Origin of the sequence: Gracilibacillus caseinilyticus (genome assembly GCF_022919115.1) — a bacterium.
In the GTDB taxonomy this organism is placed as follows: domain Bacteria; phylum Bacillota; class Bacilli; order Bacillales; family Amphibacillaceae; genus Gracilibacillus; species Gracilibacillus caseinilyticus.
On the sequence record NZ_CP095072.1, the window covers coordinates 1,786,399 to 1,901,741 of the forward strand.

Genomic DNA, 115,343 nt, shown 5'->3' on the forward strand with positions numbered 1-115,343 from the left:
TTAATGAAACCGAAAGTAAGCATAAATGGATGCAAATCTTTGATGAGATTAAAACAAGAGGGGTAGAAGATATTTTCTTTCTATCTATCGATGGCGTGAGTGGCTTAGAAGAAGGTGCTCGTGCCATATTCCCGGCATTAACAGTCCAACGTTGTATCGTTCACCTTATTCGAAATTCACTTAAATATGTACCAAGTAAAGACTATAAACCTTTCACAGCTGCTTTACGAAAAGTATATGGAGCATCTAGTCTAAAAGCTTGTCGCAGCGCCTTTGAAACCTTTCAACAACAATGGTCTTCTTATCCTGGAGCCATTGATGTGTGGAAACGTCATTTTTCTCATGTGGAACAGCTTTTTGATTACGGTAGTGCGATTCGCAAAATCATGTATACAACAAATGCCGTAGAAAGTGTTCACTCCAGCTATCGTAAAGTTACCCAAAAAGGAGCATTCCCACACGAGAATGCCCTATTAAAAGTCTTATATTTACGAACAAAAGAACTTGAAAATAAATGGGAAGGTGGCCATATTCAGCAATGGGCCATGGTGATGAACCAGTTATTAATTCATGACCACCTCAAGGATCGTGTATTAAAGTATTTGGAATGACTTACACACTTTTCTTGACAAGCCCATTCTTCTAACCACATTTTCGCCATCTCTTTTTGGTCCAAGTTAAAATACTCAATCTTCGTACTTGGAAAGAGACTTTCTAACTTAGAATCTTCTTTCAGATATTTACTATCCGCAACAAAGGCAGTTTTATGGAAGCTTTTCCAGTGCTTAATCATTTTGAAATCTTCTATTAGTGCTTTAAAGGTTAACCCTTCCCAATTTTCTAACAGGAGCAGCACATTCACTTTTTCTAAGTCACTTACTTTGTTGTCAAAGAAATCGTCGACTTGCTGAATGTCTTCCTTTTTTAATTTTCCACTTGCGCTAATTTCTACAATTGAGCTGTTTTCAATATTTGCAATTTCAATCATCAGATTTCATCCTTTCCGTTCTTATCTATTTAACCATTCCTTGTTTGAGTGTGTATTAAACATAGACATATGGAGCAAACATGCTTGTCATGCTTTTGAAAAATAGAAGTAATGAAAAATCGATTATATAAAGGAGAAATAAAATGTATCTATATAATAGCTATCATATCGAGCGCGATACTGGGCTATCTTCTTTTAATGCTGGGTCCAGTTTTTGGTGGGTTGATTGCGTTTGGGATTATAGTCGGTTGTCTGTTTAGAGGATTGTATATATTAAATGCGATACATGAACAAATAAGCCGGGTAGCACCGAACGAAGCTGAAGCGGACCGAGTGTATCGCGAATATTTGGAAGAGAGAGCAAAGCAGTACGTGAGATGCTTTGCTCTTCAACGAGATGTTAGTCTAACTGAACATAAGCTTTTAGTTTGAAATCACCGTATTCTTTAGCAAAAGTAAAGCGGTACGTATGCTGTTCCCTGGTACCATCTGTTTCCTTCTCCACCTCAGATGTGAGGTCAAACAGGTAGAGAGAACGACTGACCTCATCCACATTGATATCTATCAGTTTTCCTTCAGGATAAAGCTCTTGCTCTATCGACGAGAACACGATCTCTTCATTCAGTACGGCGTCAGCAAGTGCCTTGAAATCTTCTTCCTCAGTAAGAGCATAATAGGATTCCAGCACATCCTTTCCAATATGTACTAATTTCTGATCAGAATAAAAGTAAGGAGTAAATAACTGATACATAAAAAAGAAAAGAATAAGTACGCTCGCAATTACGCGAATCGGGATGTGAAAGCGAATGTCGTCTAACCATTGATCTATTTTCATAGAAAACCAGATAATTGTTGTTAGTGCTATCGCTAAAATAATGAAATACAGAAAGTGATCAATATGAAACCAATCATCTCTGATCAAAAAATAAAAGAAATAAATAGACAAACATAATATAAATGTTCTTCTGACAATCTTTTGAACCTCATAGTGCTTTTCTGAAAAAGGTTGATCACTCATCGTAATACCTCCACTTCTTGTGCAATTCAACCATCGTTCTTCGCATTATATTCTATCAGATTTATAGACATAATATGGTTATTTCGGTTTGTCACGGCGCTAACCGTCCGTAATATCCCCACTTCAAGATTCGAGAGATAAATAAGAAGTTAAGTGGGGGATAAACGGCCGATAACTTCCTGATAAGTTTCGCTAGCAATCAGTGGGGGTTAAAAACCCCCACTGATTGAAGTCTCACTTTATCCATTTTAACAAAACTGCAAACGATTACGAAAATCAATTGACGTTAACCAGATTTCTCGCTACAATAAAATTATTCCATAATATAAAATAACGTTCCGAATTGTGGAACATGGGAGGTTGAGTGATGGCACAAGTTCAATCAGTCGAGCGTACTTTTTCGATATTGGAAATTGTCGCACAGCATCCGGACGGGGTTAGTATCACTGCCTTATCGAAAGAAATGGATTTGGCAAAAAGCACTGTCCATCGTCTGTTGGGTACATTAGTAGCAAGAGGGTATGTCCAAAAGGATACCAATACAGGTTACTATCAGCTAGGCGTTCAATGCCTGGTATTAGCAAGTTCACTGTTAAATAATTTAGATATTCGGACCATCGCTAAAGATGCGTTACAACGACTTGCAAAGTACGCCGGTGAGGTTGTTCACTTATGCATTCATGATAAGAATGAAGTCGTTTACATCGATAAAGTTGAAGGTGAACAAACACTCAGAATGTATTCGCAAATTGGCAAAAGGGCGATGATGCACTGTACCGGGGTGGGGAAGGCATTGTTATCAGGATTTAGCGAGCAAGCCATTGATCAATTAATGAAGGAAAAGGGGTTACCCTCGTTTACAGATACAACGATTACAACGAAGGAAGAGCTGGAGCAAGCGTTATTGACTATCGAAAAACAAGGTTATGCGATTGACGAACAGGAGCATGAGGATGGAATCCGTTGTATTGCAGCGCCTATTTTTGATCATGATGGTCATGTAATTGCGGCAATCAGCATTGCTGGTCCAATCGAAAGAATGACAAAGGAGCGGGTAGAAGGCGATTTAACGAGAGCGATTATGAAAGAAAGTCACGATATATCTGCTAAGTTAGGCTATCTTAACAAATAAAGGAGAAGGTGACCAAATGAAGATTACCAATATTGAAACATTTATCGTACCGCCAAGATGGTGCTTTGTAAAAGTAGAAACCGACGAAGGAATTACTGGCTGGGGAGAGCCAGTCGTAGAAGGGAAAGCAGCTACTGTCGAAACGGCGGTACAAGAGCTGTCAGAATTTTTAATTGGAAAAGATCCACTGAACATTGAAGACCACTGGAATGTGATGTATCGTGCCGGGTTCTACCGTGGTGGTCCAATATTGATGAGTGCGATTGCCGGATTGGATCAGGCTTTATGGGATATAAAGGGTAAATATTTCAATGCTCCTGTTTATCAGCTTTTAGGTGGTGCTTGTCGGGAATCCATTCGTGTGTATTCCTGGATTGGCGGTGACAGGCCAAGTGATGTTGGAGAGGCTGCTAAAAAAGTAGTCGATGCCGGCTTTACAGCAGTAAAAATGAACGGTACAGAAGAACTGCAATACGTAGACAGTTATGAAAAAATTGATCATGTGGTCGAAAGAATTGCTTCTGTCCGGGAAGCGGTTGGACCATACATCGGTATTGGCATTGATTTTCATGGAAGGGTTCACAAACCGATGGCCAAAATACTTGCCAAAGAATTAGAAGTATTTCGTCCCATGTTTATAGAGGAGCCTGTTTTGCCGGAAAATAATGAAGCGTTAGCCGAAATATCCAAGCATACTTGCATTCCGATTGCGACTGGCGAACGGATGTATTCACGCTGGGATTTTAAACCGTTATTTGAAGCAGGTTATGCCGATATTATTCAACCTGATCTATCACATGCTGGTGGTATTACGGAAGTGAAGAAGATTGCCTCGATGGCGGAAGCTTATGATGTCGCGGTTGCACCACACTGTCCATTAGGTCCAATTGCACTTGCTGCCTGCTTACAGATGGATGCAACGGCTCATAACGCTTTTATTCAGGAGCAAAGCCTAGGCATTCACTATAATAAAGGAAATGATCTGCTAGATTATATAACTGATCACTCTGTTTTCCATTATCAAGATGGACACGTGAAGATTCCGCAAGGACCAGGGTTAGGAATTGAAATAAACGAAGAAAAGGTAAAAGAATTAGCGAAAACGGGACATAAATGGCGTAATCCAGTATGGCGTCATCAGGATGGAACCGTAGCAGAATGGTAAGGAGGTCGTATGATGGATGTCGTAACAATAGGTGAAACGATGGCCCTGTTCACTCCAGAAACGCAAGGGAAGATGCGCTATTCGTCCTACTTTTCCCGGAAGTTCGCCGGAGCAGAAACGAATGTAGCGATTGGATTAGAACGGTTGGGGTTCAATGCTGGATGGATCAGCAAGGTTGGCGATGATGAGTTGGGCAAAGCACTTCTCTCCTTCGTTCGCGGAGAAGGGGTCGATGTCTCTTCTGTAACAACGGATGACCGGGCACAAACTGGTCTATATTTTAAAGAGCTGCGAACAGAGAATGATGTCAGGGTCTACTATTATCGTGCGGGATCGGCAGCGAGCAGAATAGCACCCGACAATATTAAGGAAGACTATATTGCGAATGCGAAATACCTTCACCTTACAGGGATCACGTCAGCCTTAAGCGAGAGCTGTCATCAGGCGGTATTACAAGCGATACAATATGCTAAAAAACATCAGGTGACGATTGTGTTTGACCCGAACATTCGAGAGAAATTATGGCCATCCAAAGAAAAAGCGAAAGAAGTACTCTTACAGCTGTCGGCTCTAGCGGATGTTGTTTTGCCGGGTATAAGTGAAGCGAAATACCTTTTTGGCGAACAGGAATTGGCCGAATACGGCAGACTGTTTATCGAGAATGGTGCCTCTACCGTTATTTTGAAAGAAGGAAGCAAGGGGGCTCATTATTTTTCTGAAAAAGAGAGTGGATTTGTCCCGAGTTATCCGGTGGATCGAGTGGTTGACCCAATTGGGGCAGGAGACGGCTTTGCGGCAGGAGTACTTTCTGGTTTATTGGAAAGCATGCCTCTAAAGCGAGCAATCGCCAGAGGCAACGCGACCGGAGCGATGGTGACGATGGTCAATGGAGATGTCGAAGGGTTGCCAGATGTAGAGGAAATCGCCCATTTTATGAAAAAAGACAAAGAGGATGTTAATCGGTAAGGAGGGAAACAAAAATGGAAACCTTGCAAAACATTTATCAGCATAAATTAGTGGCGATCATCCGCGGTGTTGCACCTAAGGATGTTATGGATGTTACGAAGGCTTTGTATGAAGGCGGTATCAGAACGTTGGAAATTACCGCAGATACGCCGAAAGTATTGGAGATAATTGAAAAGGTAAGAACAGAATTCCATGATGAAATGATTGTCGGTGCTGGAACGGTATTGGACGCGGAGACAGCACGTGCTGCTATCATGGCAGGTTCACAGTTTATCTTTTCGCCAACGGTAGACATCGATACGATTAAGCTAACCAAAAGGTATGGTGTGGTCAGCATTCCAGGGGCGATGACCCCCACTGAAATACTAACAGCTTATGAAAATGGCGGGGATTTGATTAAAGTATTTCCTGCTACCATTTTAGGTCCAACCTATTTGAAAGACATTAAAGGACCGATGCCTCATATTCCGTTAATGCCAACAGGTGGTGTTAATCTCGATAATATCTCGGATTACTTTAAAGTAGGTGCCAAAGCAGCAGGGCTTGGCAGTGCGTTAGTACGTGGACAGGACAGCTATTCAGCAGCGGATCTTCAGGCATTAACAGCAAGAGCACAACAATTTACAGCAAAACTGTAAGTGCGTATTCAAAAAGTTGCCGAATGAGAAGCAAGAAGGTCGAGGCGGCGAAGGATCGAGTAACGGAGCGTTTGTATTTCCATACGTGAGTAACGGAGAAACAAGCCAACGAAGAGATTCGCTGCTTATCATTTGGTGATTTTTTGAACATCATCTATAAGTGAGGGAATGACAAACATGACAAAGGATTGGCAAACATTATCTGTATTGGAACGGAACAGAACAAAGGCAAGAGCACATTATATTCCATATGCAGATCAGCAGACGGCAAAAAACGATGTGCGTTCTGATTCAGATCGTTTTCAACTGTTGAATGGCAAGTGGAAATTTGCGTATTTTCCGACAGATCAGCATGTGCCGGACGACGTAGCTCAGTGCGATGTCAGTGATTGGGATGACTTGTACGTGCCATCGAATTGGCAAATGCATGGCTATGGTATTCCACACTATACGAATAAACAATATCCATTTCCGATTGATCCGCCACATATACCGACAGAAAATCCTACAGGTGTTTATCGGCGAACTTTTTACATTGATTCTGAGTGGGAAGAAAAACAAGTGTACCTTCGTTTTGAAGGAGTCGACAGTGCTTTTCATCTTCTGATCAACGGTGCGGAAGTAGGATATAGTCAAGGCAGTCGTATCCCGAGTGAATTTGCAATATCCGATTATGTACAACCAGGAGAAAATGAGCTTACCGTGAAAGTGTATCAATGGTCAGACGCCAGTTATATTGAAGACCAGGATATGTGGTGGCTGAGTGGTATTTTCCGTGATGTGTATTTACTAACACGTCCAACTTGTCACGTGGAAGACTTTTTTGTCCGAACTTTACTGGACGAAGATTATCAGGATGCTACGTTACAAGTAGAAACAGTGCTCAATATCGATCCGGGTAGTGATTACCAGCTTCAATTCCAATTATTCGATTCACAAGATGTGTTGTTGAAGGAATGGGAGACAGCGTTGGCTGGCAGAACAACGGTTACATCAGTAGAAGTGAAAAATCCGACGAAATGGAGCGCGGAAAGTCCAGCATTATATCAATTGCTCATTTCCTTAAAGCACGATAACCAGGTGGTGGAAGTGATTCCAGCACAAGTCGGTTTCCGCTTCATTGAATTGAATAATGGTCTGATGCTCGTAAATGGAAAAGCGATCAAATTAAAAGGTGTCAACCGCCATGATCATCATCCAGACCTCGGTAAAGCAGTGCCGTTAGAATGGATGATCGAGGACGTGAAGCTGATGAAGCGCCACAATATTAATGCTGTTAGAACGGCGCATTATCCGAATGATCCTCGTTTTTATAAGCTGTGTAATGAATATGGGCTGTATGTCATCGATGAAGCGGACTTAGAATGTCACGGTTTTGAGTACATCGGTAAGCCGCATATGATCAGTGATGATAAGGAATGGCAGGAGGCCTATCTCGATCGAATGATACGGATGGTGGAACGAGATAAAAATGAACCATCGATTATTATGTGGTCATTAGGAAATGAATCTGGTTACGGGCAAAACCATGACGCCATGTATCAGTGGACGAAAGAACGTGATCCTTCTCGTCTCGTGCATTATGAAGGAGAATGCCGCACGATCATGAATGCGAGCGCCAAAGATCCGTCTGCTGATCCCATTTCTTCTGATATGTTTACAACAATGTATACAGATATCGATGTATTAGAAAATCTGGGCACGAAGGATTTCTTAAAAACCCCTCATATTCTCTGTGAATATGCGCATGCGATGGGGAACAGTCCTGGTGCGCTAAAGGAATATTGGGAAACGTTCTATCGCTATCCGAGATTGCAGGGTGGTTTTGTCTGGGAATGGATGGATCATGGAATTAGGAGAACAACTGGAGAAGGTACGGAATATTTTGCCTATGGTGGCGATTTTTGTGATCAGCCGAATGATTCCAACTTTGTCATGGATGGATTAGTCATGTCTGATCATACACCATCACCAGCACTTGCTGAGTACAAAAAGGTGCTTGAGCCTGTAAAAATAGAAAGTTTTAATTGGGGAGAGAAAACGGTAAACGTAACGAATCGCTATGATTTTATTAGCCTTGGTCATTTACAACTGATTTGGACGCTTGAGCTGGATGGCAAGATGATCGAAAGTGGAGCTGTGTTGTTAGAGGACGTAAAGCCCTTTGAAACGAAACGAATTGAATTACCACTTGAAACGCAGTCACTTGCTGAGGATGTCTGGCTGCATGTTAAATGTGTGCTGACGAAGGATTTTGATTGGGCAAAAGCAGGTTATGAGATCGCATGGTCACAATTTGCAGTGTCTGCCACAGCGAAGCAAACACCATTGATTCGAATGCAGCATGGTCATTTATCGGTAATGGAGCATCGAGAGCAATTGCAGATTAATTCTGCAGCCTTTTCGATTGCCTTCAATAAAATAAAAGGAGAGCTTGCGCAGTGGGACGTGCAAGGAGAGAGCTTGCTGTCACGCGCACCGAATTTAAATGTATGGCGAGCTTTAATTGATAACGACGTATATGAAACCAATCAGTGGAAACCGGTGAGCAACATGAGCTACTGGAAACAATTCGGCTTACATTGGTTGCAGCATCGCCTTGATCAGTTTGACTATCAAATGAGCGAAGACGGTAAGAAAGTGGAAGTAAAGGCGACTGTCCGGAGTGCTCCTCCAAAATTGGCGTGGTCCATTGATACGACGTACACCTATCACATTTTCGCAAGCGGTGATATTAGGGTGAACGTCCAAGGTTCCTTTAACGGAGAGGTGCCGGAAACAATTCCGAGAATCGGTTTGCAAATGAAAGTACCAACAGACTTTCAGCAGGTAAGTTGGAATGGTGGGGGGCCAGGCGAAGCTTATGTCGATAGTAAAGAGGCTTCTCGTCAAGGCGTGTGGTCAAGCACAGTGAATGACTTGTTTACCAATTACGCCGTGCCACAAGAGAATGGTAATCGCCATCAGGTGAAATGGATGAGCTTATCTGCTGAACAAGCAACAGGATTGCTCGTCATTGGTGAACCTGTCTTTGATTTCAGCGTGCAATGCTATGATATGGAAAATATCGATCAGGCGCGTCATACGTATGATTTAACAGAAGCGGAGGCACTGACCGTCAACCTTGACTATAAACAACATGGATTAGGGTCAGCGAGCTGTGGTCCTGATGTGTTACAGCAGTATCAGTTACGACCAGAAGACTTCTCATTTACGCTGCGGCTGGTGCCATATGCTAGTGAGGAAGATGCAGCTTCTTTAGCAAAAACATTGCTGGAATAAATTTTAAGGCCACTTATCGCGGTTTTATGGTCACTTTTGGTCGTTTAATGGCCACTTTTCCGTTTATTATGGCCACTTTCAGCAACTTAATGGCCACTTTTCATGGCCACTTAGCTAAAAAAATTCCCGCTTCCTAATGAGGAGCGGGAATTTCTATATTTAGTCTATTGTATCAAAAGTGAAGGTTGTTTTCGTGAAATATTTTTCCCCTTTGTTTAGCCAAACAGATGGGAAGCCTTCATGATGAATCGAAGCTGGTGATGCTTGTGTTTCCAGGCAAAGACCAAGGTATCTTACTGATTCGCGCTCACGTAGTGCTAATCCTTCAGGAAGGTTATTAGATGTGTACATGACCACACCCGGTTGATCTGTTACAACTGATAACCGGCGTCCGCTGTTGTGATCAATGACTGCTGCATTTTCGCTGCTGTCTTGATCGAACAGGAAGTAATGATCATAGCCGTGATTGGCTACGAGATTTTGTTTGAAATCAGAAGTGACACCGTCTTTCATCGGACGGCCCTCACGGAAATCATAAACAGATCCATCCACATCAAGGATGTTTCCAGTTGGAATTAGTTCCTCATCTAATTCTACAAATCTACTACTATCCAAACTTATCTCGTGATCTTGAATATCGGATTTTAGATTACCACTTAAATTAAAGTAACTGTGATTTGTTGTTGTTAATACTGTATCGTGATCAGAGATTCCTTCATACGTAATCGTAAAGGCATTTTCATTTGTTAAGGAATAGGTAACGTTCATATCCAAGTTTCCAGGGTAGCCATTTTCGCCGTCCTTACTATGAAGTGTTAGGGTTAAGCCAACTTCTTCATTATTCTCGAAAGGTGTAGTCGTCCAGATTGATTTATGAAAACCTGGTTCACCGCCATGAAGGTGATGTGCTCCTTCATTTTGAGGTAACGTATAGGTCTTGCCATTCATTTCGAATTGCGCTTTTTCAATTCGGCCAGCGACACGACCAATTAATGCACCGAAATAGCCTGGATTTTCAAGGTAATCGGTATAATTGTCAAAGCCGATTACGACATTTTCCAGGTTGCCTTCACGGTCAGGGGCAAGAATTTTTGTAATAATTCCGCCAAAATTAAGAATGGAAACAGCCATTCCGTTATCATTGACAAGCGTAAATTCCTTCCATTGCTGATCTTGTACGTCGATTACTTCTGTTTTTACTTCCATTATCCGGTCCTCCTACTGCTTATGCTTCGTTTAGATGTGACAGAAATCGTTTGAATGCGGTGCGTCCTGCAGTATCTGTTTTGTATACACCTGCATCTTCTAATACTCGGGCAAATTTCTTTCCTAATTCATCCTCGACGATTTTGTCCACGTTTGCTTCGGTAATGCTTTCAAAACTATCCTTTATTGATTGTACCCAATTCGCATGATAGTCTGCAACCGTTATCGTTTCATCCAGCAGATGTTGTTTAATAATCTCTAACTCATCTTTGAGACGAGGAGGTAATACAGCAAGTCCCATAACCTCAATTAATCCGATGTTTTCTTTTTTGATATGGTGAACGTCTTCATGTGGGTGGAAAATACCCATTGGATGTTCGTCAGTGGTGCGATTGTTACGAAGCACAAGGTCCATTTCAAATTGTCCATTTCGCTTACGAGCGATTGGCGTAATCGTATTATGTGGTGTTGTGTCGGTATATGCGAGTATATCTGCATCCGGATCACTATAGTCACGCCATTTTTGTAAAATATAATCGGATGCCTCGACTAACTTGTGGCGGTCTTGGTGACGCAGGCGAATGACCGATAATGGCCATTTCACTACAACTGCTTTGACATCGGAAAAAGCACCCAAATCAAAGGCGAATTCTTCTTCTGCATCCGTCATTGCAAAGGTATAATGTCCGCCCTGATAATGGTCATGCGACAGGATGCTGCCGCCAACAATCGGTAAGTCAGCATTGGAACCAACGAAATAATGTGGGAACTTCTCCACAAAAGCGGTCAGCCTTGCGAAAGAATTCCAATCGATTTTCATTGGTCGGTGTTCCCGTGCAAAAATGATACTGTGTTCATTGTAATAAACGTACGGTGAATATTGTAAGAACCAGGACTCATCTTCTAACGGAACTTCAATGATTCGGTGGTTCGAGCGGGCTGGGTGACCAATCCGTCCGACATAACCTTCGTTCTCTGCACAAAGCAAACATTTTGGATAGGCGCTATCCTGTTTCATTTCTTTTTCGCGTCTTATTTGTTCTGGGTCTTTTTCCGGCTTTGATAAGTTTATTGTGATATCTAACTCTCCATAGGCGGAAGGCGTTTTGAACTGAATATTATGGGCAATTCGCTTTGTTTGGATATAATTACTGTCTTTGCTTAGTTGGTAAAAATAATCGGTAGCAGCTTCTGCTGAATCTTGATATTTCTGATAGAAAGCAGCATTAATTTCGGATGGTTTCGACAGGAAGGCATCCATTATTTTGGCTGTAAGCTGCTCCCGTTCATCCAGTAATCCTTCGATTAATTGCTTTTCTACTGCGAGATCCGCTAACTTCTCCAAGACGTCAGGAATGTCCAGCTCTAGTGCTGGAGCATCCTCCTGATAAGCTACTTCTTCTAAAATTCCTAGTACCTGATTACGGGAGTAGATTCGATCACTTGCTTCAATTAGTTCTTTTTCGACGGCTTTGTCTACTAAGGTGTTTACTAAATTTGTAATCTCTGCCATCCTTAATCCTCCTTGTAACCATGTGGGTTTGCCTGATGCCAGTTCCAAGCATCTGTTAAAATGCGGTCAATATCCGTTCGCCTAGGATTCCAGCCGAGAATTCGTTTTGCTTTGTCCGAAGCAGCGATCAACGTACTAGGATCACCAGCTCTTCTTGGTGCTACGACGGCAGGAATTTCATGATTCGTTACTTTACGAGCGGCATCGATAATTTCTTTTACTGAAAAGCCTTGGCTGCTTCCCAGGTTGAAGACGTTACTGTCTCCACCTTCTTTCAAGTATTTTAATGCAAGAATATGGGCATCAATTAAATCCTCTACATGAATATAATCGCGGATACATGTGCCATCTTCTGTGTTATAGTCATCGCCAAATATCGAGATATGCTCACGTTGATTTAACGCTACTTGCAAGACGATCGGAATCAGATGAGTTTCCGGACGGTGATCTTCACCAATTTCACCTGTGCTGCGAGCTCCCGCCACATTAAAATAGCGTAGCGAAACAAATCGAGTACCGTGTGCCGCTTCGGTCCATTTCATCATTTTTTCCATTGTCAGCTTTGTCTCACCGTACGTGTTAGTCGGTTGTGTTGGCATCGTTTCGGTAATTGGTACTTGTTCAGGCTCTCCGTAAGTTGCTGCTGTCGAAGAGAAGACGATATGTTTAATGTCAAACTCGGTCATAGCTTGCAAAAGGACTTGTGTACCGTACACATTGTTATCAAAATATTTAAGCGGATTTTCCATGGATTCCCCGACTAATGAGTTTGCCGCAAAGTGAAGAACGCCATCGATCTGCTCGTGGCTGAACACTTCGCGAAGAAAATCGATATCACGAATATCTCCGTTATAGAAGGTTGCTTCTGGATGAATGGCACCTTCGTGTCCTGTTAACAAGTTATCAATCACCACTACCTCATATCCTTGATCCATTAATTGATAGACAGCATGGGAACCAATATATCCCGCTCCACCTAAAACTAAAATACGCATCACAAACTCCCCCTTATTATTTATAATGAAATTTCTTTCGCACCGTCGCCAATAGCGGCTACATAAAATATTGGCGCATAGCCTACTTTTTCCTGATAAGCTTTGTCGATCGCTGCTTTGACTTGTTCTACTTCTGTTTTTTCTACAATGGCAATGGCACAACCGCCAAAGCCAGCGCCTGTCATACGAGCACCGAGCACACCTTCTTGCTGCCAGGCGGTGTCAGCGATGGTGTCCAGTTCCACACCTGTTACTTCATAATCATCACGTAATGAAATGTGTGATTGGTTGACGAGTTGGCCGAATGTTTCCAAATCGCCTTCTTTTAGCTTTTGTAATGCTTTAATGGTTCTTGCATTCTCGTATACGGCATGCTTAGCACGTTTTTGGTTGATGTCACTCTTAATAAGGCCACGATTTTCTTCAAACTGTTCAGGTGTTAACTCACCCAGGCTTTTAATATCCAGTTTTGCTTGCAGATCTGCTAAAGCCTGCTCGCATTGACTGCGGCGTTCATTGTATTTCGAGTCTGCTAATTCACGACGTTTGTTCGTATTGATAATAATAATGTCGTGTTGTTCTAACTGAATCGGTGCATATTCATAATGTAGCGTATCACAATCTAATAACATAGCGTTATCTTTTTTGCCCATCCCAATTGCGAATTGATCCATGATACCACTGTTAACACCGATGTATTGATTCTCGACTTTTTGCCCGATTTGCACCATGTGAATGCGGTCAATGTCCAGTTGGTAAAGGTTTTCTAATAATACGCCTGTTACCAGTTCAATCGAAGCAGAGGAGGAGAGACCAGCCCCATTTGGAATATTTCCATAGATAAGGACGTCAAATCCTTTGTCAATCTGATAGCCTTCCTCTTGGAAATAGAGAATCATTCCCTTAGGAAAGTTCGTCCAGTCATCTTCTTTTTTATACGCTAGATCGTCTAATGATACCTCGAAGATACCTTTGTCAGCAAAATTTTCTGAGAACAAGCGTATAGTACGATCCTGACGAGGAACAGCTACAGCATAAGTTCCAAAAGAAATTGCTGCAGGAAATACGTGTCCGCCATTGTAATCGGTATGCTCGCCAATTAGGTTAATTCTTCCAGGGGCAAAGAAAGTTCTAGGTTGCTCTGTAGTTTGAAAAACGTCTTGAAATTTAGCTACTAGGTTAGAAAGTTCCATCTATCCAGTAACCTCCTTTGGTGTATTTTGTTGACTTAATTAAATTAATTTACTAACTTTATTGTAAGCGATTTTGACAAGATATACAACATTAATACGAAAAATATTTTATGATTGAGTTTACAAAAGTTAACAATATCTTTACTGCTAGTTTAATTTTCCCCAATTTTCGACTGCTACACTACATATGTAGTAAAAAATTAAAGGAGGGCAAGAAATGAAATTACGGTCAAAATGGAAGGTCACAAGTTTATTTTTAGTATGTTTACTTTTCTTTACACAATTGACTAGCGCATTTGTCCCAGTCGTACAACTGAATGCAGCAGAAAATAATACAGAGGATTTATTCATCTCGGAATATATAGAAGGCAGCAGTAATAATAAGGCACTGGAGCTCTACAATACCACAGGTGAAGCAATAGATTTATCTTCATATACCCTGGAACTGTATTCAAATGGGAAAACATCTGTTCAATCTATATTACAATTATCCGGAACGTTAAGTGATGGTGATGTCTATGTGATTGCTAATAGTAGTGCTTCAGCTGAGATCAAAGCGGTAGCAGACCTCCTGCACAATGTTAGTAATTTTAATGGAAATGATGCCATTACCCTGAAGAAGAATAGTGAAATAATTGACGTTATTGGTGAGGTTGGTAACGATACAGAATATGCAAAAGATGTCACCTTAGTCCGTAATGTTTCCGTGTTATCCGGGAACCCAAGATTTGATGCATCAGAATGGTCGGAATATCCGCAAGATACGTTGACTTATCTAGGCAGCTATGGGGAAGAAGGTGATTCTTCAGGAGGAGATCCAACTGAACCTGGCGAAGTAGTTTCTATCGCAGATGCACGTCAACAAGCGAATGGTAATGAGGTAACCATCGAAGGTGTCGTTACTTCTGGCAATTTAGCTAATCCTAATGGTACGCAATTATCCTATTACATACAAGATCAGACAGCAGGTATTAATTTATTTAGCTTAGATGGAACAGGCTATACAGAATTAACAGAAGGAGATCACATTAAGGTTACAGGTGAACTGGCTGAGTATAACGGCTTAAAAGAAATCGTACCTGCTTCCAATGAAGCGATCGAGGTTAGTGCTAAAGGAGTAGCTCTGCCATCTCCTGCAGCTGTCACCATTGCAGAATTAAATAATGCAGAAGTGGCAGAACCGCTAGAGGGTCAGCTCGTTCAGGTTACAGGATATGTAGAATCGATTCCGGACAGCCCTGCTGGTGGCGGATATAATATATCTTTAATTAATAGTGCATTAAATAGCACGACATTACGTGTCATGGAAGGCACAATCGATCCAAGTACATTAGAAGAAGGAAAATGGTATGACATTACGGCGGTATTAAGCCAGTATAACAGTTATCAATTATTCACGCGAAAAGCAGCAGATGTCCAATTGGCAGAAGGACAGCCAGAAGGACCTGATGCAAGTGGTGAATATACCGCAACAGTTGATTATGTAACAGATGGTGACACGATTCGATTGCAAGAAGGCGTATTAGGCTCTGATCGCGTCCGTTTTATTAATATCGATACACCTGAACTTAGTGTAGATGGAGCAAATGGAGTCGATGAAGCGAATCAAAAAGAGCATGCACAAGCTGCGAAGGATCGTTTGTCAGAATTATTGCAGCCAGGCGATCAAATCACGTTAAAAATTGGAGAAGAAGCGACAGATCAATATGGCAGATTATTGGCAGAAGTCATTAATAATGATGGGATCAATACCAATCTGGAAATGGTAGAAGAAGGATTGGCGACCACTTATTTTATATGGCCAGTCGGTGATGAAGAGGTATACCAGACCTATCAGGATACTGTAGAAGCAGCAATCGATAATGAGTTAGGTATTTGGAATCCGGAAAATCCATTGAAAGAACTTCCGTTTGAATACCGTGCAATCACAGAAGGTGGCGATTTCCATCGTTATGTAGGTAATTCGGAAACGATGGTATATGTAGAACCTACCGAATATGAAGAAGTACCAGTCGAAAAGAGAATATTCTTTGCAAGTGCTCAGGAAGCGGAGGCACAAGGATATACAGCGGCCGGGGGTACAGACCCTGATAGTGAAATGTTAGAAGTTCAGCTTTTAAGTATGAATGATCTACATGGAAAAATCGATCAGGAATACACACTGAATCTTGATGGCGGTGATGCCATATATGGTCGTATGGATTACACGGCGAGCGCTATTAAGGAACGTGAACAGGAAAATGAAAACACGTTGCTTGTCCATGCTGGTGATATGATCGGTGGAAGCTCGCCAGTATCAGCGTTATTACAGGATGAGCCGACAGTAGAGATCATGAACGAAATGGGCTTTGACGTTGGTACGTTAGGGAATCATGAATATGATGAAGGCTTGGGTGAGCTAAATCGTATGATCGACGGTGGAGACCATCCAGAAGGTCTAGGTACAGAAGGATACGGTGGTATGAATTTTGATATGATTTGTGCCAACTGTATGGAGGAAGATACAGGTGAGACATTCCTTCCGCCATATGTCATTAAAGAAGTAGATGGTGTAGAAATTGGTTTTGTTGGGGTGAACACACAGGAAACGATGAATATGGTAATGCCATCATCGTTAGAGAATGTAGCATTTACCGACGAAACAGAAGCTGTCAATGATGCAGTTGAGGAACTGCAGGAGCAAGGCGTAGAATCCATTGTTGTATTAGCACACATGTCGGCTACACAGTCAGGTGCAGCTGCTTCAGGTGCAGCAGCTGATTTAGCAAAAGGTGTGAATGATGCGGTTGATATTATCTTTGCTGCTCATAATCATCAAGTCGTGGATGGAGTGGTTGATAATAAATGGATCATTCAGGCATCAGAATATGGAAAAGCTTTTGCAGATGTCGATCTTCAAATTGATCGTGAAACGAAAGATATTGAAGAGGTGGAGGCAGAAGTCGTTTTTGTAAAACAAGAGGACTACCAGCCTGATCCGGCAGTAAAAGATATATTGGATCGTTATCAATCAGAAGTGGAAACAATTATTAATGAAGAAATTGGCTATAATGGCCAGGAACTGACGGGTCAATATACAAATGACGGGGACCATGGTTTAGGAAATCTAATTGCAGATGGCATGAAGTGGGCAATGGATGCTGATTTTGCCATGCATAATGGTGGTGGTATTCGTGACAGTTTAGATGTTGGACCTATCACATGGGGTGAAGTGTTTAATATTCTGCCTTTTGCCAATACACTGATGTCAGTTGATATTAAAGGGAAAGACCTTATCCCGATTTTAAATAACAACTTGTCAAGCTATGGTTCGGACTACAGTGTATCTGGATTGCACTATACGTACAATTACGACTATCAGCATGTAGTCGATATTACACTCCCAGATGGTACACCAATTGATCCGGAAGCAACCTATACACTGGCAACAAACAATTATATTGGCACACAAGATGGACCGATCAAAAACTTAGGTACCAATGTACAAATGGGACCTGTCGATGTCGATGCAGCGGTAGATTATTTGAAGCATTTGGATACAACACAGGCGAATCCGTTAGTGATTGGTCCAGAAGGTCGAATTGCTCAAACGGATGAGATCCCGGATATTGACACAGAAGGCGAAGTGATTGGCTATAATGCACAGGATTTAATGGGGGCTTATACAAATGGGAAGGATCATGGCTTAGGAAATTTGATTACCGATAGTATGAAAGCAGAAATGGACACTGATTTTGCTGTCACCAATGGTGGAGGAATCAGCTCTACCTTACTTAAAGGTGACATCACTGCTGAATCGTTAGACAAAATTTTGAAGCATGGTAATACATTAGTGAAGATGGAGGTAACAGGGGCAGAGCTAGAATCGATTTTAAATGACCAGCTCTCTGAAGATGGATCTGACTACAGCGTATCAGGCTTCCATTATCAATATGACCATGCCGAGCAAAAAGTAGTTTCGATTACGTTACCAGATGGCGAGGCAGTTGATCCTGATGAAGTCTATACATTGACCACTAATAATTATCTTGCTGAAAGTGGTGTTTTCGCATCGATTGATTCTGAACAAGAAGAGGGCCCAGTTGATGTCGAAGCACTTGAGAATTATATTGTTTCCTTAGAAACGACAGAGATAAATCCGTTAGTTTATGGATCAGAAGGCCGTATTTCAACAGTGCCGGTAGTAATAGTTCCAGAAATAGAGGATAATAATGCTACTGTTGAAAATGAGGTCATCGATAATGTGCCAAATCATGGAACGGTGATCATTGACTTGAGTGAAGAAGAACATATAGACGAAAGCAAACCGCTGGAAGTTTCGTTTGCAAAAGAGCAAATAGCTATGCTGAAAGAAAAACAAGCGGAATTGAGGATCGAGAAGAGCGATGTTACCCTGGCTTTCCCACTTAGCCTTTTCAGTGGTGACGAGAATGTTACCATCAAAATAGAAAAGCTGGAAGAGGTCGAAGGTGCTTTAAGTACCGTTTATGACTTTACGATTATGGAAGGCAATAAAATGATCCATGACTTTTCGGATTATGGCGGAGTAGAGCTTTCGTTAAAAGTAAATGAGAAAGATGTATCTGACATTGATTCAATGAAAATCTTTTACTTAAATGACGAAACAGGCGAATGGGAAGTAATTGGTGGTTCTTATAAAAATGGTAAGGTGACAGCAACAACCAATCATTTCTCCACCTTTACCGTGATGCTAGATACTTCTTCAGATGGGGGAGATGACACAGACCCTGAGTCACCCGTGAACCCTGAAGATCCAGCAGACCCAGCAGATCCTGCTGGAGAAAATAACAACACCGATGGTGGCAATGACAGTACTGATGATAATACAGATAATAATGATGCTTCAACAGTTTCAAATGCAGGTAACACATTACCAGATACAGCAACATCAATATTTAATTATATGCTGGCAGGATTATTCGTGTTTGCATTGGGCTTTTTACTAATGATCCGCCAACGAATAAAAAAATCATAACCACAAAGGCTGCATCCAATTAAAGGTGGGTGCAGTTTTTTTGTGAGTATAGCGACAATGGCTAACAGGATAGAAGAGTGCTTATAGATTTATGTAAAGTAGAACTGTCTGACATAGTGTAATTTTGATATATCTTGAGTGCGTAGCAAAGCTCCGGAAATATGCTCCACGTCCGGCCGGAGCGATCTCCTAGCACATGAATCATTTCAAAATTACCACTAAGCAGTTAGTTTACATAACCCGTATTATAGGAAGCGTTATAAATGATAGGATCCTCCTATGCAGCATAATGAAAAGGGAGGTCCATCATGAATTAGTGACAGCTATATTCTTTATCTGTAAGAAGCAAAACATCGACATCCCTCAAACGGAATGTCGATGTTAGTTAAAAGCTAATTAATTCTGCTTAATCGCAGCATATTCTTTTCTTGCCAGTTTTGCAGCTTCTACCATTTTTTCTAAAGCAGCGATCGTTTCTGGCTCTTGTCTGGTTTTAAGACCACAGTCCGGGTTAATCCAGAATTGCTCTACATCAATCGTTTCCAGCGCACGTTTAATGTTTGCTTCCAGCTCCTCCAAAGTTGGAACGCGAGGGCTGTGGATGTCATAGACACCGAGTCCGATATCTTTCTTGTAATCATTTGTTTCGAATGTTTCCACCATTTCACCGTGACTGCGAGATGTTTCGATCGAAATTACATCGGCATCTAACCCATCGATGGCTTCATAGATTTCGCCGAATTCAGAATAGCACATATGTGTATGAATTTGTGTTTCAGGCTTCACCGTCGATGTTGCTAATAAAAAGGCATTTACTGCTGCATCGAAATAAGCTGGCCATTTTAAGCGGTCAAGTGGCAAGCCTTCACGTAATGCAGGTTCATCAACCTGGATAATACCAACACCTGCTTCTTCGAGCGCCAATACTTCTTTTTCAAGTGCTAAAGCAATTTGATCCTGTACATTGAAACGAGGCAGCCCTTCATGAACAAAAGACCAGTTAAGGATTGTAACAGGACCAGTCAGCATCCCTTTTACAGGTTTGTCAGTTAAGGACTGGGCATAAGCAATTTCCTTCACTGTAATCGGCTTTTCCCATTCAACATTACCAGCAAGTAGTGGCGGCTTCACACAACGGGAACCATAGGATTGTACCCAGCCAAATTCGGTAACGGCAAAACCTTTGAGCTTCTCACCGAAGTATTCGACCATATCAGTACGTTCGAATTCACCATGGACAAGCACATCCAAATCTAAATCTTCTTGAATCTGAATCCATTTCTTCGTTTCTGCTTCCACAAATTGTTCATACTGCTCATTCGTTATTTCACCTTTGCGCCATTTCGTTCTGGTACGTTTCACTTCAACAGTTTGTGGCAGGCTTCCAATTGTTGTTGTCGGTAATAAAGGAAGGTTGAGCTTTTCCTGCTGACGTTTTTTTCTTTCGGTAAAAGGTAAATCGCGTTTCGCATCTTGTCTTGCTGCTTCAGGTGTTTGGTTACGATATTCTGATTGGTTTAATCCATCAATGGCCTGTGTACTTGCAAGAAATGCTTCTTTAACAGTCTCTTTTCCATCACGAAGAGCCGTGGTCAACGTATGTAGCTCTGTTAGTTTTTCATCGGCAAAGCTCAATCCGCCTTTGACCACATTATCAAGCTTTTCTTCCAACTGTTTGGTAACCGGTACATGTAATAAGGAACAAGAAGGCTGCACAATGAGTGTATCAACCGATGCTGCCTGTTTAATTTCTTCCAGCAGTTGATATTTTTCTTCTAAGTCCGCGCGCCATACGTTACGGCCGTTTATAATACCTGCTCCTAAAACTTTATCAGATGGGAAACCGAATTTTTGTATTATTGATAAATTATCACCATGGACAAAATCTAATCCAATACCGCTTACTGGAAGCTGAATAACACGCTTGTAATTTTGAACCGTTTCAAAGTACGTTTGCAGAAGGATTTGAATACCATTGACATTCTGGGCAATTGTTTGATAAACATTTTCAACAATTTCGATTTCTTTCTCAGAAAGATTCGTTCCTAATACAGGCTCATCAATCTGTACCCAGGTAGCACCAGCCTCTGCTAATTCTTGAAGTACTTGTTCATATAGAGGTAATAATTTGTTAACCCAGTTTTCTAATTCATCTTCCTGATAGCCTTTCGCTAATTTAACGAATGTTACAGGACCGACGATTACCGGTTTTCCGTCAATATCCAATTCTTGCTTCGCTTCTTGATAATAGTGAAGGGCACGATTTTCGATTAATTTTGGTTCAGTATCCTTCAGTTCAGGTACGATGTAATGATAGTTGGTGTTAAACCATTTGGTCATTTCTGCAGCCACTGCATCTTTTTCACCACGAGCAATAGCGAAATAAGTAGACAATGCGGATGGGTCATGGTGCTGGAATCTTTTTGGAATAATATTGAACGCAACCGCCGTATCTAATACATGGTCATAGAAAGAAAAATCGGCTACTGGAATAAGATCTAATCCTTGTTCTTTCTGTTTCTTTAAAGCTTCTAATCTTAATTGTTTGGTCTGGCTTAATAGTGACGCCTCGTTGATGTCGCCTTTCCAAAATGCTTCAATTGCTTTCTTCCATTCTCTTTTTTCACCAATACGTGGATACCCTAGATTTGCGCTTAAAATAGTAGTCATTTAAAAAAACTCCTTTTTGTTTTATATTTTTGTAACAGCTTTGGTTTGCTGGTGTACATATTCTGTTAATTCGGCTGTTGCCGGATAGTGCATAAACGGTGTAACAATATAGATGCCATTAAAGTATTGAATGGCAGTATCAATTAATTCTTTGGCAATATTGATTCCTTCTCTGCGGCTGTCATGACGATTCTGATGTTGCTGCATGCGTGAACGTACTTCGTCAGACAGCTTCATGCCCGGCACTTCATTATGAAGAAATTCTGCGTTGCGATGAGAGGTAAGTGGCATGATCCCGATGAATATCGGTTTGTCAATGTTTTTGGTTAACCGGTGTAATTGTATGATTTGTTCATGATTAAAAATTGGCTGGGTAAGAAAATAATCAGCACCATGCTCAATTTTCTTTTCCATCCGTTTTACTGCTTTTTCAAGATTGGCAACATTCGGATTAAATGCTGCAGCCACTTGAAAATTGGTTTTGGTTTTCAAAGAGCTGCCTGAAAAAGATAACCCTTGATTACACTGTTTAATCAATCTTGTTAATTCAAAAGACGTAACATCGAAAACAGAGGATGCGCCAGGGAATCCGCCAATGCGTGTCGGATCACCAGTAATAGCGAGAATTTCATCGAATCCTAAGGTATGCATGCCTAATAAGTGTGACTGCAACCCAATTAAATTGCGGTCCCGGCAAGTTAAATGAATCAAAGGTTTTACTTTACAACCAAGTTCTTTCATTTTGACTGCCATAGCGACATTACTGATTCTTGGTGTAGCTAACGAATTATCTGCTAAAGTAATGGCGTCAACACCGGCTTTTTCCAAGGCAAAGACACCTTCGATGAAGTCATTCGTATCTAAATGTTTAGGTGCATCAAGCTCGACTATTACTGTATGTTCCTGCCTGGCCTTATCGGCCAAAGTAACACGTTGTGGCGGTGTTGCTTGTTGTTCAGGTGTGAACGTAATGGTTTTGACTTCTTTTTCTTTTAATGGTGTTAAATCTTTGACGCCGTCTTTAAAGGCACGGATATGCTCTGGTGTAGTACCACAACAGCCACCGAGTAATCGGACCCCTTGATCACGGAAATCTTTGGCACACTGTTCAAAATATTGTGTGCGTTCGCTATACACTAATTTCCCGTTATCGTAGGCGGGCAGGCTGGCATTCGGATAAGCAGCTAAATATGCATTTTCTAATAAAGGTACAGATTCCAATGCTTTAAGCATGTAATACGGACCTAGGTGACAATTGACACCGACTACATCTGCCCCTAATTCTTCCAACTTAGCTAATGCATAGGGGAGACTGATACCATTTTCCAAAACGCCCGGTTCATGCATGGATACGTTCGTAATGATTGGGATGTTCGTCTCTTCACGGGCAATTTGTAATGCCTCTTGGATTTCTTCGAAGTCATAATAGGTTTCGAGTAGGATCCCATCAACACCTTCAAGTAAAAGTGTGAAAAGCTGTTCCTTGAAACTGCGGACTATTTCTTTCCGCGAAGCTACTAACTTTTGTACACCTCGTATACCACCCATCGTACCGAGGACTGCTGCTTTATCGCCTGCTGCACTCTTAGCGATTTTGACCGCCTTGGAATTAATGTGATGGACACGATCTTCCAAACCGAAACGTGTCAGTTTAATATAATTGGCCCCATACGTATTGGTTTGGATCACCTCTGAGCCGGCATCAAGATAAGATTGATGCACACGTAAGATTTCATCTGGATGACTTAAGTTGTACGATTCAAAGCATCGATCGACACCATGAGCATAGAGCAGTGTACCGATCGCGCCATCTGCCACAACCAAACGATCTCTTAAACTAGTAAGAATGTCTGGCAAGGAGAATCACCTCTTTTCTACAAAATAAAAAAATCTCCGCCTGTTTAAAAGACGGAGATAGATTGGTAAATGTCTCTCATCTTCCAAGCATTACGCTTGCTGGAATTAGCACCTTGTCATGATATGACGGTTGCTGAGGTATCGTCAGGCCAGTCCCTCCACCTCTCTGGATAAGAAAGTATGTAATTGATAGTAACTTTTGTAAGTATATTACATTAAAAATAATTCAATTACAAGTATTTTTCAGAAAAAGTTTCAGAAAATTTTGTTTACTTGACAGTATACATAGCTATGATAGAATTATATTAGTTGAAAATGATTATCATTAACAGAGGGGAGAGCCTTCATGAGTTTACAACAATTGATAAAAGAACGTCGCTCGATCGGTTCGTATTTGGATAAAAAAGTTTCGATAGATCAAATCCAGCAAATGTTGGAGACGGCTGTTTGGGTACCTAATCATAAAATGACAGAACCGTGGCGTTTTGTATTTTTACAAGAGGAAACAAAACAAAAATTAGCTGAGATTAATCGGGAAGTAGCAAAAGCAAAAAGCCATAATGCTTCAAAAGAAGATCTAAAAGTGATAGGTGAGAATGCGTATCAAAAGGTTATGAATGTACCTTTTATTTTCTTTGTTATTAATACGTTACATGAACAAGAAAAATTACAAGAAGAAGATTATGCTTCATCCAGCTGTTTGTTGCAAAATTTCAGTTTATTAGCATGGGAGCAGGGCCTAAGTGTTTTCTGGAAATCTGGTAAATTGGCATTCTGTGAGGAGACGGCAGAATTGATCGGCTTGAAAGACAATGAGAGAGTAGTAGGACAAATTCATGTCGGCTATCCGTCCAAATCACAAACACCAGTACCAAGAACACCAGCCAAAAACCGCATCACGATTTTATAAAACAACAGGAGGGAAGTTCTCCTGTTGTTTTTTTAATACGGCAGGAAAAATTTAATAATGGAAAAGCTCGACGTAGTGAAAACCTTGAATGTACCAAGTATATGAAAAACGACGGTACTCGCTAATAGACGAGGCGAATGCCGAGTTTTTTCTAATAAGAATGTAAAGTATATAATTACTTTCATTAGCGAGAAAGGAGCCAAAAGTGGTGGCAGACACCAGAGATTTGTAGTGTTTAAAAAAGAAAGAAGACAAATGATGGTGTTTCCCGGCTGGTTTTGTCTCCTTAAAGTGTCTGTACCATAGCGCAGGCTGGCACATAGACCCCCACAGGTGAAAAGTGGCTGGTAAAGGTGTCCCAGCACATGAATCATTTCAAAATGACCGCTATTTGCCACTTTACATAATCCATATTATAGCTGGTTTGTATGTTATTTTGTTAGTTAGGACGAGGTGAGCTTTCCTGGTCGTTCTTATATACCTAATTCGTTGCATAAAAATCCGAATATAACACGGATTTTACTTGATGAGTCTCGTGTTATATTCGGCATATTTTAAATAAACATTTAACTTCTCTATCTATCCAATACAACCCTCGTGTTGCCAATCATATCATGAATACCCTGCTTCTGATTGGTGAAGGCGACGAAGGCATAAAGTAATACCGTTATCGGAAACACTCGATGAAGAAATCTGCCAATTACTTCGCGGAAGATCAGGTCACTCCAGCGCAGTGGTTCATGGTCTTCCCGTATCACTTTCAAACCAAATATCACCTTGCCTAACGTTTGATTAAAATACTTTGTCGTCAACAAGAAATACAGATAAAAAATGATCGAACTTATGATACTTGTCACGGTCCAGAAACCAACTTCCAAGTCAAAGCCATTGTCCACAAACTTAAACGGAATAAGCAAGATGCCGTTAATGCTGAAGACAATGATTAAATCAGCCAGATAAGCCCAGAAACGCATCCAAAACCCTGCATATCTCTGATTAATGGTGGGGGAAGATGCATGTTTTATTTCATTTTCAGTCATAGCGACACCTCCTTATCTTGAATATAGGTACATTGCTCGTGGTGCATTTTCTTGACGTAACAACTCTGTAATGCCTGGTATCTTGAACTCTGCACCAAGCATACTTTGAACTGTACCACCTAGCAATTGGTTAAAAGGCATTCCCTGATTATATTCAATTACCTGTGCATTACCTAATTCGTAATCTTCTTCCATCATTGCGATTGTATCATCTAACGTTCCGATTTCATCAACCAGTCCCGCTTCCTGTGCTTGTGATCCGGTATATACTCTGCCATCACCAAGTTCACGAACTCGATCTTCTGACAAGCCTCTGCCATCGACGATCACTTGAACGAAATCATCATACATATCATCAATCATCGTTTGCAGGATCTCGCGTTCTTCATCTGTCATATCACGATACGATGACAATATATCCTTATGTTCACCGCTTTTAATCGTGTTAAAGTCTATACCTAGCTGATCCGCTAATTCTGAGAAATTAATACTTTCCATGATAACCCCGATCGATCCTGTCAATGTCGCTTTATGGGCGACAATTTTATCCGATGGAGCGGAGATATAATATCCTCCGGAAGCTGCTGTGTTTCCCATCGACACATAAACAGGCTTTTCATATTCCTCTTTAATTTCTACAATTTTGTCATGGATTTCTGCACTTTCGACGACACCACCGCCAGGGGTGTTCACTTGTAATACAATGCCTTTAACGCTCTCATCTTCTCCCGCTTTTTCAAGCTTTTTTAAGAATCGACTATGGTTATAAGAAGTCGTATTGATTAATGAGCTAGGTGTTGTATCCTGAATCACTCCATTCACATGAAGAACGGCGATTTTATTCATATTAGAACCTTTATCCACTACTTTCTCAGCTATCCCATCCTCTTCAGGTATGCTGAACATGTTTTCAAAATCTGCCGTAAGCATGCTGGACATAAACTGAAAGCCAATCGAAGCAAAAAATAATCCAGCTGCCACTAAAAGCGCAAGCCAGCGTTTCTTGTTCATATGTCTCATCTCCTTCTTTTTATTAGGTAAAAGGGAAAAATAAAAAAGCAATTCATTCTGCTCTCTCTCCTATACGTTCTAATAAGATATACGTTTCAACTTTTTTATTTTGAACAAATAAGTACAGTCATAGAAGTAATCATGGTGAACATGAAGATGGGTTCTTATAATATGGATTATGTAAAGCAGAACTGTCTGACATTGTGGTAATTTTGATAGATTTCATCTGCTTTGCAAAGCTCCGGAAATATGCTTCGCGTCCTGTGGGGCACAGCTTCAGCTAGGCTACTACTTAAACAACTTCTTTGCTGCCTTGTGCCGAGGAAGCTTACTTCGAAGCGATACTAGTAGACACAGGCACAGACGAAGTGAATCTTCAGCTCGCGCTGACGCATGAGGAGTCTACGCATATTTCCTACGCTTAAGGGAAGGGCTACAACTTTTGAAACAGCTAATAGCAATGGCACTAGTCATTATGTTATCAATTCAAATGCTGTTATTGGTGGATGTGCTCCATGTACTAGCTCTTACAAAGGTTGTAGAGTACCTATCCTAGCGCAGGCCAACCACGGAGACTCCCGCGGGATTGAGCAGGTGCTGAAGATCCACTTTGTAAAGCGGTCTTCTTTACAAAGTTAGCTTCAGCCGTGCCCCGCAGGACGCGGAGTGGTTGGCCGAAGCGGTATCCCAGCACATGAATCATTTCACAATGACCACTAAGCAGCTAGTTGACATAATCCATATTATAGGTAGTTGTATATTATTTTGTTAGTTAGGACAGGGTGGGTTTTTCCCGTTTTTTTATGTGTTACCGAGAAAATGAGACCTAATTCGTTATAAATCATAACAATCTATGCTATTATATGATGTACTCCAATTATAATAGAAAAAAGGGCCGATGATAGGACATCACCGGCCAATAGAAAAAGGGGCTATCATTTTGTGAGAAAGCAATCTTTGCAGCATTGCTCAATTTGGAACATCTTTAATATATCAAATGAATGAAAAGGAGGTGTTAAATCTAAGTAAAGATCATGTAAAGTTTTTCCTGTACTACTATTTTCTCGTTATAATGGTCATAGTAAATTTATTAGGAGGACTGGTGATGAAGCGTTTTTCGATTTGTGTAACAAGTGATGTGCATGGCTATATTATGCCTAATAATTATCGCAACCAGCAGGAGGAAGCGATGGGTTTGGCAAAGACAGCCTCCATTATTAAAGAGATACGTAAGAACAATCATACCATATTAATTGACAATGGTGATTTTATTCAAGGAAGCCCTTTCACCTATTATTTTGCAAAAAAAGTGTCCGACAGGCCAAGTCCGATGATGAAAGCCGCCAATTTATTAGGATATGATGCAGCTATTATTGGAAATCATGAATTTAATTATGGTATGCCCTATTTACATCATACAATAGAAGCTTCTAATTTTCCGTGGCTTTCAGCTAATATCATCCGTAATGCTACAGGGAAACCGGTATTTGGTCAACCATACATCATCAAAGAGATCGCTAATGTACGAGTAGCTATTCTTGGTACTACCACACACTACATACCTAACTGGGAGGATCCGAAAACAATAGACGGTCTGTCCTTCGAAGATGCTTGTCAATCTATCAAAAAATGGGTAGCCCATATTAAAGAAACAGAAGCACCTGATGTCATGGTCGTTTGTTATCATGGCGGCTTTGAATGTGATCTTTCCACAGGTGAACCGACGGAGGCGTGCACTGGAGAAAATCAAGGCTATCAAATTTGTGAAATGGTAAAAGGGATCGATATTTTAATTACAGGGCACCAGCATCGCTATTTGGCTGATGTTGTCAATGGAGTTACAGTCATTCAGCCTGGTAGTAATGGACAGGCTCTTGGTGAAATTGTCGTAACCTATGATGAGGAAAAAATTGATTCAATTAGTACAGCTATTCATTATGTAGGAGAACAAACAACAATCGATACACAAACAAGAGAAGTAATAGCTGAGGAAGAAAGAGAAGTGCAACAATTCCTGGATCAGACAATTGCGACGGTAGAAGGGGATATGGAAATTCAAGATCCGATGGTCGTTCGAAAGCAGGGACACCCTTTTATAAACTATATCAACGCATTGCAAATGAGAGTGTCCAATGCACCGATTTCCTGTACGGCGTTATTCCATGATCAATCTCCTGGTTTTCCAAAACAGATTACAATGCGAGATATTGTCGCTAATTATATTTATCCGAATACATTGAAAGTGCTGCGTGTTACCGGACAAGATATAAAAGCAGCTTTGGAGAAATCCGCTACTTATTTCACGTTGGAAAATGAAAAAATCGCCGTCAATCCTGATTTTTTAAATCCGAAACCACAGCCATATAATTATGATATGTGGCAAGGGATTGACTATCAAATCAAGGTCTCCAAGCCAATCGGTGATAGAGTCGTCAAGCTTACTTATCAAGGAGAGCCGTTAGCCCTTGATCAATATTATCATGTGGTGATGAATAATTACCGGGCCAGTGGCGGTGGCGACTATCAAATGTTTCAACAGAAAGAAGTTGTAAAAGATATTCCTGTTGACATGACGGAACTGATTACGGATGATCTAGTAAAACAAGGAATGATCCGTCCAGATCCGACTAAACATTTTGAAATTCTGAGATAATAGTAGAATCAAATATTGGTAATTAAATAGAAAATATTACGAAATGATGTATAAAATCTATCATTGTTGCCCCATAATGACAAATGTGACAAGCTATTGTAACATCGTAATTTTTGTTACAGACTCTTAAATTCACTGTAACCACAACAGGTATTTTCTTGTGTTATAGTGGTGCTTGTCAACATGAAAGGAGGCAACTTTGATGAAAAAGTTTTTTGTGACATTAGGATTTGCAGCGACTAGTTTCCTATTTGTGCTACCAGTTTCGGCAGCAGAATATCAAGTAGAAAAGGGAGACAATCTTTGGTCCATTGCGGAGGAACATAAAACATCAGTTGCGGAATTAATGGAAACGAACAACCTGGAGTCAGACTTAATTTTTCCAGAACAGAAATTAGAGATAGATAAAGAATTAACTTACATTGTAGAAAAAGGTGACTCACTTAGTGAAATAGCAGTAGAACATGATGTAACAGTGAGTGATCTAAAAGAGTGGAATAAACTTGAAACAGATTTAATTATCATAGGTGAAAAACTAATGATTAAAGATTCTAAGAAGGCAAAAGAAGAAGATACAGAACAAAAAGCTCAAGCTGAGCAAACAGCAAATAAGGACAAGCAACAAGAAAGTACAAAGGAAGAAACACCGGAAGCGTCTGAACCGGCAGTAGAACAAACAAACTCTCAGAAAGAAGCATCATCAGAAAAATCTGGTGAAACGATCAGTGTAAGTGCAACAGCATACACTGCTCAGTGTGAAGGTTGCTCTGGTGTAACGGCAACAGGAATTGACTTAAATGAAAATCCAAATATGAAAGTCATTGCTGTAGATCCAAACGTTATTCCACTTGGATCCAGAGTCTATGTAGAAGGCTATGGTGAAGCCATTGCAGCTGATACAGGTGGAGCAATCAAAGGTAACAAAATTGATGTCCACGTACCTAACAAAGACGAAGCATTTGATTGGGGCGTTAAAACAGTAGACGTCACAATTCTTGAATAATCAATGTAAGGCAACTAGCTCTCTCGTTTTCGAGGGAGCTTTTATTTTTGCATAAAAGGAGAAATGACAAGTAATCCATAGTTAGACGATGTATAAATAGCAATGTTAAGGTTGTAACAGAATTAACTGTAATAATAAATAAAATTTGTGAACTAATATTGCAGAGAGGAATGAAGTATATGCGATATAAAGGAAAAAAACAGATAATTAGAACATTGCTGTTAATGATATTATTATACTTTTTGTTAATTAAAGACAATCTAACTGTTTTCATCGTGGGAATTATCATCTTTTTCATTATTGAGATAGCTCTTATATTATTAAACGTACTTCGTAAAAAGAGGATGGGACAAAGTAAAAGTCGAACATAATATAAAATCTTATCAAATAAGATTCTAGTTATGTCCAACTTTTCTGTTATGGTGTATTTAAATGCTGCGAAGTAAGTGAATATGCGTTATCAAACTTTTAGGCCATTTTGATAACTTGTTAGTGCTATGCTACCGTTCCAGGAAGCTAGGCCCCACTGAACGCGGAGCATCTTTCCAGAGCTTTGCTAAGCAGATGAAATCTATCAAAATTACCACAACGTCAGACAGTTCCACTTAACATAATCCAGATTATAGGTAGTTGTATATTATTTATGCTAGTTAGGATCGGGTGAGCTTTCCCGGTTTTCTTATGTGCCCCGATATGCCGATAGTGCGAAAACTAAGCAGACCCTCGAAAATAGATTTTAAATGTCTTCAAAGACCCTCTAGTTCTGATAATTATTGTTAATTTCAATTGTATTCGTAAATTCTTTTTCGATTACTTCTTGACCATTTACTAGTTCCGATAATCGTTGGACGATAAGTTTACCCCATTTGCTTTGATTTTGTGAAATTGTACTTGTTACTTGCCCGTTTTCTATACCCTCTAAAATAATTGGTAAATCATCGAACGTAACAGCTTTTTGTTGGAGTCCGTGTGCTTTCCATACGGTAATAGCAGCAGGGCCAGCCAATGAGTCGATACCAACAAATCCATCAAAATCAGGATATTGATCAACCATTTTTTCTATATTGGTTAACGTATTTGGAGCTGTACCATTACTATAAGAGATTTGTTTAATAGATAAGCCTTGATATCGTTCGACAACCGCTTTTAACCCTTTAATACGTTGTCGCAAATTTTCCATTGTTGGTAAGCCACTACTTACAATCAAATCCCCTTTATAATGTAAATGTTTTGCAACTGTTTCGCCTAAATGTAATCCAGCTAAATAATTATCGGTGCCAATATAAGCGTATCGTTTACTGCTCGGTGCGTCGGTATCGAAACAAACAACAGGAATATTTTTTTCTACGGCTTTATCAATAATCGGTGTGATCATCTCAGGGTCTGTCGCACCGATGGCAATACCGTCTACTTGTTGCTCAATATATTTCTGAAGTATTTGTGCTTGATCTTGAGCAGATGCGATTTTAGGAGCATCGATTACTATCTTTACCCCAACTTCAGCAGCATTCTCACGAGCTGCTTCGGTTACTTTTTCAAAGAAAGGATGAGCAACAGGATAAATAATGGCAAAAGTCTTATCAATCGGAGTCTCTTTGTCTTGCTTGATTACTTCATTCTCACCAACTGGCCTGTTTATATCCATATTTAATACTAGTAAAAAAGTTGCTAATATTAGTAGTATCCACTTTCTCATATAGAGATCCCTCATTCTAAGTAATACTTGGAGTAGTGTTGCCTAGTACTTGTTGCTTGAATTTCTTCGTTGTCATTCCTGTACTCTTTTTGAATGTATGGCAAAAGTAGTGTGAATCATTGTATCCAACCTTATAAGCGATTTCATAAGTTTTTAGATCTGTAGTTTTTAACAGTTCTTTAGCATGCTCCATTCGACTTTTTGTTATATATTCCGTAATCGTTTGATCCATCTCTTTGCTGAAAATATTACTAAGATAGGAAGCGCTGATATTGATTTCATTTGCAATTTGCTGTAATGATAACGATGACTCATGGTATTTGGTAGAGATAATTTGTTTTACTTGTTGAATGACTTTGCCGTATTTACTGGAATGATTGTCATGGTATTCTAATAAAGGTTGTAGCATCTTTCTCATATAATTGCTCATTTCTTTTTTGGTATGGACTTGATGTAATGAGTTTTCTAATGGTTTAATGATATCTCGGAAATGATGATCATACATGTCAGATTCATCAAGATAGTGCCGAATAGTGATGGTGAAATCTAACAAAAAATAATAAAGAAAGACACGGGAAAGATTATTTTTTTGATGGACAAAGCTAGCATAAGATTCAATAAAACTATCTAACTGGTTTGACTGGCCAAATTTAAGGAAATATATTAACTCTCTCCTGTCGAATGATTCCATTAATGCTTGATACATATCTTTATCCAATGTATTAGATTGGATCGCTTGACTGTAACTATAAGCTTCTAAAGCAGTTTCATAAGCTATCGTGATATGTTCTGTTCTCGTTTCTATAGATCCTAAACCAAATAATATGGCATTTTGCTGTGCTGTTAACAGTTGCTTGATCTTACTAATCTGTTGAAGTAAAATCTGTTCGATATCATATTTGAAAATAAAGATATATTTTGTCTCTTTAATGAAAAAAAGAGGCTGAAAGTTTAGTAGTTGCTCTTTGACTGTATTATCTAAAGGCTCTGTTACCAGGACTGTATAATAGCTAGCCATTAAATCGATTTGGAAATGTTTCGCTTGGTAAAGGATCTCTTCGGGTGTTAGGGCCCCTTTACATAATTGTTCGTAAAGTTCTTCTTTTGTTTCTAATGAAGAAAAGGGATGAACTTTTATACTCATTTCTTTTTTTATTTTCCTCAAAATTGTCAACAAATCTTGACTGCTTACCGGTTTTAAACAATATTCTTCCACTTGTAATCGTATCGCTTGTTGAGCATATTCAAACTCATCATGCCCGCTTAAAATAATAATTTTAGTATGGGGCAACTTTTCCTTCACAATTTTCGTTAACGTCAAGCCATCCATAAAGGGCATTTTAATATCTGTAATTAAGATGTCTGGCTGATGTTTCTCGATTAACGGTAGAGCCATTTCACCATCAGAGGCGTCACCACAATAAATAAAACCTTCTTGCCGCCAATCGATCTTTTGGGCAATTCCTCTTCTTATCACTGCTTCATCATCAACCAAAAATAGTTTCTTCAATTTTCTCCCTCCACAATTGGAATAGTGATAGATACTCTTGTTCCTGAGCTTTTCCAGGAATTTATTTTTAGCCCGTACTCTTTTCCATAATATAATTTTATTCGTTGCTGCACATTCATTAGACCGAACCCATTTTTCGCTTCTGGAATAATTTCACCAGAAAATATATGTTGGCGTAATTTCTCTAATCTTTCTTGTTCCATTCCTATTCCGTTATCTATTACTTCAAATCGAATCGTATGATTACTTTCTTTAGTACCCTTTATTCGTAAAAATCCTCTGCCGCGTTTGTTTTTAATTCCATGATAGATGGCGTTTTCCACAATTGGTTGTAATAATAATTTTAATATTTGATAACGCAATACAGCTTCTTCGATATCTACTGCAACCTCTAAAATATCTTCATATCTAGTTTTCTGTATGTATAAATAGCTATTTATGTGGGCTATTTCATCGGAAATGGTAATCCAGTCTTTGCCCTTGTTTAGTGAGATTCTACAATATTGTGATAACGCTTTTGTTATTTTAATGACTGATTGGTTTTCTTTTGTTTCTGCTAACCACACAATCGTATCCAGTGTGTTATACAAAAAATGCGGATTGACCTGTGCTTGCATCGTTCGAAATTCAGCTGTTTTTAATTTCTTTTGTTCTTCAATGCTTAGGTCAAGCAAAGACTTTATTTTATAGATCATTTGATTGAAACTATGTCCTAAAGTAGCAATTTCATCTTCACCTACCGGATCGACATGCGTAGTTAAATTTCCACCTGCAGCTTGTTTCATTTTGTCTTTTAACGTACGAATAGGTAGGATTAACTTGTTAGATATAAACATATAGAGACCGATTATAAAGATGGTACTGCTGATGACGGTAATGAAAATTAATGTTCGTATTTCATTACTATCCCTCATAATCTCGTGAGTAGGTGCATGGCCGACGACCTTCCAGCCTGTCATTTGTGAAGTCTCAAATACGTAAAAGTTTCCATCATCTTGATAATATCCTTGCTTATTGGATATCTTATCTAAATCAAAGTAAAAAGGCGTTGTGTCGTTGCCTTCTTGTTGAAGGAAGATATTACGATCAGTGGAAGTGATAAAAAAAGAACTATTCTCAGTAAGCATTACTTCATCTAATACAGAAGTGATAACAGAAGCATCTATCGTTAGTTTCATGATCCCGATAACAGTATCAGTTATATCCCAAACAATTGGATAGGTCATTTCAAGAGTTGGAAAACCATTCCGTGAGGTGATCTCCATCTTGGGATTGGTAGGATTTTCTGCTAACCATTGTTCTGGTTCTATATCATGACGTTGATAAACTCCTCTTCGGTCACTAATCGTTTTACCAGCTAAACTCATAATTTCAATATCAAAAATATGTTCACCTGATAAGTAACTTTTTTGATAAAAATCATATAAGTTTAAGATTTCCTTTGCTTCATCATATGTTTCTTCTTCATTAAGCAGAAATTGCACGGTGCTTTGTTGTTTGCCAATTTCATTAAAACGATAAATATCTTGAAATAGTACGTCTATTTCCCTTGTTAGTTGACTCACTTTTATTTGGGCTAAGCTGTATGCCCTTTCTGAAACGATATTGGAAGATTTTATGTAGGCAATACATCCGATAAGGATCAATGGTAAAACGGTTAATAATACAAACATAACAAGCATTTTCATTCTTAGACTTTTGTCTAATATAGTAAACCAATTTGGGCGCACAATAATCATCCTTCAATACAGCGTTATACTTTAAATTGCCTTAAGTGCTGCTGCAGTTGTTCTAAATCAGTAAGCTGTTTATCCGAGTATTCAGCGATCTCCTCTATTGTTGTTAATTGTTCCTCGCCTAACGTTCCAATGATCCCCATGTTGGTCATGCATTTCGTGATTTGCTTATGGAATTCTTCGAGGTTTTGTTGTAAGTGTCTAATCATCGATATGGTGATAGTGGTATGTTCTTTGATGTGGTTTTCTTGTGGTAGATGTGTTAACTGTTTTTCAAATTGTAATTGCTCTTGTAATAGTTTTAGATTTTCTTGTTGTAATTGTCGCAGTTGAATGTTTTGCATGTGTAAATCTTGTGTGATGAGCTGAGTCGTAGAGGTTATTTGTTCTCCAGCAGATAAATTATCTTCTGTGCTCAGATGAATCTGGTGAGAGGTGTATATGATTTCATTACTTGTTTGATTCACTTGGCTAATAATATGTTTTAAATAATCGGTCATCACATGAAAACCATTATAGAGATCATCTATTTCATTTGTAGCTGTCACTGGTTTAATAGAAACATTTAAGTTTCCTTTAGCGATTTCTCTTGCGTAATTTTGTAGAGAGTAAATCGGTTTTAATGTACGATTTGAAGCATTCCAGATAATGAAAAAGCTAATAATTACTAATAATAGAAAAACGACAATACTTATGATGATGTTGCGATTAATGTTTTCCTTCATCTCTATTTTCTGTTGTTCACTTTCCTGTAATGTCTTCTGTAATAATGTCTGGACATGATCATTAATGAGTTCGGAAGCAATACCAATATATTCTTGTGTAATATATTTTTCTTCAGCTGATGCATTAAATTTAATTTGATTACCTAGGCGGTCAACATACTCGGTTGTTGACGTTAATACCGACCTTACTTCTTTAATTTCAACTGAAAAAGGTTGTGCCGTATCCTTATCAGCTACTGCATCTAAGTGCTGCTTCATTTCTGATAGAATTTGATATTGCTGACCTTCTTCAAAATAGACTTTACCATATACAATATCGCGAATTTCCTCCTCTAATTGCTTTCTTAGCTGGCCATGTATCGAATTCGTTAGATGAACCGTTTCTGTCATTTCATTATATTGCTTCATATAGTTGGTGAAAAAGAAGAACTGGACAACCTGAATAATGCCAAACCATATAAAAAGCAATAAAAAAAGGATTAGAAATTTTGAGCGAATCGGTAACTGGCGAAACTTTGTAAACGCATTCAAAAAAACAACTCCTAACTAATAGGTAAATTAATAAAGATACGCTCAAAGTCATTGACAGGTGCTCTTACGGACAGTTGAACTTATGTTAAGAGACGTTGATTTGGTTTTTATTAGTATAACTTATTAGCACAATTATCTATAGTCCATTTTAGCTGTTTTTAAAAAAAATACAATTTTATTTTAAAAAAATGCAATATAATATCAGTTTTACAAAATATTTAAATTTTTTCAAAAATAATTCTATTAAAACTAAGTTGGAAGCGTTTTATACTATCAGTACACCTAATTAAATGGTGAAGAAAAAGGGAGGTTATACGCACATGAAAAAATTCTCAAATGTTAAGGGGTTATTTGTATTATTATTTGCACTTATATTACTACTAGCAGCCTGTGGTTCTACAGATGAAAGTGGTAGTAATAGTGATGCAGAAAATAATGAAACCGAGGAAACTTCTGATGAAAATGCAGAACAATCCGAGAGCGAGACAACGGGAGAAGCAGGCGAAAAACTAGTGATTGGTTTTTCGCAGGTAGGTGCTGAGAGTGAATGGAGAACCGCAAATACGAAATCCATTCAGAATGCTATTAAAGATGCGGGGCATGAATTGAAATTTTCTGATGCACAACAAAAACAAGAGAATCAAATTAAAGCAATTCGGTCCTTCATCACGCAGAAAGTGGATGCGATAGTGTTCTCACCTGTTGTAGAAACAGGGTTTGAGACAGTGCTGCAAGAAGCAAAGGATGCTGGTATTCCAGTGTTTTTAGCTGACCGAGCAGTGGATGTAGAAGATGATTCATTATGGGTAACATTTTTAGGTTCTGATTTCGTTGAAGAAGGACGTAAGGCAGGTCGTTGGTTAGTAGAAGAAATGTCAGATCAAGAAGGACCAGTTAATATTGTTGAATTACAAGGTACGGTTGGTTCTGCACCAGCGATCGACCGTAAAGAGGGATTTGAGGAAATTATTAGTGGAAAAGATAAATTCGAAATTATTAAATCGCAAACAGGTGACTTCACTAGAGCTAAAGGGAAGGAAGTTATGGAGGCGTTTTTAAAGTCTGAAGGTGAGAATATAGACGTTCTTTATTCCCACAATGATGATATGGCTATCGGTGCCATTCAAGCAATTGAAGAGTATGGATTAAAACCTGGCGAAGATATCAAGATTATTGGTGTTGACGCAGTAAAAGGTGCGTTTGAGGCAATGGCCGCTGGAAAAATGAACGTAACGATCGAATGTAACCCATTGTTTGGACCGCAATTAGTAGATCTGATCGAACGTCATTTTGAAGGTGAAGAATTAGATAAACGTATTGCTGTAGAAGAAAGCATGTATACCATGGATCAAGCGGAAGAATTATTACCAACTCGTGAATATTAAATAACCGCAATTTAGTAATACAGTAGCCTAAAGCAATCTTGCTTTAGGCTGACTAATTTTTCAAAAGGGGGAATGCAACTTGTCAGGACAACAGCCGAGCTTAGTAATGGAACATATCGTGAAAGAATTTCCTGGTGTGAAGGCACTTTCCAATGTGCAATTGTCACTTTATCCTGGAGAAGTGCATGCAATAATGGGAGAAAATGGTGCGGGTAAATCCACATTAATTAAAGTATTAACTGGGGTCTACTCCATTGATCAGGGGGATGTGATCCTGGATGGGAAACCAGTCTCTATTACTAGTCCTTTGGAAGCGCAAAATCACGGAATTAGTACCGTTTATCAGGAAGTCAATCTTTGTTCAAACCTTTCCGTAACCGAGAACATATTTATTGGGCGAGAAATAAAGAAGCGAGGGAGATTATCATGGAAACAAATGCATCAGAATGCCAAAGAAATATTGGCAAAATTACAATTAGAGATTGATGTGACAAAGCAATTGTCCTCTTATTCTGTAGCGATTCAGCAAATGGTCGCTATTGCTCGCGCGTTAAATGTGTCTGCGAAGATACTCATTTTAGATGAACCAACTTCAAGTTTGGATCGTGATGAAGTAAATCAGTTGTTTACTGTTATCAGACAACTAAAAAATGAAGGAATGGCAATTATTTTCGTTAGTCACTTTTTGGATCAAATTTATGAGGTTACCGATCGCTTAACAGTATTGCGTAACGGTGAATGGATTGGTGAATATAAAACAAAAGAAATAGAACGGATGGATCTTGTTTCCAAAATGATAGGTAAAGATTTGGAGGAAATGGAATCTGTTTCATCTGCTCGTCATGAAATAGAAGCTAAAGCTGACACCACAGCTTTATTACAAGCAGATCAAGTAGGCTTGGCTGGGAATATAGAACCATTTGATTTGGAAATCGGAAAAGGTGAAATTGTTGGTTTAGCTGGTCTCTTAGGTTCGGGCAGAACAGAGTTGGCACGTGTATTATTTGGGGCAGATAAGGCCGATCAAGGAAAGATAAAGATAAATGGTAAGTCGGTTAACTTTTCTGCACCAAGACATGCGATATTAAATAACATTGGTTTTTGTTCCGAAAATCGTAAGGCAGAGGGCATTATTCCAGAATTAACAGTAAGAGAAAATATGATTCTAGCGATTCAAAGTGTGTATGGATGGTTTCGTTACTTATCAAAGTCAAAACAAAGTGAACTTGCGAACGAATATATACATCTATTAAACATAAGTCCAGCAAATCCAGAACAGTTAATTAAAAATCTGAGTGGCGGCAATCAACAAAAAGTAATGTTAGCCAGATGGCTGATCACAAATCCAGATTTATTGATACTCGATGAACCTACTCGTGGGATTGATATCGGAGCGAAGACAGAAATTATGAAATTAATGTCCAAGTTAAGTAAAGAAGATACCTCGATCTTGTTTATCTCATCAGAAATGGAAGAAGTATTACGAACATGTCATCGAATTGCGGTGCTTCGTGATCGAAAAAAAGTAAAAGAGTTCCACAATCATGAAGGATTAGCACAACAAGATGTAATGAAAGAAATGGCCGGGGGAATGTAAAATGATCCAATCTATTATGAAATCTAGGCTGCTTTGGCCAATTGTAATTTTAATACTAATTTTGCTTATCAATTTATTTTTTGATAGTAATTTCTTCTCCGTGGAGGTCAGAAATGGTCATCTGACGGGAAGCTTGATTGATATTTTGAATCGTGGGGCACCATTGATCTTGATATCGATTGGTATGACATTAGTTATTGCTACAAAAGGCATCGATTTAAGTGTTGGATCTGTGATTGCTATGGCAGGTGCAATCGGCTCTATGAGCATTGCGGGATCGGAAGGAGCGGGATTGGCTCCAATATTTATCGCAATTGGGTTAACTTTATTGATTTGTACACTTGTAGGAGGTTGGAACGGGCTATTGGTATCACGCATAGGTGTACAGCCGATTGTAGCCACCTTAATATTAATGGTAGCCGGTCGAGGAATAGCGCAATTAATTACTGGTGGTCAAATCACAACTGTATATTATGAACCCTATTCATTTATTGGTGGTGGTTATTTATTTACGTTACCATTCTCTGTTTTTATTGTAGCAGCTGTTCTGATATTAGCAGTTGTTTTAACAAGGAAAACAGCACTTGGATTGTTCATTGAATCGGTAGGGTCGAACCCAAATGCCAGTCGACTAGCTGGGATCAATTCCAAAAATATTATGCTGATGGTGTATATGTTTTCTGGCTTTTGTGCTGGTGTTGGTGGTTTGATTTTATCATCCAATGTCATGAGTGCAGATGGTAATAATGCTGGACTGTGGTTCGAATTAGATGCAATTCTAGCTGTTGTAATCGGCGGCACTTCGTTAATGGGCGGACGTTTCTATTTAATTGGTACCGTAATTGGGGCGTTAATCATACAAAGCCTCACAACAACCATTTATTCCATCGGTGTACCTGCCGAGACGAATCTGGTCGTAAAAGCAGTTGTTGTCTTGATTGTTTGCTTATTACAATCGCCAGAATTCCGCAAAAGAGTATTTGGAATCGGAAAAGTAAAACGTAAAGGAGAACAAAAAGCAAGAGAGGGTGTGACTTTACCATGATCAACCGATTATCACTGGATTATAAACAACTACCATTAATAGCAACGATTTCTTTGTTTGTTCTCATGTTTAGTTTTGGTTCTGTTCGATATACCGGATTTTTTTCCGCACAGGTTTTTCTTAATTTATTCATTGATAATGCTTTTCTTATTGTAATAGCAGTTGGAATGACCTTTGTCATTATATCTGGTGGGATAGACTTATCTGTTGGTTCTGTCATTGCTTTAACAAGTATGGTTGCAGCAAGTCTAACTATGTCTGCACAATGGTCCCCATTCATTGTTATACCAATAAGTTTGTTAATTGGAACGGTGTTAGGTCTCGTTCAAGGTTCACTTATTCACTTTTATAATCTGCAGCCATTTATTGTCACCTTAGCAGGTATGTTTCTCGCACGAGGGCTTAGCTATGTCATTAGTGTAGAGACGATTGCCATTGATCACCCTTTTTTCAGTTATATGGCAAGTACACGTATCCCTTTGCCAGGGGATACCTTTATTTCGATAAGTGTAATCATTGCATTAATCATTGTTGCTATTGCAGTCTTCATTGGTCATTCTACCAAATTTGGTCGTACTGTCTATGCCATTGGAGGTAGCGAACAATCGGCTATGCTAATGGGTCTGCCAGTAGGAAAGACGAAAGTGTTGATTTATACGTTCAGCGGTTTCTGTGCATCGTTAGCTGGATTAATTTTCACATTTTACATGTTATCGGGCTATGGTTTACATGCAAATGGTATGGAGCTAGATACGATTGCCGCTGTAGTAATTGGCGGTACCTTATTAACTGGAGGCGCAGGCTATGTAGCAGGTAGTGTAGTGGGCGTACTAATTCTAGGGGTTATTCAAACGATCATCGTGTTTGAAGGCACTTTAAGTTCTTGGTGGACAAAGATCGCGATCGGCGTTTTGTTGCTGTTATTTATTGTTTTGCAACGAGTTATTGTGTTAAGAAGTGAAAAGAAACAAGGAAATCAATAATAGTTTTCTCTATATATTCGGTTAACTGGATGATTGGTATCGAACGTAATACTTGATTAGCATTCACGGAAATACTTATTGAAGATGCGGAGAAATTCACTAGTATTTTTTCTTTGATTCAACATCAGTAGAACATGCATGAATGGTTATAGTTCATGCGTGTTCTCTGTTAGACAAATAGTAAAACTAATGAAAGGGAGGAAATGGGAGATGTATAAGAAAATAATTGTAATGATGGCTTTTTTTTTGACGGTTAGCATAGGTACGGCTATATCTGTACAAGCAGATAATCCGGTAATTAAAGATGAATTCTCAGCAGATCCAGCAGCGATTTCTCACAATGGTAAAGCCTACTTGTATACCGGGCATGATGAAGCTGCTGTAGATGGTAATTTCTTTGTTTTAAAGGAATGGAGTATCTATTCTTCAACAGATTTAAACAATTGGAAGCGTGAAGGAGCGTTACCAAGAACAGCGTTTTCTTGGGCAAAGAATGATTCTGCCTGGGCTTCACAGGTTATTGAGCGAAATGGAAAATTTTATTGGTATGTAACGGTTTTTAATGGGGATGCTGACGATCCAGGCTATTCGATTGGTGTAGCGCAATCAGATGATCCTGTATCTGGTTGGGAGGATGCACGGAATGAACCATTAGTTTCAGCAAGTATGACAGAAGATCCTGCTTCAATGGGGGCTGAACCATGGGATGACATTGATCCAACGGTATTTATTGATGAAGATGGTCAAGCCTATCTTTACTGGGGAAATACGCATCTATATTATGCAAAGCTAAAAGAAAATATGATCGAACTAGAGGGGGACATTCATCGCCTCGACATTCAGAATATTCCTGGCACTTTTACAGAAGCACCGTGGTTACATGAACATAATGGAATATATTATTTAAGCTTTGCGATGAATTATCCAGAAGAATTGGCATATGCAACAAGTGATAGTCCAGAAGGCCCCTGGGAATATCAAGGGCTGTTAATGGATACATTGCCAGGCAGTGCAACGAGTCATCCTGCTATATTAGACTTTCAAGGCCAAAGTTATTTTATTTATCATACGGCAGCTTTACCAACTGGTGGCGAGTACAGAAGGTCTGTTTCCATCGAAAAACTACACTATAATCCTGATGGAACGATTCGAAAGATGATTCCGACTGCCTCTGGTTTTGACGAGAATAGTTATGCAATTCAATCATTTGATCAATCACGCTTCGTTCGCCATCTAGATAATGGATTAAGAGCTGACCCTGTAGAAGGAGATACTTACGACTTTAAGTGGCATGTTGTAGCAGGACTTGCTGAGGAAACAGAAGGTTCTGTGTCTTTTCAATCAGAAAATAATCCTGGCAATTATTTGGTGAGAGACGGAACTTCACTCACGCTAGCGAAAGATGATGGAACAGATAGTTTTGCAGAACGCGCAACATTTATACAAGAGGAAGGGTTGGCTGATAGTAGTTGGAGTTCCTATAAGACCTTACATGACGAACTGTATATGACCAAAACAAGCAGTAACGTATTATCTCTCCAAGCAGAGAATGCCATTTCAGATCCATCAAATGCAACCTTTCGAATACAGAATGCTGATGCTAAAGAAGTAAGCGTTTCCCAAGATTCGCTTGCCATAATTGCTGGATCGACTGCTGAGATATCTGCACAGGTATTACCGAAGGTTGCTCTTAACGACAAAATAGCCGTTCATGTGGAGAATCAGAATATTGTCGAGGTGGGATCAACAGACCAGCAATCAGACAAAACAGATATCACCTTAAAAGGCAAACAAGCAGGAATGACTACAGTTACTTTATCTTCGCTAGATGGTAACCATCAAACAGTGATAACTGTAGAAGTACAGCAGATAGAAGAGGACTCTTTTGGTCTAGAAGATGTATCGATTTCCGCTAATTCTACTACCAAAGATGTTGAAGTTTCAGGATCTATTAGTCATTCTTCGCGCGGCGATGTCACAATAAAAGTAGTTGATCCAGAGGGGGAAGTTGATTTTCTTGATCAAGTATCTTCAACGGATGACGGTAGATTTGCAATAAACTTCATGTTGAACAGTCAGACAGCTGGAAAATATCTTGTATCACTAGGTATTAACGAAAACGATCCCTACCAAACTAGTTTTACGTTAAGTAATCCTGATTCAACTGAAGGTGGATCGAATGATAACCAAAATGAACAAGACGAAACAGAAAATGAAACAAATAAGAACGACACGAATAACGATACTTCAGGAAAAGGTAACGCGGAGCAAGAAACGAATCATGAAACAGAAGAAAATCATGATTTGCCAGATACAGCTACTAATCTATTTCAATTGCTAATGATTGGCGGCTTGCTAATTGTGACTGGTTTGATGTTTGTAGTTGTTCATATAAGAAAGGAGAATACCGAATGAAAAAACTACTAATTTTTTTGATGGTGATCTCTTTAGTTATTTGTCCTTTTCCAGTAAATAATTCGACTAGCTTAGCGGTAGAAGAGACGACGTTGGATGAGGGTTTAATGTTACATTACGATTTTGAATATGCATCAGGTAATATCATTGAGGATAAGAGTGGTAATAATCAAAATGGTGAGTTAATGAATGATGCAACACTAGTTGATGATGAAAAAGGTGGCGCACTATCGTTAGATGGTGATCAAGATTATGCGTTATTGCCTGCTGGTCTTTTAGATGGATTGGAAGACGTAACGATTAGTACTTGGGTAAAAATAAAAAATCATAAGGATTGGGCGACAGTATATTCATTAGGTAATTTTATTGATGAGGAAAACACGGACTATGCAATAAATTACGCCACCAAACAAGCGAATTCTAAAAATGGTTCTCTTGAATTGTTTGGTTCCTATCCTTTTCCTAATTTGGAAACAGGTGCGATTACTGAAGGAGAGTGGGCACATGTAACAACTGTGATTAAAGACCAACAATTACATCATTATATTAACGGTATTGAGCAAGGATCGATCGACATTGGTATTGATGCTGGAGACATTCATGTAGCGCACAATCGTTATATTGGTTTTCATGCCATGCCACATGAGCAAGTAGAAGGGAAAGGGTTAGATGGGCTCGTCTCAGATTTTCGTATTTATAATCGGGCTTTATCGCTAAATGAAATTCGTACTTTAGCTGATTTTGAATTTAACATTAGTGAAATTGACGAGGTGAACATTAGTACTGCAGTGGGTTCCATGCCAGTGTTACCTGATGAGGTCACGGTCCATTATCCGAATCAAGTAACAGATACTGTAGCTGTTACTTGGGATGAAGTAGCTCTTGAAGATTATCAGACTGCTGGCAGTTTTTCCGTAGAAGGTAAGGTTGCTGGTACAGCATTAAAAGCAAAAGCGAATGTAACTGTAAGCTCTGACCAGACTATAACGGAGAAAGAGTCTGTTGTGACCTATACGTTTCAAGGTAATCAGCCCAATCTGCCAAATCAAATAGATGTAACTTACTCAGACAACTCTATTGGTCAAGTTCCGGTTACTTGGGAAGAAATTTCGCAAGAGCAATTAGACAAAGCGGGAAATCACTTTACCGTAGAGGGCACAATCGAAGGAATGAATGAAACAGTTTCTGCGACGGTTTATGTTACTGCAAATGTTCAAGCAGATTTGATAACGTGGTATAGCTTTGATCAAGCCCAAGGAAAAGCAATATTAGATGTTTCGGGAAACGATCGACATGCCACACTCGTTAATAATGCAAGCTTAATGGAAACAGAAAAAGGGGGAGCAGTAAATTTAGATGGTGATCAAGATTATGTAATGATGCCTGCAGGTCTTTTTCAAGATGTGGATAACATAACCATTAGCAGTTGGATGAAAGTAGATACAGCGAAGGACTGGGCATCATTGTATGCGTTTGGGAATTGGGACCAAGGTTATGCGATCAATTATGCCTTAAAGCAAGCAGGCAGAGATGATGGAATGCTTGAATTATTTCAGCCAGGTGAATCCTTTAAACAATTAACAGTGAATCCAATTACAGAAAATGAATGGATACATGTAGCAACAGTGATTAAGGATCAACAATTGACTCATTATCTGAATGGTATTTCTCAAGGAACAATTGATATCGGTCTTGATGCTAGTGATATTGAGGTAGATGCTAACCGTTTTATCGGTTTTCATGCTATGTCACATGAGCAAGTAGAAGGGAAAGGGTTAGATGGTCAAGTTGCTGATTTTCGTATTTATGATAACGGCTTAACAGAATCTGAGATTCAAAAAGTAATCAACGAATCGTTAACAGACCAAGAAGCAGTATCAAGAGCAGTTGCGAATTTTGAACTGGGTGATATGTCAGCAGTCATCCATGATATTAATTTACCCCGTAATGCGACAAACGGTGTAGCAATCAGTTGGAAATCTGATAAGTCAGCAGTTATCGATGATTCAGGAGAAGTCAATAGACCGGGACATGATCAACAAAATACAAAAGTAACAATGACCGCCACATTTTCGCGTGGAAAGGTAAGTCAAACGAAGTCTTTCGATGTGCATGTATTGGCTGATAATATGAAATCAATCGAAGAAGTAACCGCGATTACACCACCAAATCATCCGCCTGCACTGCCAGAAACAGTGAAGGTAACGTATTATGATGGAACGATAGGCAGTCAAAAAGTAGAATGGGAAATGATCGATAGTCGTCAATTAACAGAAGAGGAATCTCCATATACATTGAGTGGTACCGTGTATGGTACAGATATTCGTGCAAAAGCTGTAATACATGTCGCACAATTAGACTATACTGAGGATGTACAACTGAAAACGAACATCGGTGTGGAACCTGAATTGCCATCCACTGTCACTGCACATTACACAAATGGTATGACCGATGAAATCGCAGTAGACTGGAGTGAGATGAATCCAGCACAATATTCTAATGCAGGATCATTTACGGTAACTGGTACAGCAGCTAAATACATGTATTCTAATCCATTAATAGAACAGCGTGCCGATCCTAATATTTATAAACATACAGATGGCAATTATTATTTTACTGCCTCGGTCCCTGAATATAATCGGATCATTATGAGAAAGGCGAAAACGATTGAAGGCTTGGCGACAGCTGAAGAAAAAATTATTTGGGAAGCACACGAATCTGGGGATCAGGCCGCACATATTTGGGCACCAGAAATTCATTATGTTAATAATAAATGGTATATTTATTATGCAGCGGGTGCCTCAGATGATATTTGGCGCATTAGACCATATGCATTAGAGAATACTAGTGCGGATCCAATGGAAGGTGACTGGGTAGAAAAAGGTATGATACAGAAGTCAGCTGAAGATACATTCTCTTTTACTACGTTTTCATTAGATGCCACATCTTTTGAGCATAATGGCAAACGATATTACATTTGGGCACAAAAAGATGGAGGGGCTTCTAATTTATACATGGCTGAAATGGAAAATGGTTATACGATAAAAGGAGAACCAGTGCTTTTATCAACACCGGATTATGCGTGGGAACGTATTGGCTTTTGGGTGAACGAAGGTCCTGATGTCATGAAAAGAAATGGGAAAATATTCATTTCGTATTCAGCTAGTGCAACAGATAGTAATTATAAAATAGGCCTTCTAACAGCAGATGAAGACAGTGATATGATGGATCCAGCTTCCTGGACGAAGTCACCAGAACCTGTAATGGAAAGTAATGAATCGACAGGCCAATATGGTCCGGGTCATAGTACTTTTACTGTGGCAGAAGATGGTGAAACAGATATCTTAGTTTATCATGCTCGTTCTTACAAAGAAATCGAGGGCGATCCATTATATGATCCCAATCGTCATACACGAGTGAAAGTATTAGAGTGGAACGAGGATGGAACACCAGCATTCGGTATTCCAAGCGGTGATGGACTGGTAAACGGACCGACTGTTGATGTCTCAGCAACTGTAGAAGTAAGCGATATGTCGGTAATTCGTGTAGACCAACAGTTTAATCTAGATAAATTAATGGCAAATGAGACGTTAACTACGCAGCTCACTTTGAAAAATGGCTCAGAGGCTGAGGAAGAACTGACTGCTATTATTGCGTTATATAACGAAGACAATCAGATGATCGATTGGAAAGAGAAGGCAGTCACCTTAGGAGCTGATCAAGAAAAATCGCTGGAACTGAGTCTCGATTTACCAAACGATGTTACCAACCACCGAGTGAAAGTAATGACCTGGCGTGGAAAAAATGTAGAATCAAGCTCCATGCAGCCAATCTCACAAGTGTTTACACTAGATTAATGGAACAAACTTCTCTGTCCTTTAGGCAGAGAAGTTTTTTTGATCACCAGAAAGTATATGATTACCTCATTAAAGCCGAATGACAACAATTTTTGCTTAAGACGCATTATAGGTACCTATATATTTTTAGTTCGGGGGAAGAAGCTGAAACGAGGCTGCTTTACGTTCATGAGTACTTTTAATTGTTGTGGACAGATATTGTGTTTTCCAGTGATGCACGGATATTTTTATCTTGTCTAGCATAGATACATCTGCTGCATCCCAGTTCCTGTTCTTTCTTCTCTAAATCTTCTAAAACAAATAAATTCAAAAACATTTAAAACATTTCACAGATTAAGAGTTGCTATTTTTGGATAAATATCTTATAATCTTAACAACGTTGTTATTTAAATTTGCAAACGATTACAAAAACTTACATTGGGAGTGTTCGATTTGAAGAAAAAATATGTCCTAGTTGGAACTGGTGGACGTGCAGAATTCTTTTATGGTTCGTTAGTAAGAGACTTTCAGGAAACAAGTGAATTAGTAGCTTTTTGTGATTCCAATCAAACAAGACTCGATTATGCCAATCAATTGTTAGTAGACAAATATAATGTAGAAGCAATCAATACGTATACAGCAGATCGATTCGATGAAATGATAGAAGCCGAGAAACCAGATATCGTCATCGTTACATCCATGGACAGAACACATCACCGTTATATCATCAGAGCGTTGGAATTGGGCTGTGATGCCATTACTGAAAAGCCAATGACAGTCGATGCAGAAAAAACACAAGCCATTATTGATGCGATTGAACGCACGGGACAAAATGTTAGGGTTACATTCAATTATCGTTATGCACCACATAATACCAAGATTCGTGAACTGATTCGCGATGACGTCATTGGAAAAGTCAATTCCGTTCACTTCGAATGGGCATTAGATACACAGCATGGCGCTGATTATTTCCGTCGTTGGCACCGTGATAAGCGCAATAGCGGTGGATTACTTGTTCATAAATCAACCCACCATTTCGACCTTGTCAACTTCTGGCTTGATACAGAGCCCGAAGTGGTATACGCTACAGGTGGACTACAGTTTTATGGAAAAGAAAATGCCGAAGAGCGCGGTGTTACTAAGTTTTATGAACGGGCACATGGCAGTGAATACGCGAAGGACGATCCATTCGCAATTGATATGGAATCCAATCCGCACTTAAAAGCAATGTATTTAGATGCTGAGAAAGAAGACGGCTATCACCGTGACCAGAGTGTGTTTGGTGATGGGATTAATATTGAAGATACATTAGGTGTCAATGTCACTTATAAAAATAAAGCGATTTTAACGTATTCTTTAAACGCGTACCTACCTTGGGAAGGATTCCAAATTGCTTTTAACGGAACAAAGGGAAGAATCGAAGTAGCAGTAAGAGAACAATCCTATATTAATTCCGGTGGAGAAAAAGGGGACGAAGGAAAATTGAAAGAGAAAGTGATTCGTGTCCTGCCAATGTTTGGCGAACCGTATGAGGTAGAAGTGGAAGAGAAAGAAGGAGGCCACGGCGGTGGTGATCCTGAATTGTTAAATGATCTATTCGGCGAACCGAAAGAAGATGAATTCCAGCGGGCAGCATCACATGTTGATGGCGCTATTTCGATCCTGACAGGTATTGCCGGGAATCAATCATTAGCAACTGGTCAAGCTGTAAAAATTAAAGATTTAGTAGATTTGAAAAGGTAAAATTAGAAAAACTCGGCATTCGCCTCGTTTATTAGCGAGTACCGAAGTTTTTCTTATACTTGGTACATTCAAAATTTTCACTACGTCGCACTTCTTCATTGCTAAAATTTTATACTTTCCTACCGTACAAATCAGGCTGTTGAATTCGCTTCAACAGCCTTCTGTTTTCTCCTATTGATCTTGCTCCGTTTGATACACCTCATCATTTAATGATTGGTCGGCATTCGTATAGCCGATCACACTGAAGCCGGTGATTAATAGAAGAAATAACACTACTAATAATTTTCTCATAGGTTACCCCTCCCATTTGTTTGTCAATCTAAGCTATATTGTATATGATAAACCGTATAATAGCTATATAAATTCTGTGGAAATTTGTCACAAATTTGTGTATGGGAGGGAAAAGAATGGATACATATTTTCAGGAAGCAGAAATTATGAAAGTGGAATCAATTGGAGAAGGATCAAGAGTTTGCCTGGATTTTGTGGATGGACTTTCCCCGACAGAAGGAATTTTACTTGGGAATACAGGACATGGTTACGTATTTGTGTTAGCGGAAAACCGTTCTACTGATACATATCCTGCCAGGCCTTTTCGGATTAATAGTGGTGCGATTCATCACTATGCCTTAAAAGATGAGGATACTACTGCTTATTTAGCAGAATTACAACCAGGTCAATTAATGTCTGTCTATAATGAACAAGGTGAGGTTAGAGAAATTGCGATCGGTCGAGTGAAAGTGGAGAAGAGGCGATTGATGAGGGTCGTTGCAAAAGTTGGTGACACAGAGATCTCTGCGACACTGCAAGAAGCAGATAGTGTCCATGTTTATGCTGTTAATGAAGGGGAGAAACAAGCAATCTCATTACAGGCTGGTGACCGGATTTTAGTAAAAGTAGATCAACCGGGCAGACATCTTGGTCAGAAAATCGAGGAAGAAATCGTCGAATTTTAATATTGTGTAAATATTCAGAAAAATAATCAAAAGGCATTGACAAAAGATGAAGACCGTACTATGATAGTAACAACATTTCATAACGTGTTGGCTTTGACGAAGAAAAGTAGCTTTTTCTTTAGCACTAAAGAGAGCTGATGGTTGGTGTGAATCAGCGTGCTGGAATAGTGAATGGACTTCTGAGCCCCAAACCGAACGAATTTCTAGTAGGCTTTGGCGAGATTCCCACTCGTTGCAAAGGGGTAGCGCTAAATATGGCGTGATAAGTGAGCTGAACGAATCAGCTAATGAAGGTGGTACCACGGGTTTCCTCGTCCTTTTTATGGATGGGGGAGCCCTTTTTGTTTATACAGGAAAGTATCACATGTTAACAAAACAGAAGCTCGACGTAGTGAAAATTCAGATCGTATAAAATAAAGAAATCGATGAGAAGGATTAGTACGATTTTCCGCTGTATCAAAGAGAGCCGGGGAGGCTGAAAACCCGGCATACATGGAAGTTGGAATGGACCTTTGAGAGTGTGCTGGAAATGATAGTACAGCCCGCCGGCTAATCACCGTTAACCGATCAAGAGCGGAAGGCTGTCAACAATGATAGTCCTTCAAATAGAGGTGGCACCGCGGAACCCAAACCGTCCCTATTCCCTACACAAGCGTAAGGAATAGGGGCGTTTTTTTTCATGAATAGAACGTAAGGCAAGATCAACATATATGCTTAAAAATGATCAAAAAGGAGTCGAACAAGATGATTAATTATAAATCTACTATATTAAATGGTGACACGATCACACCGATTTCCGTTTTTAACCGCATCAAAGGAAAGAAGAAATTCTTACTGGAAAGCTCCGTCAGTCATGGTGATAAAGGGCGGTTTTCTTTTATCGGTATTAACCCTTATAAAGAAATCATTGGTACGAAAGCACAAACAACCATCATTGATTATACCAATGACAGCAGAGACACGATCCAGCAGCTGCCACTGGAAGTAGTCAAAGCACATATACCAAATGAGGAATTGCCGTTACCATTTGTTTTCTACGGTGGGGCAATTGGCTATATCGGCTATGATGCGATCAGGCAATATGAAGATATCGGTACCTTGCTGGAAGACGAAATCGAGATGCCGGATGTGCACATGATGTTTTATCAGGATGTCATCGTGTTTGACCATAAGAAACAAGAAGTGACGGTCATGACCATTAACTTAGACGAAACACGGCATGATGAACAATTAGAACAGCAACTCTATCAGCTGCAGGATCAGATTCTGACACCGGAGACGACGATGACAGATGAAGCACTGCATGTCAGCTTCCAACCAACGATTGAAAAAGAAAGATTCTTACAAATGGTGGAATCAGCAAAACAGCATATTATTGACGGTGATATCTTTCAGGTTGTTTTATCGCAGCGGATGAAAGCAAGCTTTGATGCTGATCCATTTACTTTTTATCGAAAATTAAGAGTTGCCAATCCATCACCTTATATGTATTTCATCGATTTTGAGGACTACATTGTGTTAGGTGCATCACCGGAAAGTTTGATTAAAACAACTGGTGAAGAAGTCGTCACCAATCCAATTGCTGGCACGAGACCAAGAGGAACATCAGAAGAGGAGGATCGTCAGTTCGAAACAGATCTGATTGGAGATGACAAAGAGCTGGCTGAACACAAAATGTTAGTAGATCTAAGCCGGAATGATCTTGGCCGTGTTTGTGAAATTGGTTCGATTACAATTCCGAAATATATGATGATTGAACGTTATCAGCATGTCATGCATATCGTTTCTGAAGTGCATGGACAATTGACTAAAGAATACACCGGACTGGATGCATTGATTTCAGCCTTGCCAGCTGGAACCGTATCAGGTGCACCGAAAATCCGGGCCATGCAAATTATCAATGACCTGGAAGAAAAGAAACGCGGCGTCTATGCCGGTGCAGTCGGCTATATCAATATGAACGGTGATCTTGATTTAGCTTTGGCCATTCGCACAATGGTGATTAGAGGCAAGAACGCCTATGTGCAAGCAGGAGCAGGTATTGTCTATGATTCTAACCCAGAGTCGGAATATCAAGAAACGTTAAATAAAGCCAAATCATTATTGGAGGTAAGTAAAAAATGATTCTCTTAATCGATAATTATGATTCCTTTACTTATAACTTATTTCAATACGTCTCAGAGCTTGGCAAGGAAGTTGAGGTAGTCCGTAATGACAGAATAACGTTGGACGAAATCAGAGCAAAAGAGCCGGAAGCCATTATCCTCTCACCAGGTCCTGGTACACCAGAAGAAGCAGGTATTTGCATTGATGTTGTCAAGCAATTGTCAACAGAATTTCCGATATTAGGCATTTGTTTAGGTCATCAGGCAATTGGAGCAGCGTTTGGTGCAACCATCGCACATGCCGGTCAAATCAAACATGGCAAAACATCGATGATTCGTCATCAAAATGATGAAATTTTTCATTACTTGGAACAGCCGTTGGAAGTAATGCGATACCATTCTTTAGTCATTGAAAAAAACACGATTCCAAGTGACCTGTTAGTGACAGCGACAGCAATGGATGATCAGGAAATCATGGCTGTCAAGCACACTTATTTACCGATTTATGGTTTACAGTTTCACCCCGAATCAATCGGTACAGGGAAAGGGAAAAAGTTGTTAAATAACTTCTTTGAAGCGATAAGAAAGGAGAAAATATCATGAAGGATTTTTTAAATAAGGTGATTGCCAGAGAAGATCTGACCTTGGAAGAAATGGAATTGGCAGCTCGTCATATGTTTGCGGAAGACACAAGCGATATTGCGATTGGCGGTTTCTTGACTGCATTGAAAGCAAAAGGGGAAACATCGGATGAAATTACCGGCTTAGTCAATGTGATCAGGGAAAAGTCATCACTGAAGCTGCCGCAGGAAGTATTAGGTGCGATGGATAATTGCGGAACAGGTGGAGATGGATCGCAAAGCTTTAATATTAGTACCACATCTGCCTTTGTCATTGCGGGAGCTGGGATTACCGTTGCCAAACACGGAAACCGCAGTATTTCGAGTAAAACAGGTAGTGCCGATGTGTTAGAACGTCTTGGTGTATCCCTTACCTTTACCCCTGAACAGACACAGGAAATCTTACAGGAAAATGATATTGCCTTCTTATTCGCGCCGAACGTACACCCGGCTATGAAACGAGTGATGAAAGCACGTAAAGAATTACGCTTACCGACGATTTTTAATTTAATCGGACCGTTAACCAATCCAGTGGAATTAACTACACAACTGCTAGGAACATACCGTCGTGACTCACTTGATATTATGGCGAATGTCTTGCATAAGTTAGGCCGCAAACGAGCATTAGTCGTAAATGGAGCAGGTCATATGGACGAAGCCTCTTTAGCGGGTGACAATCATCTAGTATTATTAGAAAGAGGAGAAATTATGCAATTCGCACTGCATCCTGAAGAGGTAGGATTATCTGTCGTGGATAACGAGGCGATCAAAGGTGGCGATGCCGACGATAACGCACAAATATTACGTCATGTATTAGAAGGGAAAGCAGGTCCGCACCGTGATACGGTTATATTGAATGCTGGTCTTGGCATCTTTGCGAATGGAAAAGCAGAAACTGTTCAGCAGGGAGTAGCGTTAGCCAGAGAGTCGATAGATTCTGGTGCCGCCTTGCAAAAATTAGAAAACTTAATTGCCTATAGCAATAAAGTGAAGCAAGAGGTGTAATATGACGATATTAGATAAAATCTTAGCTGAAAAAGAAAAAGAAGTTACTCAATTAAAAGAACATTATCAACCTGGCACCATTCAGGGAAAACGAGTAAAGGTCTCGTTGTATGAGGAATTTATGAAATCGGACTACATGAGTATTATCGCCGAAATGAAGCGGGCTTCACCGTCGAAAGGATTGATTAATGACGGAGTGGATCCTGCAGAACAAGGCGGTTTGTATGAGAAATGTGGAGCAGGCGCTATTTCTGTTTTGACCGATACACCTTTTTTTCAAGGAAAAATGGAGGATATGCAGGCAGTGCTTGAAGCGGTTAGCATTCCTGTGTTAAATAAAGACTTTATCATCGATGAAATCCAGATTGATCGCGCTTATGATGCAGGGGCGAACCTGATTTTATTAATTGCTGCCGCCTTGCCGGAAGACCGTTTAGCCGAGTTATACCAGTATGCTGCCAATAAAGGATTGGAGATTCTATTTGAAGTGCATAACGAAGAGGAATTACAGGTGGCGCAGTCGATTGGAGCTAACATCATTGGTATTAACAATCGCGATCTAAAGACATTTGAGGTTGATTTGGCGATCACAGAAAAATTGGCTGAACAAATCGATACGAGCAAGACATTATTAATCAGTGAAAGTGGTATGAAAGAAAAAGCGGATGTTGAACGAGTGAGGAACGCAGGGGCAAGAGGGATCCTTGTCGGTGAGACGATGATGCGATCCGAGAATGTAAAGGAAACGTTCGATCAACTTCGGGTTCCGTTAGGAGAATAAGTGATGACTCAAGTGAAAATCTGTGGTTTACAAAATCAACAAGCAATCGAAGCTGCTGCAGGTGCTGATTTTATCGGTTTTGTGTTTGCAAAGAGCAAAAGAAGAGTAACGATAGATGAGGCGACAGAGCTGTCAGCATACGTACCTCCCGGCGTTAAGAAAGTGGGAGTGTTTGTCAATGAAAGCATCGAAACAATCCGGATCATTGCCGAACAAGTGAATTTAGATTATGTGCAGCTGCATGGGGATGAATCGCCTGCATTTTGCAGTGAAATGGCTTTGCCAGTGATCAAGGCGTTTGAGGTTCGAGATCCAAGTGATTTAGAAAAGGTTGCCACGTATGACTGTGACTATTACTTGCTGGACAGTCCAGGAGGGAAGTATCGTGGCGGATCTGGCGAAACCTTCGACTGGTCCATCGCGAACCAATATGATTTTCTGCAGAAGCGAATCATATTGGCTGGAGGATTAAGACCAGAAAACGTTCGAGAAGCGATCACAGAGGTGATGCCTCATGGTGTGGACGTTTCGAGCGGAGTGGAGACTGACGGTGAGAAAGATCTAGACAAAATACACGCATTTATAAATGCAGTAAAGAAAGGTGATAATGATGACATATCAAGCACCAAATGAAACAGGTCATTACGGTGAATATGGAGGACGTTTTGTTCCGGAAACGTTAATGCCTGCTGTATTAGAGTTAGAAAAGGCATATAAGGAAGCAATTGTGGATCAGGCTTTTTTAGATGAATTCGATTATTATTTAAAGGAATATGTTGGCCGTGAAACGCCATTGTATTATGCGGAACGTTTTTCTAAGAAATTAGGCGGTCCTAAGATTTACTTGAAGCGTGAAGATTTAAATCATACTGGCGCGCACAAAATCAATAATGCGTTAGGTCAGGCGTTGTTAACGGTAAGAATGGGCAAGAAAAAAGTAGTTGCCGAAACAGGTGCAGGACAGCATGGTGTTGCAACGGCGACAGTTTGTGCCTTATTAGGGTTAGAGTGTGTTATTTTTATGGGGAAAGAAGATGTCAGAAGGCAGAAACTTAACGTGTTCCGGATGGAATTGTTAGGAGCAAGAGTGGAAAGTGTTGATCAGGGAAGCGGTACATTGAAGGATGCGGTGAATGAAGCATTACGTTATTGGGTAACAAACGTGGAAGATACGCACTATATTATTGGATCTGTTGTTGGTCCACACCCATTCCCACAGATTGTTCGTGATTTTCAAAGTATGATTGGTTCGGAAACGAAGAAACAACTTCAGCAAGCAGAAGGGCAATTACCAGATGCGGTTGTAGCTTGTATCGGTGGAGGCAGTAATTCGATGGGGATGTTCTATCCGTTTGTGGAAGATGACGATGTGCGTCTATATGGAGTCGAAGCAGGCGGAAAAGGTGTGGAAACAGATAAGCATGCTGTCACATTACAATACGGAACCAAAGGAATGCTGCATGGCACCATGACGTATCTATTGCAGGATGAACACGGGCAAATCCAAGAGGCACATTCGATCTCAGCGGGTCTGGATTATCCAGGTGTCGGCCCTGAACATAGTTATTTACGAGATATTGGCCGCGTTAATTATGTTCATATTACCGATCAAGAAGCATTGGAAGGCTTGCAGGAGCTGTCACGTACAGAAGGAATTATTCCAGCATTGGAAAGCTCCCATGCGATTGCCTATGCGATGAAATTGGCACCCGAAATGAAAGAGGATGAAGTGATGGTGATCTGTTTATCTGGTAGAGGCGATAAAGATGTGGAAACAGTGAGAGATGCATTAGGTGGTGAAGCAAATGGGTAAAGCAAAATTAGAGCAAGCTTTTAATCGTGTATTAGAACGTGGGGATAAAGCATTTGTGCCATATATTATGGCTGGTGATGGCGGTCTCGGTCAGTTAGAGGAACAGCTGGCCTTTCTAGAAGAGGCAGGAGCAACGGTTGTCGAATTAGGGATTGCCTTTTCTGATCCGGTAGCGGATGGTCCGACGATTCAGGAGGCAGGTTTACGCGCACTGGAAAATGGCGTTTCGCTTCATGCAGTTTTGGAGAAGTTGCAAGAAACGAAGGAAACTCGTCAGATTCCGATCGTCTTAATGACGTATATCAATCCGATTCATACGTATGGTATGGAACGTTTTGCAAAGGCGTGTGAAGAAGCGGGAGTAGATGGGCTGATTATTCCGGACTTACCACTTGAGGAAGAGGGAATGATAGTACCGACACTTCAGGATCACGAAATTGCCTTGATCCGACTTGCAGCATTAACAAGTACAGAAGAACGCTTAACGGAGATTGCGAAGCGGACAGAAGGTTTCTTATATGCAGTGACAGTCACGGGAACGACCGGAGCAAGAGCGTCATTCAAAGAGAGTTTAGGCGAACATCTTGCTTCCTTACGAGCAAAGAGTAATGCACCTGTACTTGCAGGTTTCGGTGTATCCACTCCCGGACACGTCCGTTTGTTAACCGAATTTTGTGATGGCGTGGTTGTAGGAAGTAAAATCGTAGACTCCTTACACCGAGGCGACCGATCATGCATTGAAGAATTGATAAAATCTGCCCAGATAACTTCTCAGCAGATTAAATAAGCGGAGACTGTGAAATAAGTGTCCTGATCCAATGAATAGCTGAACATAACCGGAGTTGTATGAAACAACAAACGTGTTATGTTCGGCTTTTTTTGGTGTATGTATAAACTGCGAAGTAAAAACATTGTATATGCATTAAATGAATCTCCTTATCAGCTGTGAGGTCATTTTGACATGTTTTATTTGCTAGGATACCACTTCGTCCATCCACTCCGCGTCCTGCGGGGCACGGCTGAAGCTAACTTTGTGAAGAAGGGCGCTTCACAAAGTGGATCTTCAGCACCTGCACAATCCCGCGGGAGTCTCCGTGGTTGGCCTACGTTAATAATAAGTACTACAGCAAAGGGAAGAGGTAGTATGTTGAGCGGTATCCACATGTATCTATCTTTTTTAAAATGCATGGATATCAGCTAATTATAACTTCCATTGCATTATCGTTGATGTAATAAGATAAAGTGCTAGGACGGGGAGAATCTAACACTTAATTACAGTTCTACATCGAATGAAATAACTACAAACAATGGTACTAAGAATTTTATGTTAACTAGAATATAGATTTTTTTAAAATAAATCGCAAGGCAAACAAGCCAATATACTACATCTTCTATCAGTTGTAGAGAATATACCATAGCGTAGGACAACCACGGAGACTCCCGTGGGATCAGCGCGAGCTGAAGATCCACTTAGGAAAGAAAAGAATTTTTTTCCTAAGTTAGCTGAAGCCGTGCCCCACAGGACGCGGAGTGGTTGTCAGGAGCGGTATCCTAGCAATTATCCCATTTCAAAATGGGCTCAAAGCAAAATTGACATTACTTCGCAGTTTTCTTCCACTTGTAATCAAATAGTAGCTGTGCATATCTTGATAATTTGTTAGTTAATTAAATAGTTATATAATACTGGTACAATATTACTATTGTTTTGTTAATAGTCATATTTTCTGATTTAAATTAATAGAATGATAAAGTATAAAATGGGACAAGCAAGCATCATAAATCAAAAAAAAAGATATGTTTTTACAAAAAAAGTGAATTCACACAATCCGCTTATAATGGCATACTGTAAATAAGTTCTATTGCAATAGATTCATAATTTGTACGAACAACATTACTTTAGGCATTATGTTTTCATTTTTTTGTTGATATTTGAAAGCGATACCAAAATAATAGTGAGGTAGTGCGCTTTTTAATTCATTAACAAAATAATGTATATTCTGTTGGAAGTCATTATCTTATCAAATTAATTAGGGGGAGTTTAGTTTGAAAAAGAAAATAGTATTGTTCATTTTTGTTTGTTTGCTATTGTTCCTTGCTGCTTGTAGTAATGATGAAGCTAGTAATGAACCAGAGGAAACGGAAGATGGAAGAGTAGTCCTTACAGGTTTAATTACGAAACACCCGTTAACCAAAGAATTAAAAGATATGGAATGGTTAGAAGAAGTCGAGAAAAAAGCTGGGGTAGACATAAAGTGGGAAGAAGTAACAGCTGATTGGGATCAGAAAAAAGGTGCGATGTTAGCAGGTGGCGATATTCCAGACATTATTGTCGGCCCTAATGCGATTACAGACGCCGATTTTGCTCAATTCCCAGGGTTGTTTGAAAATCTGAAGCCGTTGATTGAAGAGCACGGTGGTAACATTCAGACCATGTTTGAACAACAGCCAAAAACCGAAATTCTTTCAACACAGTCAAATGGGGAAATCTACGGTTTATCCAAATACCAACGCTTTTGGCCAGATACAGCGACCATGCAGTTTATCAACCAGCAATGGTTAGATAATCTTGGCTTGGAAGTTCCGACAAATTGGGATGAATTATTCGATGTATTGATGGCGTTTAAAGAAGAAGATGCAAATGGTAACGGTGACCCTAATGACGAAATACCAATGGACTTTTCTCCTGTTGGCGAAGGCGGATTTGGTTACTTCCAGCCGACAGTACTGCTAGGCAGCACTGGTATGACAATTACTGGTGGCGGTGGTCAAGGGTATTTCTTAGAAGATGGCAAAGTGAAGAACTTCTTCACAGATGAGCGTTACAAAGACTTAGTGACTTTCCTTCATAAATTGTATGAGAACGGCTTAATTAGTGAAGAAGCCTTTACCCAGGACTATTCACAGTATCAGGCGGTAGCACGTGGTGAAGGGGAAAATGCGAAAGTAGGTTATACATTCGGTTGGGAAAAGACGGACCGTTTCGGCTTACAGGTTGCCGATCAATATGTCTCATTTGCTCCAATGAAGCAGTCAGCTGACTATCAAGGTGAAGTATCTTGGTCATATGATTACGACAACTTGAATTATGGTGTCAATTTTATTCAAATGTCTTCCCAAACAAGCAATAAAGAAGCAGCGATGCGCTTTATCAATGAATTATATGACCCGGAAGTAAGCTTACAAGTATTATTTGGTTCGATTGGGCCGAATATTGAAAAAACAGGCGATAATGCTTACAAAGTGTTAGCTCCACAAGACGAAGAAATGGATCCTGGAACGTGGAAATGGACGTCTTCATGGGCGGATAACGGTCCAATGTATATTTCAGATGACTTAGAAGTGGAATTACCAACCGATATGCAGTCAGTAGATGAGCAACAGGCACCGTTTAAAAAGGTATTTGAGTCAGTAGATGAAAATGACGTGTTTCCAGGTATGATGCTTAAGTATTCAGAAGAAGACAACAATAAGATGACATTAGTAAATACTGATTTTATGAACCTTGCTATCTCAAAATTTGGTGAGTGGATCACATCTGGCGGTATTGACCAGCAATGGGATGATTATGTGAAACAAGTAGATCAAATCGGTCTTCCATCCAACATTGAGATTATTCAAAGCTACTATGATGATTACAAAGCGCAATTAGATTAAGGAAAAAATCAGATGAGAGGGATATTCGCAGTGGATATCTCTCTCTTACAAAGGAGAGTCGGGAATGGCCTTTGCACAAGCAACCAAATCAAAAAGTGTGTCCAAACCAAAAAAAGCCACTATTTTGAATACGTTTAGAAGAGATTATCAGCTTTGGCTTATGATTCTACCTGCGATCATCTGTGTCATTATATTTAATTATATCCCGATGTACGGTATTCAGTTAGCTTTTCGTAAATATGATTTCACAGCTGGTTTAACGGGTGGAGAATTTGTTGGGTTTCAGTATTTTATTCAGTTTTTCAATAGTCATCTTTTCTGGGATTTAATTCGTAATACATTATTGATCAGTATCACGACCATCGTCGTCGGATTTCCGGCACCGATCGCGTTAGCGCTTCTGGTCAACCAAATCCGCTGGAAAAGAGGAAAACGGATTTTGCAAACGACGGTCTACCTGCCACATTTTATTTCGATTGTGGTATTGGTAGGGTTGTTAAACGTGATGTTATCGCCAAATACCGGTGTACTTGGTCTATTATTAGCGAAGCTCGGTGTTGAAGGGAATTTACTCGCTTCGGTCAATGCGTTTATTCCTATTTATGTGTTATCAGATGTCTGGCAACATGTCGGCTGGAACAGTATCATCTATCTCGCCGCACTGGCTTCGGTAGATCCGCAGTTGTATGATGCAGCCAAGATAGATGGAGCAAATCGTTGGCAGATCATTCGCAATGTAGAGATTCCGGCCATTATTCCGACAATTGTCATTTTGTTAATTCTGAACATGGGAACCGTCATCAGTACCGGATTCGAGAAAATCTTCCTCATGCAGAACAGTCTCAACCTGCCAATATCGGAAGTGATCGAAACATACGTTTATAAAACGGGGATCATGTCCAACCAGTTCAGCTATGCTGCTGCGATCGGATTATTTAATACAATGATTAACTTTATGATGCTGGTAGTGGTCAATACGATTGCCAAAAAAGTGGCACGTATCAGCCTGTGGTAAAAAAGGAGGACAAATCTATGACTTCGATCTCGCTAAATAGAATCCGAAACAAGAAACCAGGCGATTTGCTGTTTGACATTTTTATAGTGGCCCTATGTGTCTTAATGTTTTTCGTTGTCGCCTATCCAATATATTTTATCATTATTGCATCGATCAGTGACCCGACGCTTGTGTCGACAGGTAAGGTGCTGTTTATGCCAAAAGGATTCAGCTTCTTCGGCTATGAGCAAATTTTCCAAGATTCACGTGTCTGGATCGGCTATCGAAATACATTATTCTATGCGTTATTCGGAACGTTGATTAACTTGATGTTAACCTTACCGGCAGCATATGTACTGTCTCGGTATGAATTTAAAGCTCGTCGCCTGCTGATGTTTTTCTTTATATTTACGATGTTTTTCAACGGTGGGTTAATCCCGACTTACATGCTGATGAAAGATTTAAGTTTATTAGATACGGTCTGGGTGTTTATTTTTAACCCATTAACGGTCAACGTATTTAATTTAATCATTACGCGAACTTTCTTTGAAAATAACATTCCGGGCGAAATGTACGAAGCAGCAATGATGGACGGCTGTTCCCACTTCCGTTTCTTCACCTCGATCGTGATGCCGCTGTCGAAGGCGGTTACTGCCGTAATTGGTCTCTATTATTTAGTCTGGCACTGGAATGACTTTTTTACCGGATTGATTTATATTCGAAACTACGATCTGCAGCCATTGCAAATCGTCCTAAGGGATATTCTATTATCCAATCAAGTATTCTCAGAAGGTGCCGGAAGCGGTGGTACCGGTGGTGGATATGCACAACGCTATGCTGACCAGGTCAAATACGGTGTCATCATCGTATCCTCCTTGCCAGTGCTAATGTTGTATCCATTTATTCAGAAGTATTTTGAAAAAGGTGTACTTATTGGATCAGTAAAAGGATAGGAAGAGGAAAAAAGCCGGGCTACCCGGCTTTTTTCCTTATGTTAAGCAAATAAAGTATATAATCACACTCATTAGCTAGCGTGATTAGAAAAGGAGCCAAAAGTAGAAAGCGGTGCCAAAGATTTGTATCTTTTAAAGAGAAAGGAACCAAAAGTGGGAAGCAGAACAACAAGATTTGTATCGTTTAGCGAGAAAGGAACCAAAAGTGGGAAGCAGCGCAACAAGATTTGTAGTGTTTAAAAAGAAAGAAGACAAATGATGGTGTTTCCCGGCTGGATTTGTCTCCTTAAAGAGTCTGTACCATAGCGCAGGCCGGCACATAGACTCCCACATGGCGAAAAGTGGCTGGTAAAGGTGTTCCAGCACATGGTTCATTTCAAAATGACCGCTATGTGCCACTTAACATAATCCATATTACAGGTAGTAGTATATTATTTTGTTAGTTAGGACCGGGTGGGCTTTCCCGGTTTTTCTTACCAGGTAAGAAAGTATAAAAGTAAAGTCATAGAAGTAAACATGCTAAACATAATTGATGGGCTCTTATAATATGGATTATGTAAAGTAGAACTGTCTGACATTGTGGTCATTTTGATAGATTTCATCTGCTTAGCAAAGCTTCGGAAATATGCTCCGCGTCCTGTGGGGGTCGGCCTCAACTTCCTCAGAAAGCAAAGACCGCTTTCCTGTGGGATTTTCGGACGCGACTGATCCCACGAGAGTCTCCGCATATTTCCTACGCTTTAAGGAAGTGCTACAGCGTTTGTAATAGCTAAAAGTAAGGATTTTAAGCATTGTTACAGTGAATGATGAAATCGGTGGAGACTGCACAAAATGCTACCTCTTGCGTCCGTTGTAGAACCAATACTAGAGCGTAGGCCAACCACGGAGACTCCCGCGGGACATGCAGGTGCTGAAGCTAACTTTGTGAAGCGATCTTCTTCACAAAGTTAGCTTCAGCCGTGCCCCGCAGGACGCGGAGTGGTTGGCCGGAGCGGTCTCCCAGCACATGAATCATCTCAAAATAAACACTAAGCAGTTAGTTAACATAATCCATATTACAGGTAGTTGTATATAATTTATGTCAGTTATGCCCGGTTTTTCTAATGGACAACTTTTTACAGAAACAATAAAAAATGTCCAAAAGACCAAATCTCGTGGACATAACTCTAGCTGTTAAGCACCTTCCACAACCTGTGCAAATGTCGGATAGGCAATCCGCATGATCAGATAGGCTAGTAAACTGACTCCTAACGCAGGAATGAACCCTGGTATGGAATAGTAGAAATAGCAAACCCCGGCAATCAAGGCGAGCATCATGACTGTTTTGATAGGTTTACCGATTGCCAGAATTGCTGAATATTTAAAGTAACCAAGCAGTGACAACTGGTAGTGCGCATAGATCGGGAAGAGGAAGAGAGCAACAATTGCGATAATCGCTAACAAAATATAGCTCATCACCATCATAAAAGATTTAAATAAAGAAGCTTCCATTAAGCCTAATACATGAATGTTGAATAGTAGCAGAGCTGTCGCAATCGCAATGATATATCCTAACAAGTTCGATTTGATAAACTCTTTTTTATAGAAATGCAGGAAAGTGCGAAATAATTTCACATCATCCTCTTCTTTGATGTCCTGCCTGATGGTCGCGAATAATGCTGCTGTTGCCGGAAAGACTCCAAACGCAACGAGACCAGCCAAAGTAAAAAGAAACCAGTAGAGATTAAGCAACAATATTTTAAATAGCCATTCTCCGATTGAAATATATGATGTCATTCCTCTATTCATTGCGAGAACCTCCTGTAATCGTTTTCTAACTATTATATTAAGCATACACAAAATATATATCCTGGTAAATTCAATTTAAGAAAAACGAAAAAAAAAGACAGATATTCAAAAAATAAGTAAGGAATTGCGAAAAGTAAAGTAGTTGTATAAAATGAATCTAAACTAAAGGAGTGATAGAAATGATTTTAGAAGCGGTTATGCTCCAAGTGAAGTCTGGAATGGAAGAGGATTTTGAACATACATTTGTAGAAGCATCATCGATCATTTCCTCGATGAAAGGGTATCTATCACACGAATTGCAGCGGTGTATCGAGGAGAAGGGGAACTATTTATTGCTTGTTCGCTGGGAGACGTTAGAAGATCATACTATCGGCTTTCGAGGATCTGAAGAATATCAGGAGTGGAAAAATTTACTCCATCACTTTTATGATCCTTTTCCAACCGTCGAACACTTTGAGCTAGTAGCCCCTACTAAATAAAAGAGTGGTGACAGAAATGAAGGATATGCCAGATCGATTATCGAAGAGGACAGAAGGATTTTCATGGGAACAAATGACGATTGGTCGATCAGAAGCGAAGACGTTCTTTTTGCAAGGGTCAACGTATAATCAATACCTTAAAATACAACCAGTGAATGCGGTAGAAAATTTGTCCGATGAAAAAGACAGGTTACAGTGGCTTCGGGGTAAGCTACCCGTTCCAGAGGTGGTCTATTATGATATGGATCATCAGAACGAATACTTATTAATGACGGAAGTAAAAGGAACCAACGCATCTGATCAAATCCACCTAGCAAATGTAACTGATTTGATAAAGCAAGTAGGGACAGGTCTGCAAGTTTTACACCATATCAACACGAAAGATTGTCCGTTTAATCAAACATTAGAGCCTAAAATAGCAGAGGCTAAAAGAAGAGCGGAAAATAGTCTTGTGGATGAAGAAGATTTTGATGGGATAAGAAAAGGAATGAAAGCATCCGAACTCTTCGAAGAACTGTTATGCAATAAGCCTAACAACGAAGATCTCGTTTTCACTCATGGTGACTATTGTTTACCCAACATTATACTGAGTAAGGGAAAAGTCAGTGGTTTTATTGATGTGGGAAGAGCGGGAGTCGCCGACAGATATCAGGATGTAGCTCTAGCGATCAGGAGCATTACATCTAATTTTGGCAAGGAGTATATACCGTATTTTCTTGAAGGGTATGGTATGACAGATGTAGATGAAACAAAAATGGATTACTATCAACTGATGGATGAATTTTTTTGACATATAGAGGAGAGATTTGATAAAGAACAGCACAAAAATGGTGATCAGCATATCTACTCTAGCTTTATTAATAACCATATTTTTAATCGGTACGCAAGCTTACTTCCATAAAAATGAAATCAAACTTGCAAGTGACCGGTGTCAGGAATCCGGTGGAATACCGGATGTAGAAAGTGACTTATTGTCTTTACATTATACTTTCTCTTGCGATAAATCCTAACAAAGCAAAAAAGTGGTTGGGACAGGACATACTAAAAATGGATATGAAAAAAACGAACAATTCAGAATTAAAGGTACTGTCTAATTACAAATAATACTTAGTAGAAGCAAACTGCGAAGTAAAGAAAATTTGGTTAGGCTTCATAAACTTTATGCTTTGAGTCCATTTTGAAATAGAGTTTGTGTTGGGATACCGCTTCGTCCAACCACTCCGCGTCCTGCGGGGCACGGCTGGAGCTAACTTTGTGAAGAAGAACGCTTCACAAAGTGGATCTCCATCACCTGCACAATCCCGCGGGAGTCTCCGTGGTTGGCCTGCGCTAGGATAGAGACTCAACAACTTTTGTACGAGCTAGTATATTGATCGCCTCCATATATAACAGCTATTGAATGAATTGCATAATGTCTAGCACCACTGCTTTTAGTTGTTCCATACGTTGTAGAACTTCCCTAAAGTGTAGGAAATAGGCGGAGACTCCCATGGGATCAGCGCGAGCTGAAGATCCACTTAGGAAAGAAAAGGATTTTCTTTCCTAAGTTAGCTGAAGCCGTGCCCCATAGGACGCGGAGCCTATTTCCGGAGCTATGCTTAGTATATTAAAAATGTCAAAATGACCTATTCGAAATAAAGAGTTCTCCTAATTATTTGGTTCCTACTTTGTCGCTATCTGAATTAAAGTTACTGCGCAGTTTATCCATACAGCACATTAGAAAAGCCAAACGTAACAAGAATGTTAGTTGGAAACATTTTGTGTTACGTTTGGCTATTGATTAACTAAAATACTTTTTATCTCAAGCTGCTCTCTATTTTACACGTACAATGCCTGAATTTCTTTCTGAAGCTTCTGATCTGCTACATACTCATCATAGCTGATCTCTTTATCCACAATGCCTTTAGGCGTAATCTCAATCAGTCGATTAGCAATACTGTTAATAAACTGATGGTCATGAGAGGTGAAAAGGATCGAGCCTTTAAATTTAATCAGACCATTGTTTAATGACGTAATCGATTCAAGATCAAGGTGGTTGGTTGGCTCATCTAATACGAGCACGTTGGCATTGCTTAACATCATTTTAGACAGCATACAACGAACCTTTTCTCCTCCGGATAGGACATTCGCTTTCTTCAATGCCTGCTCACCAGAGAATAACATACGACCTAAGAAACCGCGTAAGAACGTTTCAGTCTGATCCTCAGGAGAGTATTGGCGAAGCCACTCTACTAATGTCATATTATTGCCCTCAAAGTATTCGGAGTTATCTTTAGGGAAATAGGACTGAGAAGTGGTTACACCCCAAGAGAAAGTCCCTTCATCAGGCTCCATTTCTCCCATTAAAATATCTAATAAAGTAGTCTTGGCGATTTCATTCGGACCAACGAATGCTACTTTATCATACGGCTTTAAGGTAAAGCTGACATTATCAAGTACTTTGACACCATCAATTGTTTTTGAAATACCTTCCACACGTAACAAGTCATTTCCGATATCGCGGCCAGGTGTGAACGCAACATATGGATAACGACGAGAAGAAGGCTTGATATCATCTAACGTAATGTTATCGAGCATTTTCTTACGAGAAGTTGCCTGTTTGGATTTCGATGCATTCGCACTAAAGCGGGCGATGAAGTTTTGTAATTCCTTCATTTTTTCTTCTTTCTTCTTGTTCTGTTCTTTCGCCATTTGTAAGGCTAACTGGCTGGATTCATACCAGAAATCATAGTTCCCTACATACATTTCAATCTTTCCGTAATCGACATCCGCGATGTGTGTACATACTTTGTTTAAGAAGTGACGGTCGTGAGAGACAACGATAACGGTATTTTCAAAATTGATTAAGAATTCTTCTAACCATTGGATTGCCTGAATATCCAGGTGGTTGGTCGGCTCATCCAGTAATAGGATATCCGGGTTGCCGAATAATGCCTGCGCGAGCAATACTTTTACTTTTTCCGAACCAGATAATTCTGCCATTGTCTTATAATGCAGATCCTCGCTAATGCCAAGTCCTTTTAATAAAATGGCAGCATCTGATTCTGCTTCCCAACCATTCATTTCAGCGAATTCGCCTTCTAACTCAGCGGCGCGCATACCGTCTTCTTCCGTGAATTCACCTTTGGCATAAATAGCGTCTTTTTCTTGCATGACTTCATATAAACGTGTGTGGCCCATGATGACAGTTTTCAATACTTCATATTCTTCATAAGCAAAGTGGTCCTGCTTTAATACGGCCAGACGTTCATCTTTTCCAAGAGAAACATGACCAGATTGTGGTTCAAGTTCTCCCGATAATATTTTCAAAAAAGTAGACTTACCGGCACCATTTGCACCGATTAAGCCGTAGCAATTTCCAGCTGTAAATTTAATATTGACGTCTTCAAATAACTTCTTATCACCGAAACGTAAACTAACATTGGTTGCTTGTAGCATAACTTCACAATTCCTCCATTATCTCATATATAAAGCAAGCTTAAGTGATTTATGGAAGGAAGTCAATCAAGGAGTGATATAATTTGTTTAGAAGGAGGGATTCGGATGCAATCTTATGTGAAGCATCATACATATGGTTTTCGTTTCAAAGGGGAACATCAACAGCGCGTAGCAGGGTTACATGCGATCGGAAAAGAAAAGCAAACAGAAGAAAGTTACAGCTGGGATGGCTTGCAACGAGCGGAGCATGGCCGCATTGTCTTCCAATATACGTTGGATGGTCGAGGAGCAATACGAATCGGGGAGACCATCCACCGGTTGGAAAAAGGGGATGCTTTCTTTGTGAAGATCCCTAGTAATCATTGTTACTATTTACCAGAAGGTTCTTCGCACTGGGCGTTTGTTTTTATTACGTTATATGGGGATGAGGTGAATAGACAATATCAGCGGATCACAGAAGCAGCGGGTCACATTAGTCACTTGCCACTGCACTCACGACCCATCAAGCATATTTTCCGCTTGCTCGATATAATTGAGACAACTGGGATTCAGCATGGTTATGATGCCTCGGCGTATGCTTATTCTTTTTTAATGGAATATTTGCAATATGTTGAATATGAAGAGCGCCAGGAAGCAGACCTGCCTGTTGCAGTAGCGAAGGCAGTGACCTTTATTGAAAAAAACTATGCCGCTGATATTGGTTTGGACGATATTGTCGCCATTTCCGGATTATCTAAATACCATTTCACGCGTTTGTTTTCCAAGTATTTTAAACAAACACCGATTCAATTTTTGACGAAGGTACGAATAAAAAGAGCACTTGAATTATTGCAGCATACCGAAAATTCGATTGAGGAGATTGCTTTCTCCGTTGGTTACGCCAGCAGTAATTATTTTACCAAGGTATTTAAGCAGTTACTTCACGAAACGCCGAGTGCATATCGCCAAAGCAAATCTGTTATGCCGGTGGATCGGCTTTTCATCGATTGACAGAGCAATATATTACTCATTTTCTCGATATTTACGATTGTAAACCGTTGTAATCCTTTTTATGATAGAAGCAGTAGGAAGCAATTTTTTGCACATTAGGAAAGTGTGGAATTTTAGCAATCATGAAGCTCGACGTAGTGAAATTGCTGAGTTTTCCTAACGAATCATAAGGAGGGAATCACTTGTCTAAAATTACATTTTTGGGTGCTGGGAGTACGGTTTTTGCGAAGAATGTATTAGGAGATTGTATGACAGTGGAGGCGCTTAAGGATTTTGAATTTGCCTTATTTGATATTGATCAGGAACGATTACATGATTCTGAAATGATGTTGAATAATATGAAGAGCAGTATAGGGGCAACAGTCGAATTGAAGGCCTATCACGATCGAAAAGAAGCATTGCGAGGTGCGAAATATGTGATCAATGCGATTCAAGTTGGTGGCTATGATCCATGTACGATTACGGACTTTGAGATTCCGAAAAAATATGGACTCCGTCAGACGATTGCGGATACATTGGGTATCGGCGGTATTTTCCGTAATTTGAGAACGATTCCAGTCATGCAGGAATTCGCTCACGATATCAAGGAAGTTTGTCCAGATGCTTGGTTTTTGAATTATACGAATCCCATGGCAGTGCTGACGAATGTGATGCTCGAGGAAGGGATCAAAACAGTAGGATTGTGTCATAGTGTCCAGGTGTGTGCGGATCATCTGCTCGATTCGCTGGAAATGCCAAAGAACAATATTCAATGGAAGATCGCAGGCATTAATCATATGGCATGGTTGCTGGAGATTACCCGAAATGGAGAAGATTTATATCCCGAAATTAAAAAACGAGCGAAGCAAAAGCAACAAGAAAAACATGACGATATGGTTCGCTTCGAGTTAATGGATAAATTCGGCTATTATGTGACAGAATCATCGGAGCATAATGCGGAATACCATCCTTATTTTATCAAAAGTAATTATCCCGAATTAATTGATCGTTTTCAAATACCACTTGATGAGTATCCTCGTCGTTGTGTGAAGCAGATTGAAGATTGGAAGAAAATGCGTAATGAACTGGTGAATGATCAGCACTTAACGCACGAACGGACCCATGAATATGGCTCTTACATTATCGAGGCAATGGAAACAAATCAGCCGTTCAAAATAGGAGGTAATGTTCGAAATACGGGGGGATTAATTCGTAACCTGCCTGAAAAAGCTGTTGTCGAAGTGCCTTGTCTAGTCGACGCAAGCGGTGTCACACCAACGAATGTCGGAGAGTTACCGGAACAGCTGGCAGCCTTGAACCGGACCAATATCAATACACAATTGTTAACGATCGAAGCGGCTCGATCTCGAAGTAAACAAAAAATCTACCAGGCAGCAATGCTGGATCCGCATACAGTGGCAGAATTATCAATCGATGACATTGTCGCGCTGTGTGACGATCTTATCGAGGCACATGGCGAATGGTTACCGGAATATCACTAAAAAGTAAGGGAGTATCAACATGGCAATCATTATTAATCAACAAACAAAAGAATTCCATCTGCAAACGAAGAACTCCAGTTATATTTTCAATGTATTGGAGAATGAGCAGTTAGGACATTTATATTATGGCAAAAAAATCCGTCATAAAGATTCCTTTGAACACCTGCTAGTCAAAATGAATCGAGGAAATACGTCTTATCTCAAGGAAGGCGATATGTCCTTTTCACTGGAACAAACGAAACAGGAATATCCGTCATATGGAACAACGGATTACAGAGAGCCTGCTTTCCAAGTATTGCAGGAAAACGGCAGCCGCATTACCAACTTCCAATACCTTAGTCATCGTCTCTTAACTGGTAAACCAAAGCTGACTGGCTTACCCGCAACATATGCAGAAAAAGGCGATAATGTCGAGACGGTAGAAATAACATTGTATGATGAGGTCATCGATGCTGAGCTGGTACTGCTGTATTCTGTATTTGAAGAACAGGATGCGATTGTGAGAAGTGCAAGATTCACGAACCAAGGCCATAGTGGTTTACAATTAACACGAGCAATGAGCGCCAGCGTCGACCTGTTTGATTCTGATTACGAGATGCTCCAGCTGTCCGGTGCTTGGATTCGGGAGAGACATTTGAAAACACGTGCACTCCAATCTGGTATACAAAGTATTTCAAGCACGAGAGGAGCCAGCAGCAGCCATCAAAATCCGTTTCTTGCACTAAAACGACCCGCGACAACAGAGTTTCATGGAGACGCGTATGGATTTAGCCTGGTGTATAGCGGTAACTTCCTAGCTCAGGTGGAAGTGGATTATTTGGATGTTTCGAGAGTCAGTTTAGGTATTCATCCATTTGATTTTAACTGGCTGTTGGAAAACGGCGAAAGCTTCCAAACGCCAGAAGTGGTGATGGTTTACTCGGATCAAGGATTGAATGGCATGAGCCAGCAGTTCCATGATTTATATCAAAATCGCCTGGTCAGAGGAAAGTGGCGCAATCAAACACGCCCTGTTTTGACGAACAATTGGGAAGGAACCTACTTTGATTTTAATGAAGAGAAAATCGTAGAAATGGCAAAGCAGTCGAAGGAATTGGGTGTAGAGTTGTTTGTGCTCGATGATGGCTGGTTTGGTAAACGTGACGATGATTCGACTTCATTAGGTGACTGGTTTGTCGATGAGCGCAAATTGCCTAATGGAATCAAAGGGCTAGCGGAAAAAATTGTTGCGCTTGATATGGATTTCGGTTTATGGTTTGAACCGGAAATGATCTCAAAAGTCAGCCATTTGTATGAGCAGCATCCAGATTGGCTTATTCAGGTGCCAGATCGCAATCTTTCCCACGCCAGAAATCAATATATACTTGATTTTTCTAGAAAAGAAGTGGTGGATGCCTTATATGAGATGATGGCTGATATCTTAAGTGATTCGCCAATTTCTTATGTGAAGTGGGATATGAACAGATACATGACAGAAATCGGATCCGTGGCATTGCCTGCAGAACGTCAACAAGAAGTACCACACCGTTATATCCTTGGTGTCTATGATTTATATGAGCGGTTAACGAGTGCGTTTCCGGACATTTTATTTGAATCCTGTGCAAGTGGCGGCGGACGTTTCGATCCGGGAATGTTATATTATGCACCACAAGCCTGGACGAGTGACGATTCCGATGCAGTCGAACGCTTGAAAATTCAATACGGTACGTCACTTGTTTATCCGATCAGTACGATGGGGGCGCACGTATCAGCGGTTCCGAATCATCAGGTAGGTCGGAGTACCAGCTTGCGAACTCGCGCTGAGGTAGCCTACTTTGGGGCGTTTGGATATGAATTGGACGTTACCCAAATGCCGGAAGAGGAAAAAGCCGAGATGAAAGAACAAATCAGCTTTTACAAACAACATCGTGCATTATTCCAAATTGGCACATTTTACCGGATCCACAGCCCATTTGAGCTGGACGGCAACCGCACGAGCTGGATGATGGTAGCAAACGATAAATCGAAAGCAATCGTGGCAGATTATCATGTGCTGTGCCGCCCTAATCCTGGATTTGTCCGCTTACAGTTGATAGGATTAGATCCAGAGGCCGATTATCAAATCGTAGGTTATGAGGGAGTTTTTCATGGGGATGAGCTGATGGAAGTTGGACTGCAGCTTGACCACGAACAATTCCGCGAATACGAAGCCTTTGAAGCAGTAGGCGATTTCTATTCTCGCATCTTTATTTTGAATAAAATATAAAGGGAAGGACCGTCTTCCGAGACGGTCCTTTTTGTGCTTCCTAATTTTTCACTGGTACCATCGCACCTTGCTGCTTGAGCATTGGTTCGGCGATGTGGCGGCGGAAGTATTGGACGAGTGGTCCGGTGAAAAAGGCAAAGATAACGGTTGCGATGCCGACGATGGCACCAAAGGAAAAGCCAATGGCAACACAAAGGACATCTGTCGTAATACGCGCAATCGGGAATGGTATTTTTTGTTTCGATACATTTTCGATGACAAAAGCCATTGCATCATAGGGAGCAACGCCTAATTCTGGTGTAATGTATAACGCCACACCGAAGCAGGCTATAACGAAGGCCATCGCCATCAAAATCAACCGTATTCCCAAATGAGATAAGTCATCGGTAATAAAAGAAATACATAAGACAAAGAAATCCGAAATAAAACCGATTCCCACCATATTAACAATTGTCCCGATACCGAGTGATTTTCGATAAAAAGGGATGACAATGGCTAATAAAATAATATTGAAAAATAACTGATACATCCCGAAGGACAAATCGAACAGACTGCTTAACCCGAGATTAATCGTTGTAAAAGGATCTGTTCCTAACGCACTTACTCTCAAAATCGCAACAGCTAAACCAATTAAGATGTTTCCAAACAACACCATGAAAAATGAACGCCACGTAAAAGTTTTCATGTTATGTCCCCTTATATTCTCTCTAGTATATGTGATCGTTTCCATTCACTATTATATCGAAAACAATAGTAGATAGATAGAGATAATAAATGAAAATTTTGAGAAACTACTAAACTTGACAGAATGAAAGAAAAGCAGTAAATTTATACCCGTATGGGTAAAATACCCAGTTAGGTATAAAAAGGGACGTAGAGGAAGATGATACACGCAGAGAAGGTAGTGGACGCGCAAGGATTAGCTTGTCCAATGCCAATTGTCAAAACAAAACAGGCGATAACAGATATGCAGGCTGGTCAAGTAATCGAAGTACAGGCAACAGATAAAGGATCGAAAGCTGATTTGGCAGCCTGGTCAAAAAGTGCTGGTCATCAATATCTTGGAACGATAGAAGAAGGGGAAGTACTCAAGCATTATCTTCGAAAATCATCCAATGATGATAGCTTGGAAAGAAAGCATCCACATACCATCGGCAATCAAACATTGAAAAATAAAATAGCTGAAGATGCACAGCTGTTGGTTCTGGATGTTAGGGAAAAAGCAGAATACGCTTTTGACCATATACCAGGAGCGGTATCTATTCCGTTAGGTGAAATCGACAGCCGAATGACCGAGGTAGATCCAAACAAAAACGTGTATATCGTATGCCGCACAGGTAGCAGAAGTAATTTAGCCGCTCAAAAACTAGCAGCGAACGGATACAAACAAGTGTATAATGTCGTTCCGGGAATGAGTGAATGGGACGGACAAACAGATTCGAATTAAGTACGTGCAGATGGAAACAGACCATTCATCTGCTTTTATTAGATATTCATAAATACAGTAGGGGGTAAAAAGATGGCAGTAACCGCTATGAAGTCTGCGGAGTTAGTGAAACGTATAGTTAACAAAGATTCTTTATTTATTTTAGATGTTAGAAATAAACAAGCATTTGAAGACTGGAAAATAGAAGGAGAGCATTTGGAGTATTTAAATGTGCCATATTTTGACCTTTTGGAAGGTGTCGAATCGATTATCGATAAATTGCCAACAGATAAAGAAATGGTAGTTGTCTGTGCCAAACAACCATCATCGGTAATGGTGGCGGAGATGTTGGCAGATAAAGGGATGGATGTATATTACCTGGAAGGTGGTATGAAAGCCTGGAGTGAGCATTTAGAGCCGGTAAAAATCGGTGACATAGGAGAAAATGGCGAGATTTATCAGTTTGTAAGGATTGGAAAAGGATGTCTTTCGTACATGGTAACTTCAGCTGGTGAAGCGGCCATTATCGATGCGACGAGAATGACCGATGTATTCCTGGATTTTGCTGAAGAGAAAGGTGTCCGAATTACCGATGTCATGGACACGCATCTTCACGCCGATCATATTTCAGGAGGACGCAAACTGGCGGAGACATCTGGCGCGAAGTACTGGCTGCCACCAAGGGATGCAGCGGAAGTAACGTTTGACTATCACGCCTTACAAGATGGAGACACGATCACCATCGGAAATGTTGCGATCGATATTCAACCATTGTACACACCAGGACACACAGCAGGATCGACCTCGTTTATTATTGAGGATCGCTATTTGCTAACCGGTGATATATTGTTTATCGACTCAATTGGCCGACCTGACTTGGCTGGTAAAGCAGACGATTGGGTAGATGATCTGAGAGAGACACTTTATTCACGATATCAGGCATTGCCAGAAGAGCTGATCGTGTTACCTGCCCATTTTATGACAAACGCCGAATTAAATGACGACGGAACGGTTGCAGCAAAATTAGGATCACTTTTTTTCAACAATCATGGGCTTCAAGTCGCTGATGAAGAGAAGTTTCGCAAAATGGTGACAGAAAATCTGCCACCTCAACCAAATGCCCATCAGCAAATCCGTGACATTAATATGGGAAAGGTGAATCCGGATCTGGAAGAACAACGAGAAATGGAAATAGGACCAAATCGCTGTGCAGTGCAGTAAATAGAGGAGGATAACGAATGGATAGCAAAAAAATAGTAGACGCAAAAGGATTAGCGTGTCCGATGCCAATCGACAAGACGAAAAAAGAAATAGAGATGGTCGAATCAGGTGATATTTTGGAATTGCAGGCTACCGATAAAGGTGCCAAAAGTGATTTAACCGCATGGACCAAATCAGGCGGTCATGAGTTATGAGTTATTGGACAGTAAAGAAGAAAATGGTGTATTTACATTCTGGATAAAAAAAGGATAAGTAAGAAGTGGGAACCTCTAACGGTTCCCCTTCTGCTTTATCGGAGGTTGTAGGATGGATGTGGTGTTTTTTATCACCATTTTTCTAATAGGTTTTGTTGGTTCGTTTGTGTCAGGGATGATCGGCATTGGTGGTTCGGTTATCAACTATCCCATGCTGTTATATATGCCCGACATAAGTAGGGATTACGGCTTTTAGTGCACATGAGGTGTCAGGCTTTACTGCCGTGCAAGTATTTTTTGCGACGATTGGTGGCGTCTGGGCATATCGCAAAGGAGGATATGTAAATAAAAAATTGATTCTTTATATGGGAATCAGTATTTTAATCGGAAGCTTTATCGGTAGCTCTGGATCACGATTGTTATCAGAAACAGGAATTAACGTCACATACGGCATTTTAGCGTTAATGGCTGCGGTGATGATGTTTATACCAAAGAAAGGAACCGATGATATACCGCTGGAGCAAGTTACTTTCTCAAAAGCTTGGGCAACTGCCTTAGCGCTGGTGGTTGGAGTAGGAGCAGGTATTGTCGGGGCAGTGGGAGCGTTTTTGTTAGTTCTCATTATGTTAGTAGTCTTGAAGATTCCAACAAGAATGACGATTGCTTCTTCTTTAGCGATCACGTTTATTTCATCAATTGGGACTGCGATTGGCAAAATGACTATGGGACAAATTGATTACTATCCGGCCATGATTATGGTTGTTGCTAGATTGATAGCTTCGCCTCTTGGGGCGATAACTGGTAAGAAAATCAATACAGGTATACTGCAGGTGATCCTGGCAATATTAATCGTAGGAGTAGCATGTAAAATATGGCTGGATATCTTTTAACCCTTAAAGAAGAAGATCTGACATTATTTCGGCTGATGTCACATAATAGTAGTATATAGTATTCCTTATAATAGATAGCCTGCATAGTGGGGGTAACATATAATGAAAAAAATACTACTAATCGTTATTTTGCTAGCAATGGCTGGATGGGCAGTGTTTAATTTTGTGCAACAGGACTCAAGTGCAGAGGAGAAGGATGTAGGATTACAAACTGGCAACATTGCACCGGACTTCGAACTGCAGACATTAGCTGGAGAATCAGTACGATTATCTGATTTTCGTGGGGAGCCTGTTCTATTGAATTTTTGGGCAACGTGGTGTGGACCGTGCCGCTCGGAGATGCCTGATATGCAGCAATTTCACGAAGATACAGGAGCAGCTATATTAGCGATCAACTTAACTGATACTGAAACGAATGGACGGAATGTCCCCGATTTTCAAAAGGAATATGGTTTAACGTTTCCGATTTTGCTGGATAAAGACGGGAAGGTTAGTGAACGGTATGAAATTAGACCGATTCCTACAACCTATATGATCGACTCCAATGGCATAATTCAGTTTTTTGTATTTGGTCCACTAAACTATGAACAGATGAAATTGGAATTTAATAAATTGGAATAAAAGCAAAAAGGTTCTGATCAACGGACAATGATGATCAAACCCTTTTTTAACACGTTATAGGAAAGCATTCCTGTAATAAAGCAAAATGAGGATTGAATAAAAAAAGCCCCCTTGGTATGATACGAGGTGTCCAGAGCTGATCAGCAAAAAGGACCCTTAAATAAACCAAGGAGGACTATCATGCATTATAAACAAAATGAAAAGATATTACAACTGTCTGAACAAACTTTGATTATTGGAGTGGATATAGCCAAAGAAAGGCATGTTGCTCGCGCTCAAGATTACCGAGGCATACAATTTGGAAAAGTGCTGTATTTTGACAATAGTTTGGAAGGCTTCCAACGATTTGAGTGTTGGAGAAAAGAGTTAGCGGGGCAGCACAATAAAAGTGATTGGATCATCGGTATGGAGCCTACCGGCCACTATTGGCTGCCATTCACCTATTGGTTAATGGAAAAGCAATATAAAGTTGTAGTTGTTAATCCAGCACATGTGAAGAAGTCAAAAGAGCTGGATGATAATTCACCAACGAAGAATGATGTAAAAGACGCTCGAGTGATTTCGCGCTTGATTCAAGATGGACGCTACGCTGATCCGCACTTACCAGAAGCCATTTATGCAGATCTTCGGGAAGGGATGAATATGTATGAGCAGTTAATGAAAGATCTTCAAGCTGTTCAAGGGCGTGTTCATCAATGGTTGGATCGGTATTATCCAGAATATACGAAAGTCTTTGCGAATTGGGAAGGAAAAGCATCGATTCAACTATTGAAGCTGGGATTATTCCCGGAAGAGGTAGCCAAAATGGATGAAGAACGCCTTCTACTAGAAATGCGCAAAGAAGTGAAACGAGGAATTGGATTAAAAAAGATCCGCCATCTAAAAGAAGTATCAAGTGAATCTGTGGGGATCAAAGAAGGAAGAAGGATGGCGAGGGTGAAAATCCACACCTTGATGGATCAATATGCCCTCCTCCATCAAAAGATAAATGAAGTGTTGGACATGGTAAAAGAATTAATTAGACCGATTCCTGGTGTGAAAGAAATGACAGATATAAACGGAATAGGCGAAATAACGGTTGCCTCATTCCTCGCAGAAACCGGGGAACTAAACAAGTATACCCATCCCGAACAGATCATTAAGTTAGCAGGGTTAAACTTAAAGTTAGCTACGTCAGGTAAATATAAAGGCCAAACCGTGATTACGAAGAGGGGACGTCCTAAATTACGAGCCCTATTATTTAAAGTCGTGTTGCCTTTAGTTCATCATAATCCTGCATTTAAAGCATTACATGGTTATTTTACGACCAGAAAAGAGAATTCGTTGAAGAAAAAGCAATCCTTGATAGCCCTATGTTGTAAATTGATTCGCGTATTATTTACAGTTGGAACAAAACAAGTGCCATTTAGTCCCGAGAAGATGTTGCATGATATTCCGCATTTTCGATTACAACATGTAGCCTAAAGACATAAGGATGTCACCTGTACAAAGTGAAGCTTGATTAGACGTTTATTTGGAATAGAATCATCCCTAATAATAGAAGCACGGAGCAGCTGGAAAGTTTTATACAAACGGGCAATGACCCTGCAGGAAAGCATCGCCGGCCCCACTTCATGGATAGACCGAACGAAGGAATGTATGCGCAAAGACGCGGTGAGATGTGGGAGGGTTTGTCGCCATGAGTATTGTGGGAATTAAAGGTGCGATCATATCAATAATTCCTATTTTTTCTCAAAAAGAGGAGAATGGTTTATTAAGTGCACCCTTCTACACAAAAAACGTTCTCTATATCCATAAAAAGGTAATAGATTCTTGATAAATAAACTGAAATTCTAAGCTAAACAGAGAAAACAAGAGATTTCGTTAGAATAAAGAGGGAGTATAAAATTCTAGCAATAATGAAGCTCGACGCAGTGAAGCTTTCTAACATGAACAGCCATGTCCACTCGGGCGCCCAGAAACTAGGCGACTTCCTGCATCGCCCTATGATAAAGAAGACTTGCCGATTGGTGATAACCAGAGGCCTAGTCGACCTTATGCCCTTGGGCGAAAGTCATCATCGACATCACTTGCCCACCGTGATTCCTTTATCTCAGTTGATGCCGTCCAGTCGCTACGTTTCTAAACGGGCGCTTGCGCTTTTCTAAGCTTAAAATGTCACAAGAAATGGTTGTTTCTCTTCTTTTAAGCAGTATTCTATTCTTTCTCGAAAATTACCCCAGATCACCATTTCCAATGCATGATCCACCGGAAAGAAACCAACCTCCAAGCTTTCAGGACTGGTAGTGGGCTGCCCGCCGATTGCTTTCGCCAGAATTAAAGTGTTACATATCGAGCGATCGACATTCTGGAAGATTCCACAAAATTGGATGACTTCCACGTCGATGCCATCCTCTTCTTTTGTTTCCCTAATCGCCGCATCCTTTGGCGATTCGCCTTCTTCTACTTGACCGCCAGGCATTTCCCAGCCTCTCTTCGGTCCTTTGATCAACAGAATTTCGTTGTTGTCGTTGAATACAACAGTAGCTGCTGACACAATATGTTTCGGTGGTGTCATACTCCATTCCTCCTCCAATATTTCATCATGCTGGTGTCTCGTCGAACCCAATAATAAAGTGCAAATAAAAACAGGAAAGGTGGATGGCTGCAACCAATTTCCATCCATTATTTGCACCAAAAATAATAACCAATGGGCAAGGAGGTCAACATACTGATCAGCATAGCAAGCCACGAATTCATTCGTCTCCTGCTCCTTTTTTTAGAAAGTGATCATCGCGCCTCTTTCATCAAAAACAGCGGATGGATTCCAAGCTACTTCCCAAATATTATTCTCAGGATCAGCAAAATATGCTGTTCTGCCACCCCAAAAAGCATCACTAGGCTCACGGAGGATTGTTGCCCCAGCTTCTCTGATTGCATCCATTGTCTGATCCACTTCTCCGGCACTGTCTACATTGATCGCGAAGGTAACACCTTGGAATTTCTCTGGTGCTTTGTCTAACGTGATACCGGCATCCTTTGCTAATTCGTCAACAGGAAAGAGGGTAAGCATGACACCTGCTGTTTGAAAGGCTGCATAGGTATCGGAGCTAAATGACGTTTCATCCCAGCCTAGTTTTTGATAAAAAGAGCGAAGCATTGGTAAATCGAAAGCGCCAATTGTAATAAGACTTATGCGTTGTTTCACCATCGTATTCAGTTCCTCCTATTAAAAAAAGTATATATTATATAATTCGATCATTGCTTGTCTGATTCCTGCATATGTGACAGAATAATCGATGGTCTTATGCATTTATACTAAAATGATATCATCACTTTTTGGGACTTATTTCATTAATTCGATCATGTGCCTGCTTGGTCGATTCTTCCAATCTGGTTACGCGCTCCGAAATTTCTGCGACCACTTTTTCATTGGCTTTCAAATCGACCTTAATATCATCGACTCCTCTGCTAATATAAAGAAGTGATGTTCGAACTTCCGCTTCTTTCTCGGATTCTGATTTTATATGTTGATCGGCTTGTAATCTTTGTCTCTGTTTATTAAGCTGATACCCCATGAAAGCAATGATTAGAGATAAGCATGCAATAATAATACCAAGCAATTCTGCACTCATAATCAACCACCCCTTGTACAGCATATGCGAATCTTACTGTTTCGTATACGCACTCTAACCCCTTTATGAAAACAGCAATTTCATCCCTTTTTCCACTATGTGTATTGTCGTGTTAAAATAAAAAGACACCATTCATTTCATTTCGTATGTTAAAGTATAAGTGCGTGTTTAAAAAGTTGACGAATGAGAGGCAAGAAGGTCGAGGCAGCGAAGATTCCACTAGGTAAGCTTATGGAGCGATTCGCCGCTTATCATTTAAAGCAGTGAAGGTACGAGAAAGGATTGTATATATGAGTAAAACAGTAGTAATTGCAGAAAAACCTTCAGTAGGTCGCGATATCGCACGTGTACTGAAGTGTAATAAAAAAGGTAACGGTTATTTAGAAGGGTCTTCCTATATTGTGACGTGGGCACTTGGCCATTTAGTGACATTAGCGGATCCTGAGGCATATGACAATAAATATAAAACATGGAAGCTCGATGATTTGCCTATGCTTCCACAAAACTTAAAGCTGGTTGTCATCAAGAAAACCGGTAAGCAATTTCAAACGGTCAAAAGTCAATTGGTCCGGAAAGATGTCAAGGATGTAGTGATTGCGACAGATGCCGGACGGGAAGGGGAACTGGTGGCACGTTGGATCCTGGATAAAGTTCGTATCAATAAGCCAGTGAAGCGATTGTGGATTTCGTCTGTAACGGACCAGGCAATTAAGCAAGGCTTTCAAAATTTAAAGCCTGCCAAACAATACGATAATCTCTACGCTTCAGCCGTCGCTCGATCTGAAGCTGATTGGTATGTAGGGCTGAACGCAACAAGAGCATTAACGACCAAATTTAATGCGCAACTATCGAGTGGACGTGTTCAAACACCAACATTAGAGATGATCGCAACAAGGGAAAAAGAAATTAAACAATTTAAACCGAAGAAGTTTTACCAAATTAAAGCGAAGACGAACGATGGAATTACGTTGATCTGGCAGCATCCAAAAGGAGAAAAGCGCCTGTTCGATCAGCAAAAGGCGAAACAGCTTGTATCGAAGCTGCAAAAACAGCCGCTCAAAGTAACCAGTATCGACAAAAAGCTAAAAAAAAACTATGCGCCAACATTATACGATCTAACCGATTTGCAGCGTGATGCCAACCGTATTTTTGGTTTTTCCGGGAAACAGACGTTATCGATTATGCAGAAATTGTATGAACAGCATAAAGTATTGACATACCCGCGTACGGATTCCAAATATATTTCAACCGATATTGTCCCAACTTTAAAAGAGCGAGTGGCAAGCTGTGGTGTTGGTCCATATGCAAAATCGGCCAATCAAATTAAAAAGCAGCCAATCAAAGCCAATAAATCATTCGTCGATAATGCCAAGGTTTCCGATCACCACGCGATTATTCCGACAGAGGAACCTGTTTACTTATCCAAATTGTCGGATCAGGAACAAAAGATTTATGACCTGGTGATCAAACGATTCTTAGCTGTCCTGCTTCCGCCTTTTCAGTTTGAACAGATTCAATTAACCGCCGATTTAGCAGGAGAAACGTTCACAGCTAGCGGTAAACGAGTGATCGATTTAGGATACAAGAAGGTCTACAATGATGAGCAGGAACAAAATGATGAACAAAAAATCGGCAACATTAGCGAAAATCATACATGGCAACAGCCAACAATGACGATGACTGAAGGCGAAACTAAACCACCAGAGCGTTTGACAGAAGGTACGTTATTAAGTGCAATGGAAAACCCGGCGAAATTCCTGCAGGATAATGAAAAGCACGCTACCAAAACACTGAAGGAAACAGGAGGACTCGGTACCGTTGCAACAAGAGCGGATATCATTGAGAAGCTGTTTAATACTTTTTATATGGAGAAAAAAGGCAAGTATCTCTATTTAACGTCAAAAGGAAAACAACTGTTAGAGCTTGTGCCAGATGACTTGCGTTCACCGATGTTAACGGCTGAATGGGAGAAGAAGCTCACTCAAATTGCCAATGGTAAGCTGAAAAAAGAAGCGTTTTTGAAAGAAATCAAAGGCTATACTAAAGAAGTGGTCCATCAGGTGAAAACGAGTGATGCGAAGTATAAGCACGATAATATGACGGGTACGAAATGTCCGAAATGTGGCAAATTAATGCTCGAAGTAAACGGCAAAAAGGGGCGCATGCTTGTCTGTCAGGATCGTGATTGCGGGGAACGTAAGCCAATCGCGAAGAAAACAAACGCCCGCTGCCCAAATTGTCACAAGCGTATGGAAATGCGAGGACAAGGAGATGCCCAGACCTTCTCCTGTGTATGTGGTTATCGCGAGAAATTATCCACCTTCCAGAAACGGAAAGAAAATCAAGGGAAGAATAAAGCAACGAAACGAGACGTTAACAAGTATTTGAAAAAGCAAGATGACGATTTCACTAACACCGCTTTAGCAGATGCACTGAAAAAACTGAAGAAATAAGTGTAGAACGATGCAAGGAGCGAGAGGGCCTTGTATCGTTTTTGTTTGTTTAGAATATCCTGCGCTATGCCAAAAGCGAAGCAATAATAAGCTATCGAAGTGAGCATCAGTATCTTATGTTTCGGGTAAAAAATGACATCAAACTAATAGTAAAATCGCTATTGAAAAAGTTTTTATGCGATTTTATACGGAGGTTACCAGCAGAACCAATACCGAATCAAGCGGTCTGGGCCTGTATTTATCCAAGCAGATTATCGAAAAAATGAACGGAACGATGGAAGCGAAACTGCAGGATGAATGGTTTGTTCTAGAAATTTATATTCCGCTTGATAAAGTTAGATTTAGAAAAACTTAATATTTAAAAAAACTAAAAATTTTTCTATTTGGAAAGACTTGATAAAAAGATTTTTAGTCATAATAAAAGCCGAAGATAACACGAAATTATCAAACTGGATTCGTGCTATCTTCGGCTTTTCTCTTAATGATGTAAACATAAACTGCTGTGAAGAGATTCTTCGCTTTTTAGCATCTTTGGTCGAAAGAATGCTCCAATCGGACAAAAGTACATCATTTAAGTCACATAAAGGTCGAAAGAGCGCTTCAATCGGACAAGAGCCCATCATTTCAGTCACATAATGGACGAAGGAGCGCTCCAATCGGACAATATCACTTCAATTCAAGCGCATATTGGTCGATAGAGGCTTCTTTCGTACGAACTCACTATCTTCATGAACTCATCACAATCAGAAACGCTCATCAAACTGTCATTACGCTGTAAATAACGTCTTCCTAACTCTTCAACAACTGGTTCATCGTCTGCTTACTCTTCTTCGAAGCCAGAATATACAAGATATCCCCCGTCCTGATCACCGTATCCCCACTTGGCGTGACAAGCTCATTTTTCCGGATGATTGCATTAATCAGGACATCCTCAGGAAATTCGATGTTTTTTATGATCGACTGGTTAATCGGTGATTCCTCATTGACTTCATATTCCATGATTTCCGCATTGGCTTTGCCGATCGAAACCAATTCCAAAGAATGACGGGGTTCCACTTTTGTTGGTCCTGTCAGTTTTAATATCTTCGCAAAGTAAGCAATGGTGGACCCTTGTAACAAGGTAGACGTTAAGACAACGAAGAATACAACGTTAAAGATCATCGGACTGTTTTCAATTCCGGCAATGAGCGGATAGGTGGCCAGGACGATTGGAACGGCGCCCCGCAGTCCTGCCCAGGCCAGGAATAATTTATCCCGCCACTTGAATCCCATTCGGGTCGTCGAAAGGAAAACGGCAATCGGGCGCGCGATAATAATTAAGGTTACTGCTAACAGAACAGCTTTCCAAATCACATCAAAGGTTAATAATTGCGAAGGGAAAACGAGTAACCCTAAAATAATAAACATCAAAATTTGCATGATCCAGGCAAAGCCTTCGTGGAATTTGATAATCGAATGACGATAGGTAAGGTCAGCATTCCCGATGAACATGGCTGCTAAATAAACCGCTAATAAGCCACTTGCCCCGATGAAGTTAGTAATGCTGTATGCAAGAAGCGCGAAAGCGACGGCAAATACAGGATACAGACCACTCGATTCCAGGTTGACGCGATTAATAGCGAAGATTCCTAGTTTACCAGCGAGAAAACCAATTAATAATCCCATTCCCATTTGCCAAAAGAAAGATCCGAAGATTAGCAGATAGGACGGGCTGTCGTTCGTTAGTAATTCAATGAACGAGATTGTTAAAAATACAGCCATCGGATCGTTTGTCCCAGATTCTACTTCCAATGTGGCACCTAATCTTTCTTTTACATTCTGTCCTTTTAACACAGAAAAAACAGCTGCCGCATCGGTCGAACCGACAATCGAACCAAATAAGAAGGCCTCCAGCCAGCTAATGTCTAAAATGAGTTTCGCAGCTACAGTGACAATCGATGTTGTGATTAAGACGCCTAGTGTAGCTAGAGACAAGGCCGGTTTAGCAACAGATCTCACCGTCTGGAAGCTCGTTTGCAAACCACCTTCAAAAAGAATAATGACTAATGCGATAATACCAATTACCTGTGCCAGTTTGGCATTATCAAAATATATCAGACCTAACCCTTCACTGCCGCTGATCATCCCGACAATGATAAACAGAATCAGGGAAGGGACACCCAGTTTGGAAGAAATTTTTGTCGTTAATACACCGGTAATTAACAGGATGGAGGCGATAAACATGAAGTCTTCTAACGATAGTAATGCATGGTCCATTGTAACTCCTCCTTTTTTATAGATTCACATCAATCTGAATAATGGAATCATTGTTATCGTGAATGTCTAAATAATGTAATGTTTCATTGGTGGACGAGTGGTGGAACATTTTCTGCAGTAAGGATATCGCTACTCCTTTTTTGTAGGCATGATAGCCAAAGGTTTTTCGTAACGTGTGAGCACCGATGTTTTCTTGTACACCAATTACTTCAGCGGCTTTTTTTATGATTCGGTATGCTTGTTGACGGGTGATAGGGGCAATCCCTTTATTTGATTGGAATAAATAATGTTCAGGCTGATAATTTTTCGTGTGTACATACTCCAAAATGGCGTTCTTTGCATTTTGATTGAGGAAAAAAGGTGTGTCACTGTCGTTGGGGTAGAGATAGGACGTTACATGCTGTCCATCCCATACATCGCTCACTTTGAGGGTGAGTAAATCGGATAGTCGGAGACCAGTGTTAATACCGAGAACAAAAAACAGGTAATCTCGCTTTGAATGACGAAGTAAATGTTGTTTGATTTCATTGATGGCTTCTATATCTTTGATTGGATGGACAAATTCCATAATGACGCCTCCTAATGTTACATATTATTAATTATACAAATGATATGTAACATTATCAACTAATTGAACTGCTACTCCTCGAAGTGGAAAAGAATATAATCCATCAAAAATCGAATTGGATCAATAGAATGAGAGCGGTTTCTTTTATATAATGACGGTATAATGCAAGAAGTATAGGAGGAACTTATGCGCACCTATCCATTGGATATCACGACCGAAGCGAAAGAAATTTATCCTGCACTAACCAATTTTCATCAACAAAATAAGAACGGTGATACGATCAGTTTCACTAATTACTACATGGAATGGAATCATCAACCGTTTTTCGGTATTAGCGGAGAGTTTCATTTTAGCCGTTACCACGAGCATTTCTGGGAAGATGAATTAATAAAAATGAAAATGAATGGCATCAACATCATATCCACCTATATTTTTTGGAATCATCATGAAGAAACGGAAGGAACCTTCGAATGGGATGGCGATAAGAATGTCAGAAAATTTATCGAGTTGTGTGCCAAGCATCAACTGCTCGTTAATATCCGGATCGGACCCTTTAATCATGGAGAAGCGAGGAATGGAGGGATCCCGGATTGGCTCTTTGGCCGTCCTTTTACCTTACGCTCAAATGATAAGGAATACCTTTATTATGTGAAAAGACTCTATCAGCAAATTGGAAAACAAGTGGCCGGGCTCCTTTTTAAAGAAGGTGGTCCGATCATCAGTACGCAGCTGGAAAATGAATTTCAGCATGCTGGTGCGCCGTGGGAATTGACGACGGGGACGAGTAATGAGTGGTTACAGGCCGGGATGGATGGAGAAGCACATATCAAAAAGTTAAAAGCATTGGCAATCGAAACCGGAATCGATACACCTATATATAGCGCAACTGGCTGGGGTGGTGCGATTGCTCCGATGGATACTGTTCTGCCGTTGTGGGGGGGTTATGCCTACTGGCCGTGGATTTTTTATGGAGATGTAGAAAAGCATCCGGCAACACCAAGCTTTATCTTTCGGGATTATCATAACAATCAGGTTCCCGAGACGTTTGATTTTGAGCCTGCTTATCAGCCGGAAAGTGTCCCATATGCCTGTGCCGAAATGGGTGGGGGCATGACGGTGTTTTACTATTACCGTTTTCAGCTTCCATATCAAAGTGTGGACGCATTAAGTGCGATAAAAGTAGCGGGTGGATGTAATTTTGTCGGTTATTATGTTTTTCATGGTGGTTCCAATCCGAAGGGGAAGCATACACCATTTCTGAACGAAACGGTCACGCCGAAGATTAGCTATGACTATCAAGCGCCAATCGGAGAATTCGGCCAAGTCAGAGGTTCTTATCACCGTTTGAAAAGACAGCATCTTTTTTATCAGCAATATGGCGAGAGCTTTGCCAGAACGAGAACGATTTTGCCGCAAGAGGAAATCCAGCCGGAAGATATTGATACGGTGCGCTATGCAGTTCGTACAGATGGGAAGTCAGGCTATGTCTATATCAATAATTTTCAGGATCATTTAGAGACGAAGGATCAGAAGGATTTTACGATTGAGTTGCAGCTAGATGATGAGCTTGTCCGATTTCCTTCTTTGACATTGGCGAGAGACGAAAATTGTATCCTTCCGTTTCACTTTGATTTGGATGGTGTCAATCTTCGCTATGCGACCAATCAACTGATCACCGAAACGAGCTATCAAGGGGAAACGTATTATTTTTTCTTTACGCCAAAAGGGATGAGAAGTGAATATGTGTTGGATGTTGGCGGGATTCTGGATATACGTACAGAAGTTGGAACGATTGAACAAAATGGTAAAGATATCGTTGTTAGCCTGCCACAGCAGTTGACGCAGTTGGACCTGACGACAAAAGAGGGAAATATCTTCCATATATGTACGCTTACACATGAGCAAAGTATGCAGTTTTGGAAGGTGGATGACCGCATTCTTTTGACAAAAGCAAATGTGCTAGCCGATGAATCCGGCCTAAGATTAGAAAGCGAGGGAGCCGATAGCATCGACCTGGCAACTTTTCCACCGTTAGCAGAAAAACAAACAATATTTACGGAGTACAAGATACCATTTATGAATGAAGAGATGGGCTTTGATGTCGATTACAGATCCGATGACAAAGCGGTAATCACCTTTGCGCCAACGGCATTTGCCAATGTGAAAGAATTATTGTTGAAAATAGATTATGAAGGAGACATTGGCTATGCGTTTATAGATGGTGAATTGATTCACGATCATTTTGCCAATCAGGACACATGGGAAATAGGGTTAAAACGATTTGAAAAGAAATTGTTGGAAAAAGGGATGTATCTTTATATTACTCCAATTAAGGAAGGTGTAGCAGTTAAAAGCGATTCTTCTATGGCGGCACGGAAAGAAGTAGCGGAAAAAGTGACAGCTGCTATTGCCTCGATTAAGGTCGTACCGATTTATGAGGTAGACATCAAATAAGTTCGCGTCTTTTGCCTCCTAAGTTTATGTACTAATTAGCCAATGCAAGACCATAAACTAGGTACAGGGAGGGGAAAAGTATGACCATCCATGTTGTGCAAAGCGGGGAATCGTTGTGGCAAATAGCCAATCAGTATCAGCTTACGATAGCTACTATTATGGAAGTGAATGGGTTGCCTTCTGCCAATGAGATTATCCCTGGTCTGGCACTTTATATTCCGAATGTACCTTTTATTCAAAATAGAGCATATATGGTAAAAGCCGGTGATACGACCTGGCTGCTTGCGAATCGATTTAATACGACGATCGGAGCAATCGTAAAGGAAAATCCTGGTTTGGATCCTGCTGTAATATATGCAGGACAAATACTGATGATTCCAACAGCAATAAGACCTCAAATAGAAACATTAGGTTTTGTGATTCCATATTCACAGGAATCTGTGTTAACGGTTATCCGGTCGTTAGCGAATTTGCTCACGTATGTGGCGGTGGTGTCTTATTCATTTACTGCAGAAGGCTATGCCTATGTATTGTTAGATGATAAAGAAGTGGTTCGGGAGAGCAACCAGCTAGGTGTCACTCCGCTATTAATGATCCGTAATTTTACATCAGAGGACTTTGATGCGGAGTTAGCGGGTAATGTGTTTGCTAATCCGGTTTACCGTCGGAATTTAATCGATAGTTTAATGCGTTTCGTTAATGAAAAAGGATATGGCGGTGTTTCGCTCGATATCGAATTTATTCCACCTGCAAGAAGGGAAGACTTTAATACCTTTTTGCAAGAATTGAAAGCTGCTCTCGGTTCCCTGATTTTACACGTGAATGTCCATGCGAAGTCAGAAGATTTGCCAACCAATCGCATTGTCGGTGCTTATGACTATCAGCAGATTGGAGCGATCGCAGACATCGTAGCCGTCATGACGATTGATTATGGCTATCCAGGTGGTCCACCTGACCCAGTAGCACCATTGTGGTGGATGAATGAGGTTGTTCAGTATGCGACGAGTCTGATCAATTCCCGTAAGCTGCAAATTGCTTTTCCTTTGTATGGTTACGATTGGCGGGTGAGCGATAACAATACTGCGGGCTTATCGGTTAATGGAGCCCAAAATCAGGCGATCGCAGCGAATACAGTGATTGCATATAATCAGCCGGCTGCTACGCCATGGTATCGTTATTGGGATGAGACAGAAGAGCATATCGTTTGGTTTGAGGATATCAGGAGTTATCAAGCGAAGTATAACGTAGTTGATTTATATCAGTTATTAGGTGTCACATACTGGCAGTTAAATTTACCGGCACCTCAAAATTGGGCTTATTTGAATCATTATACTGTGACAAAGATTTGAATTTTTAAATCACCCCCTTACATCATCGAAGGGGTTCTTTTAGTGGGAATTTATGTTAAAATTATCTCGTGTACGAATGAAAAAGGCGGGATTTTTTGAGAAAGATAGTAATTGTTTGTGTGAGTTTGATTGCCTTGTTTTTCACCGGAAGCTTTTCTAATATGTTTATTTCAGCCCCTTTAGGTGTTGGTACGGTAGGAAAAGGTTTTCCCGGAAGGCAAAGAGATTGTATTAGTGGAAGTAGGAAATAAAAGTAAGTTTGGAAATATTCGTATCGAAGAGGTGCCGGTAAATAATGATGGATAAATGGAAAACACTAGATTCAAAGTATTTACATACAAGCCCCTTTGGTAATATTAGAAAAGACTGTTGTGAATTACCGAACGGCACCGTGATTGAAGACTATTATGTCAATGAATATGATGATTGGGTAAATGTATTGTTCTGACGAAAGAACATACATTAGTCCTCGTTGAGCAATACCGACATGCGGGTGAGGATTTTTTCTTAGAAGTACCTGCTGGTAAAAAGGAAGGAAAGGAAACAGACGAAGAAGGGTTACTACGGGAAGTAAAGGAAGAAACGGGCTATATCACGGAACAAAAGCCGATCCTTCTTGGCGAATTTATGGTCAACCCAGCAACACAAAACAATACAGTGAAAACGTTTCTGCTTTTGGAAGCGTTCCAAGCTTTTCAGCAAGACACAGATGATACGGAAGATATCAGAGTGAAATTGGTAGATTTTGAGCAGTTTGGCCATCAGATTACAACCAATCAAATAAAAACACAATTATTCACTGCCAATGCCTATTTTATGGCGAAGAATTATCTGAGATAGAAGGAAGTGGGACGTTGAGAAGAGTAGAAGTCTGTTCGTATCATAACAAATGGCCATCGATGTTTGCAGCGGAAGCAGAGCAGCTGAAACAAATCTTTGGAGCAGAATTGACAGCCATCTACCATATTGGAAGTACATCAGTTCCAGGGCTTCAAGCCAAGCCAATCATTGATATAATGCCGATCGTGAAAAAACTTGAAATCATTGATACATATAATGACCAAATGCAGGAAATAGGCTATACACCAAAAGGAGAAAATGGTATTCCACAGCGCAGATATTTTCAAAAAGGTGACGATAATCGCTCCCATCATGTTCATATCTATCAGAAAGGAAGCCATCAAATTACAAGGCACTTAGCCTTTCGTGAATACCTACGCCAGCATCCTGATGAACGTAATCGCTATGGTCAATTGAAAGTGAAATTAGCTGATCAATTTCCTTATGATATCAGTTCGTATATCGATGGGAAAGGTAATCTCGTTAAGGAAATAGAAGCAAAAGCTTTGGAATGGTATAAAGATTTCTAAAAAGGAGTGCTATATGTCTGAAGAGAAAAAAACACAGTGCTTTTATATAGTGGGGCTCATTCTCATTTGATATATCATTATAAACTACTTGTCAGAGACTGCCGAGGAGGATAAGTATGATCAAAAACTTCTTTATCCAAATTATTGGTTGGTTTATCGGTGTTTTTGCCGCAATATTGATTATAAGTGTATTGAAAAATGAAGAAGTTGACTGGAATCTGTTTATTAGCATGTGTATTGGTGGTGTAATAGGCACATTTATTGCCCTTGGAATTCAGAAAGCTTATAAAAGTAAAAAGTATTGCAAGTAACGACAATCTATTCCTACATATAACAGAGGAGATAAAGAAATGAGAACAGAAAAAGAAAAAATGTTAGCTGGAGAAATGTATAATCCGGCAGATTCTGAATTAGTAAGTGGTCGGATGAATGCCAGACGTATCGTTCGCCAGTATAATCAAACGGAAGAGACAGAAGAATCAAAACGAGTGGAGCTGTTAAAAGAATTACTAGGCTCAACAGGTGAGATGGTCTACATGGAACCGAATATCCGTTTTGATTACGGTAATAACACACATGTGGGAGAAAACTTCTTTGCAAATTTTGATTGTACAATTTTGGATGTTTGTGAAGTCCGATTTGGCGATAATTGCATGTTAGCGCCAGGCGTGCAAATCTATACAGCGACACATCCATTGGATCCAGCTGAACGTAACTCCGGTAAAGAATATGCGAAACCGATTACGATTGGTGATAATGTTTGGATTGGCGGAAGTGCTATTATTAATCCTGGCGTAACAATAGGTGACAATGTAGTGATAGCGTCAGGTGCGGTCGTCACGAAAGATGTACCTGATCATGTAGTGGTTGGAGGCAATCCTGCTAGAGTGTTAAAAGAAATAGAGCTGAAAAATCAATAACCTGTGTATCGAAAGCCAGGAAAGAGCACAAAATCAGGTAAGAGCGCCCATAGATTTGTATCGAAAGGCAGGGAAAGGGGACAAATCAGGGAAGAACGCCCATAGATTTGTATCGAAAGTCAGGAAAGGGAACAAATCAGAGAAGAGTACTCATAGATTTGTATCGAAAGTCAGAGAAAGAGCACAAATCGCAAAGAAGAGCGCGCACATTTGTATCCATTGATTTGAAAACAAGAAAGTGGATAGATGATGAAGAAAAATGGTTCTTAAAAAGTCATGGGAGGCGTACGGTTTGGAGATCGAGAAGTTCAAAGTGTCTGACATTGAGGAAGTTGTTTTCTTATTCTATGACACGGTTCGTAATGTTACTTGAAAAGATTACCCATCAGCAGCACTTAATGCTTGGGCACCGGCAAATGAACAGTCAGCTAAACTGAAAAACTGGAGTAAGTCGTTAAGTACAAACATAACGTACCTGGCAAGATCTCAAGGAAGCATAGTAGGGTTTGCTGACATATCTTTTTTAGGTCATTTAGATAGACTGTATGTACATAAAGATTTTCAAAGGAAAGGGATAGCGACAGCATTAGTCGATGTGCTGGAATCAGAAGCGAAGAAATTAGATCTTTTAACTATTGATACGGATGCTAGCATTACGGCTAAACCATTTTTCTTACATCGAGGCTATCGAGTCATTGCGGCCTCAAATGGTGGAAAGAAGAGGAGTAGAGTTGAGGAATTTTAAGATGATAAAGGAATTAAAGGGGTAGAGTCTTATGATATCAAATAGCAACATCTACTTGGAAGAAATCACCGAACATGACAGTCATGATCTGTATATCTGTTATTCCAATCAGGAAGCGATGCGTACTTTTGGAAGAGAACCGATTACGACAAAAGAAGAAGCAATAGACATTGTGGAGCAAAACATAAAAATGAAAGAAGAAAAAACAGGTGTAAGATACGTCGCAAGGCTAAGTGATACCAAAGATGTAGCTGATTTTATTACGTTGAAAAGGTATGACGCTTTCCATTGTCGAGCAGAGATTGATTATTTGATTTTGCCCGGGTATCAAGGCCGTGGCTTGGGATCTATGATGCTAAAGCTTTTTCTGAAAAATATATCACAAAACTGGGATGTAGAAAGAGTCTCTGCCTATATCGACCTGGATAATCAGGCATCCTGTAAGTTACTAGAAAAAAATCATTTTACCAAAGAAGGCATTCTGCTTTCATGGGTCCGAGATGGCGACAATTATTACGATGTATATTCTTATAGTTTTTTGTTATCGGATTTAAGCGTCTAGGGTTGTAAATATTTCTCTTTTATAATATGCAAATGATGGCATTCATGCCCTGCAGAAATATAAGCGAAAGATCGGGCGGAAAATGTCATATTTTCCATCGTACCTTGATAAAGCCAGGCTTCGTCCATAATGGTCTTATAAGTGGAAATAGTAAGTTGACGAATGTTTTTGTAATAGTTTATTAGCTCTTTAGGATCAACATGTTCAAAATTTGCTGCTGATACGAATTTTGTTTGATCATAACCGAAAAGGGGGGTGTGATCACCTCTGGAAATACGGAGAATCCGATAATGCATCATTATTTCATTATCGATAATGTGTCCGATCACTTCTTTCAAACACCATTTACTTGGTGCATAGTGAAATTGCCATGTTTTATTTGTAGTATTTCTTAATAATTCAAGCGTTTGCTTCATCTGCTTTTCTAATATATCGATTAAATCACCTTCTGGTACTAATCTGATATACATTTTGTAGGGAGCAGGATACTCATTTTTTTCTGGTCTGACTAACATTGGTGAAGCACCACCTTTCGTGACCATTGTAACATAGGAATTGAGAAGCTTGTGCAGAAAGGAAGCGATAGAAAGTGACAGAACGATTAATTCCATTTACGAGTGAACAAGTAGAAGCCTGTACGGAATTGTATATGCAAGTATTTAATAATGAACCCTGGAATGAGACATGGACCTATCAATCTGCCAGGGAGAGACTTACGGATTTGCAACGGACACCAAAATTCCTAGGGTATTTATTATATAAGGATGATAGGCTAATGGGGTTTATTGCCGGAAATAGTAAAAAGTCGTATACTGGCTTCACTTTTTATGCGGCTGAACTTTGTATTGACAATTGGGAGCAAGGAAATGGCTACGGAACAAAGCTGCTTACCTATTTAGAGGAAAGGCTAAAAAGTATAGGGGTAGAAAGTCTTTATTTATTAACTGCTAATGATGGCAAAGCAAAAGTATTTTATCAAAAAAACGACTACTTCGTTCATGATAATAGAGTAGTGATGAAGAAGTTTCTATCAAAATAAGGATCATTTTTCTCCCGGTGAACCATATGTAATCTTGGGATTAAATTCAACAGAAAGGAAGTGAAAAAGATGAAAATAAGAAATGTCACAAGCTCTGATTATGATATTATTTCCCCCGTCATTAATGAATGGTGGGGCGGCAGGCAAATGGCCCACATGCTGCCTAAAGTGTTTTTTGTTCACTTTAATGATACTAGTTTTATTATGGAGCAAAAGGGAGAAATAATTGGATTTTTGATCGGATTTTTCTCTCAATCTGATCAAGATGTTGCTTATATTCATTTTGTTGGTGTGCATCCTGACTATCGCAAGCAACATATTGGCAAGCAGCTATACAGCGCATTTTTCAATGAGGCAGAAAAGAACGGCAAAAAATTTATTCGTGCGTTAACTTCTCCTGTTAATAAAACTTCTATTGCTTACCACACGAAGAGCGGATTTGCGATTGAGCAAGGGGATAAAGAAGTAGACGGCGTTTCTGTTTTTACGGATTATGATGGTGAAGGTCAGGATAGAGTTTTGTTTGTGAAGGATTTGCTAAACTAAAAATGAGGTGAAAAAATGAATAAAACCATATTGTTTATACATAGCGCAGGGCCACAGGGACCCAATCAAGGAAGTAGTAATTTAATCAATTATCTGGAACAAGAACTCGAGAATTCTTATCAAATCATCCATCCTCAGATGCCTGCACCTGAAGATCCGAAGTATGATCAATGGAAGCATCAGCTTGAAAAAGAGCTTAGTTTGCTTAACGGAGAAGCGATATTGATTGGTCATTCATTAGGTGGATCGGTTTTGTTAAAGTACCTTTCCGAGCATTCCTGTAAGCTGACTATAAGAGGTTTGTTTATCCTTGCATCCCCGTATTGGGGACTGGATGAGGAGTGGCAGCTTGCTGATTTTATGCTTCAACACCATTTTGCAGACAAACTCCCTTCGATAGCTAACATATTTCTGTATCATAGTCGTAATGAGAAGATCGTTCCTTTTGCACACCATCAAGCCTATGCAAAAAAACTCCCTCAGGCAGCTGCCAGACAGATCGATGGAGATCGTCATCTGTTTCATGATGGGTTAGCTGTACTTGTTGATGATATAAAGGGTTTATAACGAAAAGGGAGGGTGTTTATGGAAATCTGGGATATTTACGATAAAGATAGAAAAAGAACTGGTAGAACACATGAACGGGGACTTCCTATAGCAGAAGGTGATTACCATATCGTTGTAAGTGTCTGGATCATGAATGAGAAAGGGGAAATCCTTGTAACCAGAAGACATCCAGATAAATCGCATCCCAATCTATGGGAAGGCACAGGTGGCTCAATCATAGCTGGTGAAAACAGCTTAGAGGGTGCTTTGCGGGAAGTGAAAGAAGAAATAGGGGTCACCCTTTCTAAAGAAAATGGTAAGTTAGTAAAAAGTACAAGAAGAGATGTGTTTCACGATTTTAATGATGATTGGCTGTTTACAGAAAATGTTGATATTCGGGATGTTGTGTTACAGGAAGAGGAAGTGGTGGATATCAAATGGGTCACGAAGAAAGAGTTGAAAGCAATGTATGACAGTCATCAGCTTGTTCCAACTCTTCGGTATGTGGAGCAGTTATTTAAACAAAATATGTAACTTGCTCCCCTCCCAAACTATTCATCCAGTACCACATCAAATGCCTTAACAAATACCGCATTTCCACTAATCATAATCTCACAAATTTCCTTTTTACGTGAGACATCGACTAGTACACGCCCATCTTTTCCTACTTCATGACCTTGCTCTACCAGAAGTTGTAGTGATCCGGCAAAGTCAGGATTCATATAAGTAGCATAATACGCCCCCATTACTCCAGACGCAGTGCCAGTCACGGCATCTTCCACCGTTCCTGAGTATGGAGAAGAGAAGTGTCGCGCATGCATATCCGCTTCTGGATCAATCGTTTCCATGCAGAATGGATGAACAGATGCTCTTGTATTCTCTTGTAAGATGGCGGGAAACCTTTTGGTGTCAGGCTTCATTTTTTGAAAAGAAGCAAGCTCTTTAATGGGGATTAATAACGTCCATGTACCTGTACTGCCATAAACGACAGGAATATCCTCACGAATTTCGTTTTCGTTTAATCCAATCGAATTTGCCAAATTTTTTACAGATCCATTAAATGCTGGTGAGGCTTGTTGCATCGTCAGTAACAGATCATTGTCCATAGTATGCAGGCTAACTGGTAAAGTGCCCGCATTTGTCTCAATGGTCCATTCCGTTTTATCAGCTAATAGTCCTTTTGTTTTTAAGGCATAGACAGTTGCTATCGTGGCGTGGCCGCACAGCTTCATTTCGTGACCAGGTGTGAAAAAGCGGATGCGTAAGTCTGCCACGTCTGAGGGCAGTGGAAATGCTGTTTCGTTAAATCCTACTTTTAACGCTGTCTCCTGCATTTCTTCATCTGTTAACTGCTCTCCATTCAAAACGACCCCTGCAGGATTCCCTTTGCCCGCTTTTTTACTGAATGCATCATAATGATAGACGGTAATCTTCCTCATTTTATCGCTCCTTTATCCCTAATAAGTTACCATTTTACTATACCTTACTCCGTTATTATTTTCATCGAAAGCTTTGATAGTATGGCGTTCCAAGCTAATATAAGAAGGTCCCATTAAAAAAAGAGAGCAAATGTCATGAATGTCCCCATAGGAAAAGCAATTCGACTTGAACACTGGACTAGATTTTTCATGAAAAGTATCTATATTGTAATCGCTAACAGGGGGGAGACGTAATGTGCAATTTCGGCACATTTTTAAAGCAATATACACTGATGGAAATTCTTCTTTAATATGCTAATCTGTAAATGAAATCGCTTACTTGTCATGTTAAAATGAAGGGGAGGGAAAGGAATGAACTGTCGTAATCGAGAATGGGGTCACATAAAGAAAGGAATTATGGGTGGATTGTGCGGTATAGCGTTGTTGCTGGTCGGATGTGCAGATAATGCAAGCAGCAATGGGGAAGAGACGATAAGTATTATGGCCAATGTGCATACACCACAAGTGGCAACAGACAGTCCAATTGTTGAGCAGATCGAAGAAAAAGCAGGTGTGAATTTAGATATAACATGGGTACCGGATGAAACGTACGATGACAAAATGAATACCGTCATCGCGACACAAAGTTTTCCAAGAGCCATGTTTGTAAAAAATTCAGAGTCTTATACGCAAATGAAAGACTCCTTAACAGATGATGTGTATTGGGAAATAGGGCCATATCTTGATGACTATAAGAACTTGAGTAAGTTAGATCCGGTAGTGTTAAACAATACGGCAGTAAACGGCAAGATTTTTGCCCTTTATCGCGAAACACCTTTATCAAGATGGGGTATCATGTATCGAAAGGATTGGGCGGAGAACTTAGATATAGAAGGACCTGAAACAACGGAAGATTTATATAATATGTTCAAAGCCTTTACCGAGGAAGATCCGGACGGTAATGGAAAAGATGATACTTTTGGCGTTGCGGTGAATTCAGACCTTGTGTACGGCGGTTTTAAATTTGTCAGTTCTTACTTTGGAACGCCTAACAACTGGGGAGAAAAAGATGGAGAGCTTATGCCAGATTTCATGTTCCAGGAATATATCGATACAATGGATTTCTTCAAAAAATTACGAGATGATGGCTATGTCAATAAGGATTTTCCAGTAACAAGTAAAACAAGTCAGACCGAAATGCTGACAAGTGGTAAAGCAGGAGCAATTGTTGGCTGTCTGTGTAATGGTGCAGGCTTCCAGGAAAATCTGCAGTTATCCAATCCTGATGGTGAGTTGGATGTGCAGAATCGCATCTCTACGCCAGATGGGGAACCCGGCACATGGGCTACCGCTGGATATGGATCTGTTGTTTTATTTCCAAAAGAAAGCAATAAAACAGAAGAGGACTTAAAAAGAGTTCTTTCGTTATTCGATACAATGATGGAACCGGACATTTATAATTCAATTGTTTATGGTACAGAAGGAAAACATTATGAGATGGTCGATGGCAAAGCGAAGAAATTGGAAAGTGGCTCCGATTCCTTTGCAACAGAGATTCAGCCCCTGTTAGGATTAGCGATTGGTGGAGAGAATGCGATTGATGCCCTGACACGAAGCTTTGCTAATGATTTGGATGAAAAGCAATATAATCAAACGATGGATAATAACAATATTCTGATTCATGACCCGACTGTTGCACTTCATTCCGAAACATATGGTGAGAATGGAACGTATCTGCAGCAAATTATCAATGATGCAACGATTCAATATATGTTAGGTGACATTGATTTAAAAGGATTCCAATCAGCTGTTGATAAGTGGAAGGAAGAAGGCGGCGAACAAATTATCACGGAATACAATGAAGCGTATCAGGAAGCAGGGAGTAAATAAAGCTTGGAGTGATGGATATATGCGTTATAATATGGTAGAACTAGAATCAAAATATCGTCAAACGATTGATAGTATTGTAGATTCGACTAAATTGGAACACAAAACAATCCAGGGTAAGCCGGTTTATCGAAGCATTCAAGAAGCGATAGACGATATCGATGAATCAGATGGATGCATTTTTATTGCAAAAGGTGTGTATGTGGAAAAATTGATGGTCAACAAGGCATCCGTGACGTTACTAGGTGAGAGCCGCGATCAAACCATCCTAACCTATGATGTGGCAAGCGGTACCGAAAAAGCAGACGGGTCGACATATGGCACATTTGGCAGTGCCAGTGTCATCGTTCAGAAACCGAATTTTACAGCTTTTAATATCACGTTTGAGAATCGCTTTGATTTCATGAAGGAATACCTCAAAAAAGATAATGATCCAACCAAAATGAAAAATTTACAGGCGGTTGCTTTTCGTACAGCAGATCAGAGCGATCAAACGAAACTGGAAAACTGTTATTTTAAAGGCTATCAGGATACGTTACTTGTCGATCAGGGAACGCACTATTTTCATAAGTGTGTCGTCGAAGGAGCGATTGATTTTATTTTTGGTGCCGGGCAGGCGGTGTTTGAAAGCTGTGATATTATATCTTTAAATCTTCAGGATCCTATCCATAATGGCTTTGTCACAGCTGCCAGCACATCGATTGACGTACCATATGGTTATTTGTTCGATCAGTGTCGATTACAGAGAAAATCGAATGAAATGCCAGATCATACTGTTTATTTAGGGAGACCATGGCATCCAGGTGGAGATCCGAACGCGATAGCCAGTGTGCTTTATTACCAATGTGAAGTAGATGCTCATATTAAAGAAGAAGGCTGGACAGAAATGGGTGGCTACTCTCCTTTGGATGCCAGATTATATGAATATGATAATCATGGGTCTGGTGCTGTAATCAACACGAACAGACGAAGTGTACCTCAGCAGGAAGCAGAGAAATGGCGCCATTATCTTCACCAGATTTGTGTCCGGTAAATAGGAGGAAGGAGGCGATTGGTCCATGGCAGAAACAGCGCTTGAGTTCTACGAAGAGCATGTCCCGGGCTTTCTCATTCATCACAAACAGGATCCATCACAAATGAACGTCTTTCATAGACATCAAGGCTATGAAATCGTTTGGTTAAAAGAAGGAGAAGCTTTATACGTATTTGAAGAGAAAGTCTATCATTTACGGAAGAATACCATTTTACTGTTCAAAAGCTCGGAATTTCATCGGGTGAGCTTGCGGGATGGGGCAGCATACGAAAGAGTGGTCGTGATGTTTACGGCTGACTTTTTTACATTTGACCATGTGCTGCTGAAGACTTTTTTTGATTTTTTGGATCAATTGCCTTTTCCCCATTTTATGTTAGATCTTTTTGTCTGGGATATGGATAAATTCCAATCGATCATCGATAACCTTTTATTAGAAAATGATAATAAAAACAACTGGCAGCAAAAATCTGCACTCGAGATCTACCTGATGGAACTGATCCTGTTTCTGAGCCGCTCGATGAAGATCGATCAAGAAGCCAATCATCAGCTCGATTGGGCTAGTGAGCGCCAAAAACCAGTAGATTTCCATGATCAAATCGTCAAGGAAATCAATGAAGTCTGGAATACGGAATGGCGTCTGGATACCATTGCGGAGCATTTGCATATCAGCAAGTATTATCTGTGCCGTTTTTTCAAAAAAGAATTTGGTGTGACCATTCAGGAGTATATTCTGCAGCGGAGATTATTTGAAGCAAACCGCTTACTGACGGACACAACGATGACTGTTCAGGAGATTTCTGAGCATGTTGGATTTCTTTCTGCTTCCAGCTTTATTAGAAGGTTTAAGGAAAGAACCGGGGTAACGCCGAATCAGTACCGAAAGAAGCAAACTGATTTTCGTAACGGTAACTAGGTTATGTGCTGCCGCAATTAGGGCAGGAAACCCGTGTTTCATCATATTCATACTGTCAATTATCACATTGGATAAAGTTTCGCGTTTGTTTACCGATTAGCGCGCCTTGTGCATAGAGCTGACTTAATATTTTCTCTTGATTATCAATAATGTTAGCAGCCGCAAAAAATAACATAACAACAATAGTCCCGATAAAAATCCAGGAGAAAAAGGCTATGAAATGACCGGACAATAATCCTGCAATAATACTTATAATGATGGAAAAACAACAGTGCGCTAATCATATTGCTCCCCCTTTTTACATATCTTCAACATAGAATTGGCATTACGTTGGAATTCGTAGGATACCTTTATTTCTTCCGCAGTGCAGCCTTTCTTTATCAAATAATGAATGACCTCATCCAAATACTGATAACGTGCTCCATTTAAGTCAACTAATGGAAAAATGCGAAGCTCTTCTTTTGTAACACGTAATAACTCATCAACGGTATCAAGATGAAAGGATAAATCTAGTCTGTCTGCATACAAAAATAAAAAATGTGCGGAGAGAATGATATCGAATTGTTCATCACGAAATGGCAAAGAGGGCAGTGTAACAGGAATGTACCGTTCTTTGGATCGTTCGATATCCTTGGTACATGTTTGCAAGGCGCGAATTCGATGGGCTCGTAAATCCTCTACCCCAGCGAAAAAACCCCATTGATAATTATTTTTGACTTTTTTCATATGTTCCATCGCATGCTTGATATCGCTGTGGCCTTTTTCTTGTAAGAAGTCAACAGAATAATGATAGGCAATATCACAAGCTGTTACATCTAATCCGGATTGGTTGCCAATGGCAGTAAATGAACAGGCTCCAGCCGGACAGTCCAGTATTTTTTTATCGATAAGTGATTCTTTTGTTAGCGCAAACATATTCATGTATTCTTCAAAGGTCCTGCCTATAAAAACAATTCTCTCTAAATCTAATTTTTTCAATTCATTCACCTCGATCTTGAATTAACTATTGCACATTAAGTAAAAGTATAATATAGTAAAAATTATTATTAGATTTCAAAATTTACCATCTGGAAACATGGCACTCCAAAGATGAATCAAACCTATATTAATAAAGAAGCAAGGAGTGGACTGTGTTGAAAAATGTATACCTGCTCTTTACGGATACGGGAACACTGTTATCACGTCTTATTAACCTGTGCACGAATTCTACCTTGAATCATGCCTCGATTTCATTCGACAGCTCATTGACAGAGGTCTATAGCTTCGGTAGAAAAAGAACCTATAATCCTTGGAGTGGCGGCTTCGTCCAAGAGAATTTACGCACACCTTTTTTTCGCCGATCCCAATGCGCCATCTATCAATTAACCATTCCTGATGCAACGTATAACCAGTTAAAACAACGGATTGAAAAAATGGAAGCTGAAACAGATCATTATCGCTATAATCTGTTAGGTTTATTTGGTGTGCTGTTGAATTTAGAATGGCAACGAGAGCAAGCCTATTTCTGTTCAGAGTTCGTCGCGACTGTCTTAAACGAAGCAGGTATATATGTAGCGGAAAAACCAGCATGCCTGGTGAAACCACAGGATTTAAAAGAATGGGAAGCGTTACAATTAATCTACCACGGTGAACTGATAGCTTATTTACAATACCATGGCGGTTACGATGTACCTGTATCCCTTTGGCAAAGATATTTGATGTAAATAGGTTATTTTTGATCATTCTCTAATTTCTGTTTATTTACGTTGAGCAACTCTTTCAATACGCGATGAATATTTTGTAAGCTGATCAAAATAATACCGAGCATGATGAATGTAACAATTTCTCCTGTGAAGAAAGAAAGTAAAGCTAATAAAGTAGCATACAGTATATATAACCAATTGTTCATAAGTATCATCCTTTTCGTTTTATATGGATTATTTTAACATAAAACAGTGCGGCGTGATGATTCTTTATTCGAAAATACTAGGCTTTTGTCACAACATCGGTACTTCGGTTCATACAATAAGTTGAATCAACATGAAGGAGCTGATGAATATGCATTCCTATTATTTCGGCTATCCGTCCTATCCGCATTCATATATGATGAGGCAGCAAATGATTAGTGGTACAGCGACTTGGACAAATGGTGGCAATATTACGAAGTGTGGGTTACCGTGGTCTTATAATCAATATATGACAGTAGCGGTAAGCAGTAATTCTACTTTTCAATGTGGTCAGACGCTTAAAGTGACAAATCCGCAAAATGGCAGACAAGTGATCGTGACGGTGGTGGACACCGTACCGAATGTACCGGCAACACAATTAAATTTGCATCATAGAGCATTCCAGGCATTGGCGAGTCCAAGTGTCGGTGTGCTTTCTGTGCAATTTCAACCATCCCCAGACGTCGAACAGGAAAAATGGGGAAAGTATTTATTAGAGGTAACACAAACTGCATATCCGAATTATAATGTGACCGATTATGGATTTGTGGAAAGAACGTCCTTAACCAACGATCAAGTAAAAGAAGTGTACGATTTTTATCTTACTAATGGTCAGGAGCAACTAACGGTGAGAGGAACGGTCGTTTACAATCCAATGACAAATCGTGTGGTTTCGTTTGGAATTACGGAACTATAGGCGATGGTAAAGCAGAAGCGTGGAATTTGATCATGCTTCTGTTTTTTTGTTTGGGAGGGAAGTATTAGTTGTTTCCGAGGATTGAGGGAGTATGGGTTTTTAATGTGGATTATGTAAAATAGCTATGCTGTAATTTAGAAATATTAAATGTGCTAGGATATCGTTCCGGCCAACTACTTCGCGTCCTGCGGTATTGTTTTTATTTTCTTATGGAATGGGCTGACCAATATCCCGCATTTCAATAATTCGGTCGTCCTAAAAATGGAAGATATGGACGGCTGCACCTCCTCGATCATCTGGATTCTGTCTGATATGGGAATACACTGAAACTTTTTTTCACTTGGATGATAAGGTTAATATCCAGTATGTTTTCAGGGCTTTGTTCGGCACTCTCTTCCATCGCCAACATAAGTGAATCTGCATCACCAGGGAAGTAGGGATTGTGGTGACGGAATGAAGGACTTATGTATTGCTGATATGCCTCGCGAACTTTACCCATGCAACGAGTTGTAAAAATAACACAGCTTTAACGCTCATTGAAAGCACCCTTTCCTGTATGTGTGATGTGCACTATATGGTCCGCTTTTAGTGGTGTCAATAAATAGAAAATACGCCTCAAGGCTTAGTCCAAAATATAACCCCAGCCTGTTACTGATTCCACCAGGACGAGCTATCATATAAGTATGGAAGGAGGGAACGTCAATGAGAACATTTCTACTCGTTAGTTTAGCGGTGATTGCTGCAATCATCTTACTAGCCAATCTTGGTCCGATGATTATGTTATTGATCAGTCTGGTCATTGCCTATTACGGAGTGAAAAAATTTATCACGGCTGACACAACCGGTTCGAAAGTAGGATGGGGCATTGTTATCCTGATCGGTGTATCGATGTCGATTTCAAATATCCCAGCTTTAATTGGTGTCGTTGCAATGGTTGTGCTGTATTACACATATAAAAAATGGAAGCAAGAGAAAGAATACGAAGATTACTTAGAGTGGGACAAGCTGTAAACATATAGGGAGGAATAAAAAATGGCAAACTTATTTTCACGTATTAAAGACTCAGTGATGGCAGACTTACACGAAGCAATGGATCGTAAGGAAGAGAAAAATCCAATCGCACATGTGAACCAGTATATTCGCGAATGTGAGCAGGAAGTAAAGAAAATTAAGCGATTAGTAGAAAAACAATATGAGATTAAACACGATATCGCCAAAGAATTGTCGCAGGCAAAAACGATGGTCGAAAAACGTAAACGCCAAATCCAATTAGCAGAAGAAATGCAGGAAGCAGAATTAGCAAAAGAAGCACAGGTAGAATTGGACCAATTCGAAGCACGTGTTGTACAGCTGAACGAAATGTCAGATAAATCCATTCAAGATCTGGAAACACTTGAATCAAAATATGTGCAAATGAAACAAAAATTAAAAGATCTTTATGTGAAGCGTCTTGAATTACGAAGCAGAGAAAATATTGCCCGTACGAAACAAGGCATGAACAAAGTACTCGAAACAGAGCTAGTCTCCAAAAGTGTATCAAAATTCGCAGAGCTCGAAAGCTATATTGAGCGGATCGAACAACGTGTTCAAACAGAGCACCGCCTGCACACTCTGGATGCCCGATTTCAAGAATTAGAAAAAAGAGCTACAACTTCTAACTAAAAACATGCTATTCTATAAAGGTGCAGAAAAAATCTGCACCTTTTCATGTCTGAAAAAGCACTTGCAAAAATTACTACCGAGGTAACGATACAAAACTCGAATATATATAAAGAGATTTGTATCGAAAGCGATGAAAGGGAACGAATCAGAGAACGTGCCCATAGATTTGTATCGAAAACCAGAGAAAGGGCACAAATCACAAAGAAGCACGAGCAGATTTGTATCGAAAGCCTGGAAAGGGAACAAATCAGAGAAGAGCGCCTATAGATTTGTATCGAAAGACAGAGAAAGGGAACAAATCTCAAAGAAGCATGAGGAGATTTGTATCCAAAGCCAGGAAAGGGAACAAAACAGGGAAGTGATCCCCATAGATTTGTATCGAAACCAGAGAAAGAGCACAAATCACAAGACAGCTCCTAAAAGATATGTATTAAAATCTAATCCTTGATTCTGCTGCACGTTTTATTATCACACGTATCCTGCGGGGCGACTGTCCCAGCTGTCATCGCAACGAAATTTTTATATAGAATAAAGGGGTGACCCTATATGTCAAAAAAGACAGGCTATGATTTATTGCAAATATTATTAATCATAGGTGCGCTATTTTTGTTAATTGAATTAATCTTTATCGATGTAGGTCTACTTTTCTTGATCGCAATTGGAGCGGTGGGGATTTATTTTGGCAGACGATCCTTCAAGAGTACAACTGGCAAGACGATTTTCTGGGGTGGCATATTTTTTGTTATTATTGCGATCTTGCAGACGTTTGCGATACGTTTCTTTATTTTTGCAATTATAATCTATTTTGTATGGCAATGGTATCAGCAAAAGCAAAAAGAAAATCAGGAACTGCCACAATTCATTGATATCACCGAAGAGACGTTATACGAAGACCAGATGATTCAAAACAAATGGTTCGGTAAGTACCAGACAACGAAGAACGGTTTCTCCTGGCAGGATTTGAACATCCAGTCTGGAATTGGTGATATTCAGGTGGATTTAAATAATACGATGCTCCCAAATGAAGAGAATGTTATGGTAATTCGTCACTTTGCTGGAAAAATTGAAGTGATTGTACCGTATGATGTCGAAGTCACGATTGATCATTCTGTCATTTTCGGTGACATCCATGCCTTTGATCATCAGAAGAAAAATGTTTTCAATCGTCATGTTCAGCTGCAAACAAAAGGCTATCGCCAATCTCGCCAAAAAGTGAAAATCTATACACAGATGATCGTCGGAAAGCTTGAGGTGAGAAGAGGATGAAGTTATACACCAGAATGATCGCGACGACCACTTCACTCGCTTTTCTCCTGCTTCTGATTTTAACCGTCTTTTATTATTTAGCTTTTCCAATTAATAATTGGCAACTGCTCTGGACACATAAAGTGATGGAAATTCCAGTTGTACTGATGATGCCAGTTGTCACGATCTTGTTTGGTATTGTCATGGGTATTATTATCGCCGCGGTTTGGCAACGTCGCATTCATTTTATCGAAAATAGTTTGCATCGTGTATTAAATAACCAGTCAGTTGCCGATCCTGTATCCTATGAGGAAATGACGGATGTATTAAGTCGATTGCAAGAAGTGCAGCAATACATTCAGGATCAAACCAAACGGACACAAAAATTGATTGAGGAACGAGCGACGGCACAGGAAGAAACGATTAATCAAGTCGTTTCCGAGGAACGAAATCGTCTGGCAAGGGAACTGCACGACTCCGTCAGTCAAGAACTGTTTGCTGCGTCAATGCTGGTATCGGCTGTGCTTGCAGCCAATATCGAGCAAGATGAAAAAACAACGAAACAATTACACCAGATCGAAGCGATGATTCAGCAGGCTCAACTGGAAATGCGTGCACTACTGTTGCATTTACGACCAGTTTTGTTAAAAGATAAAACATTGAATGAGGGAATGGAGCAATTACTTGAAGAACTCCATGCCAAGGTGCCAATGGATATTATTTGGCGATTAGAAACAATTGAAGTGAACAAAGGGATTGAAGACCAGCTGTTTCGGATTTTGCAAGAAGCTATTTCCAACGCATTACGCCATGCGAAGGCTTCATTAATCGAAGTATTATTAATGGAACGGGATGATTTTCTCATTTTACGAATTTCGGATAACGGAATCGGATTCGATATAGAGGAAAAACAACATAACTCCTATGGTCTTACCAATATGTATGAGCGTGCTGCTGAAATTGGGGCCCGACTTAATATTGTCAGTTTGCAGAATGAAGGAACGAAGATTGAAATTCGAGTACCACTAATGAGCGAAGAAGGTGAGTAATAATGATCCGCGTACTATTTGTTGATGATCATGAGATGGTTCGGATCGGAGTCAGTGCGTATTTAACAACACAGGAAGATATCGATGTTATTGCCGAAGCGGAAAATGGTCAGGATGCGGTTGATTTGGCCTTATCCTTACGTCCGGATGTCATTTTGATGGATCTTGTCATGGACGGGATGGATGGCATTGAAGCGACCAGACGGATTATAACGGAGTGGCCAGAGGCAAAAATTTTAATCGTAACCAGCTTCATTGATGATGACAAAGTGTATCCTGCCTTAGAAGCAGGCGCTACCAGCTATCTGTTGAAGACGTCCAAAGCAGACGTGATTGCGAGAGCCATTCGTGATACGTACAATGGAGAGTCCGTGCTGGAAAAAGAAGTGACAGCGAAGATGATGGCGAGGTTCTCTTCGTCTAATCAAGTGCCGCTGCATGACAGTCTGACAAAAAGAGAGACGGAAATCCTGCTGTTAATCGCTGAAGGGAAGACAAATCAGGAGATTGCTGATCAGCTTTTTATCGCATTAAAAACCACGAAAGTTCATGTCAGCAATATTCTCAGTAAGCTGGAAGTGCAGGACCGGACACAGGCAGCCGTCTATGTTTATCAAAATAATTTATTGTAATAATAGAGAAATCCCGCTTCGATGGAAGCGGGATTTCTGCTGAAGTGACCATGAATTGATGAGAAGTGGCCATTAAATCCACTAAAGTGACCATAAAACGTACACTTATTATAACCCCAATGTAGCATTAGGAATTTTAATGCGGAATGAGATATTGTCATTAGCCAGATCGATTTGTTGTGCACGCACTCGGAAGTTACTGTCCATGTTCATTTGTGTGACAGCAATGTATATCTGCTCTTCCTTAGGATCAATCGTAATCCATTCGGGTGTTTCGACACGGCTGCTGACATATTGTAAAATCCGGTCTTCTGGTAAACGTAATAAACCGAGAGACATATCGGTTGCCTGTAAAATGATGTCACCATTTTGCTGGACTTGTGGTTCGAATTTAATATTGACGGGTACTTCGCTTGAAAATGCCTCAATCGTACCCATTAAATGCACTTGTTTATCGAATTTAACGGTATACTGAATATTCTCGCCGAGCTTCGGTAATTTATCAATATACGCATTGACCAGCTCGTTCAAATTGGATTTGCTCGAACGAATGGTGAATTCTGCACCTGCTTCATCTTCAATAAATACTTGCTCCGGCTCTTCTGCACCCGGGGCTGGCCAGAAGATAAAGAGTACGATTGCCAAAAGCAAAGCAAGATTAATCGATAATAATGTAATAAATAATTTTCTCCAGTTCCTCACTTTTTTTTCTGCCATGTTGGTCATCCTTTATTATTCTTCTGCTTGTCGCAAGTCATTTTGCAGGTAGGTAATGACGCGTTCCGCAATTAATTGATATCCACGATGATTCGGGTGGAAATTATCATCAGCGTAAACATTCTCTGCTTCATTCTGAAAAACATCCTGCATTGGTATATATTGCACCTGTTCGAATTGATTGGTTACTTCTAAACTCTTATTATTCCATCTGGTGATGATTTGGTTTAATGCTTCAATTTCACCGAAATATTGTTCAAATGGGTTGAAAAAACCGATTAAATAGATTTTTGCATCTGGCTGTAATGATGTGATTTTATCGAAAATAGCTGTCAGCCGTTCTCCATATGGTTCTCGTCCTTCAATAAAAGGTTCTTCCGTAAGATTAACGAAATTATCTTTCATTATTTTCATGATATCATTAGCGCCGATTGTGATTAATACCGTATCCGCTTTTTTTAGTGAATCTTGAATTTCTTCTTGTTCCAGGCGTTTTAATAAATGATCGGTACGGTTACCGCGCTTACCGAAATTATCAATCGAAGCATTAATGCTCTGGTTATCAAGCTGCTCTTTTAAGACACCTACATAGCCACCATTTTCTTCTTCGTCTCCAACACCTTGTGTTAACGAGTCCCCGATAGCAACAATATGTGCATCTTTTTTGAACAATTGAAGAGCACCCATGACTGCTTCACGGACGTGTGAAGAAATGGAGCTGTTTTCTTCCGCTTCATCGGTTTGTTCCTCTTCGGCGGTTTCGTCCTCAGTTTCTGTTTGATTATTTTCTGTCTCGTTGGTCGTGTTCGAAGATTCTTGCTGATCTGATGGCCAAGCAAAATAAACAGCCAATGTGATCGCAGCAATCAGCAATACGACCAGAATCAATACCTTTTTCCTCATGGTCAACACCTACAGTTATAAATCTTATCCTTATTAAGTATACCCGTCCATTTATGATTGCTAACATGTGTTATAGAATATGCATCTTAACAATTGAAAATGAGTCAATTTGTGAAATGATACGAATTGTATCACAATAATCTGACCGTGTTATGGAAAATATTCATTAAAAAGCATAAGACCGCAAACCGAAATGGCCTGCGGTCTCACATATATATATTTATCTTGGGGAGATAAATAACGATAGTCAGGGAGAGTTACTCTCCGCGGCGTAAGCGGTCTGCCTCTTGAAATGGGCATTTGTTCTCGACAATGACTTGACCGTATGCTTCCGCCTTTTCTTTTGTAGCAGGGTCTGTCTGCCCTTCAGCAAACCAAACAATTTTGGCCTGGTTTGTATATGCAGCAGCTGCTTCCTTTTGATGTAAAATGTATAATATATCAATCTCACCTTCTGCCTGATCCGCTTTGGTGATGTGATAACCTAATTTAGATAATTTGCTGAGTGCTTCAGAGTCTTCGAGTGAGCCAGCCACTGCGATTGTTTTCGGGCGAATGTCGCCGTTTTCTCTCGCAAGTGGGGAAGATAATACCCACGAGATTGCCTTCTCCGCACCCGTTGAAATCGTTGGTTCGCTATCTGTTGCAACTGCAATCGCCTGATCTAAGTCCTCGATAATATCTTCAGCTGTTTCAATACCAACAGAAAGTCGGATTAATTCTTCTGTAACGCCAGATTTCTTTAATTCTTCCTTCGTCAATTGCTGGTGGGTAGTGGATGCAGGATGAATAATTAATGATTTCGCATCTCCCACATTGGCAACATGAGACCATAATTGTACATGATCAATTATTTTTCGTCCAGTTTCTCTACCACCCTTTATACCAAAGACGATCATAGAACCAAAAAGGTTACAAAAATATTTTTTTGCTAATGAATGGGAAGGGTGATCCTCTAGTCCAGGATAGGAAACCCATTCCACTTGTGGATGATTTTTCAGGTAATGCGCAACGGCTTCGGTATTTTCGCTGTGACGTTTCACTCTTAAATGTAACGTCTCCAGACCTTGTAAGAAATAAAAAGCATTCTGCGGGCTTAACGATGGTCCAATATCTCGTAATAATTGGACACGAAGCTTAATCGCAAATGCCGGTGGTCCAATATCAATTCCGAAGCGAATACCATTATACGATTCGTCAGGTTCCGTAAAACCAGGGAATCGGTCACTATTCCAATTAAATCGCCCACTGTCTACCACAATACCGCCGATGGAAGTACCGTGCCCGCCAATCCATTTCGTAGCAGAGTGCACGACAATGTCAGCTCCCCAGCTAATTGGTTTACACACATACGGGGTGGCAAATGTATTATCAATAATAAGTGGAACTCCATGTTCATGGGCAATATCAGCAACAGCTTCGATATCGAGCACATGTAAACTAGGATTGGTAATCACTTCACCGTATACAGCTTTCGTCTTGTCTGTGATAGCTTCTCTGAAATTCTCAGGATTAGTACCATCGACGAATTTCACGTTAATACCGTATTTAGGTAAAGTTGTGTTAAACAGGTTGTAAGTCCCGCCATACAAATTGCTGTCTGCTACAATTTCATCGCCGGCATTAGCCAAGTTCAGAATGGCGAGTGTAATAGCAGATGCGCCTGAAGCTGTGCCGACAGCAGCAACTCCATCTTCTAATAAAGCAATACGCTGTTCGAAGACGTCAACCGTTGGATTCATGATACGCGAATAAATATTGCCCATTTCTGCTAGAGCAAAAAGATTTTGGGCATGCTCTGTGTTGTTGAATACATAAGAAGTAGTTTGATAGATTGGTACGGCACGCGCATTGGTTGCTGGATCAACTTGCTGGCCGCCATGCAATAAATTGGTCTCACTTCCTGGAAATTGAAACGGATTTGTCATTGATGTACCCTCCTCTAAACTAATGAAAAAAAACCTCTTCTCACCGATAGTAAGAAGAGGTTTGCTTATGTAAGTTCAGTCCTCCTCTTATCTTTCAGGTCAAACCTGTAGGATTTAGCACCATTTCAACTAAAGAAATTGACGGTTGCCGGGCTTCACAGGGCCTATTCCCTCTGCCACTCGAAATAAGAGTTCGTATTTATTTAATTGACTACATTATAAGTCATACATTGGCAATCGTCAACAAATATATCAGAATTTTGCGAAGTAATAGAATCTTCTGCAGATTAACATAAACTTTATGATCATTTTTCGTTCGCTATGCATAGTATAAAGTGGGTAACAAGACCAGGAGGGATGAACATGTCACAAAAAGGCGGAAAACATGATTGGGGAGAAGACTTTATTAAGAAGTTAGACTCATTCCTTTATGAAAAACCGAACCGTAACGTAATGGAAACGATTGATAGTTTTTTTGAACAGGTCAAAATGCCGAAACAGATTCCCGCAGATGTTGTGGAGACAGACGATGAATGGATCGTACGTGTCGATTTGCCAGGTATAAAAAAAGAACAGATCAAGTTGAAATTGTTAGGTAATCAAATTTCTATAACTGTTGATCATGAAGAAGAAATCGATCAGCACGATCAAACGTATCAATATTATCATAAAGAACGAAGACAGCAACGTAAGCAACGGACGATCACCTTACCATATGCAGTTGATAAAGAAACAGCCAAGGCAAGTTTTCAAGATGGTGTATTGGAAATCAGAGGACCAAAAAATCAAGCAGAAGATGACGCTTTAAGTATTGATTAAGCTAATAGCAATTGCTATTAGCTTAATCATAATTGTGCTATATTAGGAATAGACGACTTTTTTTGCACGTTAGAAAAGTATGAAATTTTCTCAGCGTTGTAATTCGACAGGCTGAAAATGTCACCAGTACTTGTCGATAAGCCGAATTTTCTTTAAAAAGGAGGTTTTCCTTTGGAGATTACCCAGCTCGTTATCACTTTTCTACTGGTATTTAATATTGTCTTATCATTAACTATTATCTTCCTTGAGCGAAAAAATGCCACGGCGACTTGGGCTTGGATCATGGTGTTAACCTTCATTCCGATTTTTGGATTTATTTTATATCTTATTTTTGGAAGAAAGTTAAGTAACAAAACGATTTTCACATGGGATACCAAGAGTAAATTAGGGGTCAAAAAGGCAGTTCAGCATCAGCTGCGGGAAATCGAAAATGGTGATTTCTTTATTAGTGATCCCCGCTTGTATCAATACAAGGACTTGTTTTATTTGCATTTACGTAATAATGATGCGATTTTCACACAGGACAATGCGGTCAATATTTTTACAGATGGAAATCGCAAATTTAATTCGTTATTAGAAGATATCGAGCAGGCGACAGACCATATCCATTTACTTTATTACATAGTACGGTCTGACCGGCTCGGAGTCCGGCTTGCGGAAGCACTGATTAAGAAAGCAAAAGAAGGTGTGGAAGTACGTTTTCTATATGATGACCTTGGTTCGAGAACACTAAGCAGGAAATTAATTCGAAGAATGCGACAAGCAGGTGCTGAGGTGGAAGGGTTTTTCCCGCCATTAATTCCTAAAGTCAATCTTAAAATTAATCACCGTAACCACCGGAAGCTGGTGATTATTGATGGGAAAGCAGGCTATATTGGTGGGTTCAATATTGGAGATGAGTACCTCGGTGAGGATAAGCGTTTTGGCTATTGGCGTGACACACATTTACGGATCGAGGGAAGTGCCGTTAAAAATTTGCAAACTCGTTTTATCCTGGATTGGAATCAGGCATCACGTCATGATATCGAATACGACGAACGCTATTACGACGCCGTGCCGATGGGAAATGCCGGCATGCAGATCGTATCTTGCGGTCCTGATTCGGACTGGGAGCAGATCAAGCATGGCTATATTAAGATGATCATGTCGGCGAAGGAATATGTGTATATTCAAACACCTTATTTCATACCGGATGAAAGTCTGCTCGATGCATTACGAATAGCCAGTCTATCCGGAGTAGATGTCCGAATTATGATCCCCAATAAGCCAGACCATCCGTTTGTATATTGGGCAACGTATTCTTATATTGGGGAGTTACTGAAAGCCGGTGCAACGGTTTATATTTATCAAAAAGGCTTCCTGCATGCTAAAATGATTGTAGTGGACAGTAAGATCGCCTCAATCGGAACGGCAAATATTGATGTAAGGAGCTTCCGCCTCAATTTTGAAGTGAATGCCTTCTTATATAATGAAACACTTGCAGAAATGCTAGTAGATGAATTCGAAAAAGATATGGAGTATGTGACCACGTTAACCTTGCCACTGTATCAAAAAAGGTCACTCTGGATTCGTACGAAAGAATCGATTGCAAGGTTAATCTCGCCAATCCTGTAAAAGAACTTGGCATCAGCTAAGTTCTTTTTCGTAGATGGGCAACAACGCTATCAATGTAAAATCAAAATGACCACTAAGATGTCACTAATTTTTAAATAGAGCTTGCAATTAAAAGAACCACAGGCGAAAGGATCGATAGAATGCGCACGTTAAAAGTAGAACAACTGGTGAAAACATATGGTGACAAATCGTTGTTTGATCATATTTCCTTTTCAATTACAGATCAGGATCGTATTGGTCTGATCGGTGTCAATGGAACGGGAAAGTCAACCTTGCTGAAAGTATTGGCAGGCATTGACCAGGCGGAAAAAGGTACAATTGATCATCCGAATGACTACCATATTGAATATTTGGATCAAGAACCCCGTCTCGCAGAAGGGGATACTGTATTAGATCAAATCTATTATGGTGATGCCGAAATCATGGTGACGCTCAGAAAATACGAAGCGGCTGTCTTTGCATTAGAGCAAGATCCTGCTAATGAAAAAATGCAACAGCAGTTAATCCATATGCAGGACAAAATGGATCAACTGCAAGCATGGGATGCTATGACGATTGCCAAAACAATTTTGACCAAATTAGGTGTACCCGCTTTTGACAAAAAGATCGAACAATTGTCAGGAGGTCAACGTAAAAGAGTAGCTATAGCCAAAGCATTAATTCAGCCTGCCGATTTACTGATTTTGGACGAGCCTACTAACCATCTTGATAATGATACGATCGAATGGCTGGAAGAATATCTGCCTTCTTATTCTGGAGCGATTCTGTTAGTTACGCACGACCGTTACTTTCTGAACCGGATTACTAATCGTATGTTTGAATTGGACAAGGGTAACTTATATACATATGTCGGCAACTATCAGACGTTTCTTGAGCAGCGTGCATTACGCGAAGAACAAGAGCAGCAGGCAGAGCGCAAGCATCAGAATATCCTCAAGAAAGAAATAGCCTGGTTAAAGGCAGGAGTGAAAGCAAGAACGACGAAACAAAAGGCAAGAATAGACCGTGTGGAAGATATGAAGGAGAAGACGTTTGACACGAACAAACAAACGTTATCCTTTCAAGTCGGCTCTACCCGCTTAGGGAAAAAAGTAATGGAAATGACGAACTTAAGTAAATCCTATGATGGGAAGGTTTTATTCAAGGACTTTAATCTGTTAATCAAGCCTGATGACAGATTAGGGATTGTCGGTGCCAATGGAAGTGGTAAAACAACACTATTGAACATGCTTGCCGGAAAAATTGAGCCGGATGCTGGGGATATTGAAGTTGGTGAAACCGTAAAAATTGGCTATTATACCCAGGAGCATCCACCACTCGATGAAAATCTAAAAGTGATTGATCTCGTTCGCGAAGTGGCAGAAGTGGTTCATACGGTCGATGGATC

93 protein-coding genes, 4 pseudogenes, 2 riboswitches and 2 other annotated features (2 of these 101 only partly in view) are annotated in these 115,343 nt (G+C 40.0%); of the genes and pseudogenes, 68 read left to right on the forward strand and 29 right to left on the reverse strand.

Annotation, left to right across the window (positions count from 1 at the left end; translation table 11 throughout):
• Positions 1-611: the final stretch of an IS256 family transposase gene (locus MUN88_RS08565; RefSeq protein ID WP_369809927.1), read on the forward strand. 628 nt of this gene lie to the left of the window's left edge; 611 of the gene's 1,239 nt are visible here — the last part of the coding sequence; its start codon lies off the left edge, out of view; the stop codon is at positions 609-611.
• Here the strand turns inward: MUN88_RS08565 and MUN88_RS08570 are convergent.
• Both MUN88_RS08570 and MUN88_RS08575 read right to left on the reverse strand, forming a co-directional pair.
• Positions 569-988 (reverse strand): SpoIIAA family protein, encoded by a 420-nt coding sequence (locus tag MUN88_RS08570; RefSeq protein ID WP_244723327.1) that lies wholly within the window; start codon positions 986-988, stop codon positions 569-571. The two genes, MUN88_RS08565 and MUN88_RS08570, sit on opposite strands and share 43 nt — an antisense overlap.
• Before the next feature lie 400 nt (positions 989-1,388).
• Entirely contained in the window at positions 1,389-2,006 is a 618-nt protein-coding gene (locus MUN88_RS08575; protein WP_244723328.1) for a hypothetical protein, read from the reverse strand.
• Between the two features lie 367 nt (positions 2,007-2,373).
• Between MUN88_RS08575 and MUN88_RS08580 the strand changes: the two genes are divergently transcribed.
• From MUN88_RS08580 to lacZ, 5 genes are all read left to right on the forward strand, one after another.
• On the forward strand, positions 2,374-3,138 hold the full coding sequence (locus MUN88_RS08580) for an IclR family transcriptional regulator (protein WP_244723329.1): 765 nt from the start codon (positions 2,374-2,376) through the stop codon (positions 3,136-3,138).
• Between the two features lie 16 nt (positions 3,139-3,154).
• Positions 3,155-4,303, forward strand: coding sequence for a galactonate dehydratase (gene dgoD / locus MUN88_RS08585; protein WP_244723330.1), 1,149 nt, complete (start codon positions 3,155-3,157; stop codon positions 4,301-4,303).
• Positions 4,304-4,315: 12 nt separating this feature from the next.
• On the forward strand, positions 4,316-5,269 hold the full coding sequence (locus MUN88_RS08590; RefSeq protein WP_244724416.1) for a sugar kinase: 954 nt from the start codon (positions 4,316-4,318) through the stop codon (positions 5,267-5,269).
• A gap of 14 nt (positions 5,270-5,283) precedes the next feature.
• Entirely contained in the window at positions 5,284-5,907 is a 624-nt protein-coding gene (locus tag MUN88_RS08595) for a bifunctional 4-hydroxy-2-oxoglutarate aldolase/2-dehydro-3-deoxy-phosphogluconate aldolase (protein WP_244723331.1), read from the forward strand.
• Positions 5,908-6,084: 177 nt separating this feature from the next.
• Positions 6,085-9,189 carry a beta-galactosidase, LacZ type gene (gene lacZ, locus MUN88_RS08600; RefSeq protein ID WP_244723332.1) on the forward strand — a complete coding sequence of 1,035 codons (3,105 nt, stop codon included), beginning with the start codon at positions 6,085-6,087 and terminating at the stop codon, positions 9,187-9,189.
• Positions 9,190-9,348: 159 nt separating this feature from the next.
• On the opposite strand, the gene MUN88_RS08605 is transcribed toward lacZ, so the two are convergent.
• From MUN88_RS08605 to MUN88_RS08620, 4 genes are read right to left on the reverse strand one after another with little or no spacing between them, the layout of a single operon-like run.
• On the reverse strand, positions 9,349-10,395 hold the full coding sequence (locus MUN88_RS08605; RefSeq protein WP_244723333.1) for an aldose epimerase family protein: 1,047 nt from the start codon (positions 10,393-10,395) through the stop codon (positions 9,349-9,351).
• Between the two features lie 19 nt (positions 10,396-10,414).
• Positions 10,415-11,908: a UDP-glucose--hexose-1-phosphate uridylyltransferase gene (gene galT, locus MUN88_RS08610; protein ID WP_244723334.1), complete on the reverse strand. Its 1,494-nt coding sequence runs from the start codon at positions 11,906-11,908 to the stop codon at positions 10,415-10,417.
• 2 nt (positions 11,909-11,910) lie between these two features.
• Positions 11,911-12,903 carry a UDP-glucose 4-epimerase GalE gene (gene galE / locus MUN88_RS08615; protein ID WP_244723337.1) on the reverse strand — a complete coding sequence of 331 codons (993 nt, stop codon included), beginning with the start codon at positions 12,901-12,903 and terminating at the stop codon, positions 11,911-11,913.
• A 20-nt stretch (positions 12,904-12,923) separates the two neighbouring features.
• On the reverse strand, positions 12,924-14,096 hold the full coding sequence (locus MUN88_RS08620; RefSeq protein ID WP_244723340.1) for a galactokinase: 1,173 nt from the start codon (positions 14,094-14,096) through the stop codon (positions 12,924-12,926).
• 217 nt (positions 14,097-14,313) lie between these two features.
• On the opposite strand from MUN88_RS08620, the gene MUN88_RS08625 reads away from it, so the two are divergent.
• Positions 14,314-19,092 carry a 5'-nucleotidase C-terminal domain-containing protein gene (locus MUN88_RS08625; RefSeq protein WP_244723343.1) on the forward strand — a complete coding sequence of 1,593 codons (4,779 nt, stop codon included), beginning with the start codon at positions 14,314-14,316 and terminating at the stop codon, positions 19,090-19,092.
• Positions 19,093-19,488: 396 nt separating this feature from the next.
• Here the strand turns inward: MUN88_RS08625 and metE are convergent, their stop codons facing one another.
• Both metE and MUN88_RS08635 read right to left on the reverse strand, forming a co-directional pair.
• Complete coding sequence (gene metE, locus MUN88_RS08630) at positions 19,489-21,762, reverse strand: 5-methyltetrahydropteroyltriglutamate--homocysteine S-methyltransferase (RefSeq protein WP_244723346.1); 2,274 nt, start codon at positions 21,760-21,762, stop codon at positions 19,489-19,491.
• Between the two features lie 21 nt (positions 21,763-21,783).
• Entirely contained in the window at positions 21,784-23,619 is a 1,836-nt protein-coding gene (locus MUN88_RS08635; protein WP_244723349.1) for a bifunctional homocysteine S-methyltransferase/methylenetetrahydrofolate reductase, read from the reverse strand.
• Positions 23,620-23,692: 73 nt separating this feature from the next.
• Positions 23,693-23,796: riboswitch (SAM riboswitch) on the reverse strand.
• A 169-nt stretch (positions 23,797-23,965) separates the two neighbouring features.
• On the opposite strand from MUN88_RS08635, the gene MUN88_RS08640 reads away from it, so the two are divergent.
• Positions 23,966-24,529, forward strand: a complete 564-nt coding sequence (locus MUN88_RS08640) for a nitroreductase family protein (protein ID WP_244723352.1) — start codon at positions 23,966-23,968, stop codon at positions 24,527-24,529.
• A 575-nt stretch (positions 24,530-25,104) separates the two neighbouring features.
• Here MUN88_RS08640 and MUN88_RS08645 read toward each other — a convergent pair.
• Positions 25,105-25,569, reverse strand: coding sequence for an RDD family protein (locus MUN88_RS08645; RefSeq protein ID WP_244723355.1), 465 nt, complete (start codon positions 25,567-25,569; stop codon positions 25,105-25,107).
• 12 nt (positions 25,570-25,581) lie between these two features.
• Positions 25,582-26,580, reverse strand: a complete 999-nt coding sequence (gene sppA, locus MUN88_RS08650) for a signal peptide peptidase SppA (RefSeq protein ID WP_244723358.1) — start codon at positions 26,578-26,580, stop codon at positions 25,582-25,584.
• 1,105 nt (positions 26,581-27,685) lie between these two features.
• Between sppA and MUN88_RS08655 the strand changes: the two genes are divergently transcribed.
• Positions 27,686-29,233 (forward strand): bifunctional metallophosphatase/5'-nucleotidase, encoded by a 1,548-nt coding sequence (locus MUN88_RS08655; RefSeq protein WP_244723360.1) that lies wholly within the window; start codon positions 27,686-27,688, stop codon positions 29,231-29,233.
• Positions 29,234-29,435: 202 nt separating this feature from the next.
• Positions 29,436-30,236 (forward strand): LysM peptidoglycan-binding and 3D domain-containing protein, encoded by an 801-nt coding sequence (locus tag MUN88_RS08660; RefSeq protein WP_244723364.1) that lies wholly within the window; start codon positions 29,436-29,438, stop codon positions 30,234-30,236.
• Between the two features lie 757 nt (positions 30,237-30,993).
• Here MUN88_RS08660 and MUN88_RS08665 read toward each other — a convergent pair.
• The 4 genes from MUN88_RS08665 to MUN88_RS08680 are packed head-to-tail and all read right to left on the reverse strand — an operon-like array spanning position 30,994 to position 36,434.
• A complete protein-coding gene (locus MUN88_RS08665) occupies positions 30,994-31,932 on the reverse strand; it encodes a substrate-binding domain-containing protein (protein WP_244723367.1) in 939 nt (312 codons plus the stop codon).
• A 16-nt stretch (positions 31,933-31,948) separates the two neighbouring features.
• Complete coding sequence (locus MUN88_RS08670) at positions 31,949-33,442, reverse strand: response regulator (protein WP_244723371.1); 1,494 nt, start codon at positions 33,440-33,442, stop codon at positions 31,949-31,951.
• The gene (locus tag MUN88_RS08675; protein WP_244723374.1) at positions 33,439-35,172 is read right to left on the reverse strand and encodes a cache domain-containing sensor histidine kinase; all 1,734 of its coding nucleotides are present in this window, start codon (positions 35,170-35,172) and stop codon (positions 33,439-33,441) included. Before MUN88_RS08675 ends, MUN88_RS08670 begins: the two co-directional genes overlap by 4 nt.
• 23 nt (positions 35,173-35,195) lie before the next feature.
• On the reverse strand, positions 35,196-36,434 hold the full coding sequence (locus MUN88_RS08680; protein WP_244723377.1) for a HAMP domain-containing protein: 1,239 nt from the start codon (positions 36,432-36,434) through the stop codon (positions 35,196-35,198).
• 320 nt (positions 36,435-36,754) lie between these two features.
• Between MUN88_RS08680 and MUN88_RS08685 the strand changes: the two genes are divergently transcribed.
• The 19 genes and pseudogenes from MUN88_RS08685 to MUN88_RS08775 all read left to right on the forward strand — a co-directional run bounded on the left by MUN88_RS08685 (position 36,755) and on the right by MUN88_RS08775 (position 62,319).
• The gene (locus MUN88_RS08685) at positions 36,755-37,819 is read left to right on the forward strand and encodes an ABC transporter substrate-binding protein (protein ID WP_244723379.1); all 1,065 of its coding nucleotides are present in this window, start codon (positions 36,755-36,757) and stop codon (positions 37,817-37,819) included.
• Between the two features lie 79 nt (positions 37,820-37,898).
• A complete protein-coding gene (locus MUN88_RS08690; RefSeq protein WP_369809965.1) occupies positions 37,899-39,416 on the forward strand; it encodes a sugar ABC transporter ATP-binding protein in 1,518 nt (505 codons plus the stop codon).
• A gap of 1 nt (position 39,417) precedes the next feature.
• On the forward strand, positions 39,418-40,461 hold the full coding sequence (locus tag MUN88_RS08695) for an ABC transporter permease (RefSeq protein ID WP_244723381.1): 1,044 nt from the start codon (positions 39,418-39,420) through the stop codon (positions 40,459-40,461).
• Positions 40,458-41,444 (forward strand): galactofuranose ABC transporter, permease protein YjfF, encoded by a 987-nt coding sequence (yjfF, locus tag MUN88_RS08700; RefSeq protein WP_244723382.1) that lies wholly within the window; start codon positions 40,458-40,460, stop codon positions 41,442-41,444. Before MUN88_RS08695 ends, yjfF begins: the two co-directional genes overlap by 4 nt.
• A 210-nt stretch (positions 41,445-41,654) precedes the next feature.
• Positions 41,655-43,859: a family 43 glycosylhydrolase gene (locus tag MUN88_RS08705; RefSeq protein WP_244723384.1), complete on the forward strand. Its 2,205-nt coding sequence runs from the start codon at positions 41,655-41,657 to the stop codon at positions 43,857-43,859.
• A gap of 185 nt (positions 43,860-44,044) precedes the next feature.
• Positions 44,045-46,114, forward strand: a pseudogene (locus MUN88_RS08710) (LamG-like jellyroll fold domain-containing protein); the annotation flags it as partial.
• 84 nt (positions 46,115-46,198) lie between these two features.
• A pseudogene (locus MUN88_RS08715) lies at positions 46,199-47,341 on the forward strand (family 43 glycosylhydrolase); the annotation flags it as partial.
• Between the two features lie 807 nt (positions 47,342-48,148).
• The gene (locus tag MUN88_RS08720) at positions 48,149-49,438 is read left to right on the forward strand and encodes a Gfo/Idh/MocA family protein (RefSeq protein ID WP_244723386.1); all 1,290 of its coding nucleotides are present in this window, start codon (positions 48,149-48,151) and stop codon (positions 49,436-49,438) included.
• A gap of 407 nt (positions 49,439-49,845) precedes the next feature.
• Entirely contained in the window at positions 49,846-50,394 is a 549-nt protein-coding gene (locus MUN88_RS08725; protein WP_244723388.1) for a 3-dehydroquinate synthase II, read from the forward strand.
• An 84-nt stretch (positions 50,395-50,478) separates the two neighbouring features.
• Positions 50,479-50,716: a binding site (T-box leader), on the forward strand.
• A 94-nt stretch (positions 50,717-50,810) separates the two neighbouring features.
• Positions 50,811-51,036, forward strand: a binding site (T-box leader).
• A gap of 102 nt (positions 51,037-51,138) precedes the next feature.
• Entirely contained in the window at positions 51,139-52,518 is a 1,380-nt protein-coding gene (gene trpE / locus MUN88_RS08730; RefSeq protein WP_244723390.1) for an anthranilate synthase component I, read from the forward strand.
• On the forward strand, positions 52,515-53,102 hold the full coding sequence (locus MUN88_RS08735) for an anthranilate synthase component II (protein ID WP_244723392.1): 588 nt from the start codon (positions 52,515-52,517) through the stop codon (positions 53,100-53,102). Before trpE ends, MUN88_RS08735 begins: the two co-directional genes overlap by 4 nt.
• Entirely contained in the window at positions 53,099-54,124 is a 1,026-nt protein-coding gene (gene trpD / locus MUN88_RS08740) for an anthranilate phosphoribosyltransferase (RefSeq protein ID WP_244723393.1), read from the forward strand. The genes MUN88_RS08735 and trpD overlap by 4 nt, the downstream gene beginning before the upstream one ends.
• A 1-nt stretch (position 54,125) precedes the next feature.
• Positions 54,126-54,905: an indole-3-glycerol phosphate synthase TrpC gene (gene trpC / locus MUN88_RS08745; RefSeq protein WP_244723394.1), complete on the forward strand. Its 780-nt coding sequence runs from the start codon at positions 54,126-54,128 to the stop codon at positions 54,903-54,905.
• A gap of 3 nt (positions 54,906-54,908) precedes the next feature.
• On the forward strand, positions 54,909-55,538 hold the full coding sequence (locus MUN88_RS08750) for a phosphoribosylanthranilate isomerase (protein ID WP_244723396.1): 630 nt from the start codon (positions 54,909-54,911) through the stop codon (positions 55,536-55,538).
• A complete protein-coding gene (trpB, locus tag MUN88_RS08755) occupies positions 55,516-56,718 on the forward strand; it encodes a tryptophan synthase subunit beta (protein ID WP_244724420.1) in 1,203 nt (400 codons plus the stop codon). Before MUN88_RS08750 ends, trpB begins: the two co-directional genes overlap by 23 nt.
• Positions 56,711-57,505: a tryptophan synthase subunit alpha gene (gene trpA, locus MUN88_RS08760; RefSeq protein ID WP_244723398.1), complete on the forward strand. Its 795-nt coding sequence runs from the start codon at positions 56,711-56,713 to the stop codon at positions 57,503-57,505. Before trpB ends, trpA begins: the two co-directional genes overlap by 8 nt.
• 1,256 nt (positions 57,506-58,761) lie before the next feature.
• Positions 58,762-60,372 (forward strand): type 2 periplasmic-binding domain-containing protein, encoded by a 1,611-nt coding sequence (locus MUN88_RS08765; protein ID WP_244723400.1) that lies wholly within the window; start codon positions 58,762-58,764, stop codon positions 60,370-60,372.
• 64 nt (positions 60,373-60,436) lie between these two features.
• Positions 60,437-61,387 (forward strand): ABC transporter permease, encoded by a 951-nt coding sequence (locus MUN88_RS08770; protein ID WP_244723402.1) that lies wholly within the window; start codon positions 60,437-60,439, stop codon positions 61,385-61,387.
• A gap of 17 nt (positions 61,388-61,404) precedes the next feature.
• Positions 61,405-62,319, forward strand: coding sequence for a carbohydrate ABC transporter permease (locus tag MUN88_RS08775; RefSeq protein WP_244723404.1), 915 nt, complete (start codon positions 61,405-61,407; stop codon positions 62,317-62,319).
• A gap of 1,173 nt (positions 62,320-63,492) precedes the next feature.
• Here the strand turns inward: MUN88_RS08775 and MUN88_RS08780 are convergent.
• Positions 63,493-64,107 carry a YesL family protein gene (locus MUN88_RS08780; protein WP_244723406.1) on the reverse strand — a complete coding sequence of 205 codons (615 nt, stop codon included), beginning with the start codon at positions 64,105-64,107 and terminating at the stop codon, positions 63,493-63,495.
• A gap of 179 nt (positions 64,108-64,286) precedes the next feature.
• Between MUN88_RS08780 and MUN88_RS08785 the strand changes: the two genes are divergently transcribed.
• Positions 64,287-64,586, forward strand: a complete 300-nt coding sequence (locus tag MUN88_RS08785; RefSeq protein WP_244723408.1) for an antibiotic biosynthesis monooxygenase family protein — start codon at positions 64,287-64,289, stop codon at positions 64,584-64,586.
• A 16-nt stretch (positions 64,587-64,602) separates the two neighbouring features.
• A complete protein-coding gene (locus MUN88_RS08790; RefSeq protein ID WP_244723410.1) occupies positions 64,603-65,376 on the forward strand; it encodes an APH(3') family aminoglycoside O-phosphotransferase in 774 nt (257 codons plus the stop codon).
• A 1,028-nt stretch (positions 65,377-66,404) separates the two neighbouring features.
• On the opposite strand, the gene MUN88_RS08795 is transcribed toward MUN88_RS08790, so the two are convergent.
• Positions 66,405-68,024 carry an ABC-F family ATP-binding cassette domain-containing protein gene (locus tag MUN88_RS08795; RefSeq protein ID WP_244723412.1) on the reverse strand — a complete coding sequence of 540 codons (1,620 nt, stop codon included), beginning with the start codon at positions 68,022-68,024 and terminating at the stop codon, positions 66,405-66,407.
• Positions 68,025-68,129: 105 nt separating this feature from the next.
• On the opposite strand from MUN88_RS08795, the gene MUN88_RS08800 reads away from it, so the two are divergent.
• The 3 genes from MUN88_RS08800 to MUN88_RS08810 all read left to right on the forward strand — a co-directional run bounded on the left by MUN88_RS08800 (position 68,130) and on the right by MUN88_RS08810 (position 72,740).
• The gene (locus MUN88_RS08800) at positions 68,130-69,014 is read left to right on the forward strand and encodes an AraC family transcriptional regulator (RefSeq protein ID WP_244723414.1); all 885 of its coding nucleotides are present in this window, start codon (positions 68,130-68,132) and stop codon (positions 69,012-69,014) included.
• 182 nt (positions 69,015-69,196) lie between these two features.
• Positions 69,197-70,495: an alpha-glucosidase/alpha-galactosidase gene (locus MUN88_RS08805; RefSeq protein ID WP_244723416.1), complete on the forward strand. Its 1,299-nt coding sequence runs from the start codon at positions 69,197-69,199 to the stop codon at positions 70,493-70,495.
• 19 nt (positions 70,496-70,514) lie between these two features.
• Positions 70,515-72,740: an alpha-galactosidase gene (locus tag MUN88_RS08810; RefSeq protein WP_244723419.1), complete on the forward strand. Its 2,226-nt coding sequence runs from the start codon at positions 70,515-70,517 to the stop codon at positions 72,738-72,740.
• Between the two features lie 40 nt (positions 72,741-72,780).
• Here the strand turns inward: MUN88_RS08810 and MUN88_RS08815 are convergent, their stop codons facing one another.
• The gene (locus MUN88_RS08815; protein ID WP_244723422.1) at positions 72,781-73,425 is read right to left on the reverse strand and encodes a YczE/YyaS/YitT family protein; all 645 of its coding nucleotides are present in this window, start codon (positions 73,423-73,425) and stop codon (positions 72,781-72,783) included.
• Between the two features lie 198 nt (positions 73,426-73,623).
• On the opposite strand from MUN88_RS08815, the gene MUN88_RS08820 reads away from it, so the two are divergent.
• The 6 genes and pseudogenes from MUN88_RS08820 to MUN88_RS08845 all read left to right on the forward strand — a co-directional run bounded on the left by MUN88_RS08820 (position 73,624) and on the right by MUN88_RS08845 (position 78,556).
• Entirely contained in the window at positions 73,624-74,187 is a 564-nt protein-coding gene (locus MUN88_RS08820; RefSeq protein WP_244723425.1) for a sulfurtransferase TusA family protein, read from the forward strand.
• A 72-nt stretch (positions 74,188-74,259) separates the two neighbouring features.
• Positions 74,260-75,387 carry an MBL fold metallo-hydrolase gene (locus MUN88_RS08825; RefSeq protein ID WP_244723428.1) on the forward strand — a complete coding sequence of 376 codons (1,128 nt, stop codon included), beginning with the start codon at positions 74,260-74,262 and terminating at the stop codon, positions 75,385-75,387.
• A 17-nt stretch (positions 75,388-75,404) separates the two neighbouring features.
• Positions 75,405-75,639 (forward strand): annotated as a pseudogene (locus MUN88_RS08830) (sulfurtransferase TusA family protein).
• A gap of 54 nt (positions 75,640-75,693) precedes the next feature.
• Positions 75,694-76,471, forward strand: a pseudogene (locus MUN88_RS08835) (sulfite exporter TauE/SafE family protein).
• Between the two features lie 102 nt (positions 76,472-76,573).
• Positions 76,574-77,092: a redoxin domain-containing protein gene (locus MUN88_RS08840; RefSeq protein ID WP_244723430.1), complete on the forward strand. Its 519-nt coding sequence runs from the start codon at positions 76,574-76,576 to the stop codon at positions 77,090-77,092.
• Between the two features lie 180 nt (positions 77,093-77,272).
• On the forward strand, positions 77,273-78,556 hold the full coding sequence (locus tag MUN88_RS08845) for an IS110 family RNA-guided transposase (protein WP_244723433.1): 1,284 nt from the start codon (positions 77,273-77,275) through the stop codon (positions 78,554-78,556).
• Between the two features lie 685 nt (positions 78,557-79,241).
• Here the strand turns inward: MUN88_RS08845 and MUN88_RS08850 are convergent.
• The 3 genes from MUN88_RS08850 to MUN88_RS08860 all read right to left on the reverse strand — a co-directional run bounded on the left by MUN88_RS08850 (position 79,242) and on the right by MUN88_RS08860 (position 80,706).
• Positions 79,242-79,649 carry an NUDIX hydrolase gene (locus tag MUN88_RS08850; protein WP_244724422.1) on the reverse strand — a complete coding sequence of 136 codons (408 nt, stop codon included), beginning with the start codon at positions 79,647-79,649 and terminating at the stop codon, positions 79,242-79,244.
• 201 nt (positions 79,650-79,850) lie between these two features.
• Positions 79,851-80,282, reverse strand: coding sequence for a VOC family protein (locus MUN88_RS08855; RefSeq protein WP_244723435.1), 432 nt, complete (start codon positions 80,280-80,282; stop codon positions 79,851-79,853).
• Positions 80,283-80,403: 121 nt separating this feature from the next.
• Positions 80,404-80,706 carry a hypothetical protein gene (locus MUN88_RS08860; protein WP_244723437.1) on the reverse strand — a complete coding sequence of 101 codons (303 nt, stop codon included), beginning with the start codon at positions 80,704-80,706 and terminating at the stop codon, positions 80,404-80,406.
• A 290-nt stretch (positions 80,707-80,996) separates the two neighbouring features.
• Here MUN88_RS08860 and MUN88_RS08865 point away from each other — a divergent pair, with 290 nt between their 5' ends.
• Both MUN88_RS08865 and MUN88_RS08870 read left to right on the forward strand, forming a co-directional pair.
• The gene (locus MUN88_RS08865; protein ID WP_244723439.1) at positions 80,997-83,159 is read left to right on the forward strand and encodes a DNA topoisomerase III; all 2,163 of its coding nucleotides are present in this window, start codon (positions 80,997-80,999) and stop codon (positions 83,157-83,159) included.
• 175 nt (positions 83,160-83,334) lie between these two features.
• The gene (locus MUN88_RS08870; protein ID WP_244723441.1) at positions 83,335-83,514 is read left to right on the forward strand and encodes a GHKL domain-containing protein; all 180 of its coding nucleotides are present in this window, start codon (positions 83,335-83,337) and stop codon (positions 83,512-83,514) included.
• A 434-nt stretch (positions 83,515-83,948) separates the two neighbouring features.
• On the opposite strand, the gene MUN88_RS08875 is transcribed toward MUN88_RS08870, so the two are convergent.
• Both MUN88_RS08875 and MUN88_RS08880 read right to left on the reverse strand, forming a co-directional pair.
• A complete protein-coding gene (locus MUN88_RS08875; RefSeq protein WP_244723443.1) occupies positions 83,949-85,415 on the reverse strand; it encodes a potassium/proton antiporter in 1,467 nt (488 codons plus the stop codon).
• A 16-nt stretch (positions 85,416-85,431) separates the two neighbouring features.
• Complete coding sequence (locus tag MUN88_RS08880) at positions 85,432-85,983, reverse strand: tyrosine-type recombinase/integrase (RefSeq protein WP_244723445.1); 552 nt, start codon at positions 85,981-85,983, stop codon at positions 85,432-85,434.
• 186 nt (positions 85,984-86,169) lie between these two features.
• Between MUN88_RS08880 and MUN88_RS08885 the strand changes: the two genes are divergently transcribed.
• The 9 genes from MUN88_RS08885 to MUN88_RS08925 all read left to right on the forward strand — a co-directional run bounded on the left by MUN88_RS08885 (position 86,170) and on the right by MUN88_RS08925 (position 93,383).
• The gene (locus MUN88_RS08885) at positions 86,170-88,437 is read left to right on the forward strand and encodes a beta-galactosidase (protein WP_244723447.1); all 2,268 of its coding nucleotides are present in this window, start codon (positions 86,170-86,172) and stop codon (positions 88,435-88,437) included.
• 80 nt (positions 88,438-88,517) lie between these two features.
• Complete coding sequence (locus MUN88_RS08890; RefSeq protein ID WP_244723449.1) at positions 88,518-89,786, forward strand: LysM peptidoglycan-binding domain-containing protein; 1,269 nt, start codon at positions 88,518-88,520, stop codon at positions 89,784-89,786.
• 295 nt (positions 89,787-90,081) lie between these two features.
• Positions 90,082-90,234, forward strand: a complete 153-nt coding sequence (locus MUN88_RS08895; RefSeq protein WP_244723452.1) for a hypothetical protein — start codon at positions 90,082-90,084, stop codon at positions 90,232-90,234.
• Entirely contained in the window at positions 90,213-90,626 is a 414-nt protein-coding gene (locus MUN88_RS08900; RefSeq protein WP_244723457.1) for an NUDIX hydrolase, read from the forward strand. Before MUN88_RS08895 ends, MUN88_RS08900 begins: the two co-directional genes overlap by 22 nt.
• Before the next feature lie 14 nt (positions 90,627-90,640).
• A complete protein-coding gene (locus tag MUN88_RS08905) occupies positions 90,641-91,156 on the forward strand; it encodes a GrpB family protein (RefSeq protein ID WP_244723460.1) in 516 nt (171 codons plus the stop codon).
• 116 nt (positions 91,157-91,272) lie between these two features.
• The gene (locus MUN88_RS08910) at positions 91,273-91,467 is read left to right on the forward strand and encodes a hypothetical protein (protein WP_244723463.1); all 195 of its coding nucleotides are present in this window, start codon (positions 91,273-91,275) and stop codon (positions 91,465-91,467) included.
• Between the two features lie 39 nt (positions 91,468-91,506).
• Positions 91,507-92,076, forward strand: a complete 570-nt coding sequence (locus MUN88_RS08915) for a sugar O-acetyltransferase (RefSeq protein ID WP_244723467.1) — start codon at positions 91,507-91,509, stop codon at positions 92,074-92,076.
• A 475-nt stretch (positions 92,077-92,551) separates the two neighbouring features.
• Positions 92,552-92,821 carry a GNAT family N-acetyltransferase gene (locus MUN88_RS21865; protein WP_501993627.1) on the forward strand — a complete coding sequence of 90 codons (270 nt, stop codon included), beginning with the start codon at positions 92,552-92,554 and terminating at the stop codon, positions 92,819-92,821.
• Between the two features lie 31 nt (positions 92,822-92,852).
• Positions 92,853-93,383 carry a GNAT family N-acetyltransferase gene (locus MUN88_RS08925; RefSeq protein WP_244723469.1) on the forward strand — a complete coding sequence of 177 codons (531 nt, stop codon included), beginning with the start codon at positions 92,853-92,855 and terminating at the stop codon, positions 93,381-93,383.
• On the opposite strand, the gene MUN88_RS08930 is transcribed toward MUN88_RS08925, so the two are convergent.
• Positions 93,380-93,898, reverse strand: coding sequence for a DinB family protein (locus MUN88_RS08930; RefSeq protein ID WP_244723471.1), 519 nt, complete (start codon positions 93,896-93,898; stop codon positions 93,380-93,382). The two genes, MUN88_RS08925 and MUN88_RS08930, sit on opposite strands and share 4 nt — an antisense overlap.
• A gap of 74 nt (positions 93,899-93,972) precedes the next feature.
• Between MUN88_RS08930 and MUN88_RS08935 the strand changes: the two genes are divergently transcribed.
• From MUN88_RS08935 to MUN88_RS08950, 4 genes are all read left to right on the forward strand, one after another.
• Entirely contained in the window at positions 93,973-94,422 is a 450-nt protein-coding gene (locus tag MUN88_RS08935) for a GNAT family N-acetyltransferase (protein ID WP_244723473.1), read from the forward strand.
• A gap of 69 nt (positions 94,423-94,491) precedes the next feature.
• Complete coding sequence (locus MUN88_RS08940) at positions 94,492-94,968, forward strand: GNAT family N-acetyltransferase (RefSeq protein ID WP_244723475.1); 477 nt, start codon at positions 94,492-94,494, stop codon at positions 94,966-94,968.
• 15 nt (positions 94,969-94,983) lie between these two features.
• Positions 94,984-95,535, forward strand: coding sequence for an alpha/beta hydrolase (locus MUN88_RS08945; protein WP_244723477.1), 552 nt, complete (start codon positions 94,984-94,986; stop codon positions 95,533-95,535).
• Between the two features lie 18 nt (positions 95,536-95,553).
• Positions 95,554-96,048, forward strand: a complete 495-nt coding sequence (locus MUN88_RS08950) for an NUDIX hydrolase (protein ID WP_244723479.1) — start codon at positions 95,554-95,556, stop codon at positions 96,046-96,048.
• Between the two features lie 17 nt (positions 96,049-96,065).
• Here MUN88_RS08950 and MUN88_RS08955 read toward each other — a convergent pair whose 3' ends face one another.
• Entirely contained in the window at positions 96,066-96,953 is an 888-nt protein-coding gene (locus tag MUN88_RS08955) for a PhzF family phenazine biosynthesis protein (RefSeq protein WP_244723481.1), read from the reverse strand.
• 351 nt (positions 96,954-97,304) lie between these two features.
• Here MUN88_RS08955 and MUN88_RS08960 point away from each other — a divergent pair, with 351 nt between their 5' ends.
• The 3 genes from MUN88_RS08960 to MUN88_RS08970 are packed head-to-tail and all read left to right on the forward strand — an operon-like array spanning position 97,305 to position 100,765.
• Positions 97,305-98,822 carry an extracellular solute-binding protein gene (locus MUN88_RS08960; protein ID WP_244723483.1) on the forward strand — a complete coding sequence of 506 codons (1,518 nt, stop codon included), beginning with the start codon at positions 97,305-97,307 and terminating at the stop codon, positions 98,820-98,822.
• 19 nt (positions 98,823-98,841) lie between these two features.
• Complete coding sequence (locus MUN88_RS08965; protein ID WP_244723485.1) at positions 98,842-99,852, forward strand: pectinesterase family protein; 1,011 nt, start codon at positions 98,842-98,844, stop codon at positions 99,850-99,852.
• 25 nt (positions 99,853-99,877) lie between these two features.
• Positions 99,878-100,765, forward strand: a complete 888-nt coding sequence (locus tag MUN88_RS08970) for a response regulator transcription factor (RefSeq protein ID WP_244723488.1) — start codon at positions 99,878-99,880, stop codon at positions 100,763-100,765.
• A gap of 276 nt (positions 100,766-101,041) precedes the next feature.
• Here the strand turns inward: MUN88_RS08970 and MUN88_RS08975 are convergent, their stop codons facing one another.
• Positions 101,042-101,686 carry a class I SAM-dependent methyltransferase gene (locus MUN88_RS08975; RefSeq protein WP_244724424.1) on the reverse strand — a complete coding sequence of 215 codons (645 nt, stop codon included), beginning with the start codon at positions 101,684-101,686 and terminating at the stop codon, positions 101,042-101,044.
• A gap of 212 nt (positions 101,687-101,898) precedes the next feature.
• On the opposite strand from MUN88_RS08975, the gene MUN88_RS08980 reads away from it, so the two are divergent.
• Positions 101,899-102,468 (forward strand): hypothetical protein, encoded by a 570-nt coding sequence (locus tag MUN88_RS08980; RefSeq protein ID WP_244723490.1) that lies wholly within the window; start codon positions 101,899-101,901, stop codon positions 102,466-102,468.
• Positions 102,469-102,473: 5 nt separating this feature from the next.
• On the opposite strand, the gene MUN88_RS08985 is transcribed toward MUN88_RS08980, so the two are convergent.
• Positions 102,474-102,653 carry a hypothetical protein gene (locus MUN88_RS08985; RefSeq protein ID WP_244723492.1) on the reverse strand — a complete coding sequence of 60 codons (180 nt, stop codon included), beginning with the start codon at positions 102,651-102,653 and terminating at the stop codon, positions 102,474-102,476.
• A gap of 149 nt (positions 102,654-102,802) precedes the next feature.
• Between MUN88_RS08985 and MUN88_RS08990 the strand changes: the two genes are divergently transcribed.
• The 6 genes from MUN88_RS08990 to MUN88_RS09020 all read left to right on the forward strand — a co-directional run bounded on the left by MUN88_RS08990 (position 102,803) and on the right by MUN88_RS09020 (position 107,975).
• The gene (locus MUN88_RS08990) at positions 102,803-103,387 is read left to right on the forward strand and encodes a DUF3889 domain-containing protein (RefSeq protein WP_244723493.1); all 585 of its coding nucleotides are present in this window, start codon (positions 102,803-102,805) and stop codon (positions 103,385-103,387) included.
• A gap of 702 nt (positions 103,388-104,089) precedes the next feature.
• Positions 104,090-104,398, forward strand: coding sequence for a lmo0954 family membrane protein (locus tag MUN88_RS09000; RefSeq protein WP_244723495.1), 309 nt, complete (start codon positions 104,090-104,092; stop codon positions 104,396-104,398).
• 21 nt (positions 104,399-104,419) lie between these two features.
• A complete protein-coding gene (locus MUN88_RS09005; protein WP_244723497.1) occupies positions 104,420-105,049 on the forward strand; it encodes a PspA/IM30 family protein in 630 nt (209 codons plus the stop codon).
• Positions 105,050-105,595: 546 nt separating this feature from the next.
• Complete coding sequence (gene liaF / locus MUN88_RS09010) at positions 105,596-106,315, forward strand: cell wall-active antibiotics response protein LiaF (protein WP_244723498.1); 720 nt, start codon at positions 105,596-105,598, stop codon at positions 106,313-106,315.
• The gene (locus tag MUN88_RS09015) at positions 106,312-107,343 is read left to right on the forward strand and encodes a sensor histidine kinase (protein ID WP_244723500.1); all 1,032 of its coding nucleotides are present in this window, start codon (positions 106,312-106,314) and stop codon (positions 107,341-107,343) included. Before liaF ends, MUN88_RS09015 begins: the two co-directional genes overlap by 4 nt.
• 2 nt (positions 107,344-107,345) lie before the next feature.
• Positions 107,346-107,975, forward strand: coding sequence for a response regulator transcription factor (locus MUN88_RS09020; RefSeq protein WP_244723502.1), 630 nt, complete (start codon positions 107,346-107,348; stop codon positions 107,973-107,975).
• Between the two features lie 108 nt (positions 107,976-108,083).
• Here MUN88_RS09020 and MUN88_RS09025 read toward each other — a convergent pair whose 3' ends face one another.
• From MUN88_RS09025 to MUN88_RS09035, 3 genes are all read right to left on the reverse strand, one after another.
• Positions 108,084-108,692, reverse strand: coding sequence for a YpmS family protein (locus MUN88_RS09025; RefSeq protein ID WP_244723506.1), 609 nt, complete (start codon positions 108,690-108,692; stop codon positions 108,084-108,086).
• A gap of 15 nt (positions 108,693-108,707) precedes the next feature.
• On the reverse strand, positions 108,708-109,595 hold the full coding sequence (locus tag MUN88_RS09030) for an SGNH/GDSL hydrolase family protein (RefSeq protein WP_244723507.1): 888 nt from the start codon (positions 109,593-109,595) through the stop codon (positions 108,708-108,710).
• A 257-nt stretch (positions 109,596-109,852) separates the two neighbouring features.
• On the reverse strand, positions 109,853-111,523 hold the full coding sequence (locus tag MUN88_RS09035) for a PLP-dependent aspartate aminotransferase family protein (RefSeq protein WP_244723508.1): 1,671 nt from the start codon (positions 111,521-111,523) through the stop codon (positions 109,853-109,855).
• An 84-nt stretch (positions 111,524-111,607) separates the two neighbouring features.
• A riboswitch (SAM riboswitch) is annotated at positions 111,608-111,715 on the reverse strand.
• Positions 111,716-111,886: 171 nt separating this feature from the next.
• Between MUN88_RS09035 and MUN88_RS09040 the strand changes: the two genes are divergently transcribed.
• The 3 genes from MUN88_RS09040 to MUN88_RS09050 all read left to right on the forward strand — a co-directional run.
• Positions 111,887-112,342, forward strand: a complete 456-nt coding sequence (locus MUN88_RS09040; RefSeq protein WP_244723509.1) for an Hsp20/alpha crystallin family protein — start codon at positions 111,887-111,889, stop codon at positions 112,340-112,342.
• A 171-nt stretch (positions 112,343-112,513) separates the two neighbouring features.
• Complete coding sequence (gene cls / locus MUN88_RS09045) at positions 112,514-113,956, forward strand: cardiolipin synthase (protein WP_244723510.1); 1,443 nt, start codon at positions 112,514-112,516, stop codon at positions 113,954-113,956.
• Positions 113,957-114,096: 140 nt separating this feature from the next.
• On the forward strand, positions 114,097-115,343 hold the 5' portion of the coding sequence (locus MUN88_RS09050) for an ABC-F family ATP-binding cassette domain-containing protein (RefSeq protein ID WP_244723511.1). It continues 646 nt past the right edge of the window; the window shows 1,247 of its 1,893 coding nt (coding positions 1-1,247); its start codon is at positions 114,097-114,099; the stop codon falls past the right edge of the window.

Excerpts from the sequence above, each read along its gene's own strand:
- MUN88_RS09005 (WP_244723497.1), top strand. The coding sequence starts at position 104,420 with ATGGCAAACTTATTTTCACGTATTAAAGACTCAGTGATGGCAGACTTA.
- MUN88_RS09015 (WP_244723500.1), top strand. The coding sequence starts at position 106,312 with ATGAAGTTATACACCAGAATGATCGCGACGACCACTTCACTCGCTTTT.
- MUN88_RS08725 (WP_244723388.1), top strand. The coding sequence starts at position 49,846 with ATGGATACATATTTTCAGGAAGCAGAAATTATGAAAGTGGAATCAATT.
- MUN88_RS08870 (WP_244723441.1), top strand. The coding sequence starts at position 83,335 with ATGCGATTTTATACGGAGGTTACCAGCAGAACCAATACCGAATCAAGC.
- MUN88_RS08955 (WP_244723481.1), bottom strand. The coding sequence starts at position 96,953 with ATGAGGAAGATTACCGTCTATCATTATGATGCATTCAGTAAAAAAGCG.
- MUN88_RS08800 (WP_244723414.1), top strand. The coding sequence starts at position 68,130 with ATGCAATCTTATGTGAAGCATCATACATATGGTTTTCGTTTCAAAGGG.
- MUN88_RS08570 (WP_244723327.1), bottom strand. The coding sequence starts at position 988 with ATGATTGAAATTGCAAATATTGAAAACAGCTCAATTGTAGAAATTAGC.
- MUN88_RS08880 (WP_244723445.1), bottom strand. The coding sequence starts at position 85,983 with ATGGAATTTGTCCATCCAATCAAAGATATAGAAGCCATCAATGAAATC.
- MUN88_RS08705 (WP_244723384.1), top strand. The coding sequence starts at position 41,655 with ATGTATAAGAAAATAATTGTAATGATGGCTTTTTTTTTGACGGTTAGC.
- MUN88_RS08625 (WP_244723343.1), top strand. The coding sequence starts at position 14,314 with ATGAAATTACGGTCAAAATGGAAGGTCACAAGTTTATTTTTAGTATGT.
- MUN88_RS08845 (WP_244723433.1), top strand. The coding sequence starts at position 77,273 with ATGCATTATAAACAAAATGAAAAGATATTACAACTGTCTGAACAAACT.
- MUN88_RS08785 (WP_244723408.1), top strand. The coding sequence starts at position 64,287 with ATGATTTTAGAAGCGGTTATGCTCCAAGTGAAGTCTGGAATGGAAGAG.
- MUN88_RS08695 (WP_244723381.1), top strand. The coding sequence starts at position 39,418 with ATGATCCAATCTATTATGAAATCTAGGCTGCTTTGGCCAATTGTAATT.
- MUN88_RS08945 (WP_244723477.1), top strand. The coding sequence starts at position 94,984 with ATGAATAAAACCATATTGTTTATACATAGCGCAGGGCCACAGGGACCC.
- MUN88_RS08595 (WP_244723331.1), top strand. The coding sequence starts at position 5,284 with ATGGAAACCTTGCAAAACATTTATCAGCATAAATTAGTGGCGATCATC.
- MUN88_RS08885 (WP_244723447.1), top strand. The coding sequence starts at position 86,170 with ATGCGCACCTATCCATTGGATATCACGACCGAAGCGAAAGAAATTTAT.
- trpA (WP_244723398.1), top strand. The coding sequence starts at position 56,711 with ATGGGTAAAGCAAAATTAGAGCAAGCTTTTAATCGTGTATTAGAACGT.
- galE (WP_244723337.1), bottom strand. The coding sequence starts at position 12,903 with ATGCGTATTTTAGTTTTAGGTGGAGCGGGATATATTGGTTCCCATGCT.
- MUN88_RS08895 (WP_244723452.1), top strand. The coding sequence starts at position 90,082 with ATGATGGATAAATGGAAAACACTAGATTCAAAGTATTTACATACAAGC.
- MUN88_RS08925 (WP_244723469.1), top strand. The coding sequence starts at position 92,853 with ATGATATCAAATAGCAACATCTACTTGGAAGAAATCACCGAACATGAC.
- liaF (WP_244723498.1), top strand. The coding sequence starts at position 105,596 with ATGTCAAAAAAGACAGGCTATGATTTATTGCAAATATTATTAATCATA.
- MUN88_RS08645 (WP_244723355.1), bottom strand. The coding sequence starts at position 25,569 with ATGACTGAAAATGAAATAAAACATGCATCTTCCCCCACCATTAATCAG.
- MUN88_RS08655 (WP_244723360.1), top strand. The coding sequence starts at position 27,686 with ATGAAGCGTTTTTCGATTTGTGTAACAAGTGATGTGCATGGCTATATT.
- trpB (WP_244724420.1), top strand. The coding sequence starts at position 55,516 with ATGACATATCAAGCACCAAATGAAACAGGTCATTACGGTGAATATGGA.
- MUN88_RS08850 (WP_244724422.1), bottom strand. The coding sequence starts at position 79,649 with ATGACACCACCGAAACATATTGTGTCAGCAGCTACTGTTGTATTCAAC.
- trpE (WP_244723390.1), top strand. The coding sequence starts at position 51,139 with ATGATTAATTATAAATCTACTATATTAAATGGTGACACGATCACACCG.
- trpC (WP_244723394.1), top strand. The coding sequence starts at position 54,126 with ATGACGATATTAGATAAAATCTTAGCTGAAAAAGAAAAAGAAGTTACT.
- MUN88_RS08640 (WP_244723352.1), top strand. The coding sequence starts at position 23,966 with ATGAGTTTACAACAATTGATAAAAGAACGTCGCTCGATCGGTTCGTAT.
- MUN88_RS08990 (WP_244723493.1), top strand. The coding sequence starts at position 102,803 with ATGCATTCCTATTATTTCGGCTATCCGTCCTATCCGCATTCATATATG.
- MUN88_RS08860 (WP_244723437.1), bottom strand. The coding sequence starts at position 80,706 with ATGAGTGCAGAATTGCTTGGTATTATTATTGCATGCTTATCTCTAATC.
- MUN88_RS08985 (WP_244723492.1), bottom strand. The coding sequence starts at position 102,653 with ATGAACAATTGGTTATATATACTGTATGCTACTTTATTAGCTTTACTT.
- MUN88_RS09030 (WP_244723507.1), bottom strand. The coding sequence starts at position 109,595 with ATGAGGAAAAAGGTATTGATTCTGGTCGTATTGCTGATTGCTGCGATC.
- MUN88_RS08950 (WP_244723479.1), top strand. The coding sequence starts at position 95,554 with ATGGAAATCTGGGATATTTACGATAAAGATAGAAAAAGAACTGGTAGA.
- MUN88_RS08685 (WP_244723379.1), top strand. The coding sequence starts at position 36,755 with ATGAAAAAATTCTCAAATGTTAAGGGGTTATTTGTATTATTATTTGCA.
- MUN88_RS08865 (WP_244723439.1), top strand. The coding sequence starts at position 80,997 with ATGAGTAAAACAGTAGTAATTGCAGAAAAACCTTCAGTAGGTCGCGAT.
- MUN88_RS08590 (WP_244724416.1), top strand. The coding sequence starts at position 4,316 with ATGGATGTCGTAACAATAGGTGAAACGATGGCCCTGTTCACTCCAGAA.
- MUN88_RS08875 (WP_244723443.1), bottom strand. The coding sequence starts at position 85,415 with ATGGACCATGCATTACTATCGTTAGAAGACTTCATGTTTATCGCCTCC.
- MUN88_RS08775 (WP_244723404.1), top strand. The coding sequence starts at position 61,405 with ATGACTTCGATCTCGCTAAATAGAATCCGAAACAAGAAACCAGGCGAT.
- MUN88_RS08825 (WP_244723428.1), top strand. The coding sequence starts at position 74,260 with ATGGCAGTAACCGCTATGAAGTCTGCGGAGTTAGTGAAACGTATAGTT.
- MUN88_RS08820 (WP_244723425.1), top strand. The coding sequence starts at position 73,624 with ATGATACACGCAGAGAAGGTAGTGGACGCGCAAGGATTAGCTTGTCCA.
- MUN88_RS09025 (WP_244723506.1), bottom strand. The coding sequence starts at position 108,692 with ATGGCAGAAAAAAAAGTGAGGAACTGGAGAAAATTATTTATTACATTA.
- MUN88_RS08855 (WP_244723435.1), bottom strand. The coding sequence starts at position 80,282 with ATGGTGAAACAACGCATAAGTCTTATTACAATTGGCGCTTTCGATTTA.
- metE (WP_244723346.1), bottom strand. The coding sequence starts at position 21,762 with ATGACTACTATTTTAAGCGCAAATCTAGGGTATCCACGTATTGGTGAA.
- sppA (WP_244723358.1), bottom strand. The coding sequence starts at position 26,580 with ATGAACAAGAAACGCTGGCTTGCGCTTTTAGTGGCAGCTGGATTATTT.
- MUN88_RS08890 (WP_244723449.1), top strand. The coding sequence starts at position 88,518 with ATGACCATCCATGTTGTGCAAAGCGGGGAATCGTTGTGGCAAATAGCC.
- MUN88_RS08770 (WP_244723402.1), top strand. The coding sequence starts at position 60,437 with ATGGCCTTTGCACAAGCAACCAAATCAAAAAGTGTGTCCAAACCAAAA.
- MUN88_RS09000 (WP_244723495.1), top strand. The coding sequence starts at position 104,090 with ATGAGAACATTTCTACTCGTTAGTTTAGCGGTGATTGCTGCAATCATC.
- yjfF (WP_244723382.1), top strand. The coding sequence starts at position 40,458 with ATGATCAACCGATTATCACTGGATTATAAACAACTACCATTAATAGCA.
- MUN88_RS08840 (WP_244723430.1), top strand. The coding sequence starts at position 76,574 with ATGAAAAAAATACTACTAATCGTTATTTTGCTAGCAATGGCTGGATGG.
- MUN88_RS08620 (WP_244723340.1), bottom strand. The coding sequence starts at position 14,096 with ATGGAACTTTCTAACCTAGTAGCTAAATTTCAAGACGTTTTTCAAACT.
- MUN88_RS09040 (WP_244723509.1), top strand. The coding sequence starts at position 111,887 with ATGTCACAAAAAGGCGGAAAACATGATTGGGGAGAAGACTTTATTAAG.
- MUN88_RS08780 (WP_244723406.1), bottom strand. The coding sequence starts at position 64,107 with ATGAATAGAGGAATGACATCATATATTTCAATCGGAGAATGGCTATTT.
- galT (WP_244723334.1), bottom strand. The coding sequence starts at position 11,908 with ATGGCAGAGATTACAAATTTAGTAAACACCTTAGTAGACAAAGCCGTC.
- MUN88_RS08605 (WP_244723333.1), bottom strand. The coding sequence starts at position 10,395 with ATGGAAGTAAAAACAGAAGTAATCGACGTACAAGATCAGCAATGGAAG.
- MUN88_RS08930 (WP_244723471.1), bottom strand. The coding sequence starts at position 93,898 with ATGTTAGTCAGACCAGAAAAAAATGAGTATCCTGCTCCCTACAAAATG.
- MUN88_RS08575 (WP_244723328.1), bottom strand. The coding sequence starts at position 2,006 with ATGAGTGATCAACCTTTTTCAGAAAAGCACTATGAGGTTCAAAAGATT.
- MUN88_RS08660 (WP_244723364.1), top strand. The coding sequence starts at position 29,436 with ATGAAAAAGTTTTTTGTGACATTAGGATTTGCAGCGACTAGTTTCCTA.
- dgoD (WP_244723330.1), top strand. The coding sequence starts at position 3,155 with ATGAAGATTACCAATATTGAAACATTTATCGTACCGCCAAGATGGTGC.
- MUN88_RS08940 (WP_244723475.1), top strand. The coding sequence starts at position 94,492 with ATGAAAATAAGAAATGTCACAAGCTCTGATTATGATATTATTTCCCCC.
- MUN88_RS08910 (WP_244723463.1), top strand. The coding sequence starts at position 91,273 with ATGATCAAAAACTTCTTTATCCAAATTATTGGTTGGTTTATCGGTGTT.
- MUN88_RS08750 (WP_244723396.1), top strand. The coding sequence starts at position 54,909 with ATGACTCAAGTGAAAATCTGTGGTTTACAAAATCAACAAGCAATCGAA.
- lacZ (WP_244723332.1), top strand. The coding sequence starts at position 6,085 with ATGACAAAGGATTGGCAAACATTATCTGTATTGGAACGGAACAGAACA.
- MUN88_RS08965 (WP_244723485.1), top strand. The coding sequence starts at position 98,842 with ATGCGTTATAATATGGTAGAACTAGAATCAAAATATCGTCAAACGATT.
- MUN88_RS08580 (WP_244723329.1), top strand. The coding sequence starts at position 2,374 with ATGGCACAAGTTCAATCAGTCGAGCGTACTTTTTCGATATTGGAAATT.
- MUN88_RS08790 (WP_244723410.1), top strand. The coding sequence starts at position 64,603 with ATGAAGGATATGCCAGATCGATTATCGAAGAGGACAGAAGGATTTTCA.
- MUN88_RS08915 (WP_244723467.1), top strand. The coding sequence starts at position 91,507 with ATGAGAACAGAAAAAGAAAAAATGTTAGCTGGAGAAATGTATAATCCG.
- MUN88_RS08960 (WP_244723483.1), top strand. The coding sequence starts at position 97,305 with ATGAACTGTCGTAATCGAGAATGGGGTCACATAAAGAAAGGAATTATG.
- MUN88_RS08975 (WP_244724424.1), bottom strand. The coding sequence starts at position 101,686 with ATGAATATGTTTGCGCTAACAAAAGAATCACTTATCGATAAAAAAATA.
- MUN88_RS08815 (WP_244723422.1), bottom strand. The coding sequence starts at position 73,425 with ATGAAAACTTTTACGTGGCGTTCATTTTTCATGGTGTTGTTTGGAAAC.
- MUN88_RS08735 (WP_244723392.1), top strand. The coding sequence starts at position 52,515 with ATGATTCTCTTAATCGATAATTATGATTCCTTTACTTATAACTTATTT.
- MUN88_RS09035 (WP_244723508.1), bottom strand. The coding sequence starts at position 111,523 with ATGACAAATCCGTTTCAATTTCCAGGAAGTGAGACCAATTTATTGCAT.
- MUN88_RS08795 (WP_244723412.1), bottom strand. The coding sequence starts at position 68,024 with ATGCTACAAGCAACCAATGTTAGTTTACGTTTCGGTGATAAGAAGTTA.
- MUN88_RS08970 (WP_244723488.1), top strand. The coding sequence starts at position 99,878 with ATGGCAGAAACAGCGCTTGAGTTCTACGAAGAGCATGTCCCGGGCTTT.
- MUN88_RS09020 (WP_244723502.1), top strand. The coding sequence starts at position 107,346 with ATGATCCGCGTACTATTTGTTGATGATCATGAGATGGTTCGGATCGGA.
- MUN88_RS08665 (WP_244723367.1), bottom strand. The coding sequence starts at position 31,932 with ATGAGAAAGTGGATACTACTAATATTAGCAACTTTTTTACTAGTATTA.
- MUN88_RS08810 (WP_244723419.1), top strand. The coding sequence starts at position 70,515 with ATGGCAATCATTATTAATCAACAAACAAAAGAATTCCATCTGCAAACG.
- trpD (WP_244723393.1), top strand. The coding sequence starts at position 53,099 with ATGAAGGATTTTTTAAATAAGGTGATTGCCAGAGAAGATCTGACCTTG.